Annotated in this window: 80 protein-coding genes and 1 pseudogene (1 of these 81 running past the window's edge); 43 read left to right on the plus strand and 38 right to left on the minus strand. The window is 42.9% G+C overall.

Going from position 1 to position 115,343, the window contains the following annotated elements; all coding sequences use genetic code 11:
* Positions 1 to 304 (plus strand): annotated as a pseudogene (locus tag DUL71_RS32210) (SDR family NAD-dependent epimerase/dehydratase); the annotation flags it as partial.
* 202 nt (positions 305 to 506) lie between these two features.
* Positions 507 to 1,592: a mannose-1-phosphate guanylyltransferase gene (locus DUL71_RS24765; RefSeq protein ID WP_114940562.1), complete on the plus strand. Its 1,086-nt coding sequence runs from the start codon at positions 507 to 509 to the stop codon at positions 1,590 to 1,592.
* 119 nt (positions 1,593 to 1,711) lie between these two features.
* Here DUL71_RS24765 and DUL71_RS24770 read toward each other — a convergent pair whose 3' ends face one another.
* The 4 genes from DUL71_RS24770 to DUL71_RS24785 form a co-directional block, all read right to left on the minus strand.
* Complete coding sequence (locus DUL71_RS24770) at positions 1,712 to 2,806, minus strand: SGNH/GDSL hydrolase family protein (RefSeq protein WP_114940563.1); 1,095 nt, start codon at positions 2,804 to 2,806, stop codon at positions 1,712 to 1,714.
* A 390-nt stretch (positions 2,807 to 3,196) separates the two neighbouring features.
* Positions 3,197 to 3,520 carry a hypothetical protein gene (locus DUL71_RS24775; protein WP_114940564.1) on the minus strand — a complete coding sequence of 108 codons (324 nt, stop codon included), beginning with the start codon at positions 3,518 to 3,520 and terminating at the stop codon, positions 3,197 to 3,199.
* Positions 3,521 to 3,558: 38 nt separating this feature from the next.
* A complete protein-coding gene (locus DUL71_RS24780; protein ID WP_114940565.1) occupies positions 3,559 to 4,491 on the minus strand; it encodes a cation diffusion facilitator family transporter in 933 nt (310 codons plus the stop codon).
* A gap of 5 nt (positions 4,492 to 4,496) precedes the next feature.
* Entirely contained in the window at positions 4,497 to 5,537 is a 1,041-nt protein-coding gene (locus DUL71_RS24785) for an AI-2E family transporter (RefSeq protein WP_114940566.1), read from the minus strand.
* A 235-nt stretch (positions 5,538 to 5,772) separates the two neighbouring features.
* On the opposite strand from DUL71_RS24785, the gene DUL71_RS24790 reads away from it, so the two are divergent.
* Genes DUL71_RS24790 through DUL71_RS24800 form a run of 3 tightly spaced genes read left to right on the plus strand, consistent with a single transcriptional unit; the run spans position 5,773 to position 10,548 of the window.
* The gene (locus DUL71_RS24790; protein ID WP_114940567.1) at positions 5,773 to 7,011 is read left to right on the plus strand and encodes an MFS transporter; all 1,239 of its coding nucleotides are present in this window, start codon (positions 5,773 to 5,775) and stop codon (positions 7,009 to 7,011) included.
* 8 nt (positions 7,012 to 7,019) lie between these two features.
* A complete protein-coding gene (locus DUL71_RS24795; protein WP_167443314.1) occupies positions 7,020 to 7,874 on the plus strand; it encodes an ROK family protein in 855 nt (284 codons plus the stop codon).
* Between the two features lie 13 nt (positions 7,875 to 7,887).
* Positions 7,888 to 10,548, plus strand: coding sequence for a glycoside hydrolase family 2 protein (locus DUL71_RS24800; RefSeq protein ID WP_114940569.1), 2,661 nt, complete (start codon positions 7,888 to 7,890; stop codon positions 10,546 to 10,548).
* A gap of 352 nt (positions 10,549 to 10,900) precedes the next feature.
* Here the strand turns inward: DUL71_RS24800 and DUL71_RS24805 are convergent, their stop codons facing one another.
* Positions 10,901 to 11,833 (minus strand): AraC family transcriptional regulator, encoded by a 933-nt coding sequence (locus DUL71_RS24805; protein ID WP_114940570.1) that lies wholly within the window; start codon positions 11,831 to 11,833, stop codon positions 10,901 to 10,903.
* A gap of 153 nt (positions 11,834 to 11,986) precedes the next feature.
* On the opposite strand from DUL71_RS24805, the gene DUL71_RS24810 reads away from it, so the two are divergent.
* Together DUL71_RS24810 and DUL71_RS24815 are read left to right on the plus strand one after the other, a co-directional pair.
* The gene (locus DUL71_RS24810) at positions 11,987 to 13,489 is read left to right on the plus strand and encodes an aldehyde dehydrogenase family protein (RefSeq protein WP_114940571.1); all 1,503 of its coding nucleotides are present in this window, start codon (positions 11,987 to 11,989) and stop codon (positions 13,487 to 13,489) included.
* Positions 13,490 to 13,578: 89 nt separating this feature from the next.
* Positions 13,579 to 13,953: a DUF779 domain-containing protein gene (locus DUL71_RS24815; RefSeq protein ID WP_114940572.1), complete on the plus strand. Its 375-nt coding sequence runs from the start codon at positions 13,579 to 13,581 to the stop codon at positions 13,951 to 13,953.
* 257 nt (positions 13,954 to 14,210) lie between these two features.
* On the opposite strand, the gene DUL71_RS24820 is transcribed toward DUL71_RS24815, so the two are convergent.
* Positions 14,211 to 15,443 (minus strand): alpha/beta hydrolase-fold protein, encoded by a 1,233-nt coding sequence (locus tag DUL71_RS24820; protein ID WP_154402476.1) that lies wholly within the window; start codon positions 15,441 to 15,443, stop codon positions 14,211 to 14,213.
* 179 nt (positions 15,444 to 15,622) lie between these two features.
* On the opposite strand from DUL71_RS24820, the gene DUL71_RS24825 reads away from it, so the two are divergent.
* The 3 genes from DUL71_RS24825 to DUL71_RS24835 all read left to right on the plus strand — a co-directional run bounded on the left by DUL71_RS24825 (position 15,623) and on the right by DUL71_RS24835 (position 18,717).
* Positions 15,623 to 16,315 carry a hypothetical protein gene (locus DUL71_RS24825; RefSeq protein WP_114940574.1) on the plus strand — a complete coding sequence of 231 codons (693 nt, stop codon included), beginning with the start codon at positions 15,623 to 15,625 and terminating at the stop codon, positions 16,313 to 16,315.
* 100 nt (positions 16,316 to 16,415) lie between these two features.
* Positions 16,416 to 17,957: an MFS transporter gene (locus tag DUL71_RS24830; RefSeq protein ID WP_114940575.1), complete on the plus strand. Its 1,542-nt coding sequence runs from the start codon at positions 16,416 to 16,418 to the stop codon at positions 17,955 to 17,957.
* Positions 17,958 to 18,135: 178 nt separating this feature from the next.
* Positions 18,136 to 18,717, plus strand: a complete 582-nt coding sequence (locus DUL71_RS24835) for a hypothetical protein (RefSeq protein WP_154402477.1) — start codon at positions 18,136 to 18,138, stop codon at positions 18,715 to 18,717.
* 304 nt (positions 18,718 to 19,021) lie between these two features.
* On the opposite strand, the gene DUL71_RS24840 is transcribed toward DUL71_RS24835, so the two are convergent.
* The 3 genes from DUL71_RS24840 to DUL71_RS24850 all read right to left on the minus strand — a co-directional run bounded on the left by DUL71_RS24840 (position 19,022) and on the right by DUL71_RS24850 (position 22,804).
* Complete coding sequence (locus DUL71_RS24840; protein ID WP_114940577.1) at positions 19,022 to 19,792, minus strand: DNA-formamidopyrimidine glycosylase family protein; 771 nt, start codon at positions 19,790 to 19,792, stop codon at positions 19,022 to 19,024.
* Positions 19,793 to 19,836: 44 nt separating this feature from the next.
* Complete coding sequence (locus DUL71_RS24845; RefSeq protein WP_114940578.1) at positions 19,837 to 20,895, minus strand: winged helix DNA-binding domain-containing protein; 1,059 nt, start codon at positions 20,893 to 20,895, stop codon at positions 19,837 to 19,839.
* Positions 20,896 to 21,175: 280 nt separating this feature from the next.
* Positions 21,176 to 22,804 (minus strand): gliding motility protein RemB, encoded by a 1,629-nt coding sequence (locus DUL71_RS24850; RefSeq protein WP_114940579.1) that lies wholly within the window; start codon positions 22,802 to 22,804, stop codon positions 21,176 to 21,178.
* Positions 22,805 to 23,126: 322 nt separating this feature from the next.
* Here DUL71_RS24850 and DUL71_RS24855 point away from each other — a divergent pair, with 322 nt between their 5' ends.
* The 12 genes from DUL71_RS24855 to DUL71_RS24910 all read left to right on the plus strand — a co-directional run bounded on the left by DUL71_RS24855 (position 23,127) and on the right by DUL71_RS24910 (position 46,318).
* Complete coding sequence (locus DUL71_RS24855; RefSeq protein WP_114940580.1) at positions 23,127 to 26,147, plus strand: glycosyltransferase family 117 protein; 3,021 nt, start codon at positions 23,127 to 23,129, stop codon at positions 26,145 to 26,147.
* Between the two features lie 189 nt (positions 26,148 to 26,336).
* A complete protein-coding gene (locus tag DUL71_RS24860) occupies positions 26,337 to 26,696 on the plus strand; it encodes an endonuclease domain-containing protein (protein ID WP_114940581.1) in 360 nt (119 codons plus the stop codon).
* A gap of 215 nt (positions 26,697 to 26,911) precedes the next feature.
* Complete coding sequence (locus DUL71_RS24865) at positions 26,912 to 29,473, plus strand: DUF3857 domain-containing protein (RefSeq protein WP_114940582.1); 2,562 nt, start codon at positions 26,912 to 26,914, stop codon at positions 29,471 to 29,473.
* A gap of 282 nt (positions 29,474 to 29,755) precedes the next feature.
* Positions 29,756 to 30,991 carry a Pycsar system effector family protein gene (locus DUL71_RS24870; protein WP_114940583.1) on the plus strand — a complete coding sequence of 412 codons (1,236 nt, stop codon included), beginning with the start codon at positions 29,756 to 29,758 and terminating at the stop codon, positions 30,989 to 30,991.
* Between the two features lie 37 nt (positions 30,992 to 31,028).
* Positions 31,029 to 33,074 carry a polyphosphate kinase 1 gene (gene ppk1 / locus DUL71_RS24875; RefSeq protein ID WP_114940584.1) on the plus strand — a complete coding sequence of 682 codons (2,046 nt, stop codon included), beginning with the start codon at positions 31,029 to 31,031 and terminating at the stop codon, positions 33,072 to 33,074.
* Positions 33,061 to 33,957, plus strand: coding sequence for an SdiA-regulated domain-containing protein (locus tag DUL71_RS24880; RefSeq protein WP_114940585.1), 897 nt, complete (start codon positions 33,061 to 33,063; stop codon positions 33,955 to 33,957). The genes ppk1 and DUL71_RS24880 overlap by 14 nt, the downstream gene beginning before the upstream one ends.
* A gap of 49 nt (positions 33,958 to 34,006) precedes the next feature.
* Complete coding sequence (locus DUL71_RS24885; RefSeq protein WP_114940586.1) at positions 34,007 to 37,612, plus strand: BamA/TamA family outer membrane protein; 3,606 nt, start codon at positions 34,007 to 34,009, stop codon at positions 37,610 to 37,612.
* Positions 37,613 to 37,635: 23 nt separating this feature from the next.
* Complete coding sequence (locus DUL71_RS24890; RefSeq protein ID WP_114940587.1) at positions 37,636 to 39,993, plus strand: GAF domain-containing protein; 2,358 nt, start codon at positions 37,636 to 37,638, stop codon at positions 39,991 to 39,993.
* Between the two features lie 351 nt (positions 39,994 to 40,344).
* The gene (locus tag DUL71_RS24895; protein ID WP_114940588.1) at positions 40,345 to 42,930 is read left to right on the plus strand and encodes a BamA/TamA family outer membrane protein; all 2,586 of its coding nucleotides are present in this window, start codon (positions 40,345 to 40,347) and stop codon (positions 42,928 to 42,930) included.
* A 406-nt stretch (positions 42,931 to 43,336) separates the two neighbouring features.
* Positions 43,337 to 43,987, plus strand: a complete 651-nt coding sequence (rpe, locus tag DUL71_RS24900) for a ribulose-phosphate 3-epimerase (protein ID WP_114940589.1) — start codon at positions 43,337 to 43,339, stop codon at positions 43,985 to 43,987.
* A 201-nt stretch (positions 43,988 to 44,188) separates the two neighbouring features.
* Positions 44,189 to 45,256 carry a 3-phosphoserine/phosphohydroxythreonine transaminase gene (serC, locus tag DUL71_RS24905; RefSeq protein ID WP_114940590.1) on the plus strand — a complete coding sequence of 356 codons (1,068 nt, stop codon included), beginning with the start codon at positions 44,189 to 44,191 and terminating at the stop codon, positions 45,254 to 45,256.
* 108 nt (positions 45,257 to 45,364) lie between these two features.
* A complete protein-coding gene (locus tag DUL71_RS24910) occupies positions 45,365 to 46,318 on the plus strand; it encodes a D-2-hydroxyacid dehydrogenase (protein ID WP_208645649.1) in 954 nt (317 codons plus the stop codon).
* 204 nt (positions 46,319 to 46,522) lie between these two features.
* Here the strand turns inward: DUL71_RS24910 and DUL71_RS24915 are convergent, their stop codons facing one another.
* From DUL71_RS24915 to DUL71_RS24930, 4 genes are all read right to left on the minus strand, one after another.
* Positions 46,523 to 47,923 carry an MBL fold metallo-hydrolase gene (locus DUL71_RS24915; protein ID WP_114940591.1) on the minus strand — a complete coding sequence of 467 codons (1,401 nt, stop codon included), beginning with the start codon at positions 47,921 to 47,923 and terminating at the stop codon, positions 46,523 to 46,525.
* Between the two features lie 165 nt (positions 47,924 to 48,088).
* On the minus strand, positions 48,089 to 49,921 hold the full coding sequence (locus DUL71_RS24920) for an ABC transporter ATP-binding protein (RefSeq protein ID WP_112565553.1): 1,833 nt from the start codon (positions 49,919 to 49,921) through the stop codon (positions 48,089 to 48,091).
* Positions 49,922 to 49,950: 29 nt separating this feature from the next.
* Positions 49,951 to 50,478, minus strand: coding sequence for a hypothetical protein (locus tag DUL71_RS24925; protein WP_114940592.1), 528 nt, complete (start codon positions 50,476 to 50,478; stop codon positions 49,951 to 49,953).
* 15 nt (positions 50,479 to 50,493) lie between these two features.
* Positions 50,494 to 51,270 (minus strand): SAM hydrolase/SAM-dependent halogenase family protein, encoded by a 777-nt coding sequence (locus DUL71_RS24930; RefSeq protein ID WP_114940593.1) that lies wholly within the window; start codon positions 51,268 to 51,270, stop codon positions 50,494 to 50,496.
* A 102-nt stretch (positions 51,271 to 51,372) separates the two neighbouring features.
* Here DUL71_RS24930 and DUL71_RS24935 point away from each other — a divergent pair, with 102 nt between their 5' ends.
* The 4 genes from DUL71_RS24935 (at position 51,373) to DUL71_RS24950 (ending at position 54,807) form a co-directional block, all read left to right on the plus strand.
* Entirely contained in the window at positions 51,373 to 52,338 is a 966-nt protein-coding gene (locus DUL71_RS24935; protein WP_114940594.1) for a PhoH family protein, read from the plus strand.
* A 159-nt stretch (positions 52,339 to 52,497) separates the two neighbouring features.
* On the plus strand, positions 52,498 to 53,442 hold the full coding sequence (locus DUL71_RS24940; RefSeq protein WP_114940595.1) for a phosphoribosylaminoimidazolesuccinocarboxamide synthase: 945 nt from the start codon (positions 52,498 to 52,500) through the stop codon (positions 53,440 to 53,442).
* Between the two features lie 50 nt (positions 53,443 to 53,492).
* The gene (locus tag DUL71_RS24945; protein ID WP_090527130.1) at positions 53,493 to 53,870 is read left to right on the plus strand and encodes an STAS domain-containing protein; all 378 of its coding nucleotides are present in this window, start codon (positions 53,493 to 53,495) and stop codon (positions 53,868 to 53,870) included.
* 22 nt (positions 53,871 to 53,892) lie between these two features.
* The gene (locus DUL71_RS24950; RefSeq protein ID WP_114940596.1) at positions 53,893 to 54,807 is read left to right on the plus strand and encodes a ribonuclease Z; all 915 of its coding nucleotides are present in this window, start codon (positions 53,893 to 53,895) and stop codon (positions 54,805 to 54,807) included.
* 36 nt (positions 54,808 to 54,843) lie between these two features.
* On the opposite strand, the gene DUL71_RS24955 is transcribed toward DUL71_RS24950, so the two are convergent.
* Positions 54,844 to 55,788 carry an MlaD family protein gene (locus DUL71_RS24955; RefSeq protein WP_114940597.1) on the minus strand — a complete coding sequence of 315 codons (945 nt, stop codon included), beginning with the start codon at positions 55,786 to 55,788 and terminating at the stop codon, positions 54,844 to 54,846.
* Positions 55,789 to 55,899: 111 nt separating this feature from the next.
* Positions 55,900 to 56,832 (minus strand): N-acetylmuramoyl-L-alanine amidase family protein, encoded by a 933-nt coding sequence (locus tag DUL71_RS24960; RefSeq protein ID WP_114940598.1) that lies wholly within the window; start codon positions 56,830 to 56,832, stop codon positions 55,900 to 55,902.
* A gap of 52 nt (positions 56,833 to 56,884) precedes the next feature.
* Between DUL71_RS24960 and DUL71_RS24965 the strand changes: the two genes are divergently transcribed.
* The 4 genes from DUL71_RS24965 to DUL71_RS24980 all read left to right on the plus strand — a co-directional run bounded on the left by DUL71_RS24965 (position 56,885) and on the right by DUL71_RS24980 (position 63,334).
* On the plus strand, positions 56,885 to 59,623 hold the full coding sequence (locus tag DUL71_RS24965) for a putative LPS assembly protein LptD (protein ID WP_114940599.1): 2,739 nt from the start codon (positions 56,885 to 56,887) through the stop codon (positions 59,621 to 59,623).
* A gap of 7 nt (positions 59,624 to 59,630) precedes the next feature.
* The gene (locus tag DUL71_RS24970; RefSeq protein WP_114940600.1) at positions 59,631 to 60,878 is read left to right on the plus strand and encodes a competence/damage-inducible protein A; all 1,248 of its coding nucleotides are present in this window, start codon (positions 59,631 to 59,633) and stop codon (positions 60,876 to 60,878) included.
* 43 nt (positions 60,879 to 60,921) lie between these two features.
* Positions 60,922 to 62,493, plus strand: a complete 1,572-nt coding sequence (locus DUL71_RS24975; RefSeq protein ID WP_114940601.1) for a dihydrolipoamide acetyltransferase family protein — start codon at positions 60,922 to 60,924, stop codon at positions 62,491 to 62,493.
* A gap of 181 nt (positions 62,494 to 62,674) precedes the next feature.
* Entirely contained in the window at positions 62,675 to 63,334 is a 660-nt protein-coding gene (locus tag DUL71_RS24980; RefSeq protein WP_114940602.1) for a protein-L-isoaspartate(D-aspartate) O-methyltransferase, read from the plus strand.
* A gap of 93 nt (positions 63,335 to 63,427) precedes the next feature.
* Here the strand turns inward: DUL71_RS24980 and smpB are convergent, their stop codons facing one another.
* The 3 genes from smpB to DUL71_RS24995 are packed head-to-tail and all read right to left on the minus strand — an operon-like array spanning position 63,428 to position 66,455.
* Entirely contained in the window at positions 63,428 to 63,880 is a 453-nt protein-coding gene (smpB, locus tag DUL71_RS24985) for an SsrA-binding protein SmpB (RefSeq protein WP_090527145.1), read from the minus strand.
* A gap of 26 nt (positions 63,881 to 63,906) precedes the next feature.
* Complete coding sequence (locus tag DUL71_RS24990) at positions 63,907 to 65,808, minus strand: Nramp family divalent metal transporter (protein ID WP_114940603.1); 1,902 nt, start codon at positions 65,806 to 65,808, stop codon at positions 63,907 to 63,909.
* Entirely contained in the window at positions 65,805 to 66,455 is a 651-nt protein-coding gene (locus DUL71_RS24995) for a metal-dependent transcriptional regulator (RefSeq protein ID WP_114940604.1), read from the minus strand. The genes DUL71_RS24990 and DUL71_RS24995 overlap by 4 nt, the downstream gene beginning before the upstream one ends.
* 130 nt (positions 66,456 to 66,585) lie before the next feature.
* Between DUL71_RS24995 and DUL71_RS25000 the strand changes: the two genes are divergently transcribed.
* Positions 66,586 to 67,056 (plus strand): Lrp/AsnC family transcriptional regulator, encoded by a 471-nt coding sequence (locus DUL71_RS25000; protein ID WP_022832833.1) that lies wholly within the window; start codon positions 66,586 to 66,588, stop codon positions 67,054 to 67,056.
* 149 nt (positions 67,057 to 67,205) lie between these two features.
* Here DUL71_RS25000 and ung read toward each other — a convergent pair whose 3' ends face one another.
* Positions 67,206 to 67,883, minus strand: a complete 678-nt coding sequence (ung, locus tag DUL71_RS25005; RefSeq protein ID WP_114940605.1) for a uracil-DNA glycosylase — start codon at positions 67,881 to 67,883, stop codon at positions 67,206 to 67,208.
* Between the two features lie 71 nt (positions 67,884 to 67,954).
* Between ung and DUL71_RS25010 the strand changes: the two genes are divergently transcribed.
* Positions 67,955 to 68,503: a DUF2892 domain-containing protein gene (locus DUL71_RS25010; protein ID WP_112565597.1), complete on the plus strand. Its 549-nt coding sequence runs from the start codon at positions 67,955 to 67,957 to the stop codon at positions 68,501 to 68,503.
* A 57-nt stretch (positions 68,504 to 68,560) separates the two neighbouring features.
* Here the strand turns inward: DUL71_RS25010 and DUL71_RS25015 are convergent, their stop codons facing one another.
* Both DUL71_RS25015 and lysS read right to left on the minus strand, forming a co-directional pair.
* Positions 68,561 to 68,776, minus strand: a complete 216-nt coding sequence (locus tag DUL71_RS25015) for a hypothetical protein (RefSeq protein ID WP_112565600.1) — start codon at positions 68,774 to 68,776, stop codon at positions 68,561 to 68,563.
* 191 nt (positions 68,777 to 68,967) lie between these two features.
* Entirely contained in the window at positions 68,968 to 70,689 is a 1,722-nt protein-coding gene (gene lysS, locus DUL71_RS25020; RefSeq protein ID WP_114940606.1) for a lysine--tRNA ligase, read from the minus strand.
* A gap of 214 nt (positions 70,690 to 70,903) precedes the next feature.
* On the opposite strand from lysS, the gene DUL71_RS25025 reads away from it, so the two are divergent.
* Positions 70,904 to 71,797, plus strand: a complete 894-nt coding sequence (locus DUL71_RS25025; protein WP_114940607.1) for an SMP-30/gluconolactonase/LRE family protein — start codon at positions 70,904 to 70,906, stop codon at positions 71,795 to 71,797.
* 307 nt (positions 71,798 to 72,104) lie between these two features.
* Here DUL71_RS25025 and DUL71_RS25030 read toward each other — a convergent pair whose 3' ends face one another.
* From DUL71_RS25030 to DUL71_RS25075, 10 genes are all read right to left on the minus strand, one after another.
* Entirely contained in the window at positions 72,105 to 73,553 is a 1,449-nt protein-coding gene (locus DUL71_RS25030) for a DNA/RNA non-specific endonuclease (protein ID WP_114940608.1), read from the minus strand.
* A gap of 139 nt (positions 73,554 to 73,692) precedes the next feature.
* On the minus strand, positions 73,693 to 74,844 hold the full coding sequence (locus DUL71_RS25035; RefSeq protein WP_114940609.1) for a hypothetical protein: 1,152 nt from the start codon (positions 74,842 to 74,844) through the stop codon (positions 73,693 to 73,695).
* Between the two features lie 20 nt (positions 74,845 to 74,864).
* Positions 74,865 to 77,813 (minus strand): TonB-dependent receptor domain-containing protein, encoded by a 2,949-nt coding sequence (locus DUL71_RS25040; RefSeq protein ID WP_114940610.1) that lies wholly within the window; start codon positions 77,811 to 77,813, stop codon positions 74,865 to 74,867.
* 160 nt (positions 77,814 to 77,973) lie between these two features.
* A complete protein-coding gene (locus DUL71_RS25045) occupies positions 77,974 to 79,164 on the minus strand; it encodes a FecR family protein (protein WP_114940611.1) in 1,191 nt (396 codons plus the stop codon).
* A 350-nt stretch (positions 79,165 to 79,514) separates the two neighbouring features.
* Positions 79,515 to 80,108 carry an RNA polymerase sigma-70 factor gene (locus tag DUL71_RS25050; protein WP_114940612.1) on the minus strand — a complete coding sequence of 198 codons (594 nt, stop codon included), beginning with the start codon at positions 80,106 to 80,108 and terminating at the stop codon, positions 79,515 to 79,517.
* Between the two features lie 272 nt (positions 80,109 to 80,380).
* On the minus strand, positions 80,381 to 83,239 hold the full coding sequence (locus DUL71_RS25055) for a M16 family metallopeptidase (protein ID WP_114940613.1): 2,859 nt from the start codon (positions 83,237 to 83,239) through the stop codon (positions 80,381 to 80,383).
* A 384-nt stretch (positions 83,240 to 83,623) separates the two neighbouring features.
* Positions 83,624 to 85,069: a TolC family protein gene (locus tag DUL71_RS32555; protein ID WP_244228829.1), complete on the minus strand. Its 1,446-nt coding sequence runs from the start codon at positions 85,067 to 85,069 to the stop codon at positions 83,624 to 83,626.
* Between the two features lie 12 nt (positions 85,070 to 85,081).
* On the minus strand, positions 85,082 to 88,246 hold the full coding sequence (locus DUL71_RS25065; RefSeq protein WP_114940614.1) for an efflux RND transporter permease subunit: 3,165 nt from the start codon (positions 88,244 to 88,246) through the stop codon (positions 85,082 to 85,084).
* A 75-nt stretch (positions 88,247 to 88,321) separates the two neighbouring features.
* Positions 88,322 to 89,464 (minus strand): efflux RND transporter periplasmic adaptor subunit, encoded by a 1,143-nt coding sequence (locus DUL71_RS25070; protein WP_114940615.1) that lies wholly within the window; start codon positions 89,462 to 89,464, stop codon positions 88,322 to 88,324.
* A gap of 120 nt (positions 89,465 to 89,584) precedes the next feature.
* Positions 89,585 to 89,986: a hypothetical protein gene (locus DUL71_RS25075; protein WP_114940616.1), complete on the minus strand. Its 402-nt coding sequence runs from the start codon at positions 89,984 to 89,986 to the stop codon at positions 89,585 to 89,587.
* 248 nt (positions 89,987 to 90,234) lie between these two features.
* On the opposite strand from DUL71_RS25075, the gene DUL71_RS25080 reads away from it, so the two are divergent.
* The 9 genes from DUL71_RS25080 to DUL71_RS25120 all read left to right on the plus strand — a co-directional run bounded on the left by DUL71_RS25080 (position 90,235) and on the right by DUL71_RS25120 (position 103,181).
* Positions 90,235 to 91,848, plus strand: coding sequence for a Na+/H+ antiporter (locus DUL71_RS25080; RefSeq protein WP_167443315.1), 1,614 nt, complete (start codon positions 90,235 to 90,237; stop codon positions 91,846 to 91,848).
* A gap of 724 nt (positions 91,849 to 92,572) precedes the next feature.
* Complete coding sequence (locus DUL71_RS25085) at positions 92,573 to 93,952, plus strand: deoxyguanosinetriphosphate triphosphohydrolase (RefSeq protein ID WP_244228830.1); 1,380 nt, start codon at positions 92,573 to 92,575, stop codon at positions 93,950 to 93,952.
* 123 nt (positions 93,953 to 94,075) lie between these two features.
* A complete protein-coding gene (locus DUL71_RS25090) occupies positions 94,076 to 94,975 on the plus strand; it encodes a helix-turn-helix domain-containing protein (protein WP_114940617.1) in 900 nt (299 codons plus the stop codon).
* 246 nt (positions 94,976 to 95,221) lie between these two features.
* Complete coding sequence (locus DUL71_RS25095) at positions 95,222 to 95,809, plus strand: TetR/AcrR family transcriptional regulator (RefSeq protein WP_114940827.1); 588 nt, start codon at positions 95,222 to 95,224, stop codon at positions 95,807 to 95,809.
* Between the two features lie 104 nt (positions 95,810 to 95,913).
* On the plus strand, positions 95,914 to 97,080 hold the full coding sequence (locus DUL71_RS25100) for an efflux RND transporter periplasmic adaptor subunit (RefSeq protein WP_114940618.1): 1,167 nt from the start codon (positions 95,914 to 95,916) through the stop codon (positions 97,078 to 97,080).
* A gap of 54 nt (positions 97,081 to 97,134) precedes the next feature.
* Entirely contained in the window at positions 97,135 to 100,290 is a 3,156-nt protein-coding gene (locus DUL71_RS25105) for an efflux RND transporter permease subunit (protein WP_114940619.1), read from the plus strand.
* 37 nt (positions 100,291 to 100,327) lie between these two features.
* Positions 100,328 to 101,737 (plus strand): efflux transporter outer membrane subunit, encoded by a 1,410-nt coding sequence (locus tag DUL71_RS25110; RefSeq protein WP_114940620.1) that lies wholly within the window; start codon positions 100,328 to 100,330, stop codon positions 101,735 to 101,737.
* A 243-nt stretch (positions 101,738 to 101,980) separates the two neighbouring features.
* Positions 101,981 to 102,580, plus strand: coding sequence for a TetR/AcrR family transcriptional regulator (locus tag DUL71_RS25115; RefSeq protein ID WP_114940621.1), 600 nt, complete (start codon positions 101,981 to 101,983; stop codon positions 102,578 to 102,580).
* Positions 102,581 to 102,584: 4 nt separating this feature from the next.
* Positions 102,585 to 103,181: a TetR/AcrR family transcriptional regulator gene (locus DUL71_RS25120; protein ID WP_114940622.1), complete on the plus strand. Its 597-nt coding sequence runs from the start codon at positions 102,585 to 102,587 to the stop codon at positions 103,179 to 103,181.
* A gap of 2 nt (positions 103,182 to 103,183) precedes the next feature.
* Here the strand turns inward: DUL71_RS25120 and rpiA are convergent, their stop codons facing one another.
* From rpiA to DUL71_RS25145, 5 genes are all read right to left on the minus strand, one after another.
* Complete coding sequence (gene rpiA, locus DUL71_RS25125; protein WP_114940623.1) at positions 103,184 to 103,873, minus strand: ribose 5-phosphate isomerase A; 690 nt, start codon at positions 103,871 to 103,873, stop codon at positions 103,184 to 103,186.
* Between the two features lie 228 nt (positions 103,874 to 104,101).
* Positions 104,102 to 107,323, minus strand: a complete 3,222-nt coding sequence (locus DUL71_RS25130; RefSeq protein WP_114940624.1) for an error-prone DNA polymerase — start codon at positions 107,321 to 107,323, stop codon at positions 104,102 to 104,104.
* Between the two features lie 6 nt (positions 107,324 to 107,329).
* Positions 107,330 to 108,838 (minus strand): Y-family DNA polymerase, encoded by a 1,509-nt coding sequence (locus DUL71_RS25135; RefSeq protein WP_341867750.1) that lies wholly within the window; start codon positions 108,836 to 108,838, stop codon positions 107,330 to 107,332.
* A 6-nt stretch (positions 108,839 to 108,844) separates the two neighbouring features.
* Complete coding sequence (locus tag DUL71_RS25140) at positions 108,845 to 109,579, minus strand: ImuA family protein (RefSeq protein ID WP_114940626.1); 735 nt, start codon at positions 109,577 to 109,579, stop codon at positions 108,845 to 108,847.
* Between the two features lie 450 nt (positions 109,580 to 110,029).
* Positions 110,030 to 111,772: a tetratricopeptide repeat protein gene (locus DUL71_RS25145; RefSeq protein ID WP_114940627.1), complete on the minus strand. Its 1,743-nt coding sequence runs from the start codon at positions 111,770 to 111,772 to the stop codon at positions 110,030 to 110,032.
* Positions 111,773 to 111,871: 99 nt separating this feature from the next.
* Here DUL71_RS25145 and DUL71_RS25150 point away from each other — a divergent pair, with 99 nt between their 5' ends.
* The gene (locus DUL71_RS25150; protein ID WP_114940628.1) at positions 111,872 to 112,360 is read left to right on the plus strand and encodes a cupin domain-containing protein; all 489 of its coding nucleotides are present in this window, start codon (positions 111,872 to 111,874) and stop codon (positions 112,358 to 112,360) included.
* 5 nt (positions 112,361 to 112,365) lie between these two features.
* Here DUL71_RS25150 and DUL71_RS25155 read toward each other — a convergent pair whose 3' ends face one another.
* Both DUL71_RS25155 and DUL71_RS25160 read right to left on the minus strand, forming a co-directional pair.
* Complete coding sequence (locus DUL71_RS25155) at positions 112,366 to 114,663, minus strand: histidine kinase dimerization/phosphoacceptor domain -containing protein (protein ID WP_161964505.1); 2,298 nt, start codon at positions 114,661 to 114,663, stop codon at positions 112,366 to 112,368.
* 323 nt (positions 114,664 to 114,986) lie between these two features.
* Positions 114,987 to 115,343: the final stretch of a helix-turn-helix domain-containing protein gene (locus tag DUL71_RS25160; RefSeq protein ID WP_114940630.1), read on the minus strand. The gene runs 546 nt beyond the window's last position; 357 of the gene's 903 nt are visible here — the last part of the coding sequence; its start codon lies off the right edge, out of view — the gene reads right to left on this strand; it ends in the stop codon at positions 114,987 to 114,989.

Genomic DNA, 115,343 nt, shown 5'->3' on the forward strand with positions numbered 1-115,343 from the left:
CTACAGGCTATTGCTGAGCGATTATGCTCAGCCGGTAAACATTGGTAACCCTGATGAGATCACGATCAAACAATTTGGTGAGGAGATCATCAAACTTACCGGAACTGATCAAAAACTGATCAGCCTGCCATTGCCTACAGACGATCCGAAACAACGCCGTCCGGATATCACTAAGGCCAGGGCCATATTGGGCTGGGAGCCAAAGGTATCCAGGAGTGAAGGTTTGAAGATCACGTTAGAATACTTCAAATCGTTACCTGAGCAGGAAATACATCATAAAGACTTTTCTTACTACAATAAATAAAAGTTTTTAAAATCAAATGGTACAGTGATTACGCTGAGCGTATCACTGTACCTTAAAGAAATTGTAACTCCCCAACCCTAAGCTTGAGTTACAAATCAAAAACGTAGCAATAATCCATAAGCTGCACCATTCCTGCACGCAGGCTTTGTATCAAAGCCAATCATGTACAGTTTAATTCAGTTAACCAACATTAAAGTAAAGCATGAACAAAAACTATTACGCGATAATTTTAGCAGGGGGTATCGGAAGCCGGTTTTGGCCAATAAGCCGTACATCGCACCCCAAACAATTTATAGATATTATCGGCAGCGGAAAAACATTGATACAGGATACGTATCAGCGGCTTTCCAAAACATGCCCAAAAGAAAATATCTTCATATTAACTAACGAGAACTATACCCAACTGGTAAAGGAGCAGCTGCCGGATATAACAGATCAACAAATATTGACTGAACCCGTAATGCGGAATACCGCGCCATGCATAGCTTACGGATGTTTCAAGATTGAAAGCCTGAACCCGGATGCGGTGATTGTTGTAGCTCCTTCCGATCAGCAGATCCTTGATGAAGACGCCTTTGTAAGCTCACTCGAAAAATCGCTGGAGGTCGCAGCAGAAAACCATTGCCTGGTAACGTTGGGTATCAAGCCGTCAAGACCGGATACGGGTTACGGCTATATTCAATATACAGGCGCTGTTATAAACAATGATTTTCACAAGGTAAAAACCTTTACCGAAAAGCCAACCCTTGAGGTTGCCAAAAGCTTTATTCAAAGCGGCGATTTTTTATGGAACGCGGGCATTTTTGTTTGGTCGGCCAAGGCGATAGTACAGGCGTTTGAAACCTATATGCCCGATCTGCACAATATTTTTGCTGATGCACGGACGGTGTACAATACAGAAAATGAAGCCACTCACATTAACCAGGCCTACCACCACTGTGTTAATACATCTATCGACTACGGTATTATGGAGAAGGCGGATAATGTATATGTATTGCCATCTGACTTTGGCTGGAGCGATCTGGGAACCTGGGCATCTATATACGAGTTATCTGAAAAAGCTGAGGCCGGCAACGCGGTAATTCCAAATGAAAAGGTGATCATGTACAATTCATCTGATTGTATGGTAAATATGCCCGACGGTAAGCTGGTGATACTACAGGGTTTAAACAATTACATAGTAGTTGAAGCCAATAACACATTACTTATCTGCCCCCGCGATCAGGAGCAAAGCGTAAAACAAATTGTTGCTGATGTGAAAAGCAGGTTTGGCGTGGAGTATGTTTAATCCAGGAAAGATGTTCAGGCAAAGCGAACGATCCCTCTTTTAATAACCGACAAGGTAATAAGGCTGTTTTCGAAAGATAACGGCCTTTTTTGTATCTGTACTATTCGTTCGCCAAACAACTACTGTTTCAGCAAACCGGCAAAAAATGGTTTTAGTTCTTCCGCTAAGATTTGATGATCGGCTACGCTTGGGTGCCCGGAACAACCATGAGCCTCCATTGGTTCAAAAAAGAAAGTTGCAACAGGCTTGTCTTTCGGATAGGTGGTGTCAACAGTGGCTTTTACCCGGCTTAAACACCGTTGCAATATCTCCCTTGAGTTACCTTTAATCATCGGACTGGAAAGCAAGACAATTTGAGCTTTTGGATATTTGGATTTAACCAGTTGTACAAACTTTACATAGTCGTTAACAAATCGTACGGTATCAAATGGGGCTCTTGCACTACCATCGCCATTACTCATATCATTAGTGCCTAAGGCAATGCTTACAATTTTAGGCTGATAGGTTTTAAAATCCCATTTCAACGAGTCCTTTTCCTGGAAATTTGCGTTTTCGTATACCAGCGGCATCGATGGAGAGTCCCTGTTCCAGGTACGGTAAACGCCAATACCGCTAACACTTGATAAAATAAAATTGGCATTTAATGCCCTTGCTATTCTTGGTCCATAAGCCATGTAGGCATTATGATGATCCTGGTAATCACCGGTTCCGCATGGAATTTCCGAATCGTCAGCTGCCGCTCCGCAGGTAATACTATTACCTATAAATTCTATTAACGGAAGTTTGGGAGCAGATAAACTTTTAACGCCTTCGCCCGCGACCTTTGAAAATAGCAAAGCACCGCTGGTTGCTTCCGTTGCTTTATAAATCCAGATACGGTGTGAACCCGTATTTGGGGCTTTAATGATAATTGGCTCTTTTAAGTTTCCGTCAACCCTGATCCTTTTTTGATAAACCCCGTCAAGTTCATATTGCAGGTAGCTATGACCACCGGCATCCGCGATGCTTACATATATCGCGCACTCATTCCCCTTAAAGCTAAAGCCAAAGTGAGCACCTGAAGTAATAAGCGCTAAGTTATGCTGATTATTGATGAGCGTACGCCCGATAGGTTGAAGATCAGCCGCGTAAATAGTATCAACTTTGGTTTTCGCATGGCTATGCAGTGAGCAAAAGATAAATAAGATAAAGGTAGACAGTATGCTGTTTTTCATCGCATCACAAGATTACCAATATCAGTTCATGAAACCAAATCCCTGAAATTTATCAATATAAATTGCTGTAAAAGTATCAGCCTAATGTATGAGGTAAATAATCTAAGTGGTGAAAGGACAGATCTTTATTTTTTGTTACTATGCGCTTTTCTTTTCGTTGCTCACCTTGTTCAATTCCCCGTAGGGGATACCTATTTGTAGCAAAAGAATAGATGTAATTTTTGCGCCGTAGGTGCTACCATTTTGATATTGCTTTTAAAGCAGTCGGGTAGCACCTACGGCGCAAAAGCCTTTGATAATGATATGTTACAAACAGGTAGCACCTAACGGTGCAACGTTGGCTAAATCTGTAAGCAAGTTAGGTTGGCGGGAAAAATGAAGTGCAAAAAACTATTGCTGACCTTGTTGATATTTATAATGTAAATTCTTCAGTGTTTCGATGGTCGCTTCATCTGTAGAGATACCGTAGCCTGTTACCAAGGTACCTTTAGTACCGCCGGTTGAAGCGAGTGCATAAACGATTGCTTCATCTGCAGGGTCAGAAGGACCTTCATAACGGTACAGGTCTACTATTTCAAATTCACTTACCGCGAATGTTTCTGCACCGGCTTTAAGATGATCTCCTTCAAGACTAAACTCGTGGGTATAGCCTTGTTCTTTTAATTTGCTTATTGCTTCGGTTACTGTGGCGTAATGAAATTTTTGCTCTTGCATGAGGTAGGATGTTTAGTTAAGTTGTAGCTAATATACAATTAAAGTACGCTGCCTGTTTCAGTAATTTCTGCCGAAAATGTTTCAGGCTGTACCAAAACAAAACGTACCAGGCTAAACTCATGCTTAATACAATCGCGGATGCGGTCTATCGCTTCGTTGATTTGTTGGGTGTCGAGATCTTCCTTAAAAGCTACGATCAGCATTAGTATAATTTCGTCAGGCGATTGATAGGTTGATAGCATGTGCATCACTTTTAAAACGGCACTGTCACGTTCAACCAATGCTGTGATTTTTATCCTCGATTCGGATGAAATACCTTCGCCCATCAGTAAGCTCCGGCTTTCGCGCGCTAATATGGCAGAGACAGCAACCAATATCAGACCAACCAATAAAGACGCTATGCCATCAAGTACAGGAATGTTATAACGATGGTTCAGGAACATGCAGATTCCAACAATAAAAAGCCCTGCAACAGCCGCGCTGTCTTCAAACATTACCAAAAAAGTTGATGGGTCTTTGCTTTTCACTACGGCATCCCACCAGGTTTGATCGCCCCGGATCGCGTTAAATTCTTTAAGTGCTATGATGAGGGATGAGCCCTCAAATATGACGGATAACCCCAAAACGATATAGCTCATGGTAGGATCGCCCAATGGTTCCGGCTCTCGGATGTGTAAAATGCCCTGGTAAATGGACAGCCCTCCGCCTAAACCAAATATCATAATAGACACAATGAACGACCAGAAATACAGCTCTTTTCCGTACCCAAAAGGATGTGTTTTGTCTGGTTCTTTACGGCTACGGTAAAGCCCGAATAAGAGCAGCAGTTCATTGGCAGTATCAACCAGCGAATGGATACCTTCAGAGATCATTGATCCGCTTCGCCCGATAACGCCTGCTATGAATTTGGTTATCGCTATAAGCAGGTTGGCGATGAGCGCACTGTATATCGATTTTTTTGATGAAGCCATCTTGTTTAATGAGCTATTACTTCAGCATCGCCAAGTTTTTTTACGTATAGTTCATCCACCAAAATCACAATAATGGCAACAATTGGTACTGCGAGTATAATGCCCAGCACACCTGAAAGCGTTCCCATTACCACCTGGCTGATGATAGTTAATGCCGGCGGCAGGTTAATCATCCGGTTTTGAACTATCGGCACTACGATATTGCTCACAATAGTTTGCGACACCACGTAAATAAGTGCTACTATGACAGCTGTGTTAGTGCCAACGGTGAGGGCGAGCAACACACCCGGTATCATGGCTATAACCGAACCTAAATTGGGGATGATCTTAAGCATGCCTGCAAACAAAGCCAGTATCAAAGCTGCCGGGATCCCCATAATGCTTAAACCGGTTGTAAGCAACACGCCCAATAATACCATAGAAAGCAGCATACCCTTAAGCCAGCCTTTCAACGAGAGGCTGATCCTGTCCATGATATCCTGGCCTAAAGGTTTTTTCTTATCTGATAACAGCATTAAAATGCCGTTCTTATAAACATCGGGATTAGTAGTAAAAAAGATACTCAGAAACAGGATGATATAAATATCACCAAGTACCCCGAAGCCCGTGCTGAAAAAATGCTGAACAGTAACCACCACCTTATCCGGGTCATTATCCCCCGAAAAATAATCAAGAATCTGCTGCCCGGTCGGGTTTGAGGCCACCTTAGCTTTAAAGTTATTAACCGTATGTGGTAGCGTATCTTTTAATAATGCTATCTGGTGCTGTATGGTGGTGCCCATCAGGTAAAACAGCCCTATCACAATTAAAAATGAACCTACTACCGATATGATCATGGCGTATCTTCTGCGCATTTTAGTGTTACGCTCAATCAGGTCGCCAAGGCCGTGAAAATAAGTGGCAATGAGCGCGCCGGATAATACCATCAGCAGTACGTTGAATGCTACTCGTGCTACGAGTATCACCACAACCAACAGGGCAACAATGGCAACGGTATGCCATACTTTTTCAATGTAGGTAAGTTCTTTTTCTTTTTTTGGGGTCATACAGCAGGTGTTTGTTCCATAAACACAGTGATGCGCCTTAAATGTTTTGATTGGAAACAATTTAAGGTTAAGGGGATGTTAAGAATATGACTATCTCAATAATATTTTAACTTCTTAAAATATTTTAAAAAGAAAGTGTAACAATTTAAATAAGTTTTTGTAAAATTATCCCGCCAACGGATTTTTAACGATATTTAGTTAATACCGAACCCAAAAACCATAACCCTCTCAATTGATGAAAAAAAACTACTACATCGTAACGCTGATCATGCTTACGTTTTTTGTTATTTCATTTTTAACCAATATCATAGGCCCGTTATCTCCCGAGTTTATCAAAGATTTTAAATTGAGCGATGCGATGGCGGGTTTATTGCCCTTCGCGTTTTTTATTGCTTATGGGGTAATGTCTATTCCGTCGAGCATGCTGGTTCAAAAGTATAACGAAAAAGCTATCATGGTTGCAGCCTTTGTGGTTGCTTTTTTGGGTTCGTTGTTGTTGGCTGTTTATCCTAACTATCTCACTGCCATATTATCCTTGTTTTTAATCGGCTGTGGTATGGCTATGTTGCAGGTGGTGATTAATCCACTGCTGCGTACATCGGGAGGGGAGGAGAACTATGCTTTTACATCGGTACTGGCGCAGCTGATATTTGGCGGGGCATCGTTTGTTAGTCCGCTGGTTTACTCTTACATGGTTAAAAATATGGGAAGCAGCAAAGGCGGGATTTTTCCGTTACTTGAAGCACATGTACCTGCAACTATGCCCTGGATCTCGTTGTACTGGTTATTCGCGGTGATTTGCCTGGCCATGTTTGTGATCATGCTGATATCTAAATTTCCGAAGGTTGAACTGGCACATGATGAAAAAGCCGGACCCTGGAAAACACACGTCGATCTGTTTAAAAAGCCGGTTGTGATAGCCTATTTCATCGCGCTGTTTTGCTACGTTGGCAGCGAGCAGGGGGTATCTTACTGGATGTCGCAATTTTTGTTTGAATATCACAAGTTTGATCCGCAAACTACAGGCGCCAACGCGGTAGCCTACTTTTGGGGATTGATGACAGCCGGCGGGATCCTGGGCTTGCTTTTACTTAAACTGATGGATAGCCGTAAATTACTGGTGATCTTCACCATTCTGGCGCTCATCTTCTTGTCGCTGGGTTTATTCGGCGGACCGCAAACATCATTGTATTCATTTTCTATAGTTGGGTTCTTCATGTCGGTGATGTATCCCATCATATTTTCATTAGCATTAAGTTCTGTGGCCGAAGACCACGGTTCATTTGCCGGGATCCTGGTTACGGGTATTATTGGTGGCGCGGTTGTTCAGTTATTGATAGGCGGATTGGGCAGTTTGTTTGGCTTGCGCCAAGGCATGTTTTTCCTGTATATCACATTTGGCTATATGCTGAGCATCGGATTTTGGGCTAAGCCATTGGTAACTAACAAAACTATTTTTGATAATAAAGCATAAACATATACATGAGCAACATAAAAGTTATAGGTATTGATCTGGGCGCTACCAATATTCGCGGCGCTGTGGTTAGCAATAATGTAATTGGAAATATCGCATCGCAACGAATTAAAAGCGATGGCAGTGTAGAGGATGTGCTGAACGATATTTATACCGTTGTTGATGCCCTTTTACTAAATGATACCGCCAGCGCTATCGGCATAGGTGTACCCAGCGTTGTTGATGTGGCCGAAGGTATTGTTTATGATGTGCAATACATTCCGTCATGGAAAGAAGTTTACTTAAAAAAACTAATGCAGGAGCGTTATAATATTCCGGTATATGTAAATAATGATGCCAATTGCTTTGCCGTGGGCGAGTTATATTTTGGCAAGGGAAAGGATGCTGATAGTATGGTGGGCGTTACGCTTGGCACAGGTTTAGGCACGGGCATAATCGCCAACGGTAAATTGTATGCAGGCCACAATTGCGGTGCCGGTGAGATAGGGTTATTCCCTTATATCGATAACATTCTTGAATACTATTGCAGCGGTTCATTCTTTAATAATGTGTATGGATTGGATGGCGTACGGGTATTTAAGGATGCGCAGGCAGGAGATGAACAGGCGTTAAAGTTATATGCGGAGCTGGGTACTCATGTAGGTAATGCAGTTAAAATGGTAATGTACGCTTATGACCCCGAGTTGATCATTCTTGGCGGCTCTGTAAGCCACGCTTTTGAATATTTTAAGGAAACCATGTGGCAGCAGGTAAAAACATTTGCCTATACTAAAACGCTTGAACGCATTAAAATAGAGATTTCGGAATTGCAAAACAGCGGCATTGTAGGAGCGGCTGCCTTGTATTACGATAACCAGAAATAAACCTATATCTACCATGAAAAAAATATTATTAATGTCGGCAATGTTTCTGTTTGGTGCAGGGGCATTTGCACAGGGGCGACAGGAAAATTTTAACCTGTTATTGAAAGATGACTGGCAAATGCAGTCAATAGTTACAGCGCCCGCCGCCGCTACAGAGGTCTCGAAGGAGAACTTTAACACACAAGGCTGGTATAAGGTAAGTGTGCCCTCTACCATTTTAGCGGGCTTGCTGGCTAATCAGGTTTATAATTTCGATCCGTTTATGGGCAAGAACCTCGAAAAACTGGCCGACCCTAAATTGGATAAACCCTGGTGGTTCAGGAAGGAATTTACATTGCCGGCTGCCGAAAATGGCAAGAATGTGATCTTGCGCCTGCATGGTATCAACTACAAAGCCAATGTTTGGTTCAATGGCGTCAAAATAGCCGATTCAACCAAAATTAAAGGCCCATACCGGATCATTGACCTCGACCTGACCAAAAACATCAATTATATCGGCACCAATACGCTGGCCATTGAGGTATTAAGGCCATTTACTCCTAACAAACGCGACGGCGACCTGGCCATTGATTATGCCGACTGGATCCCATACCCGCAGGATTATAACGGTGGTATCATCAATAACGTAGAGGTAAAAACATATAATAAAGTAGGTGTGAAGTTTCCGCTGGTTACTACCAATTTCGATCTGCCTTCGCTTGCCGTTGCTCATTTAACTATAGACGCGCAGGTAACTAACTACACCAATAAAGCGCAGGACGCGGTAATTAAAGGTAAGATCAATGAGAATATCTCCTTTGAAAAAAAAGTACACATGCTGCCCAATGAATCAAAAAATGTGAACTTTTCGCCGCTTGAGTTTAAGCAGCTTAATGTTAAGGATCCATCTATTTGGTGGCCTTGGCAGTATGGTAAACCAAACCTTAATCGTATTGAAATAGCGGCTGTAGTTGAAAAAAAACTGAGTAATTCGGTATCCGAAAATTTTGGCATCCGGGAGTTTACTTCTAAGATCATTGACGATAATCAATCGCGCGAGTTTATTATAAATGGAAAGCCTATTATGCTGAGAGGCGCGGCCTGGTCGCCTGATATTTTTCAACGTCGTTCTGTTGAAAGGCAGGAGCAGGAGATCCGCCTGGTGCGTGATATGAATATGAACATCGTACGCTCCGAAGGTAAAATGGAGGATGATGATTTTTATGATCTGTGCGATAAATACGGTTTGATGGTGATGAACGGCTGGATGTGCTGCGGTACCTGGCAACATCCCGAAAAATGGGATGCCGCCGAGCGTAAAGTTGCCATGGCATCGGATAGCAGCGTGATGTACTGGCTGCGTAACAAAGCCAGTTTGTTTGTGTGGCTTAACGGCAGCGATATGCCGCCTACCGATACCTCGGTTGAACGTGATTACCTCAAGATTGAAAAGCAACTGAAATGGCCTAACCCGCTGCTGGCAACTGCTAACGAAGGTAAATCGAAAGTATCAGGCTACAGCGGGGTGAAAATGGCTGGCCCGTATGAGTGGGTGCCGCCAATTTACTGGGAAACCGATGCTGCCAAAAAATTTGGCGGTACCTACAGTTTTGCTACTGAAATTTCGCCGGGTCCGTCAATACCGCCTTATGAAAGTTTGATCAAATTTATTCCGAAAGATTCATTGAATGTAACCTCGGCCGATTGGAATTACCATTGCGGTACGGGCTCATTTGGTACAACAAAGGTATTTACCAAAGCGCTCTATGGCCGTTATGGCGAAACGTCATCCATTAAAAATTATGTAGCCAAGGCGCAGGCCCAAAACTATGAAGGACACCGCGCCATGATGGAAGCTTATGGCCTAAACAAATACCAAACTGCTACAGGCGTGGTTCAGTGGATGCTAAGCAATCCATGGCCGGGACTGATCTGGCATACCTATGATTATTACCTGTACCCTGCCGGGACCTATTTCGGCATGAAAAAGGCTATGGAACCCTTGCACATATTGTATTCATACAAAACAAACGAGATAGCGGTGATCAATTCATACCTGAAAACGTTTAGCGGGTTAAAGGTTAAGGCGGATGTTTACAACCCTGACGGAAGTAGCAAGTTTAGCAAAACGGTAACCGCTGAAATAGGTGCTGATGCCTCGAAGAGGTTATTTGCGATCCCTGCCATCTCTGGTTTATCAGATACTTATCTGTTGCGTCTTGAATTGAGCGATAAAAGCGGCGAAACTAAAAGCATCAACTGGTACTGGCTTTCCAAAAAAGGAGATGAGCTGAATTGGAAAAAATCAAACTGGTTTACTACTCCGCAATCTGCTTATGCTGATTATTCGGCCTTGCAATCTCTTCCTAAAACAAAACTAACTGTTAGCCAAAATAACAAAGTTGAAGGGGATAGCACTTCGTACGCTGTAACCATAAAAAATACAGGTAGTGCGGTGGCTTTCTTTGTTCATTTACGTGCTTTAAAAGGCCAGGGTGGTGATGATATTTTACCGGTAATTTTCAGCGATAACTATATTTCATTGGCTCCCGGCGAAAGCAGGATCATTAAATGTACTTACAGCAATAAAAATGCTGATGGGGCTACACCTTATTTATTAACCTCGGCCTGGAACCTGGATACTGCCGGAAGCAGTGGGGGCAGTGGTTTTGAGGATGGGTTGCCGAAGGAGTAAAAACATAAAATAAAATTGTCATTTCGATAGGGCAGTGGGCTGAGATGTGCGATGGAGTGAAAGAGAAATCTTATACGCCATGTTAAGCAGCTGTGCATAGTCAACTTGACGTATAAGATTTCTCCTCGTTCCTCGTCGAAATGACATTTTTTGTTTATTGTTAGTTCAAATGCAACGCTGTCCGAAGTCTCTGACTTCGGACGACTATGCCTGGAGTTTCTAACTCCAGTACCCCCGCTCAGAAATTGAAAGAATAGGTTGCTATGCACATGGAGTTCCAAACTCCATGCATACAATATTCGAAGTCAGAGACTTCGAATATTGTATCTTTTTCTTTTTGACTGTGATTTTTTTAATTCAAATGCCCGCCCCGCAATTTAGCCTTGTAGTAACTCGGCGTTATACCTTCAATTTTCTTAAAAGCCCGGCTAAAGTAGTTGAGGTTATTGAACCCGGCTTTAAAGCAGGCTTCAGAGATACTGTTATGCGGGTTGTTCATCAATTGTTTGGCTAATTGCAGGCGCTCCTTAATGATATAATCAACCGGTGAAATTCCAAGTTCATGTTTAAACGCCCGGAAAAAGCTAGCTTTGCTCATGAAAGCCATTTGGCTTAGCGCATCAATATTAAGTTTATCACTTAAATGAACCCTGATGTATTCAAGCACATAGGCAAACCTGCTGCTGCTTGATAGCTCATGCAGGTTATCGCTTACCTCATGCAGGTTTTGCATCTGCATAATACGGATCAGCAATTCCTTTAAAGTGAGGTTGGCCAACACATCTTTCGTCAGCGCGTCGCCGGTACTAATGCGTATGAGTTTGTTAATGAGCTGCGCAAGTTCGTGATTATTAAAAAAGTGGAACTGGTTATAGTTCAGCTGCCAGATCTTTTTATCTTCCCTCGGGTAGTTCTCATTTAAAAAATCAAGCGTGTTCGCTATTTCCTGGTGGTTAATGGCAAGCGCAGTACATTGCGACGGCTGGTTGATGCTGGCCTCCGGAAAATCAATTTTCATGGTAATATTCGGCGGAACTATAACCGTTTCACCGGGCAGGTAATCAAAACCTGGCTTATCAAACAGGTGCATTACCTTTTTGCCGCGCAACATACTGGTAATTACCAGGTCGCTGAAGGTTAAGGGCACAAGTTCGCTGCGCTGAAATGTTTCAAAAACATTGAGCTCGCACTGGTTCATGGTGTAAGCCTTGCGGTTTTCAATCAGGGTATTCAGTTCTTTTCCGTGTGAGAGGCTTAGTGGAGATAACAGGATTTTGTTATTCATAGCCGTTTATAATTTAAGCCAAATTAGGCATACTTATCCTCAATAACAAGCCGCTGCAAAAAATGCGAACATTGTGCTACCATTTGAGAGCATAATGCAAATGCCTTACAGCGAGGTAACTCTACATTAGCATTACCAAAAAACATAAAAATTATGAGCGCTGTTTCTAAACCATCCTTTAAGGATAAGTACGACAATTTTATCGGCGGCAAATTTGTTCCGCCAGTTAAAGGCGAATATTTTGATAATATTTCGCCTATTGACGGTAAGGTGTTCACCAAAGCCGCACGATCAGGAAAGGAAGATGTTGAACTGGCTTTAGACGCCGCGCATGCCGCATTCCCAACTTGGGGCAAAACATCGGCTGCTCACAGGGCATCGTTACTAAATAAGATTGCTGATATCATTGAAGCTAACCTGGAGCATTTGGCTGTTGTAGAGTGTATTGATAATGGCAAAGCCATCCGCGAATGCCGCGCTGCGGATTTGCCCTTGGTGATTGATCACTTCCGTTATTTCGCCGGCGTGATCCGTGCCGAAGAAGGAGGAATTTCCGAACATGATGAATATACCGTAAGCATCTGTTTGAACGAACCGCTTGGCGTTGTAGGACAGATCATTCCCTGGAACTTCCCATTGCTGATGGCTACCTGGAAAATCGCCCCCGCGCTGGCTGCAGGCAATTGTTGTGTGGTTAAACCAGCCGAGCAAACTCCGACATCAATTATGGTATTGATGGAATTGATCCAGGATGTTTTGCCTCCCGGTGTTTTAAATATTATTACAGGTTTTGGTCCTGAGGCAGGTAAACCGCTGGCTTCATCCCCAAGGGTTGCCAAAGTATCTTTTACCGGGGAAACTACAACAGGCAGATTGATCATGCAGTACGCCTCTGAAAACCTGGTACCGGTTACTATGGAGCTTGGCGGCAAATCACCAAATATCTTCTTTGAATCTGTTGCCGATGCCGATGATGAGTTTTTTGATAAGGCTGTAGAGGGCGCTGTGCTGTTTGCTCTTAATCAGGGAGAGGTTTGTACCTGTCCGTCGAGGATCCTGGTGCATGAAAACATCTACGACAAGTTTATGTCGAAGGTGATTGAGCGTACTAACGCTATTATTATGGGTAATCCGCTTGACGGCACTACCATGATGGGCGCGCAAGCTTCTAATGATCAATACGAAAAAATTCAATCATACCTTAAAATTGGTAAAGAGGAAGGAGCCGAAGTGCTTTGCGGCGGCGAGATTAAAAAGTTAGATGGCGAGCTGGAAGGCGGCTACTACATTCAGCCAACCTTGTTTAAAGGCAATAACAAGATGCGCATTTTCCAGGAAGAAATTTTTGGTCCGGTAGCTTGTGTAACCACATTTAAAACTACCGAAGAAGCTATCGCGATAGCGAATGACACGCTTTACGGTTTAGGTGCCGGGGTGTGGACCCGCGATGCTCATGAACTTTACCAGGTGCCACGCGCTATACTGGCCGGCAGGGTTTGGGTAAATAATTATCATGCTTATCCGGCGCACGCGCCATTTGGTGGCTATAAAAAATCGGGTTTTGGGCGCGAAAATCATAAAATGATGCTTGGCCATTACCGTCAAACTAAAAACATGCTGATCTCATATAATAAGAACAAGCTGGGATTTTTTTAGTCCCGGCTTTTACCGATCCCCGTTCTTAAACTTACGAAGTTTCAAAAACTTCGTAAGTTTTTACACATCGTGACAGCTAATCTAATAAAATGATAAAAAGAGTAACCATAACCCCGGCAGCCTCCGGACTGATAGCCGAACTCAAATCGCGTTTTGGTGAACTCATGTTTCATCAAAGCGGTGGTTGTTGTGACGGCTCATCACCCATGTGCTTTGAAAAGGGCGAGTTTAAACTTGGGGGTAGCGATGTAAAAATAGGAGAGGTTGATGGCTGCGAGTTTTGGATGAGCAAAGATCAGTTTGAGTACTGGCAGCATACCCAACTACAATTAGATATAACAAAGGGGCGTGGTTCCAGTTTTTCCATAGAGATTCCTACCGGGTTCAGGTTTATGATCCATTCCAGGTTATTTACTGATGATGAACTGAAAAATTTGGAGCCTGTTGGCTTTATTGAAGATTGATGTTAAAATATTGTCATTGCAGAGAACGAAGCAATCCGGAACTGTTCAGGCCGGAATCTGCTCATCGGTGATTGCTTCGTGCAATGGCTTAAGAGAAACTACGTTGAATCAAGTAAGCTCAAGGGCAAATAATATTCCATCACGTCATTGCGAGGCACGAAGCAATCCCTAACTGTACAGAGGGATGTGCATACCTCTTCACTAATCGGAGATTGTTTCGTTACTCGCGATGACGTGATTTTTACAGATAGTAAAAATTATTTTGCTGCCTGTACTTTATCCAGCTTGTCCATAATCTCTTTAGTATACTTAATGGATAATGCCTTTTTGAAATATTTTTCAGCATTGGCTTTATCGTCCCGGGCCAGAAAGCAATCGCCCATACTGTCGTAAACGTTAAAGTTTTTTGGGTAATTATCTATGTTCACCTGGAAAAACATCGCCGCTTTTTCATAATCCTTTTGTTGTAAAAACGCGTACCCTACACCATTCATTTCGGCTTCGGGAGGGTGCACGGTGTAGCCCATTTCTTTTGATATCAGGCCGTAATGTTCATCTATCATTTTCCTTAATTGAGCAGCACTATATTGTTTGTTGAAATACTGATTGTAAGGTTGGTTTCGCGGGAAACGGTTGTTTTTGAAGATAAACCTTAAGCCATCATATTCGGCATTGAACGGTACCGAATTATGATCATCGTCCGGGTAATATTTCTTGGCCCATTGCAGGTTATTGATTTTATTACGCGCAAGATTATCAGCCAGTTTCATGATCGACCGGATATGGTGTGAGATCTCGGATGTATCTCGTTTTACCTGCATGGTATCCATGCCGGGATCCATGGTATTGGCAAAGGCGAGGAATAGTTTTTTACCACTGAAATTCTTTTGTTTAAGGATTGTTGGAGCTTGTTTCAGTAAGTTATCATTGTCATAAAACATACTTGGGTCGATAGCTATATATGCATTGAAGACCTGCGGATGTTTCAATAACATATTAATTGTAGTTAAACCACCTATTGAATGGCCAATCATGGTGCGATAGGGAGCCGTAGGGTATTTTTTGTCTATGTAAGGGATCAATTCATTTTCCATAAAAGCAGCAAAGTTTTCGCCGCCACCCGATGATTTGTCCATAGCGCTGTTAGTAGGGGTAAGGTCGCGGGTACGATGATGGGGTGTATTCAGGATGCCAACGATGATCATCTGCGGAAGCACAGTGTTACCTGAAGTGGCGCTAAGTTCTTTAACCATGGTAACCAGCGACATAAAATGATCATCGGCGTCTAAAACGTACAAAACCGGAAATTCCGGTTTTGAAAAGTAATTGGTATCATATCCCGGGGTATACGCCCAAAGCGGTCGGTTTTCTTTCAGGATGTTGGAATAAACGGTATCAATCCGACCCAAAACTATGGGTTGCTGTGGTTGCTGTGCCTTTAGCAGATATGCTATTGTAAGGTGGAAGAGTATCAGGATAAGCTTTTTCATGTGGCTGTTGATTTGTTGATTCAATGTTACTGCAACATGGCCCACGGCGGAATTAAATGTGATGAATGCCTTTGTTTATGTGATGGAAATAATTCGGAGTTCCTGTTCGTTTTAAAAGGGACCGAAAACATGTATCAACAGGTTTTTGTTAGTTCTTACATCATCTATAAATAATTGCCGTGCTGAATACTTATAATACCGCCCGTAAAAAAAATAGTTTAACCAAGTTTGAGAAGGTGATCTTCGGACTAACATCCGTATTGACTGCTGTAGCTATTGTGCTGTTTTTTACCAATAAGGCGTATTTTGAAATGATCTATAGTGCCTACGGCGGATTTATCGGATATGTCACTGTTTTATTATTGCTGGTGATCTTTGGCGTTTCGGCGGTATATCTCATCAGGCTTTCCCGCTACCGCAGCATCCAGTTTTGTATCGTTTTTATTTTAGCCGGGGTAGTGAGCTTATTTTTTATCGCCGAAAAAATGAGCCACCTGCCCGATCTGCTTCATATCTCCACGCACAAGCTTTTTAAAGCCAATACAACCATATTACGCGCAAATGCAAGCGGCATAATGAAAATTAACGAGGTGGGGCAAATTGCTTTGTATTGGGTTTTAATAGCGGCCGGAGTTTTTTACTTCATGGTACTTCCCTTTATATACCGAAGCAACTTCAGGGCTAAGCGGTTTATCGATAAAATTGGTATTCCTATTCCGCATCGTAACCACGTTATAGCTATAATTGTATTATTGGCGTTGTCGGCGCTGTTTTCAGCCGTAAATCAATCGGAAGTACTACCGCTTGACCTTTCCGCAATATTTTTGCTGATATTGTTTTGCCCGGAAAATATTGGCGTTTTCAGGCGATAGTCATTTTTAATGGTGCTTTATTTAAATGTTTTGCAGTGTTATTAATCCGATCATTTACTGCAACTTTGTAATAAACGTACCAGTTAAAACCTTATAAAATATGGCTACAGTTTCATTGGGCAGCCCTGCGGGTAAATGGATCATGGTTTCTGCTATACTGGCTTCGGCCATGGCTTTTATTGATGGTACAGCGCTCAATGTAGTGCTGCCGGCCCTGCAACAAAGCCTTAATGCCAAAGGAGCCGATCTGTTCTGGATCCTGAATGCCTACCTGCTGATGTTAGCCTCGCTGATTTTAATAGGTGGTTCATTAGGAGATAAGCTGGGGCGCAAAAAGATCTTTATGATTGGGATCTTAATTTTTATAAGCGGTTCGGCGCTTTGTGGCTTTTCGCCGGGTGTATTTTATCTTATTGTTTTCAGGGTTATACAGGGAATTGGCGGCGCGTTAATGATTCCGGGGAGCCTTTCACTTATTTCATCTTCTATTGATGCTAAGGAAAGGGGAAAGGCTATTGGTACCTGGTCGGCCATTACAACGGTGGTTACCATGGGCGGACCGGTACTTGGCGGCGCATTGGCCGATGCAGGCCTGTGGCGATATATCTTCTTTATCAATGTACCGATTGGAATAGTTGCCCTGCTCATTTTGTGGCGTAAAGTTGCCGAAAGTAAGGACGATCAAACAGATCAATCCCTTGATCTCCCTGGCGCTATCTCGATTGCTTTAGGCCTTGCATTGCTTACGTTTGGTTTTTTACGGATGCCCGCAGTTGGTTTCAATAACTGGCAGGTTTACGGGGCGTTGAGTATAGGGTTGTTGCTGCTGTTGGGTTTTATTTACATAGAAGGAACAAGTAAACACCCCATGATGCCCCTTACCCTGTTTAATAATAAAACCTTTAGCGGGATAAATCTGCTTACCTTTTTTCTGTATGCCGGGTTGGGCGGCGGGATGCTGTTTATGTCGTTAAACATGGTGCAGGTGCAAGGGTATAGTCAACTGCAATCGGGGTTAACGTTTTTACCTTTTACTGTGCTTATGATCTCTATTGCACGTTATGCCGGAGTCATCGCCGATAAAAAAGGCCCACGTTTATTGCTAATCATTGGTCCGGCACTGGCGGGTACCGGCTTGCTGATGCTATCATTTATCAAGCAAACCGCAGGTCCGTCTGATTACTGGACAAGTTTCTTCCCGGGGGTGCTTGTTTTTGGCTTTGGTATGTCATTGACGGTAGCGCCGCTTACGGCTACGGTTATGGGTTCGGTGAGCGACCACTTTTCGGGTACCGCGTCGGGTATTAATAATGCTATGACGCGCATTTCAAATGTCTTTGCCAATGCCATTTTCGGCGCACTTGCAGTTTTGTTTTTTTCTGGCGCTATGCAGGGCGAGATGAAGAAGCTTTCTCTAAATGATAAAGATAAAAAGGCTGTTATGGAACAATCGGCAAATTTGGGGAATGCGAAAGTACCAGCCAATGTTGACGGAGCCAATAAAAAGGCAGTAGAGACTGCCTATCACAACGGATTTATTTCAGCTTATGGCAATATCATGCGTATCTGTGCTGGCTTAGGATTTTTAGGCGCGCTGATGTCTGTTGTTTTTATAAGGAATAGTGCTATTAAAAAGGAGTGATTGTCCTAACGGGAGACGCATCACATGCGTCTCCCGTTAGGACAATTTGAATACATTGCAGATGCATGTGATGCATCTTTACTATACATAAAAAAAATCGATAAAAATTTCAGATTGACGTTGCAACCATTTGTTTATGAATATCGTCTACCCTGTAAATCCATCTAAAAATATTGTTATGCTAAATCTTATATCACCCCGAAATTTTGTAAAATTACTTGCCGTTTGCTTTTTATCTTTTGTTGCCGTCGGCGTATTTGCGCAGGATAAAACCAAAACAATAGGTAATAAGCTGCGAACCGGCTCGTCCAATACTTCTTTCGATGCTGTTAAAGGCAGACAAGTTGGCATTGAAATGAATGCAGGTAAAAACCCCGTTCAATTATTGAAACTAAGTTTTCATACCCAAAACCGTTCAAACGATAGCATCCCATTTAAAGTGAATGTTTACCAAATGGCCGGAAAACTTCCAAATGAAGCTAATTTGGTTAAAGACGAAATAAAAGGCTATATCAAAAAATATAACAATCAGGATAATCACCAGCTAATTACAGTAGATCTATCGTCATATAATGTTAAGGTAGCCGGAGATATTGTAGTTTCTATTGAGTTTTTAGCAACTAAAACCGGTTCAAATATTGGTTTTGCCTGTGGCTTGTTTAACGGTGGTACTTTTCATAAAGATACCGAAACCGAGCCTTGGAAAAAGATCCCGGTTGTAGGTGTTGATTTTAATGTTTTGGTAAAAAAACTGAAGTAGTCACCCCCTCTAAATCTCCCCTTTGGGGAGGCTTAATGAATAATAACGACGAGCAAAAGATTTTTCGTATTGAACTATAAAGTCCCAATATCTGGTAGATCCAAATTCCCCGTAGGGGATACCTGTTTGTAGCAATAACATTCATGATTTTTTTTGCGCCGTAGGTGCTACCATTTCGGATATGCTATTGTTAAAGGGTAGCACCTACGGCGCAAAAGTATCCACCAATTATTTTGCTACAAACAGGTAGCGCCTAACGGTGCATACTGGCATAATAACGTCGTAGCTTTTGCAAGAATTATCTTTATTCAAACAACTCTTGTTCATCGGTATAATACGTTTTCCTCGATGCTTCGTTAATCAATATTGCCGCGCCGGTTGGACTGTGCTTTTTCTTTGAATTATGGATGTTCATGAAATCACGCACTTCGCCGTTAATAATATCGGGGTTTGATTTCAGGATACTTTTTTCCGCGTCTTCAAGTACCGATCTTATGGCTTGCACCAGGTCTTTCAGTTTTGCTTCCGGTATTTTACTGCTTACCGAAAACGGCGAAATGCCGGCATGCCATAAAATTTCATCAGCGTATGCGTTACCAATGCCGCGCAAAATCTTTTGATCAAGCAAAACTGTTTTGATATTGGTTTTTGTTTTTGCGAGGCGTTTTTTCAGGTATTCAACATCTGCCTCAAGGGCATCGGGTACATCTTTTTTTTCAGGGTTAAGGGTTGGGGCCGCAATCCCCTGGAAATCGGTTAACGTTAATCCACTGTCATCGTCAAAGTACAGTTCAATGATACTGTATTTGTTTTCGTTTTTTGTATCAAACAAAAACAGCTTGCCGTGCAGCATCAGATGTAAACCGAGCACATCACCTTTACTAAATTTAATGTGCAGTTCTTTACCTTCACGGTAAACTTTATCAAGTTTTTGTCCGCTTAAAACTTCATCCAGTTCATGTGCGCTAACATTTAGCTTTTTAGCGTTTGGGACTTCTATCTTTTTTACGGTTTTTCCTGCAAGCTTCTTTTGCAGATTATGGCTAAAAGCCTGAAGGTCGGGTAATTCGGGCATGGTGTGTATTTTTATAGGTAATTTATGCTGGTTATTAATGTTTGTTATCGCGATAGTCCGTTAAACTTTTTAAAGCGATGTGCTGCCGTTTCAATAGCGTCGTTTTGCGATTTTGTGAGTTGAGCAAACGGTTTTAACTCAATATCGATAGCTTTTTTGCCAATGCTCCGGCCCCAGTTGCCCAGTACCTGGTTATTGACCATAATGGTTGGGAAAAAGGTAATCGCACCCATTTTATCCCGGAATTTAGCAGGTACCATGGCATCCCGGTTTTTATAGGAAATAAGTAATTCATCATACACGGGTAACAGGTACGCGCCTGATTTTTTTACTTTACTTAGATCAACGTCAGCACCCATCCAATAATTTATTCCCTCAACCGTAATGCCGTTCAGCTGTTGTTCGTTTATTTCAATGCCTGCTTTGGCATCTGCAACGGTTAATCCGCTCCAATGCACAAAATCATTTATGGTAGCGGGGCCATGGCTTGTAAAATAACGAAGAACAAGCCGGGCCACTGCCTCGTCCCGATCAATGACCGGTGTCATGGGCGCACGTTCGTCAAGCAGGGTATAGGTAAATTGTTTGCCTTGCCTGGCGCCACTGCAAATCAATTGCTCCAATTCAGCTTTCATTAATATTATAGTAAGCCTCAAATCGTCTGTAACTATGTTGGCTTCATTAAGAGCTTTAACAATTTCCGCACGGGGTAACTGTTTGCCGCCCTGCATCGCTTTTGTAAGCACATCAAAGCTTTTATTAAAAATTACATCGGTAACTTCCTGCTTCTTATACATGGTGGCGTTGCCTGCGTTAATCCTAGGCGCGGTAAGGCTGAGCATCCAGCGTATATCCCGCGGTAATACAAAATGCCAGGTTGGCCTTAATATATGCGTTCTTAAAATTGTGCCGGTAGTCATGGCTTTTTCTACAGATTTATCCGCGGGCGATAACATCCGTAAACCAATTGCCCATTTGGCATAAGCATATTCCTGGGCCTGCATAGGGCCCATATAGCCTATTACCTCTTCGGGTTTCTTAAACTTATTTTGATTAAGGCGCTGGTTATAAGCCCGCAGATTAGCTATGTCAAGATTAGTCATGTATATCTATTAAAAATGCTATTCAAAATAAATATATGTTTATGACAACGGTTTGTCAGCAGGAAAAATGATTTAATTTGAAAAATGAACAGGATAGGGTTTGATTTTTTCTTCGGGGGATTTGTACTTGGTATTGTTATCGGCTTGCTTTTACACAATATCGAGGTAGGGATAGCGATAGGTGTAATATTGGGTTGCTTATTAGGCCTGAGAAAGAAAAGAAAATGATAAAAGAAAAGCCTTACAAAGTTTCTGCACGTTGTAAGGCTTTTAAGTTTGATTAAAAATCGTGATATAAATTCCTGAACGAACTTCTTAGTCCTAATGTGATCAGCGTGTTCTTTGAATCTTTCAGATCATTTTTTTCCTGGCGATATAGTGCGCCAAGCTCAACACGTAAATTATATTTGGGGTTCAGGATATAGGCAACTGTGCCTTCGCCATAGTAAAGTTGTGTACTTATACCCTGGCCAATGGTTGTGGTAGTATTTGCCGAAGGTATAAATGGTTTGGTAATAATTTTACCGTTATTGTCTGTTTTTGTAGGATCGAGGCCGTACTTGGCATAATTAACCTGACCCTGAAAATCAAAACGTCCGACAGAATAATTTAGGATACCTAAAAACTCTCTGAAGTTTGCGCCGTAGGGGTGGGCCAAAGGATCGCTATAAAAAGAGTAGCTGCTTATAGGCTGTTGACTGCTATAAGTATATGGTTTAACGGTATTGTACTCAAATAAATAGTTTAATCTTTTAACCTTGAAGATATCTGCCCCGCGAATACCTAACTGCCATCCATTGGTATTATCGGTACTGTTGCCCGAAAAGAAATCGCTGCCCTTGAACCTGTCAAACATGATCTGCCCGTATAAAGCGGCTTTATCAAAGATTTTGTATTTGGCGTTGAAACCTAAATAAACGTTGTCTTTTTGGTAACCACCAGGGCCTAAGGAACTGGCAAATAAAATAGGGTTTACAAAATTGGCATCAAATCCAGCCCGTTTTCCCTGATCATCGGCCTCTGGCGTTATCAGGGCATTAAACATACCAAAAGAGGCCCGTTTGGTTATGTTCCAGTCAATATAGTGGAATAAGGCCCACTTGCGACGGTTACCCCCAAAATAATCAAATTTAGGAGCTACAGAATTAAGATCTTCAATGTAAGCCCAAGCCGCCATATAGCGTACCGGGCCAAGATCAGCTGTAACCCTTAGCAATGGCATGTTGGCCGCAAAGTCTGAAAGCAGCACAGAACGGTAGCCATCGCCGATAAACATTTTATCCTCGCCTAAAGTAATATTCAGTTTGGGAGTTATCGAGTATGAGAGAATTGCCGTTACGTACGACCAATCCTGTGAGTTTCGTGGCTGGCCGGTGTATTTTCTGGCATAGGCCTGGCCAGGTATAAAACCGTTGGTGTTTACATAGTTGTTGTAATAAGATGCAAACTTGGCCGAGTTTTCAAAACCGCTGGTGTAAAATGAAAACTTATTTCCAACCGTGCCACCTATTTGATAACCTCGTACATTTAAATTAGTTGTAGTGCTATTTGTAAAATCCCTGCCGGCCTGTACATCGGTAATGTAATCAGCGTAAAAGGTATATTCTTTAGCTTTTACATCAAAAAGGTGTTCATTAAACAATTTGCGTCCGCCCCAGGTTTTACGATCTTTAACACCAACGTTCATCACAGAATCATAAGTGCGCAGAATAGTACTGTCAATCAAAAACGGGCGTAAGGAAGTATGTACCGAGTTTTTTACAGAATAAATATCCGAATTGAATTTTTGATACAACTGGTATGAATTAGGTAAATAAACTGATTGTGCATTGGCTAACTGCGATATAAATAAGGCAGTTACGGCTATTATAATTGTTTTTCGAAAGTTTACAGAGTAGAGGTTTTGCATTACAACAAAATAAGTATTAATTGTTCTAAGATAAAAATTTCATTCATAAATAAGGGTATATACATAAATGGGCCTCTGGTTGTTTCTCTACAGGGGCGAAATATGAAAGCCCATTAAATAGATTGATCACCATGAAAGTTTATGTATCGAAAATACTTTATTGCATACCTGCAGATTTAAATCTGTGGTAAAATTTTGCTTAACTACAATGCTTCAAAAAGTTAATTAGTGTTAAATTTTGTCACGCGGAGGTGTTTTTTTTTAATAAGTTATAAAAATCATGATATTTGCCGCGCTATTAAATCAATTGATACATTATTAAATGCAGTACAAAAAAATCAATAACCTGTTAGGTTGGCTTTGTTTTGTTATAGCCTCAATAACCTATATTTTAACATTAGAGCCATCTGTAAGCTTTTGGGATTGCGGCGAATTTATTTCATGTGCCTACCGTTTACAGGTAGCCCACCAGCCTGGTTACCCGGTTTTTGCCATGATAGGCAAAGTTTTGTCGCTGTTGTCATTTGGTGATAATACTAAGGTGCCATTTTTTACCAATATGGGTTCGGCTTTGGCCAGTGGCGCAACCATCATGTTTTTATTTTGGACAATCACCGCATTTGCCAAAAAACTCATGGTTGAAAAACGCGATGAAGCTATTGACGGCTATAAACTATATGTGATCATGGGTGCAGGCCTTGTTGGCGCATTAGGCTTCACTTATACCGATACGTTTTGGTTTTCGGCTGTTGAAACCATTGTATTCGCCTTATCTTCACTATGTACTGCAATAGTGTTTTGGGCAATCCTTAAATGGGACGAACATGCTGATGAACCAGGTGCCGATAAGTGGATTGTTTTTATAGCTTATGTTATTGGTTTATCTATTGGTATCCACCTGCTTAACTTATTGACAATCCCTGCCATCGCAATGGTTTATCATTTTCGCAGGAGCAAAAAAGTTACTACCGGTAACGCAATAATTGCTTTCCTGGTGGGTATAGTAATCTTAGGTTTGGTTCAATACGGCATCAGGGGATATACTATCAAATTTGCCGCTTATTTCGATCTGTTTTTTGTTAACTCATTAGGGATGGGTTTTGGCAGTGGTGCTTTCTTCTTTATCCTGTTGATAGTTGTCGCATTGGTAATAGGTATTATCTACAGTATCCGCAAAAAGAAACCTGTGCTAAACCTCGCATTGCTATGCGTAGCATTTATTTATTTTGGTTACGGTTCATTCGCTTATATTCCTATTCGCGCTACCGCTAATACCAATTTAAATAACTCGCACCCCGATAACGCTTTTACGCTTTACGGCTACCTTAACCGTATTCAGTACGGCGAAGTTCCTTTACTAACCGGTCCTATGTATGACTCCCAGGTTACCGACCAAAAACAGGGGAGTATCATCTATCGTAAAGGTAAAACCCAATATGAAAACGCCGGCCGTAAAACCGACTATGTTTATGACCATACCACCGCCTTACCGCGTATGTACAGCACAGACCCTAACGACGTGCAGTTTTACAAGCAATGGCTTCGTATCCCTGAAGGGCAGGCGCCAACTATGGGCGACAACCTGAAATGGATGTTTAGCTGGCAAATGTACCAGATGTACTGGCGTTACTTTTTCTGGAACTTTGTTGGCCGTTATAATGATGCCGACGGACAAACCAGCACCGAGGGCATAGACGGTAACTGGACTACCGGTTTATTTGACGGCAGCAAGCATTTGCCAAAATCAGTAACCGCGGCTACTACATATACTCCGTTATATGCCCTGCCGCTAATAATTGGTTTAATAGGTTTGTTTTTCCATGTTAACCGCCGCAGTAAGGATGCATTAATTGTTGGTTTGTTATTTTTCTTTACCGGTTTGGCAATTGTATTATACGTAAACCAGGCATCTGTTCAGCCGCGTGAGCGTGATTACTCTTACGTAGGTTCGTTTTATGCCTTTGCTATATGGATAGGGCTTGGCGTTATTGCCATAGCTGAATTTGCCCGCAAATATATCGATGCTAAAATCGCGGCTATTGGTTCAACAGTAATTGGGTTATTGATTTGCCCGGTACTTTTGGCTGCCAAAGAATGGAAAGATCATGACCGTTCAACCAAAATGACACCGCATGATATGGCTTACAACTACCTTATCTCATGCCCGCCAAATGCCATTCTGTTTACTTATGGCGATAATGATACTTACTCATTGTGGTACGATCAGGAGGTTGAAGGCATCCGTCCGGATGTACGCATTGTAAACCTGAGCTTGTTTACCGGCGACTGGTACATTCGCCAGATGCAAAAGAAAATGAACGATTCGGAGCCGTTGCCTATCACCATGCCGTACGATAAGTACAAAGAAGGGGTGAGGGATGTTATTTATTTCAACGACCAGAAATTGCCTGGCTCCCAGGAGATCAAAGAAGTGTTTGATTTTATTACCTCTGACGATAAAGCTACCCAGGTACAATATCAAAGCGGCGATTATGGCAATTATCTGCCAACTAAAAATCTTAAGCTTACCATTAACCCGGATGAGGTTATTGCTAACGGCGTTGTAAAAGCTGATCAAAAAGATAAGCTTGCACCTGCTATGGAATGGAAGTACACATCAAACTATGTAACCAAAGAGAATTTGGCCATGTTTGATATTTTGGCGCACAACCACTGGAAACGCCCAATCTGCTTTACTACTACCATTGGTAATGAGAACCTGATCGGTTTGCAGCCATACCTATATAAAGAGGGCTTTACTTACCACCTGATTCCGTTTAAACCGGATACCGCTTTACATGATCAGTTGAGCAAAACCAATACCGATGTAATGTTTGATAACGTAATGAACAAGTTTAAATTTGGCAAATTCAAAACTGCCAAATATCTTGACCACGAATCAACCTCGATGTTTTACCCGGTAATGGTAACTACTTTCCTTGATCTGGCTCAAAACCTTGTTCAGGAAGGTAAAAATGATAAAGCCCTGAAAGTTGTTCAGAAATATGATGCCGAGCTTCCTGATCTTTATCCATATGTAGATGTTGCCGGTCGTAAGTTGTACTTAACCCAGTTGGCTTATCAGCTTCATGATGTAGTATTAGGAAACAAACTGGCTACCAATATTGATAATTACCTTGCCGATCAGCTGGATTACAACGCTTACCTGCTTACACAGGATATTAACAGCATTAACGGTAGAGATGTGCAGATAGGTATGCAGGTGCTGAATGGCTTGGTACAGTTTACCAAGGATAACCATCAAACTGCCCTTGCTACCAAATTTGAAAACCAGTTAAAGGGCTATGAAACTAAATTCCGCGCTGTATTAGGCGGGCAATAATAGTTTGCATAGATATTTTATTGGCAAAGCCATCCCGATTCGGGGTGGCTTTGTTGGTTTAAGAGGGTTTACTCACCCCGACATCGCTACGCTCGTCACCCCTCTCTACGCAAGCGTAAAGAGGGGGAATAGAAAAACTTAGTTTCTTAATTTACTCGTTATATTTACAACATCCTATCACCTTATCAAATGGCCGACATTATTAAACTTTGCAGAGAACTAAGACAACAAGAAACGAGGGCGGAGAAACTTCTTTGGCAAGAGTTGAGAAATAGGAAATTGATAAATAAGAAGTTTCTTCGCCAACACCCTCTTTGTGTACAAACTAATTTCGGAAAAAGCTTATACTATATTCCGGACTTTTACTGCCATGAGGCAAGATTAGTGATTGAAGCCGACGGTGGCATTCTTTTAATTAAAAAACAATATGATGAAAATCGTGACAAAGTGTTAGCAGGCATGGGCTTAAAAATATTACGTTTTGAAAATGATGAAATAGAAAATAACATTAATGATGTTTTATTAAAGATCATACAACATCTTCGTTAATCATTTGAAATAAACTCATCCTCCAATTTTCATCTTCCCCTCTTTACGCGAAGCGTAGAGAGGGGTGGCGAGCGAAGCAACGCCGGGGTGAGTAAATTCTTCGCTCAGGTATTCCTCCTGTAACCCATATAAATACCACGTTAAATATTAAAATAGTTACATCAAGTTATTTTAGTTTTCTTTATTTTCAGAGCCGGTATACAAAAGCTTTTAAAATGCGTTTTACGTTTTCCCTTTGTTTGGTGATGTTGTTTTGGTGCAGCGGGGCTGCTTTTGGCGATGCACCTTCAGTACATATTTCGGCCGGGCCAACCTGGTTAAGTGTGTTGAAACCATATAATCAGAAACCGTCTGCACGCACCATAGAGCGGGGCTTTTATTACGAGCTTATTGAAGAGCAGGTGCAGGTTGAAAAACAGGCCGACTACAATCATATTATCCGGAACATAGTTTCTGAAACAGGAATCCAAAACGCATCGCAAATTTCGGTTAGTTTTGATCCGGCTTATGAGCGGCTCGATTTTCACGATATTACCGTTTGGCGCGATGGTAAACCTTTAAACCGATTAAAGGCTTCGGCATTTAAAGTAATAGCTGACGAGCAGGACCTTTCTAATTTTATTTACCAGGGAAGTTTTTCTGCCTTATGTATCCTGGATGATATCCGCAAAGGTGACCGTATCGAATACTCATATACGCTCACTGGCCGTAACCCAATACTGAACGGTAAGTTTTGCTCAAATATATATGCGCAGTGGTATACACCAATTGCGCATCATTATACTGCTATTATTGCATCGTCGCGGCGGAAACTGAATTTTAAAACTTTTAACAGTGTACCTAAGCTAACCATCACCGAAGCTAATGGCTTAAAATGCTATCAGTATGAGGGCTTTCAGCTGACGCCGGCGCATGATGATGACAGGGAGCCATCATGGTATGATGAGCGCGGTTTTATCCAGGTGAGCGAATTTGCCAGCTGGGCCGAGGTGGTGAACTGGGCATTAAGTATCAATCCTCCGGCGTTGAATATTAAAGGGGAGCTTGGCGAACGGATAGCTAAATTAAAAAAGGAAGCGGGCGACGACAAGGCAAAATACTTTCGGGCTGCAGTGCGCACTGTACAGCAGGAGGTCCGTTACATGGGTATCGAAATTGGCGAATACTCGCACCGAGCCAACAATCCGGAGAAGGTATTTAAACAGCGTTACGGGGATTGTAAAGACAAATCGCTGTTACTGGTATCTATGCTGAAGGCTGATGGGATTGATGCAGCTATGGTTTTGGTAAATACCGATATGAATGAGCATGTTGAGCAATATATTCCTACAGCTTATGCTTTTAATCATGCCGTTGTAACCGCCAATGTAAACGGGAAACAGGTTTGGGTTGATGCCACAATGGATAACCAGGGAGGAGAAGGTACAGATATTTACTTTCCGCTTTACGGTAAAGGATTGGTTTTGAAAGAGGGAGGCAACGCGTTGACCACCATTCCCCCGTCAAAAGGTGGTAAGGTTATTGGCGAGGACATTTACAAGGTAAAGGATGCGAAATCACCTGTATTGTTTACAGTGAAGACTACCTATACCGGCGATGAGGCCGACTATATGCGTGGCAAACTGGAGTCATCTGGTATGGCCGAGACCGAAAAAAGCTATCTCGATTATTATTCCAAGATCTATAGTAAGATCGAAACCAAAGATTCTATCGTAGTAACAGACGATTTGAAAGCGAATAAGCTTATTACCATCGAAACCTATAATGTGGGTGATTTCTTTAAAAAGGATTCAACCAGCGGTAAACTAACTGCCGATCTTTTCGCCAATTTTATTTATAACCAGTTTCCTTCTATAACCGGTCGCACCAAAACACCGGTAGCTTTAACATATCCATATGATGCCCATTATACCATCAAGGTAGTTTTGCCCGGTGGTTGGAATGTTAATGAAGATCATGATGCCATAAGCCGCGATTATTATAGCTATGCATCCAATTTTACAGCTAAAGGGGATACGCTGTTGCTTAATTATGGCCTTTCATTCTTGAAGGATAATGTGCCGGTAAATAAACTCGATGAGTTTAAAGCGGATATCAAAAAGCTTAACAGTACAAGTTTAGGTTACAGCTTTTCTTATACTCCGCCTGGAACCTCCAGGCCATCAACAATCAACAGCGCATTAGTTTTGTTGGTGCTCTTAGTAACAGTGGGTCTTATTGTACTTGGAGTTTGGTTTTATCAAAGGGAAACTCCGGGAATAGTTTTCGCTTACGGATCAACCTTTGTGCCGATAGGCGGATGGTTAATATTTATTGCCTTAGGCTTAGCTGGCACAGCTTTGCTCACCGGTTCAAATATGGTTAGCCAGGACTATTTTAGTAATCATATCTGGAATATATATCATGGAAGTAAGCATGAGCTTAACTTCAGGGTGTTGCTTGTTGTAGAAGCAATAGGCAATATCACATTAATGGTTTATGCTGTTTTTTGCCTTGTGCTGCTGTTAAACAAGCGCGATATATTGCCCGCCTGCATTACCGGTTATTTTGCTTTTGCCTTCGTGTTTTTCCTGGCCGATTATATTTTGGCGGCGAATATCAGCAGTAAACTTGCGGAAACAGCCCTTAACCCGCTTTTGCGGTCAATAGTTACGGCCGCTATATGGATCCCTTATTTTAAAAAGTCGTCGCGTGTGCATGAAACCTTTATTGTGCCTCATCCACCATATAACTATAGTTATGAGGGGCCGGGCGTGGTAGAAGAATCAGCGTCGTAAATGCTACTAATCAGGGAAGTTTATTTAAAAGAGAGTTTCACTTCGTCGTGATAAAGTATCGGTATTAGCGATATTTCGCCACATGATTTTGTATGTTGTTATTCAAGTTGTTGATATTCAATGGTGTTGTTGTGTGGCATATGGTTTGCAATTGCAATACCATACATTTTCTTGCCTTTTGTATAAACAATGCCCGATAAATTAATGTTTCTCCCCGGTGCGTGGCTGCAAATAGGCATTTTTAAAATAAATTTGATTTACTTTTAACAACAAAAAACTACGATGAAATTTCAACCGCTGTTAGAACAGGTAAAGCAGTACGTTATATCCTATTTTGACGTACATCACGATTCCGACTTAATTTACCATAACCTGAGACATACCAAAGATGTTGTTGCAGCGGCCACCCAAATAGCTAACCATTATCAGTTAAGCGATGAGGATTTTTTTGTGGTGATCTCTTCAGCCTGGTTTCACGACACAGGATATTTTACTGATAAAAAAGACCATGAAGCAAAAAGCGTAGGGATAGCCACGCATTTTCTGAAACAGCATAAAATTGAGCAACCCGTTATTGACAAAGTTGAAGGTTGTATCATAGCCACAAAAATGCCGCAAAGCCCAGCCAATTTGTTGCAGCAAATTATTTGTGATGCCGATTTGTTTCACCTGGGTACCGATGATTTTCGCGATAAGAACAAATTGTTGCGCAAAGAGATGGAGGCCATCAAAAAGCATGATATTGATAAAGACGAATGGCGTAATTACAACATCGAGTTTTTGCAGGGACATGAATATTATACCGATTACTGCCGTTTGCTATTGAATGATCAAAAACAAAAGAACCTGCAAAAACTGATAGAAAAACAGGCCGATGTTGAAGTGCGTGAAACTCCCGACCTGCATACTAACGATACCGGCAGCGGTACTATCATTACGCAGGAAAAAGATAAGGATCATGATGATGATCATGGTGGTAAAAAACACAAAAGCGACAGGCCCGATCGTGGTATTGAAACCATGTTCAGGATCAGCTCAAGTAATCATCAACGATTGAGCGATATGGCCGATAATAAGGCTCATATCATGATCACGGTAAACTCCATCATTCTTTCGGCTATAATCAGTTTGGTATTACGTAAGCTTGATGAGCACTCTAACTTGCTCATTCCAACTTTCATGCTGTTGTCAGTAAGCCTGGCTACTATGATCTTCTCTATATTGTCGACCCGCCCGTCAATTCCGCCGGGATTATTTACCAAAGAGGATATTGATAATAAGAAAGTGAACCTTTTATTCTTCGGTAATTTCTACCGTATGTCGTACGATGATTACAGCAATGGTATGGAGAAAATGATGGACGACCGGGAATTCCTCTACGGTAGTCTTATCCGTGACAATTACTCACAAGGCGTTGTTTTAGGCAAAAAATACAGATTGCTCAGGGCATCGTACAATATCTTTATGTTCGGGCTTATCGTATCGGTAGTAGCGTTCATCATATCATCACTATTGTAAGCGGTCGCGCTATCGCCAAAAAACAAAATCGACACCTATGGAATACTCATTTTTCGACAGGGACCTGAGCTGGTTGCTTTTCAATGAACGCATATTGATGGAGGCCGAAAGCGAAGAACTCCCTGTAATGGAAAGGGTAAATTTTCTTGCTATATTCTCATCTAACCTCGACGAGTTTTACCGCGTGCGTATGCCAGTGGTGATGGCCTTACATAAGCTTAACCTGCATAATAAAACAGAACAAACTGAGGATGTTTTGCATAAAGCCCAGGAACTTGTAGAGGGGCAGCAAAATCGTTTCGGTAAGGTTTTTACCGGCAGGCTTATTCCGTTGCTAAAGGAAAATAATGTAAACCTGCTGTTTAATGAACCAATCCCGGTTTCAATAGCCGATAGGGTGAGCGATTACTTTTACAGCCAGGTACTTGCTTTTTTAAAGCCTGTTGACCTGGTGGGCGGTAAAAAACAATTTTTTCCCGAAAATAATCGCCTTTACTTTTTGGTGAACCTTGGGCTGGATAATGGAAAAGAGCGGTCAGTGATTCTCAATATTCCATCAAACCAGTTGCCGCGTTTTTTCAGTGTTAATGAGGATGGCAGGCAGTACATTCTTTTTCTTGATGATATCGTACGGCATAACCTTAATAAGATCTTCAAAACAGAAGAAATAAAAGGTTGCTATAGTTTTAAAATAACCCGCGATGCTGAGCTTGAACTAAGCGACGACTATAACGGCGATGTTCAGGAGCAGATTGAAAGGCAACTTCAAAAGCGCGACCAGGGCTTGGCAACACGCTTTTTGCATCAGCCAGGCATCCCGTTGAGGGTGCTGCATTTGATTGAAGACAAGTTGGGTGTACAGGGATCAAGCATTGTTGAAGGTGGTTTTTACCATAATCTGAAAGATTTAATGGGCTTGCCTGTCAGCATTCCATCGTTAAAATATACTAAATGGCCTCCCTTGGTAAACAGGCAGATCAGTGCGGATGAATCCATATTTGATTATATCGACAAGGGTGATTGCATTTTCCATGCGCCTTATCAGTCGTACAACGCTATTCTCCGTTTTTTTAATGAGGCTGCCATCGACGAAAGTGTCGAGGAGATCTCAGTGACCCTTTACCGGGTAGCCAGTGATTCGCGGATCGTAAATGCTCTCATCAGCGCTGCCGAAAGCGGTAAAAAAGTGAGGGTATTAGTGGAGCTGAAAGCCCGCTTTGATGAAGCGAATAATATCAAATGGGCCAAAAGGTTAAAACTTGCGGGCGCCAATATTATTTATAGTGATAAGGCCATAAAGGTACATGCCAAAGTAGGTCTGGTTAAACGACTGGTTGATGGCCGGGCAAAATATGCGGGTTTATTGGCCACAGGTAACTTTAATGAAAGTACCGCCGCTTTTTATACCGACCATATCATGATGACGGCTAATCCGCAATTGCTGCGCGAGATGGACTTGCTGTTCATTTACCTTGGAAAAAAAGCCAAATCGGCCGAGGGGTATGAGATTGATTTTAAGCACCTGCTGGTAGCCCAGTTTAATTTGCAATCGAGGTTTATTGAACTGATTGACAGGGAAATTGAGCAAGCCCGAAAAGGCAATCCGGCAGGAATCACCATAAAGCTGAACAATCTCGAAGAGCGGGTACTGATTGGCAAACTTTACGAAGCATCGCAAGCCGGTGTTAAAATCAGGATGATAGTGCGCAGCATTTGCTGTTTAATACCCGGGGTGCCGGGAATGAGCGAAAACATTACTATCAGGCGTATTGTTGACCGTTACCTGGAACACGGGCGTATTTTTATATTTCATAACAGCGGTAACCAGGAGGTATTCATGGGCTCGGCCGACTGGATGAACAGGAACGTTTATCGACGTATTGAAGTGTGTTTCCCTGTTTATGATGAGGGCATCAGGAAAGAGGTGATCGATATGATAAATATTCAGCTGGCAGATAATGTTCAGGCTGTAAATTTAAATGAACAATTGCAAAATATAAGGGTTGATAGAACTGAACCGCAGGTACAATCACAGCGGGCCATTTATGAACTTTTACAGCAAAAAAAATATGACAGGGTTTAAAAATCAACCTGCTAAACTTAAACTCGCTGTTTTTGCAATAGCCATGCTTTGCGTTGCAACTATTTTTTTGACTATATCATGCAAAAATAAAGAGAAGGCAATTCCGGTTAGTCCGCCGGGGTATGATTTGAATAAACCCGTCAAATACAAAATGCCTGATGATCTTACCGAGATTTCCGGCTTTGCTTTTTACAAAGGAAAGAGTGATTCGGTTTATGCAGAGCAGGATGAAGAAGGTTTTTTGTTTAACCTGAAACTGGGTGATAAAAAAGCCAATTACACCAAGTTTGGCAAAAGCGGCGATTATGAAGACGTGGCCATCTGCCGTGAACAGGTAATCATGCTTAAAAGCGACGGTACGTTTTTCACATTCCCGTTTAGCCAGGCGAGGACTAAACAGGTGGTCAACGTACAAAAGACTAAAGGAGAGCTTCCCGAAGGTGAGTTTGAAGCCATGTGCGCCGACGAAAAATCAGGCCAGATATATGTACTTTGCAAGCATTGCGCAGATGAGAAAACTTCAAAAAGCAGCAGCGGATACATCCTCAAATTGCAGCCTGATGGCACACTAAAACAAAGCGGCACTTTTGTAATAGATGTAAAGGAAATTGAACGCCTGGCCGATAAAAAGCGGGTGCCGTTCCGCCCTTCGGCAATGGCAAAAAATACATTTACCAATGAGTGGTATATTCTTTCGTCGGTAAATAAAATGCTGGTGGTTACGGATGCCAGCTGGAAAGTGAAAAATGTGTATCCGTTAAGTGTCACTATCTTCAATCAACCGGAAGGCATGGCATTTGATAACCAGCGTAACCTGTATATCTCAAACGAAGGCGACCAGGTAAGCGCCGGTAATATTTTGAAATTCGGCTTTATAAAATAGTTTTTGTAAAGCTTTGCAAATTTAAACAACATACATCTAACCAAACCCTATGATTAAAAAGTTACCCCTGTTTTTAGTTTTACTGTTGAGTTTTCTTGGTGTAAAAGCCCAGGATTCGGTACAATACCGGATGATCCTGATTGGTGATGCCGGTGAAATGGACATGCAGCAAAGTGCCGTTTTAAAACATGCAGCGGCCAGTGTTCTTAAAAATAAAACTTCGGTATTTTATCTGGGCGATAATATTTATCCGCGAGGGATGGGTTTACCAGGCAGTCCGGAAGAGGCTGAAACCCAAAAGATCCTGCAATCGCAATATCAACCTATGCGGGCAGCTGGTGCACCGGTATATTTCATCCCCGGTAATCATGACTGGGATAAGATGGGTCCGCTTGGCCTGGCTAAAATAAAACGGCAATGGGAATACCTGGATCAACAGGGTGATAAACTGCTGAAGATGGTACCTGAAAATGGCTGCCCGGATCCGGTAGAGATCAACCTAACCAATGACCTTACAGTGATAGTTTTTGACAGCGAATGGTGGTTATATCCTTTCAGTAAAAGTAATCCGGGTGCCGAATGCGATTGCAAAACCAAGGATGATATTGCCGATAAGATCAAACTGATATTTGAGCGTAATAAAGATAAGGTGATTATACTGGCCTCGCACCACCCATTCCAGAGTTATGGTACGCATGGCGGGTATTTTTCGCTTAAAGATCATATCTTCCCGCTTACCGTAGCCAATAAAGACCTTTGGGTTCCATTACCGGTAATAGGCTCGCTTTATCCGTTTTTACGTTCAACATTCTCCAATCCGGAAGATCTGGGTCATCCTTTATATAAAGACATGATTAAAAAGGTTGATGGCGTTTTTGCCGGTTTTCCAAACCTGATCCATGTGGCCGGGCACGAACATGGCCTGCAGTTCATCAAAAGCAAACAGGTGCAGGTAGTAAGCGGGGCAGGAGCCAAGCAAACTTACGCCATTAAAGGTAAATACTCGCTTTTTGCTGATGCTACGCAAGGCTACGTAACTGCCGATATGCTGATAGACAAGCGAATGCGATTTACCTATTACATCGATAGCGATCAGGGTGTTAAACAGGTGTTTACCTACACACAGCCATACACATCGGTAAAAAACGTTCCTGATACACTGCATACGCCTATTAAGGCTGATAGTATGGTAGTTAGGGTTCATCCTAAATATGATAGCGTAAGCAATTTTCACCGCCGTTGGTTTGGCGAAAATTATCGTAAGGAATGGGCCGCCGAAACAAAGTTGCCGGTGATCCGGCTGTCAGAAGTCCATGGCGGCTTAAAAGCCGAAAGCATTGGTGGTGGCTTTCAGACACACTCATTACGTTTAATTGATAAAGACGGTAAAGAATGGGTGTTACGCAGTGTGGAGAAGCAACCGGAAAAGATTCTGCCCGATGAATTCCAGGAAACCTTTGCTAAAGATTGGGTTAACGATGCCATGAGTGCGCAACATCCGTTCTCCGCATTGATTGTACCTCCGCTGGCTACAGCAGCCCGGGTGCCGCATGCCAACCCAATGATCGGTGTGGTATCGCCTGATCCGGTTTTGGGGCAGTACGCTAATATTTTTGCAAACAAGGTTTGTTTGCTTGAAGAGCGCGAACCGGGCGGTAAATCTGATAATACCGTAAAAATGATTGGCAAAATGTTGGAGGATAACGATAACACGGTAGACGGGGATGAATTTTTACGCGCCCGCCTGCTCGACCTACTCATTGGCGATTGGGACAGGCACGGAGATCAATGGCGCTGGCGTGACGAGGACAAAGGTAAAGGCAAGTTTTACACCGCTGTTCCGCGCGACCGCGACCAGGTATTTTATACCAATCAGGGTGTGTTGCCAACAATAGCTGCCCAACCATGGATAGCGCCTAACTTGCAGGGCTTTAGCGGCGAGATTTACAGCGTCAAATATTCGTTATGGAAAACTATGTTCATGCAAAGGTGGCCATCTGTTCAGTACAGTCATGAACAGTGGACAAAAATTGTAAATGATTTTGTCGCTGCCGAAACTGATGAGGTGCTGGAGGCGGGTTTGAGGCGTTTGCCAGAATCATCGTATAAACTGAGGCATGATGTATTGCTGAAGCAATTGAAAGAGCGTCGCGCTAACATCCCGGCCGAAATGGAATACTATTACAAGTTCATCAATAAGATAGTTGATATCCATACCTCTAATAAAAACGAACTGGTAACCGTAAAGGATCAGCCTAACGGCAGCCTGAACGTGGTGATTAACAAGATCAACAAAAGCGGCGAGGTTAAAGATACCCTTATGAACCAGAATTATCACCCCGATATTACCAAAGAGCTCCGCATTTACGTAAGTGGTGGCGATGATAAGGTGGTGCTTGATAATTCCACATCGCCAATTAAGTTGAGGTTTATTGATAGCACAGGTACCAAAAACTATAATATCGTAAACTCCCTTAATACGGTGCAACTGTATGACAGGGGAAAAAAGCTTACCATCACCGGTGATGAATCAAAGGTTAACAAGCATATCAGTAAGGATAGCGCTAACACTTCATACTTGCGCGTTAACCTGATGAACGTGATAGCGCCACTGGCCAATATCTCTTACAATCCGGATGAGGGTGTATTGCTTGGCGCCGGTTTTAAATATACCCACCAAGAGGGTTTTCAAAAGCTACCTTATAATGATGTGCAGACCGTTTTTGCAAGCCACTCGTTCAGCACAAAGGCCTTCAAAATTAGTTACAGCGGCGAGTGGATCCACGCTTTTGGTAACGCCGACTTTTTAATGAACGGTCAGTTTGATTATCCGGATAATATAAACTTTTTTGGCCGCGGCAACGAAACACAGTTTATCAAGGTTGGTGACTACCGTAAATACCACCGCACACGCTTTACCAACTTAACGTTTAGCCCAGCTTTCAGGTGGCGTAACGAATCGGGGACCTCGTTAACGGTAGGCCCTGCGTTTCAGTACTATAATTTAAATATCGATGACAATACAGGTCGATTTATTACATATCCGTTACTGACAAACGCGCCTGACAGTTATACCTTTGATAAAACAAAATTGCACGCTGGCATAGTTGTTGACTTTACCAACGATAAGCGTAATAATAAGATACTTCCGGCCTGGGGAAGCTTTATAAATATCAAACTTCAGGAGTTTAAAGGTTTAAATAATAACTCCACAAGTTTTGCTCAGTTGATACCCCAGGTTGCTTTATACAAGAGCCTGAACGCTAAAAGCAGTATTGTTTTGGCAGATAGGGTAGGCGGTGGTATTACCATTGGCAAAACCTCCTTTTACCAGTCGTTGTTTTTGGGTGGGCAGGATAATTTATTGGGCTACAGGTTGTACAGGTTTGCTGGTCAGCATAGTTTTTATAATAACCTGGAACTGCGTATTAAGCTAACGGATTTTGCCAGCTATATTGTTCCCGGACAGATAGGTGTTATCGGTTTTTACGATATAGGCCGCGTTTGGGAAAACGGGCAAAGCTCGGATAAATGGCACAACGGTACGGGCGCCGGTTTTTATGTAGCGCCTGCAAGGCTGGCAGTTATTAAAATAATTGCCGCTTACTCTGAAGAAGGATGGTACCCTTATCTTTCAACCAGTTTCAGATTTTAATAAGGGTAAATTGAAATTTTAAAATGCATACAGAAGTACTTAATATAAGCAAAAACGAATGCAGCATTTGCCAGGTTGAAACATGCCTGACATTTAACCCCTTCGTTGAGCATTTGAAAGAACGGATTGCCACCGAAAAAACGCTCAAAAGCGAGTTTTATCGCTACGTGCTGGGCCGTTTTGAGCATGATATTTGCATTGACCTGGACATGCGGCCATCTGATGCCGAAAAGTACAGGGAAATGCTGGAGCTTATTTACTCCATACTTACACCTCCAATAGCCAACGAAAAGGAATTTTACTGGGCGCTGAGCACACCGGTACCTGATAAGATATTTTTCAGCACCGAAGCTTTTTATGATTTTCATTCAAGTCACCATTCTAACCTGTATGCGCTGAATGTGCCCAAGAATGATATGTTTAGCGACAGGCAAAAACGTTTCATTTATAACCTCATCCTTGAGCGGATGTATGGCTTTTCGACGGCAATGAAAAATGAGTTGCTGTTTTCATACGAGGATCCCGAAACAGGCCTTTCCAGGTATTTTAATATCGTGACTGATCCGCGCTTTGTAGAGATTGAACTTAATGGCGAGTTGCCGGAGCTTAGCTTTGATACTATCGAACCCTATTTACATTCGCATGCAAGCCTGGAGTTAATTGAGCAGGTGTTGCCGCTTAACATCTTTAAATTTAAAGGGTTTTCAATTATAAGTTTAACGGATATTACCCTTACTCACGCGCTTGAAAACATCCGTACCGAACTGGTTAATCACTCGTCAAATGAAGATGAACAGTATGCGCACGTCATCAGCTCGCTTAAAACCCTTGCCGAAAGTCCGGGTATCGAATTTGGGTTGATGCCTTTTTTAACCATCAATAACGAACCCATTTTTGATAATGATGAATGTTCAAAAAGCATTTTGTTAAAAGCTGCCAAAGAGTTTAACCTTGCGGAAGAAACATTTGATGCCGTTGTGGATGATTATAATCAAAACCCAAGGCCAATTTTCTTTAATTCCATTACCGATGAAAAGATAGGGAAATTTCCATTTCTACAGGTTTTGAAACAGGCTGGCATTAAATCATATGGCATTTTTCCGGTGTATTACAACAAGAAAAATGTAGGCATCATGGAGGTGTATTCTTATAAGGAAATTGTTTTTTATGAGAAACTGCTTTCAAAATTACAGGCTACAATTCCGCTGATAGCGCAACTGCTTCAAAATAGTATCGATCAGTTTGAAGCCCGCATTGCTGGTGTTATCAAACATAAATTTACTTCGCTACAACCATCCGTTCAATGGAAGTTTAACGAGGTAGCGTGGAATTATCTTAAAGAAAAACGCAGGAAGAAAAAGAACCCCGAGATTGAAACGGTATCCTTCAGCCACGTGTACCCGCTGTTTGGCGCTATTGATATCCGCAATTCAACGGTGGAGCGAAACAGCGCGCTGCAGGAGGATTTGAAAAGTCTGCTGACCATTCTTATCGATACCTTGCGGCACCTTAATGAGCACATACATCTAAGTCTTACCGGTAAACTGGTATCTAAATGCGAAGAGTGGCTGGAACGCATCAGTGGTTATATCACTACTAATGATGAGTTGATGCTGGATACTTTCCTGCATAACGAAGTTAATCCTTTCTTGCAGCATTTCAGAAATAACTACCCTGCCGAAAGGGAAATTATTGACCTGTATTTTGATGCCATGAATGAGGAAACCGGAGCTTCATTTGAGCACAGGCGCGGTCTGGAAACTTCCATGCAGCTGATCAATACTTCCATCAACCAATATCTTGAACAGGCTCAGACAGAAGTGCAGGAATCATTTCCCTGTTATTTTGAAAAATTCCGTACCGATGGAGTTGAGTATGATATTTACATTGGGCAGTCGATAGCGCCGCAACGCGTTTTCGATACGCTATACCTTAAAAATATCCGTTTGTGGCAGTTGAGGTCGATGGCCGAGATCGCCAGGATGACAAACGATCTTAGCGAGCAGTTATCGCGTCCGTTGCAGACTACGCATTTGATCTTTATCCATTCCAACCCGATAGATATCAGCTTCAGGAATGACGAAAGGCGTTTTGATGTTGAGGGCGCTTATAATATCCGCTACGAGGTGATCAAAAAACGTATCGACAAAGTTTTGATTGCCGGTACCTTTGAACGCCTTACTCAACCCGGTAAAATAGCTATGGTGTATTTCAACCCGACAGAAGCTGCCGAGTATGATGAATACATCAGGTACCTGCAAGTACAAGGCTATCTGCTTGATGATCTGGAATATCTTGAACTGGAAGAGTTGCAGGGCGTTAGCGGCTTGAAAGCTCTGCGTGTTGGGGTTAATTATCAATTGCCATTGCTGAGTAAGTAAACCACTGAAATTTATAATTAATCTTACGCCGTTGTTGTTGTCACCACAGATGTTCGGAAGATGCACATCAATCAAAAATGTTGGTTTAAAAATCATGTCATTGCGAGGAGGTACGACGAAGCAATCTCGTAGCCAATGCATGTCCGCCCTGCATAGCTACGAGATTGCCACGCTAAGCTCGCAATGACATACTTTTTTTAAGAGTGTTTGAGCAAAGCGAAGAAGCCCCTTCGTGCGTCAGCATGACAATAGGTTATTAAATTTCCCTATTAAACTCGCAGCTATTCGTACATTAATTAAAACTATTTTGTAATATGCATTATTCTACTGTTGCATTACTTACAAAACCACATGGGCGGCATAAAACTGTTCAAAGCTTTATCCTTTTTTTTAACGGCGGGCTTTTGCTTAGCCGGTAATACTTCTTACGCCCAAATACATGGAGATAGCGTTAAACTGGCTATCGAACCATCATACAATAATGTAAGCGGAACTCACCAATTTTTCCTTGGCGATAATTACCGCAAACTCTGGGCTGCTCCGGTTACCTTACCCGTGTTCCATCTTACTGCCGAAAAAGGTGGATTAAAAATATTGCAAAGGGGCGGCGGTAAGCAAACCAAATCATTACGCCTTCAGGATCCAACCGGGCAACAATGGGTATTACGTACCATTCAAAAATATCCTGAAAAAGGCCTGCCGGTTGATTTAAGGCCTACCGTAGCCAAAGATATCCTGCAAGACCAGGTGTCAGCAGCACATCCATTTTCGGCACTTACGGTTCCGCCACTGGCCGAGGCCCTGGGTGTGCCGCATTCCAATCCAAAAATTGTTTACGTTCCGGACGATCCTGCTTTTGGGGAGTATCAAAAAGATTTTGCCAACCAGGTGTTTTTGTTCGAAGAACGTGAACCGCTTGATGCTGAGAAAACTGATAATACCGAAAAGGTACAACGCAAGCTACAGGATGATAACGATAACCGTGTTGACCAAAAGACTGTACTTCGTGCCCGGTTACTGGATATGCTTTTGGGTGATTGGGACAGGCATGAAGACCAATGGCGCTGGGAAAAGATAGATGGCAAGCACGAAACCGTTTATGAACCTGTTCCGCGTGATCGTGATCAGGTGTATTATAAAACTTCGGGTGTTTTACCGTGGATAGTGGCACACCAGTGGCTCAAATCAAAATTTCAGGGTTACAGCGATGAGATCAGGGACATCAACGGATGGAATTTCAATGCCCGCTACTTCGACCGTTATTTCCTGAACCAATTGAGCGAAGACGACTGGAAACAACAGATAGCCTTTGTACAAAGCAAACTTACTGATGACCTGATCAAAAAAGCGGTGCGTTTGATGCCTGATACCATTTATCAGCTTTCGGGCCCGGAGATTATCCGTAAAATGATAGCAAGGCGTAACATTCTTCAAAAACAGGCGCTTGAGTATTATAAGTTCATTTCTAAATATGTAGATGTTCCGGCGAGTGATAAAACTGATAAGTTTACCGTAGCTCATGAAACCAATGGCGATATTACCCTTACCATAAATAAGATCAAGAAAGATGGTAGCGTTGACAAGGTAACCTACCAGCGCACTTTTAAACCGGATGTTACAAAAGAAGTACGGATTTATGGTTTTGACGGTGACGATTTTTTCACGGTTACAGGTTCAACACGATCGCCCATTATAGTGCGAATGATAGGAGGGGATGGGATGGATACTTTCGCGGTAGACAGCAGTTTGAATAACAGGGGCAACACCTATATTTATGACCGTTCAGATCAAAAAAATGTACTGCCTTCTTCATCGTTAGCTAAAAATCGGACCTCGAGAGATACTGCTGTAAATAGCTACGATAAAACCAGTTTCAAATTTGATAGGTTTGAGCCTATCATTTTGGCCAATTACAGTAACGATGTTGGTGTGTTGCTGATAGGCGGTTTTTCTTACGAGCGGCATGGCTTTAGGAAAGAACCATATGCTTTCCGCGAAGAGTTTTTGACCAATTACTCGTTGGAGCGTAAGTCGTTTTTGTTTACCTACATGGCCGACTGGAAAAAAGCTATAGGCGAAAATGATCTGAAAATCAATTTGCTATCGCGCGGTCCGCATAACCTGAGCAATTTCTTCGGCATCGGTAACAACACTGTTTTTGAAAATAAAGACGACAGAAAGATCTCGTACTATCGTAACCGCTATGATTATGTTACGGGAGATGTTTCCCTGCACCGCGATTTTGGAACATTACACGTTAGTGCAGGTATTGCCGGTCAGTTTTATAACAGCAAGGCTTCAAACAATACCGAAAGATTTTTAAACGGTTATAATGCCGCGTTCCCGGATGAAAATGTATTTGGTACCAAGGTTTACGGAGGCCTAACAGCTAATGCAACGGTGGATACCCGTAACAAACTCATTATACCAACACAAGGCATTTTATGGACAACTACCGTAAGCGGTTTTAGCGGTGGCGGCTCAGGCAGTCATAATACTTATGGGCAAGTGCTATCCGAGTTTAGCTTTTATTTGAACCCCGACAGGGATTCGGTATTGGTGATTGCTAATCGCACGGGGGTAGGAACCACGGTAGGCAACGCGGCCTATTTTCAGCAATTAAAGTTAGGCGGTTTCCAGAATTTCAGGGGATTTCATACCAACCGTTTTACCGGGCGTACAATGGCCTACAACAACCTCGAATTACGCTTAAAAGTGCTTGATTTCACATCTTACCTATTACCCGGCTCGTTTGGCCTGATAGGCTTTAACGATGTAGGCAGGGTATGGGTTCCGGGTGAATCATCCGACAGGTGGCATGACGGTTATGGTGGCGGTTTATACATCATCCCTGCCCAACTGGTGTTGATTGAGGCGGTAATGGGCTTTTCAAAAGAAAGATCGCTGCCTTATATTTCTATTGGATTTAGGTTTTAAGAAAGATAAACTGCCGCGGGTTTCGAAAAACCTACCATGATATAATCAAAACTGGTGTCATGCTGAGCCAATCGAAGCATGGTGGGGAGGGCCTCTGCGCGCGACCCTTCGACAGGCTCAGGGTGACAGCCCCTTCTTGATTAATGTCGTTTCTCATTTAGAGGCCCACGGATTTAAATCACTCAGCATGACACCCATTTTATTACGTCGTGCTGAACTTGTTTCAGCATCCCACGCGACAGGCGATTTGATTGGCAGACAGCTTATCAAATGAGATCTGAAGCAAGTTCGGGATGACGGCCTGATTAATAACCGCTAAAACATATGTTCCATTTTTTTTACATTTATATCATAAAATAATTCCCCTTTACCGGCGGGCGGGTAATCGGGTTTTATATATTTGCATATGAATCACCTCATAGCCCCATCTATCTTAGCGGCCGATTTTGCCAACCTGCAACGCGATATCGAAATGATCAATAACAGCGAAGCTGACTGGATCCACGTTGATGTTATGGATGGCATGTTTGTTCCTAATATCTCTTTTGGTTTCCCGGTGATAAGTGCTGTAAAAAAACACGCTACCAAACCGCTTGACGTACACCTGATGATTGTTGAGCCCGACCGTTACCTGAAAGCATTTAAAGATGCCGGAGCAGATAGCATCACCGTTCACCAGGAAGCTTGCCCTCATTTACACCGTACCATTCAGGCTATTAAGCAATTAGGTTGTAAGGCTGCAGTTGCCATTAACCCGGCCACTCCGGTATTTATGCTGGAAGATATTGTTGCCAATCTGGATATGGTTTTGATCATGTCGGTTAATCCCGGTTTTGGCGGACAACACTTTGTTGAGAATACTTACAAAAAGATAAAAGAACTCAGGACACTAAGTGCCGAAAAAAATCCCGGTCTGTTAATTGAGATTGACGGTGGGGTAGACGCTAACAATGTAACAAAACTGATAGAAGCCGGAGCAAATGTGTTTGTTGCAGGTACTTCGGTATTCTCGTCGGCCGACCAGCTGGCCGCGATATCAAAACTTAAACATCCCTAATTTATTATAATGGCAATAATTACTACCAGCCCTGTAGGGTTAGTTTAATTATTTGCAATCAAAGGGCCTTTTGTTGATTAATTGTATATTTTTTCAAAAAATGTAAATAATGTCTATATATTTTGTCAAATTAATTAACTTCGGCCCAACAAAATACAAACTTCCTAATAGTGTATTTAGAACCTACAATTCGTTAATTTTATGAAACATAATTTTGGTGCCGGACCTGGCATTCTACCACACGAAGTTTTAAAGCAAGCTTCAGAAGCAGTTATTGATTTTAATGGTACTGGACTCTCTTTGCTTGAAATTTCGCACCGATCAAAAGAGTTTGAGGCTGTTTTAGATGAAGCTGTAAGCCTGGTAAAAGAATTATTCAACGTTCCTGAAGGTTATTCGGTATTGTTTCTGCAAGGCGGCGCAAGCACCCAGTTTGCTTTGGCTCCTTACAATTTGCTGCCAGAAGGCGGTAAAGCTGCTTATGTTGAAACCGGCGTTTGGGCAAACAAAGCTTTAAAAGAAGCTAAATATTTTGGCGAAGTACAAGTTGTTGCTTCATCAAAAGAGGCCAACTTTACTTACATCCCTAAGGATTTTGAAATCCCGGCCGATGCTGCTTATATCCACATTACTTCTAACAATACCATTTATGGTACCCAGTTACAGGAGTTCTTTAAATCGCCTGTTCCGGTGGTTTGCGATATGTCGTCAGATATTTTCAGCCGCGTGGTTAACGTTGCCGATTTTGGTTTGATCTATGCTGGTGCTCAGAAAAACATGGGCCCTGCAGGTGTTACTTTGGTTATTGTTAAGGATGATCTGCTGGGTAAAACCGGTCGTAAGATCCCTGCAATGTTCAACTACCAAACTCAAATTGAAGGCGGTTCAATGTACAATACCCCTCCGGTATTTGCTATCTACGTATCTATGCTTACCCTTAAATGGTTAAAAGCAAAAGGTGGCGTACCAGCTATTGAGCAGGAAAACATCACTAAAGCACGCGTATTATATGAAGAAATTGACCGCAACCCATTGTTTAAAGCAGTGGCTGCTGTTGAAGACCGCTCAAAAATGAACGTTTGCTTTGTAATGGAGAACCCTGAGTTGGAAAAACCATTCCTGAAACTTGCCGAAGAACGCGGTATAGTAGGCATCAAAGGCCATAGGAGTGTAGGTGGTTTCCGTGCTTCAATTTACAACGCGTTGCCAATAAGCAGCATATACGTGCTGATTGACGCAATGCAGGAATTTGCTGAAGCAAATAAGTAGTCCCCTAACCCCCTAAAGGGGGAACAACAAGTTTATAATTACCCCCGGTTATCTCAAAGGGAAGTTTACTCCCCCTTTAGGGGGCCGGGGGGCCAAATACTAAATAAGATGATCAAAATATTAGCTAATGACGGTATCGACCCAATAGGAAAAAAAATGCTGGAAGATGCCGGCTTTTTTGTAGATACCAACAATATTCCACAGGATGAGCTTCCTGAAAAATTGAAAAACTATGATGCTATTACTGTACGTAGCGCTACTAAAGTACGTAAAGCATTAATCGACGCTACCCCCAACCTGAAACTGATTGGTCGCGGTGGTGTAGGTGTTGATAATATTGATGTTGATTACGCTAAAGAAAAAGGTATTGGCGTGTACAATACCCCGGCTTCATCTTCATTATCAGTAGCTGAGCTTGTATTTGCGAGCTTATTTGGCGCTGTACGCTTTTTACCTGACAGCAACCGTAAAATGCCGGTAGAAGGTGGTACTAAATTTAACGATCTGAAAAAAGCTTACGCTAAAGGCATCGAGCTTCGTGGTAAAACTTTAGGTATTGTTGGCTTTGGCCGTATCGGCAGGGAAGTAGCTAAAATCGCTATCGGCGTTGGTATGGATGTTTTGGCTTATGACCTTTTTGATTTCAACCCTGAGCTGGATATCGTTTTAGGCGGTGGTACTACTGTTAAAGTATCTGTTAAAAAATCTACTCTTGATGAGATCATCGGTACAGCGGATTTCATTACCCTGCATACCCCATTCATCGACAAAGCCCTTTTTGGTGCCGAAGAATTAGCTAAAACTAAAAAAGGTGTTGGTCTGGTAAATATTTCACGTGGTGGTTTGATTGACGAGCTTGCCCTGGTTGACGCTTTAAACAGCGGTCAGGTTTCATTTGCTGCACTTGACGTGTTCGACAATGAGCCTACTCCTCGCACAGAGATCTTAACTCATCCAAAAATTTCCCTGACACCGCATATTGGTGCTGCCACCAACGAGGCCCAGGAAAGAATTGGCGTTGAGCTTGCAAGCTTGATCATTGCGCATTTCAATAAGGCTTAATTCGCTAATTCACTCTAATTAGAGTGTGACAAGAAAATACAGTTTACAAGAACGGCACGAATTGATAAAATTCGTGCCGTTCTTGCTTGAAAATAAATGTCATTGCGAGGAGGAACGACGAAGCAATCTCGTAGCTGTGCAAATCGAACATGCATTGGCTACGAGATTGCCACGCTTCGCTCGCAATGACATTTTTATCATTAATTATATAATATAACTTACACCTTTCTCAGGCATAGTCACCCCATAGCCTTCCTTTTCCAGGTCGTTGGCTAATAACTGCATACTTTCCCCTTCGCCATGTACCAGGAATACGTGTTTCAATTTCGCCTTGTCAATAGCTTTTACGGTGTTCATAAGGTCATCATGATCGCCGTGGGCGCTAAGTACATCCGTTTGCTTAATTGTGGCGTAAACGGCCAGTTCGCGGTCTTTGATGTGAACAATCGAATCGCCACGTAGCAGGCGGTGTCCTAAAGTGCCTTTGGCGCAATAGCCAATGAATAGGATGGTGGCGTAGTAATTCTGGATGTTGTAAAACAGGTGGTCCTGTATACGTCCACCCTCGAGCATCCCTGCAGATGATATGATGATACAAGGCTCCCAATAATTAGAGATCTGCCGGCTATCCTTCAGGGTCTCTACGTAAGTAAGGTTGTCAAACTCAAACTCGTCACCGCGTTTTTGGTAAAATTCCTGGGCTTCCTGATTTACGTGACTATGGTATTTCCTGAAAACTTCGGTAGCTTGTGTAGCCATCGGACTATCCACAAATACCTTAACAGGAGGCAGTAAGCCGGTACTGAAAATCTTGTTTAAAGTATAAACCAATGACTGTGTACGCCCGATACTAAACGCTGGAATAATTAAACGCCCCTGTTCTTTAATACAGGCCTTTTCAATAACTTCAACCAGGGTTTGCTCAACGGTTTTATCTTTACTATGATAGCGGCCTCCGTAGGTAGCTTCTGATACCAGGAAATCAACAGGAGGCAGGGGCTGAGGATCGTTTAATACAGGGTAATTTTTCCTGCCGATGTCGCCGGTAAAGGCAACTGATTTTTCTTCGCCCTTATCGTTTATTTTGAATACTGCGGCCGCCGCACCCAGCAGGTGGCCAACGGGTACAAAAGTTAATTCGATATCGCCGGTGATACGGAAAGGTTTGTTGAAGCCTATGGTAACAAAGCGCTCAACCGTATCCATTACGTGTTTTTGCAAATACAGCGGTTGCACATGGCTGCTGTGCTTGCCTCTGCCGCGCCTGTGATGTTTGTTTCTTTCACCTGCTTTTCGCATAAACAGGTTTACGGAATCAAGCAGGAGCAGTTCGGTTAAATCGGCAGTAGGTGAGGTACAAAGTATTTGCCCGTCAAAACCCAAACGGATCAGGGTAGGCAGGTTGCCTGAATGATCGATATGGGCATGGGTAAGCACAACCACATCAATGGTTTCGGGGTTAAAAGGAAAGTTTTCGTTAGATATTACACTGCGGTCCTTTTCATAATCCAGCCCGCAATCCACCAAAATTTTATATTGGCCAACCTCAAGCAAATGCATGCTTCCGGTTACCTGACGGGCCGCCCCGTGTATAGTTAGTTTCATTTTCTATAAGTGATACAAATCCCGGGGATTGGTATCGATAGTTATATTACGTTTAAGTAATCTTTAATTTGTGAATATAGCAGTTTACATTCGTTTTGCTGCGAGTGTAAACGGATTAATCGGCTATAAGTTCTGACATATGCCGAATTAATCTGAGCAAGCTAATCAGGCCTGGCTGCTTTCGAACTGAAGCTGACTTAGGTAACGATATAGTCCCTGTTCGTTGCTAATAAGTTCAGCGTGGCTGCCGCTTTCAATAATGTTACCTTTTTCAAGTACTACTATTTTATCGGCTTCGCGAATGGTTGATAAACGATGAGCTATAATGATGGAAGTCCGGTTCTTCATCAGCTCTTCCAACGCTTCCTGTACCAGGCGTTCCGATTCGGAGTCTAACGATGAAGTAGCCTCATCAAGTATCAGTATGGATGGGTTTTTAAGCAATGCCCTGGCAATTGCAATACGCTGCCGCTGACCGCCGGATAGTTTTACGCCACGCTCGCCTACAACGGTTTCATAACCTTCGGGGAATGATGAGATAAATTGATGTGCGTTAGCACGTTTAGCAGCTTGTATGATATCTTCTTTTGTGGCATTTAAACGGCCATAAGCAATGTTTTCCATAATAGTACCACCAAACAACAATACATCCTGCGGAACAATAGCTACCTGGTTACGGATATCAGTTAAGGAATAATTATCGGCAGATTTGCCATCAAACAAAATGTTGCCGCTTTGCGGATGATAAAACTGCAGGATCAATGAAGCCATAGTTGATTTTCCCGAACCACTTGGCCCAACAATGGCAACACGCTGCCCTGCATCGGCACTAAATGAAATTCCTTTTAATACGGTTATTTCCGGACGGGATGGGTAAGCAAATACCACATCGTTAAATGCCACGTCGCCTTTTATGGTTTGTTTGACAGCATTATTGCTTTCAACCATTGAAATGTCTTCACCTTGCTCTCCCAGAATCTCCAACACCCGTTCGCTGGCTCCAACGGCTTTTTGCAGATTTGCATAAAGATCAGGGAAGCTACCCATCGCAGCGCCAACAAATATCGAATACATGATAAAGGTTGTTAGATCGCCGACATAAATTTCATGGTTGGCAACCAACACCGAGCCATACCAGATAACACCAACAAAGGTTCCGAATAGGCAAAATACAATAAATGAAGCAAATGTGCCTCTGAATTTAGCGCCACGGACGGCAATGTTCACCACCTGGCGTAATATTTTATCGTAACGATTAGCTTCATAAGCTTCGTTAACAAAAGCTTTTACATTAGCAATGCCTTGAAGGGTTTCTTCAACTATGGTATTTGATTCGGCTAATTTATCCTGTGCTTCGCGTGATAGCTTACGGATAAAGCGCCCGAAGAATACTGCAAATGCAACAAGGAAAGGTAAAATAGCCAACAGCGCAAGTGTAAGTTTAATAGATACAATAGCCAGTAGGGTAGTGCTACCCACCATGATCACCAACTGACGGATCATTTCGGCAAAAGTAGTAGTAAGGGTATCCTGAATCTGGGATAGATCGGCAGAAATGCGGCTGTTCAGTTCACCAACGCGGCGGTTGGCGAAAAAATTCATGGGCAAGGTAATAAGTTTGAAGTAAGTATCGCGCCTGATATCGGCCAATGATTTTTCGGCTACCTGTACAAACCAAACCACCCTGAAAAACGATACGAATGCCTGGGCAAACAAAATAATGAAACCCATTATGGCTATGGCATTTAATCCGTGCGGCAGATATTTGTATTTATATATGCCTTGTGCTGCATCAATTAACGCGCCCAAAATTGCAGGGAAAGCCAAGCCTACAAGGCTCGACAGGAACAGGAAAACTAATCCTGCAATAAATTTCAAACGGTAAGGTTTCAGGTAAGTGAGCAATTTTGCTACATTACGCAGGCTGCTCCGGTTTATTTTTGCTTTAGGTAATTCTGCTTCTGCCTTGCTGCCACTATTCAGTCGTCCTCTTGCCATGTATACGTTTTCGTGTTTAAGCCGCGAATTTACGCTTTAACACGGGTTTTTCGGAACATGAGTAACAAAATTGACGCACCCATGAAAAGTATCACTATCACAAATATGGTTTGGCGGGTACTAAGGCGCTGTTCTGATGCTGTTAACTGTTGTTTGAGCTTGCTGTTTTGTTGCTGTAAATGAGCAATGACTTTAAGATAATCAGAGTTAGCACTCTCGGTTTCGTGACTATGACTCTGGATTTGTTTTTGCAGAAAATCGCGGTACTCCAGCAGGATTTTAAGCTCTTTAAAAATGGCATCGTCCGTTTTGGCAATATCCATCAAAATGCCTGCCGACCGGCGGATATCATCCTTGGTTTGAAAGCCAAAAATGCCCGTATGCTGCCCGAGACTTTGCTCATACTGCCCGAATTTTTGCTTACGGGCAGCCAGCATGTTGTTTATTTTCTGACGCTGTAACTGGTAGGCCACCGAGTCGGAATTAACGGCACTTTGGGCAAATAACGTAGCCGACCCAATTAGCAGAAATGCAACAAGCAATGCAATTTTCTTCATGTTATCAATCTGGGATTATTGAAATTCTATGATCACCTTATCGTTAAGGTTAAGGCCTAACAAACCACTTGCATTACCTTTATTGATAGCAATTTCAAGGTGGTCGCTAATACCGAATAAACAAAGTTTTTCGCCAACGGGTACTTCGTTATAATGCCAGCTTAGGTGGTTAATGGTTTCGTTGCGTTTAAAGTTGAGCACAAAACGTCGGCCTTGCTGTACGTTGTTAAAAAACTCTTTGGTGATATTGGTTATCACATTCTGAAATGAATCGATATAGATCACCACGCCTTTGATGAGGTTTTTTTCGATAACAGGTTGCAAATTCATTTTGTTTTCGATATCATTTACAGGCAAACCTATTTCATTAAGCTTTCCGCCCTTGGCCAAATGACAGGCTGTTTTTACGAAGACATCTGCCAGCGGAAAGTGCAGGAATTTTAGGTCCTGCATGATATTAATCTCTACAATCTCTTCCGGTGCCTCATCAAACATTAGCGAAAAAATGCCATTATCTGCTCCTACAAAATAGTGCTTTTTATAGCGGATAGCGAGATACTTGGTATGGTCGTTATAAACAGTATCAATACCAATAAGGTGCACGGTATCTTCCGGAAAATAGTGGAAACTGTTTTTAAGTATAAAAGCAGCCTGCTGTACGTTAAATGCGGCTACGTTGTTGGTAATATCAACAATATTTACTGTAGGCAACAATTTGTAGATGCTGCCTTTTAACGCAGCCTGGTAAATATCTTTATCGCCTAAATCAGTAGTTAATGTTATAATTGCCATTAATTTTATAAATATTTATTGCTAATCTTGTAGTAGCATTTGAAGCTACAAATATTCAATTTTTAATTCATAAAAATCTGTAACTAAAAAATCAAATTAGTATTGAACGAGCTTAAGCTATCAATTGAAAACGTAAACCCTGCAGTATTGTGGGGCCCGAATAATGATCATTTTGAGATCATTAAGAAGCAATACCCCAAGCTTAAAATAGTTGCCAGAGGCAGTGAAGTAAAAGTTTTGGGCGATGATAATGAATTGAATATTTTTCAGGAAAAATTCACTCACCTGATAAATCATGTTGAAAAATTTGAAAACCTCAACATAACCGATCTTGAGCGGATTCTGGGTTCAAAGGCCAGCAACAACGTTGCAAATGCTGAACCGGCTACTGCCGATAAGTTTGCAAGCGGCGAGGTTATTGTATTTGGACCTAACGGTATTATGGTTAGGGCGCGTACTACCAATCAGCGTCGTATGGTTGATAGTATCAACAAAAGCGATATCCTGTTTGCCATTGGGCCTGCTGGTACCGGTAAAACTTATACCGCGGTGGCCTTAGCTGTAAGGGCGCTAAAAAACAAAGAAATTAAACGTATCATATTAACCCGTCCTGCGGTTGAGGCAGGGGAGAACCTTGGTTTTTTACCCGGCGACCTTAAAGAAAAGATCGACCCTTACCTGAGGCCTTTATATGATGCGCTTGATGACATGATCCCGGCCGAAAAGCTAAAGGTCTACCTCGAGAACCGTACCATTGAGATTGCTCCGCTGGCATTTATGCGCGGCCGTACCCTTGATAACTGTTTTGTTATTTTGGACGAAGCCCAGAATGCTACAGATATGCAGCTGAAAATGTTCCTGACCCGTATGGGGCCATCGGCTAAATTTATCGTAACCGGCGACGTAACGCAGATAGATTTGCCTAAAAAGCAACAGTCAGGCTTACATACCGCTTTAAGGATCCTAACCGATATCAAAGGCATCGAAATAGTATACCTGAGCGGCGAAGACGTGGTGAGGCACAAATTAGTAAAACGAATATTAGAAGCCTACGGGGATATACAATAGTTAGGTGATTGGAGGTTGGTGATTGGAGATTAGTTGAAAAATTAATGTCCGGTCGGCAACTTTTAATCTTTAATAATGAAGTGATTTGAGGTTATTGACTATAGGTGGAAATGCAGCTACCTAATCTCTAACCTCCAATCTCTAATCACTAAAAAAAGAATGAACTCAATAAAAGAAACACATTTTAACTTTCCGGGGCAGACAGCTTTTTATAAGGGGAAAGTACGCGATGTTTATACCATAGATAATAAATACCTGGCCATGGTTGTTAGTGACCGTATTTCGGCCTTTGATGTTGTGCTACCCGAAGCTATTCCTTACAAAGGGCAGGTGCTTAACCAAATTGCTGCCCGTTTTTTAGAAGCTACTAAAGATATTGTTCCAAACTGGGTTATTTCGGTTCCTGATCCAAGCGTTACCATTGGTCGTATCTGTGAGCCGTTTAAGGTGGAGATGGTGATCCGCGGTTACCTTGCAGGTCATGCCGCGCGTGAGTATGCCGCAGGCAGGCACCACGTATGCGGTGTAGCTTTGCCCGAAGGTTTAAAAGAAAATGATATTCTACCCGAGCCAATCATTACGCCAACAACTAAGGCATCGGTAGGGCACGATGAAGATATTTCACGGGAGGAAATCCTGGCAAGAGGTATCGTATCTGAAGAAGATTATGTAAAACTTGAAGCTTATACCCAGGCGCTGTTTAAACGCGGCACCGAAATTGCAGCTAAACAAGGTTTAATATTGGTTGATACTAAATATGAATTTGGTAAGGTTGATGGTCAGATCTACCTGATCGACGAGATCCACACACCTGATTCATCAAGATATTTTTATAAAGAAGGATACGAGGAACGTCAGCAAAAAGGTGAGCCGCAAAAACAGCTTTCGAAAGAGTTTGTACGCAGATGGCTTATCGAAAATGGTTTCCAGGGTAAAGACGGACAGGTGGTACCGGTTATGACCGAGGAGATTGTTAATTCGATATCTGAGCGTTACATTGAGCTTTATGAAAAGATTATTGGCGAGGCATTTGTTAAACCTGCCAAAGGCAGTGTATTAACCCGTGTTGAAACAGCAATTAATAACGCCTTGAGTGTTATGTAATTTTAAAATATCCATAAAATATTTATCTTAGCTTATTAAATTTAATAAGAATGAAATTTACTGTAGATAAACACGAGAAATATATATTATTGAAGCTTAATGAATCAAAATTAAATTCAATAGTAACTCCTCAGTTAAAATCTGAATTGATACTGATCAACACCGAAGGTCAGCGCAACATCATTCTTGACTTGTCGCAAGTTAAATATGCCGATTCGTCGGGTTTAAGCAGTTTGCTTGTTGGCCATCGCTTGTGTAAAAATGCTACAGGTTCATTCATTCTGGCAGGTTTAAATGATGCGGTTGCACGTTTAATCACCATATCACAATTGGATAATGTTTTAACCATTGTGCCAACTGCCGAAGAAGGTGTCGATCTTATTTTTATGGAAGAGATTGAAAAAGAGTTAAAAAAGGAAGCAAGATAAACCATTTGATTGTTTACCTATTATGAAATTTGAGGTAACAATACTTGGAAGCAGCTCCGCAACTCCCATCTTTAACAGAAATCCCACTTCACAGGTGCTCAATATTAATGAGCGCCTGTACTTAATAGACTGCGGCGAAGGCACGCAGCAGCAAATGCTCCGCTTTGATGTCAAAGCCAGTCGCATTGATCATATTTTCATCAGTCATCTTCACGGCGATCATTATTTAGGCCTGGTGGGCTTATTATCATCTATGCACCTCAACGGGCGTAAAAAGGGGCTCAATTTGGTTTGCCCCGAACCTTTGAAGGAAATAATCGATCTACAGTTAAGATATTCAGATACCGAGCTTCAATTCCCTATTGAATATGTTTTTACTAACGCGCAGCAAAGGGAAATAGTGATCAGCAATAACGATGTTGTTGTTGAAACTATACCGCTTGATCATCGTATTGCTTGTACTGGTTTTTTATTCAGGGAGAAGAAACGACTTCGCAAACTGATCAAGGAGAAAATAGAAAACCTTGATATCTCCGTAGCCTATTATTCGGTCTTGAAAAAAGGCGGTGATTATATTGACGATAAGGGGAACGTCTACAAAAATGAAGATCTGACCGTCGACTCGGCGGAGCCAAAAACGTATGCTTACTGCTCCGATACGATGTATAATGAAAGCTACTTTGCCCAAATTGCCAACGCAACGCTGCTATATCACGAGGCTACCTTTTTAAATGATATGCTTGACAGGGCTCTTATAACCCATCATACTACAGCATTACAGGCAGGAGAGATAGCCTTAAAAACTAATGCTAAGAAACTGCTTATCGGCCATTTTTCGGCCCGTTATAAAACCCTGAACGAGTTATTGGATGAGGCTAAAATAAATTTCCCCTCAACTGAACTTGCAATTGAGGGGAAAACCTTTTTTATAGAATAAAGCTGAAAGCATAAAGCCAAAAGCAAGAATATTCTCTTAATCTTTTTTACCGCCGAATACTGAGAAGCTTACGTAGCGTTTTGGATGTGCTTTCAGATCAATAAACAGGTTATTGAGGTTATTTGATGCATCTGTAAGATTTTTGTACATCTTATCATCATTAAGCAATAAACCCAATGAACCCTGGCCTGCGTTGATCTTAGCGATGGTTGCCTGTAAATCGGCCATGGCTTTATTAGCATTGTCAAGCGTTTGTTTCAGGTTAGCTGCGGCTACATCATTGCTCACTTTCTCAAAGTTGGCAGTCATGCCGTTAAGATGTGCTGTGCTGGTTTTTAAGTTGCCGGATACCACTTCAGCATTAGAAAGTATGGCATCGATATGGCTACTTTGTGCACCAACAAGATGATCTATCTTTTTTGTAGTTCCTTCAAGTGTTTGCAATGAGTTAGCAATGCTCATGAAACTACGATCGATGTTTTTTTGAAAGTTAGGGTTCAGGATCTTGTTTACCGCTGTTAACGATGAATCAAGCTTGGTGATCAGCATTTCGGCCTTTTTTTGTATTGGTTGCAGGCTTTCCGCAAGGCTACCCTGGATATCGGCTTTAAGCGTGTCCTTATCTTCAGCAGGCACATTGCTGTTACCTAATTCAAAAACTATGGCTTTGCTGCCCAATAAATCGGTACTTTCAAGCTTAGCAAGCGTGTTTTTAGGTACTACTACATCCGGTTCAATTTTAAATTCAACCACTGTATGGCCATCGGGCTGAAGTTGCATTTTAGAGATGCGGCCTATCTGGAAGCCGTTAACCAAAACCGGCTTTGAAACGGTTAAGCCTTCAACACTATTATAAATAGCGTAATATTTATTTGATCCCGAAAAAATATCATTACCGCGTAAATAACTGTAACCTAATATGAGTATAGTAATTGCAATGGCCGTAAGTGCACCAATCTTGGTTTCGTTAGAGATTTTCATTAAGTAGAGTTTATGCGTTAATTGTGTTTAAGGTTATAAACCTGCAAAAAGGTTTATATGTTTTATTATGTACGTTTTATTTACGTAGAAGGTAACAGTTTAGCTTTATAATTATTGCGCAACCTGTTCCATTTCTTTTTTATAGCTTGTTAATGCGCGGATAATTGAGGCCACAATTTCGTTTTGCCCATCTTCCGAGTTAAGATATTTCTCATCGTCGGGGTTGTTGATATAGCCGGTTTCGACAAGTACCGATGGCATTGCACTGTGACAAAGCACGTAAATACCTTGCTCCCTGATTCCCTCACTACGCCTTCCGTCGGTATCAGTAAACTCGCCGTTTATTAAAGTAGCCAGTTTAATACTTTGCTGACGGAATTTTCTTTTGTACTCGTTAGTTAAAATAATAGTCATCGGATCGTTCGGGTCCAATGCGCCGCCATCAAGTTCACTTTCCTCGCCAACCTGGTTTTTCTGAATAGCGCTTTCTTCTTCACGGGTACGGTGTAATCCGTAAACCAAAATCAGCACACCTTTGCCCGAACGGTCGGGTACTCTTACCGTGCGGTAAACAGCCTTATGGCGCTTGGTGCCAACCTTTTCGCGAACTGTTCTGTCAGATAATGAGTTACAGTGCAGCGATATGAAAAGCTGTCCCTTATTTTCGTTCGCTATTTCGGCCCGGCGCTCAAAAGAAACATCATCCTCGGTAGTACGGGTCATTACCGCCTTTACGCCCGTTAGTTCTTTTTCTATAGCGGCCTGCAATTTAAAGCCAATAGCCAGCGTTACATTCCTTTCTGACGAATATGAGCCCGACGCACCATGCGAATAATGACCTGTAGATGCTGATGGTTTACCACCATGCCCCGGGTCGATAATAATGGTTTTGATTTTAAAACCGGTGCTGTTAACAACAGTATCCGGTTGAAGAGGAACACTATTAGTTAAATTAGAACTGTATGATTTAAAAGGAAAAAATGAAAGGAGAACCAGCAATACCCACAAACTATAAATCAATCTTTTCAATGCCTTATTTTTCATTATTTTTGAACGCTGTTAACTATATCTGCAAAAATACTATTCATAATCAATTTTGAAATTTATAACCTTTTTTTTTCTGCTTGCAATTATATTAATAGTAAACGGCCTTGCTAATGCTGGTACCATTTTAAATGACCGCCACAACAGCAGACCTTTAAGGGATACTATTATCAAACTTGATTCGCTTCGTGATAAGAAACTTCTTAAAGGTAAAAAATCCGGCTCAATTACGCCACTACGAAACGGCAAACCGGTAAATTCTTTACCTGCCAATGATACCACAAAGAAAAACAAAAGCGGGATTCAGTCAGAAATAAAGGCAACTGCCGAAGATTCGATCTACTCGGACAGGGAGCACCAGATTAACTACTTTTATGGCAAGGCTCGTGTAACCTATGAAGATTTTGAGCTTGACGCGGATTATATCAGGGTTGACGAAAAAAATCACCTCGTTTTTGCAAGTGGTAGTATAGATCCGCGTACCCACCAGTATATCCGCAGGCCTATCATGAAACAAAAAACGGATAAGCCGGTTGCGTCCGACTCTTTACTATTTAACTATCAAACTAAAAAAGTAAAGATCTACAACCCTGCATCTGAGCAGGAAGGGAACTTTATTTCGGGCGGACAGGCCAAAAAGCTTAATGATGATGAGGTAGCATACCGCAACGTAATTTTCAGTACCTGCGATTTGCCTTATCCTGATACGCACTTTGGTATAGTAATAACCCGCGGTATAGGCGAAAAGAAACGCATTATATCCGGTCCGGCTTATCTCGAAATTGAGGGGATACCATTGCCGCTCGGCATACCTTTCGGCTTTTTCCCTAAGCCGGATACCAGGACGTCGGGTGTTATTTTACCAACCTTTGGTGAGGATAATACGCTCGGCTTTTACCTCAAGGGACTGGGATATTATATCGGTATAAATGATTATTTAGATTTAACCACAACTGGGTCTATTTATTCAAAAGGCTCGTACGAGTTAAGCAGCACGGCCCGCTACCTGAAACGATATAAATATACGGGTAACGTTACGCTGAGCTTCGGTTCGCACAATTATGGCCTTGAGGGCGATCCGGCTACTAAAGACGCTCATATTTACTGGTCGCATGTACAGGATGCCAATGCTAACCCCGGTTCAACATTCAGTGCTTCGGTTGATGCTGGTACTTCAGGCTTTTTCAGAAATACGCCATCGGCAACTAACTATAACCCAACCGCGCTTGCTCAAAGTAGTTTGCGTTCAAGTATCGCGTATGGTAAAACCTGGGCCGGTACGCCTTTTAACTTAAGTGTCGGTATTTCGCACAGCCAGGACATAGCCCGTAAAACGGTAAACATCGAGTTGCCTACCATCGCGTTCGGTATGTCGTCAATAAACCCATTCGATTCAAAAGACAGGGTAGGCGAACAAAAATGGTATCAGAAAATTACAGTTAGCTACAACCTGGTAGGTACCAACAAACTGAACGATATCCCAGAGGCGCAATTGTTCAAGAGCGAAACCTTATCGAAAAGGTTGCAAAATGGTTTCCAGCATACCATTCCGGTTAGTTTGGGCCTAAACGTGTTTAAGTACTTTCAGTTTAATAATAGCATTAACTATACCGAACGCTGGTATTTTCAAAGCATTAATGAAAGGTTTGAAAGGGGAAGTATTGCCGGATCAAACCAGTTAGTTATTGATACTGTTCCGGGCTTTAAGCGGGCCGGGGAATATAGCATCAGTACCGGCTTATCGACCAAATTATATGCTACCATAAACTTTAAGCATGGTAACCTGAAAGCCATCAGGCACGTGGCTACGCCGTCGATAAGTTTCAGTTATCGTCCCGACTTCAGCGACCCGAGCTTTGGATATTACAAAACTGCTGTAAGTACTGCTACCGTGCCATATCCGTATACGTATCAAAAGTATTCTATTTTCCAGAATGGCGTTTACGGAGGGCCTTCGGCTGGTAAACAGGCGGGTTTGAACTTCTCGGTTGATAACACGATAGAAGCAAAAGTGAAAGCGAAAAGCTCGGATACCTCCGGTACCGACCGTAAGATCACGATTTTGCAGGGTTTATCATTTTCTACCTTTTACAATTTCGCGGCCGATTCGATGAAGTTGTCGGATATTTCGTTTTCGGGTCACACGGCAATCTTTAATCAAAAGTTGAGTATCAGTTTTTCGGGAGTATTTAGCCCCTATGTTACCAAGGTAAGCGATTCCATTTCTAATAATACCATCGTAAAAACAAGCCGCTATATAAACAGGTATGCCTGGCAGGACGGTAAATTCCCTACTTTAACAGGTTTGAATATCTCAATGGGGGGGAGTTTAAACTCAACTAAGGCAACTCCGGGTAATGCGGCACTTAATACCATTGCCACTATGAATACCAGTCAGGCGCAACGACTGGCGTTGGTAAATAGCGATCCGAATGCTTACGTGGATTTTAATGTACCGTGGAATATATCATTGAACTATAGTTTCAGCTATCAAAACTATCTGAATAATAAAAACACAAGTAATACACTCCAGATCTCGGGCGATGTAAACCTTACGCAAAAGTGGAAGATCCAGTATACTACCACTTATGACATAAAAGCGGCTAAATTTGCCAGCGCTACGTCGTTTTCCATATACCGGGATCTGCATTGCTGGGACATGGCGTTTCAGTGGATCCCATTTGGGGTATATAAAATGTATAACGTAACTTTAAAAGTGAAAGCATCTATTTTGCAGGATTTGAAGCTGAGCAAAAGAAGCGATTACAATCCCCAATCAACTTTTTATTAATATAAAAATGCTGGCAGAAATAATTACCATCGGCGACGAAATACTTATCGGACAAATTGTTGATACGAATTCGGCCTGGATGGCTACCGAACTTAACAAGATAGGGCTTAGGGTAAAACAAATCTCATCAATAAGCGACGACAGGGAACATATCCTCAAAGCGCTGGCCGAGGCGGCAAACCGGGCCAACGTAATTTTTATTACCGGGGGCCTTGGTCCTACAAAAGATGATATCACAAAAAAAACATTAGCCGAATATTTTGGCGTTGATCTGGTTGAAAATAAAGAAGCCCTGGACAATGTTGAACGCATTTTTGCTAAATATAACCGCCCGCTGCTTGAAGTAAACAAGCAACAGGCCCTTGTTCCTGCCAACTGCGAGATAGTGCTTAACGAAAATGGCACGGCTCCGGGTATGTGGTTTAACCATAATGGGGTGATTTATGTGTCGATGCCGGGCGTGCCGTTTGAGATGATGTATATGATGGAAGAGCAGGTACTGCCAAAGCTTAAGGCTACCCTTAAATTTCCAAATATTATTCATAAAACACTGCTAACCGTTGGCGAAGGTGAATCATTTTTGGCCGAACGCATAGCGGATATTGAAAATGATTTGCCGCAGCATATTAAACTGGCATACCTGCCTAAGTTAGGCCAGGTACGTTTACGTTTGAGCGCTTTTGGCGAAAATGAAGCCGCTCTGCAACAAGAAGTTGATGTGTTTGCCACGCGCCTTATTGAGCGCATTGGTTTGCCCTTTGTAATCGATAAAGATATCGCGCTTGAGAAAGCCTTGCTTGATATCATGGAAGCAAATAACTTTACTTTATCAGTAGCCGAAAGTTGTACCGGTGGTTATCTTTCACACTTGTTTACCCAACATCCTGGTTCATCGCTTGTGTTTTTAGGTGGAGCTATATCGTACTCGTACGAATTAAAGGAAAGCATTTTGGGTGTAAAGAACGAAACTTTATGGCAACATGGGGCTGTTAGTGAAGAAACTGTAACTGAAATGGTGGAAGGTGCACTGTTAAATTTTAAATCGGATTTGGCAATTGCAATTACCGGAGTTGCGGGCCCGGGCGGCGGCACGGAAGACAAACCCGTTGGTACTGTGTGGATTGCAGTTGCGGGAAAAGGGAAGTCATTAATAAAAAAACACACATTTGGCACCAAACGCCGCCAAAACATTGAGAGGAGTGCTATAACAGCACTGTCAATGTTGAATACTTTACTTACTGAAATTAAAAAGTAAAGATTTAAATATATAATTTTGGAGTTAAACTATATTCTACTGTATGGCCAAATACCAACTGTTATTGCCAAAAATGGGAGAGAGTGTTGCCGAGGCAACCGTTATCAAATGGATAAAAAATCCGGGTGATAAGGTAAATGCCGATGATGCGGTAATGGAGATCGCTACCGATAAAGTTGACTCTGACGTGCCCTCGCCTGTAGCGGGTAGGTTAGTTGAACAACTTTATAAAGAAAATGATGTTGTGCAGGTTGGGGCGGTTATTGCAATCATTGAAACTGAGGAACCTGAAGCAGCACCTGCAATCGTTCAGCCCGAGTCAGCTCCGGAGGTAAAACCTGCCGATGAATCCAAAATAGCAGAATCAACTTATCACGAAACCGTTCAGTTTAAAGAGATTGAGAAAACTCCTGAACCAGAATTAAACGAAATTCAATCCGAAAGCTTAGCGGGCATTCCTGGCCTGGATCAGCTTGGGCAAAAAAGCTCACCTGCTTCGGTGTTTAAATCAGAAGGGCGCTTTTATTCGCCACTGGTAAGAAATATTGCCGCTCAGGAAGGTATCAGCATTGATGAGCTTGAAAGTATTTCCGGAACCGGTTCTGAAGGCCGTTTAACCAAAGATGATTTATTAAACTACCTGCAGGCAAAAACTTCAACGGTTGCTCAAAATGGTCAACCTTTGGCTCCCGCTGCACCGGTTAGTGCTCCGCCTGCCGAAGCTGTAAAAGTTGCTGAACCAGTTAAAGAAGCACAGCCCGTTGAAGAAAAAGTAAATACACCGGTTCAGGATCCGCAACCGGTACCACAACCAGAAATTCCGGCAAAAGTTGAACCTGTAAAAACGGAAGCGCCAAAAGCCGCTCCTGTTGAGCAGAAACCGGCTCCGGCTACTTCTGTAACCGGTACAGACGAGATCATTGAGATGGACAGGATGCGCCGTTTAATTGCCGACCATATGGTGATGAGCAAGCAAACTTCACCACACGTTACTTCCTTTGTTGAGGCCGATGTTACCAACCTGGTGCTATGGCGCGAGAAAGTAAAAAATAGCTTTGAGAAACGCGAAGGTGAAAAAATTACCTTCACGCCAATATTTATTGAGGCCGTAGTAAAAGCCATTAAGGATTTCCCGATGATCAACGTATCTGTTAACGGTACCCAGATCATCAAGAAAGCGGCAATCAATATCAGTATGGCAACAGCTTTACCAAGCGGTAACCTGATAGTACCTGTAATTAAAAAGGCCGACGAGCTTAACCTGGTTGGCTTAACAAAAGCCGTAAATGACCTGGCAAACCGTGCCCGTAATGGCAAATTACAGCCTGATGATGTAAAGGACGGTACATTTACAATCACCAATGTTGGCTCGTTTGGTAACGTTATGGGTACGCCTATAATTAACCAGCCACAAGTAGCCATTTTAGCTGTTGGTGCTATTAAGAAGAAGCCGGCAGTTATCGAGACAAAAGAGGGCGATATGATCGCTATACGTCACATGATGTTCCTTTCGTTATCATATGATCACCGCGTTGTAGATGGTGCCTTAGGGGGCTCCTTTGTGAGGCGTGTGGCTGATTATTTAGAGAGATGGGATAGCGACAGAGAAGTATAATTCTAAATGATATAAAAACGAAGAACGCCGGGCAAATAGCCCGGCGTTCTTCGTTTTAGGGATTGCCGTTGGGAAATTGAATTTTAAATTTTTACTAATGAAGCATATAAACGGCTCCGGACCTTAAATCGCGTTTATCGGGCAAATTCTGTGAAAATTCGTATTAACTTTGCTCTTGAAAATGGCTTACAAGTATATTGATAATTACCGCGAACAGGGTGCCCGTAAAAGATTGGTTGATGTTTTAAGAAAGAAGGGAATTGGCGATGAACATGTTTTAGAGGCTATCGGTAAAGTAAAACGCCATTACTTTTTTGATGAAACTTTCTGGAACCAGGCTTATAAGGACATTGCGTTTCCTATAGGCGAGGGGCAAACCATATCGCAACCATATACTGTTGCCTATCAAACCGAATTATTGCATATTCGCAAAGGGGATAAAGTGCTGGAAATAGGTACAGGCTCCGGCTATCAAACCTGTATCCTGCTTGAGCTTGGCGCTACAGTTTACACCATCGAACGCCAGGAAAAACTCTATCATCGTACTAAATTTATATTGCCCAGCGAAATGGGATATAATGCCAATTTTTTTCTGGGCGATGGCTCTATTGGTATGGCCGATCATGCGCCTTACGATAAGATCATTGTAACCGCCGGCGCACCGACAGTTCCTGAAGTGCTGTTAAAGCAATTAAATATAGGCGGAATCCTTGTGATCCCGGTTGGTGACGAAGAAACTCAAAAAATGGTTACTATCCTGAAAGTGGGGGAGAACGACTACGAAAAAATTGTACTGGATACCTTCAGGTTTGTGCCGTTGGTAGGAGATAAGGCCTGGTAGTAGATTTGGGATTTCGAATTTTCGATTTCGGAATTGTGAATGGATAGATGTAGATATAATTCCGAAATCCAAAATCCTAATTCCGAAATCAGTTTATCTTTTCATCACTCTATCTAATTCTATCTTAGTATCACGTTCCTTCATGGTTTCTCGCTTGTCATAAGTCTTTTTACCCTGGGCCAGCCCTATCTCCAGTTTCGCAAACCCACGTTCGCTAATAAATAAAGCCAGTGGAACTATGGTTAATCCACGTTCTTCGCCACGGGTTTGGAGTTTTTTGAGCTCTTTTTTATTTAGTAGCAGGATACGGTCGCGCTTGGCTTCGTGGTTGTAGAATGAGCCAAATGAATATTCTGAAATATGCAGGTTACGTACATATAACTGGTTGTTAATGAATGTACAAAATGCGTCGTTAATATTAGCTTTCCCTTGTCTTATAGACTTGATTTCGGTACCGAGCAACTGTATACCCGCCACGTACTTATCAAGTATATGATATTCAAAGTAAGCTTTTTTATTTTTTATATAGATGTTATCCTGGCTCATAATTATTAATCCGCAAACTTACAAAATTAGTTTGACTGTGGCTTTACCACCAATACAGGCACATTAACCATGTGCCTCACGGAGTTTACGGTAGTGCCAAATATAAGATCTTTCAATGCCTTGTGCCCGTGTGAGCCCATTACAATAAAGTCAACTTTTTGATCTTTCACAATTTCGGCAATGGCGCTGGCCGGGTTGCCGTAGCCGATTTGCCCCTGCGCGTTATAGCCAAGATTTTTCAGCGCGCATACATACTTATCCAGGTTGTCAAAATCAACCTGGGTTTCGTTGTCCAGCACCTCGCCGCCGTAGTAGCGGGCACCGGCGGTTTCAACAACGTGAATTAAAGTATAGTCGGCCTCTTTACCGCCTTGCATAATGGCGTGGCGCAGGCAATCGGTATCGTTTTTTGAAAAATCTATTGTTATACCAATATGACCGTAAGTTATGGCGTCAAGCTCGGTAATGGCATTGGCTATACCATGGGGCACATAAGCAGGTTTATCGTAGTGTTTGAACAACAATGGTCTGATGAAAACATAGATCAATAGTATCCCTACCCCGATAACAATAGGAACCACAGTGGCATAGATCCATACGGCTGATGGATTTCCTGTTACCCAATCAATAATCTGTTCATAAACCAATTTGGCATTCAGCGCAACAATTAACAAGGCACTTGCCCATGCCAACGCCCTTGTTTGAAAATTGATGGCGAACTTGCCCATCCTTTTCCTGTCGGACGTGAAGTGGATAAGAGGGATTACCGCGAAGCCCAACTGCAGGCTCAATACAACCTGGCTTAAGATCAGGAGTTTTCCTAAACCATCTTCTCCATAATAAAGTATGGTGAACACTGCCGGTACAATAGCCAGTATCCGGGTAAGCAGACGGCGCAACCAGGGCTCAATTCGCAGGTTAATATGGCCTTCCATAATGATCTGGCCTGCAAGCGTACCGGTAATGGTCGAGCTCTGACCAGATGCTATCAAGGCTATGGCAAACAGCGTAGGGGCGATGGCGCCAAAAATGTGTTCCAATAGCTTAAACGCATCCTGTATTTCAGCAACCTCAAAATAGCCGTTCCTGAAAAACGCGCTTGCAGCTAATATCAGGATGGCAGCATTTACAAAAAAGGCAAGGTTAAGCGCTATGACGGTATCAAAAAGATTAAACTTAATTGCGGCCTTGAAACCTTCTTCGGTACGGGTTATTTGCCGGGTTTGTACCAGCGACGAATGCAGGTAAAGGTTATGGGGCATCACTGTGGCGCCAATAATACCTATAGCGATATAAAGCATTTGCTGGCTTATTTTATCGCCTTTAAATAAATTACCGGGAATAAAGCCTTTGGCTACCTCTATAACATCCGGTTTAACGATGAACATCTCAACCAGGAAAGACAGCCCGACAATAAAGATCATCGAAATGATAAAGCCCTCAAGCTTGCGCATGCCTTTGTTCATCAGATAAAGCATGAGTACGGTATCGGTTATGGTAAGCGATACGCCCCAGATCAACGGCAGGTGAAACAGCAACTTTAAGCCAATGGCCATACCAATAATTTCTGCAAGATCACATGCCACGATAGCAATCTGAGCGAGTATATACAACCAGAAGTTAGCAAAGCGCGGGTAAGCATTTTTGGAGGCCTGAGCAAGATCAAGTCCGCGAACTATGCCCAGCCTGGCTGCCAGCGACTGTAGTAGCAACGCTATCATGTTTGATACAAACAGCACCCAGATCAGCTTATATCCAAAGGCACTGCCACCGGCAATATCCGTTGCCCAGTTTCCCGGATCCATATAGCCCACACTCACCAGGTAAGCCGGGCCCAAAAAAGCCATCAGCTTGCGCCATCCGGTTTTATTTTCGGTGGTTACCGATCCATGTACATTGCCTAAAGATTCGTTGTGTTTATTATTCATAGGGCTATAAGCAGATTGTTGGCTACCTCACGACTGATCTGCACTTCTTTATTGCCGGTTTGTACCACTACGGAGTGGTCGTATTCAATAATATCAGTGATCATGATTTTGCAGCCGATGGTAAGCTGTTGTTTATCGAGGTATTGTAAAAAAGATGAACTATGGTTGCGCACGCCGGAAATAACGCCGCATTGATTGATGGTAACCGCCGAAATGGGCTTGAGCTCGTGGGTATTAAAACGGCCGTTACAGTCGGGAATGGGATCTCCATGCGGATCATGCGTAGGGTAGCCCATAAACTGATCGAGGCGGTCAATCAATTCCTCGGATGAAATATGTTCCATCTCTTCGGCAAGGTCATGTACCTGATCCCATTTAAAGTTGAGTTTCTCAACCAGGAAATACTCCCACAGGCGGTGCTTACGGATAATACCCAATGCTATTTTTTCGCCTGAAGGGGTAAGGTTGACACCCTGGTATGGAGTGTAATTAATGAGGGCCTTATCTGCAAGCTTTTTTAGCATATCGGTAACCGAAGATGCTTTGGTATTTAGCGAGGATGCGATTTGATTTGTACTCGCATTGCCATCATTTTCAGTGAGATGATAAATGGCTTTTAAGTAGTTTTCCTCGGCTAAAGTATTCATTTAAACAAATCTAATAAAAAATTTAGACTAATCTAAAAAAATAAACGTTAGGAAATATGTTTTTGTTGAAGTACTTTAAAGAAAAATTAAATTTTGCGAAGCAAGGAAAATACTATATTTGCATACAACTATGGCCGCCGAATTAGATAAAATAGACCTACAGATACTCAAGATTTTACAGGAAAACGGAAGGATAACCAACCTCCAGCTGTCTAATGAGATAGGGCTTTCACCAGCACCTACCCTTGAACGCGTGCGTAAACTTGAGAACGCCGAATACATTAAAAGCTATCATGCCCTGGTAGATGAAGAGAAATTAGGATTGGGGATCAAAACCTTTATCCAAATCTCGCTTGATTTTCATCAGAAAAACACCATCCAAACTTTTTTGGATGAGATCAAGAATATTAAGGAAGTTACCGAGTGCCATCACGTAACCGGCCAGTGCGATTTTCTGCTGAAGGTATACGTACGTGACATTAAATCGTACGAACAATTGATCATGGAAAAGATCAGCCGCATCACTGTGGTAAAAACATTCCAAACCATGATGATCATGTCGACCAGTAAAAAAGAACCGATAGTGCCGCTGGAATATTAGGGGATAGAATCAAGACAGCAAGAGTCAAGAATCAAGAGGACAAATAAAAGAGTCAGGAAGAGAAGATTTAATGTCTTTTATTCCTGACTCTTTTTGTTTATCACGCTTTACAGATCTTGATTCTTTTATCTTGACTTCTTGACTCTTTTTTAATGAATCTGCCAGTCAATTTCTTTCTTCCCTTCCTTTTTCAATATCTCGTTTGTTTTTGAAAATGGCTTGCTGCCAAAAAAACCGCGATCGGCAGAGAAGGGTGAAGGGTGGGCAGAGCGAATGATGAAATGTTTCTTTTCATCGATCAAAGCCGCTTTTGACTGGGCAAAGGCTCCCCATAGTATAAACACAATACCTTCTTTTTTATCGGAGATGGTTTTGATCACTTCGTCGGTAAATTCTTCCCAGCCTCTTTTTTGGTGCGAGCCCGGGGTGCTTGCCCTAACGGTAAGTGTAGCATTTAGTAATAATACACCTTGTTTAGCCCATTCTTCGAGATTGCCGTGCGAAGGGGTTTTAAACCCCGGAATATCAACCTGGAGCTCTTTATAGATATTCATTAATGAACGTGGAATAGCAATTCCTTTTTGTACCGAAAAGGATAGCCCATGGGCCTGATGGGCACCATGATAAGGATCCTGGCCTAATATTACCACTTTAACATCATCAAAATGGGTAGTGTTAAAAGCATTGAAGATGTCGCTGTTTTTTGGGTAAACAATTTGTCCTGATTCCTGCTCCTCTTTTAAAAATTGTTTAAGTTTTACCATGTAAGGTTTGCCAAATTCCTGCTGTAAAACCTCAAGCCATGATGGTGGTAATGCAATCGCCATAAATATTTATATAGAAGTTGGTTTAGCGTGCAAATAAACAGATATTTGCGTTAATATTAGTATCACAAATTATGTCAAATATTGTTCGGTTAATTATTGCTTGTGTAGTGATGGGTGCGGCGGTCGCGCTTTGTGCATTCGGTTTTTGGGGATGGGGTATTTTAGTTTTGTTGATAGGCGGTATTTTACTGCTTAGCTTCTTCTTTAACGAAAACATGATCATTGCCCAGTACTTTTTACGTAAAGAAAATTCTGAAAAGTCAGAAGAATGGTTGTTGAAAATTACTGATTACGAAAAGCAGCTGCATAAAAACCAGCACGGTTATTATAACCTGCTGATCGGTTTGATAGAATCTCGTAAGGCGCCGATGAAAGCAGAGAAATATTTCAAGAAAGCGTTGTCGTTGGGTATGAAAATGTCGCACAATGTGGCTTTGGCAAAACTAAGTCTTGCCGGTATTTCAATGGCTAAACGTAACAAGCGCGAAGCACAAATGTATTTATCAGAAGCAACAAAGGATGATAAGAACAAACTACTTACCGAGCAGATCAAGATGATGAAAGGCCAGTTGGCACAGATGGATAAGCAGGTAGTAAGAGGGGGATATCGCCAGTACTAAAAAGAGAATAAAATAAAAGGTATAAAAAATAAAAGGGACGCGAAAACCGCGTCCCTTTTATTTTTCTTCAATCGCGCTGAAATAGTCAGGCGTTGCCGAGTGGTTTTGATAAGGCTGAACGTAGCTATCAGTATGATATGTGTGCGTATCTTCAGATGGATTGGCTACTTCAACAAGTTTCAGCAAACTCCTGATGAACGACAGGTTGAAATTATTCCTGTTTAGTTTGATCAGGTATTCGTTTTCGGTTATCTCTAATATTGAGTTAGTCATAATGCGTATGAGTTGTATAATACAATATTAAAGAATAACTTAATATCGAAAGTTTTCCTTTTTTTATGATTTTGTTAACAAATTGTTATCCGGGATTGGATTTTGGGGTAGTGGAGAGGTAAATGGAATTGAACGGAGGTGATAATGAGATTATTATCACCTCCGTTTTTTGATTTTAGCAGAAAATCAGATTATTCAAACCAGGCCATAACAACTTCTTTAGTTGGCATGGTAATATCAAGTTTTAATTTTTTGCGCATACCGCCAAGGTCATTAAATACCTTGTTAGGGTTGCCTGCTTTTAGTTCTTCAACTGTGTTGAAGCCCATTTTATTCAACACGGGTACCCATTCGGCAGGTACGCCAATGTTTACAAAGTCATCGGCAGTGGCAACTTTAACTTTTTTCTCAGGGCGCATCTGCGGGAAGAATAATACTTCCTGGATAGTGCTTTGATTTGTCATCAACATAACCAGCCTGTCGATACCGATACCCAAGCCTGATGTTGGTGGCATACCGTATTCAAGCGCACGTAAAAAATCGTCATCCATAGCCATAGCCTCATCATCACCACGACCAGCCAGGATCAGTTGCTCTTCTAAACGTTCGCGCTGATCAATAGGGTCATTCAGTTCTGAATAAGCATTGGCAATTTCTTTACCATTTACAAATAACTCAAAACGCTCAACCAAACCTTCTTTAGTACGGTGCTTTTTGGCAAGCGGCGTCATTTCGATAGGGTAGTCGGTAATATAAGTAGGCTGGATCAGGTGATGCTCAACTTTAGCGCTGAAGATCTCATCGATCAGTTTGCCTTTGCCCATGCTTGGGTTTACTTCTATTTTCAACTCTGCACAAACCTCGCGTAACCCTGCTTCATCCATTGCCGATACATCGATACCGGTGTATTTCAGGATCGAATCATACATAGATAGCTTTTCGTAAGGGCCTGCAAAGTTAATTTCATTGCTGCCAACCTGTACAACCGGGATGCCGTGAACCGCTCTTGCTACGGTTTCCAGGCATTCTTCAACCATGGCCATCATCCATATGTAGTCTTTATAGGCTACATAAATTTCCATAGCTGTAAATTCCGGATTGTGGGTCCGGTCCATGCCCTCGTTACGGAACATTTTACCAAACTCATAAACACCGTCAAAACCGGCTACGATAAGCCTTTTTAAGTAAAGCTCGTTGGCAATACGTAAAAACAGTGGCATATCAAGCGTATTATGGTGGGTAGCAAACGGACGTGCCGCCGCGCCACCATGTACAGGTTGCAGGATAGGGGTTTCAACCTCCATCCATCCCTGGGTATTAAAATAACCGCGCATAGCGCTGATCACTTTTGAGCGGTTGATGAAAATTTGTTTATAATCCGGGTTAACGGTTAAATCCACATAGCGCTGGCGGTAGCGTAATTCAGGATCGGTAAAACCATCGTGAATGGTGCCATCGTCCTCGCGTTTAACAACCGGCAGCGGTTTTAACGATTTTGAAAGCACAACCAGTTCACGGACGTGAACCGAGATCTCTCCTGTTTGTGTAAGGAAAACGTAGCCTTTTACGCCAACGTAATCGCCAATATCAAGGAGTTTTTTAAATACGGTGTTATATAAAGTTTTATCCTCGTCAGGGCAAATATCATCGCGCTTCAGGTAAATCTGCACACGACCGGTTGAATCCTGTAACTCGGCAAACGATGCGCTGCCCATGATACGGCGGGTCATGATCCTGCCTGCAATTACAACATCCTGGTAGGCCTCGGGTTTATCCTTAAAATTATCAGCTATATCCTGTGCCCAGGCGTTAACATTAAAAGCTTCGGCAGGGTATGGGTTAATACCCAGTGCACGTAGTTCCTGTAAAGATTTGCGGCGAAAGATTTCCTGTTCGGATAATGCAATACTCATGTGATGTACGGTATTTTAATAAAGGTGCAAAAGTAAGGTTTTTAAATCTATCTTTTTAATCAAACATTTGATAGATGGTAAAGAAGTATGCGTGAGTAGTAAAGCGTTAACAATCCTACAAATCCACTACTTGTATCAAATATTTTACCCCCGCAAAATAATCGGGCAGTAAAACGTGTTACTTTAGCAAAACCAAAAGTAACCTGTACCGTACATGAAAAAACTATCCGTTATTATATTATTCTTATCGGCACTTGGTGGCAAGGCCGTAGCTCAGGATCAAACCGACCTTTACTCTCCTGATACTAAAGCGCAGCTCATCGCGAAGCAATTCTCTTTTACCGAAGGGCCGGCTGTGGATAAAAAAGGCAATGTGTTTTTTACCGATCAGCCCAATAACAAGATCTGGAAATACGATACCGATGGCAAGCTTTCCGTTTTCCTGGATAGTGCAGGCCGCTCAAATGGCATGTATTTCGATAAAAAAGGCAATCTAATCAGTTGTGCCGATGCCGACGATCAGCTATGGTCTATCAGTCCCAAAGGAAAAGTAACCGTTTTGCTAAAAGACTACCAGGGCCATAAATTTAATGGGCCTAACGATGTTTGGGTACGCCCGGATGGCGGCGTTTATATTACCGATCCATACTATCAGCGCGATTACTGGACGCGTAAACAGTCTGACCTTGATGGTCAGAAACTTTACTTCCTGGCTAAAGGAAAAGCGCCTGCGGTAATTGTTGATGATAAATTTGTGCGTCCTAACGGCATCGTAGGCACACCGGATGGAAAGAATTTGTATGTGGCCGATATTGGTGATAATAAAACCTATCGTTATGATATCAATAAAGATGGCACATTATCAAACCGTACGTTGTTTATAGCGATGGGCTGTGACGGTATGACTATTGACGAGCGCGGTAATATTTACATGTGTGGCAAAGGTGTTACCATAGTTAACCCTAAAGGCGAAAAGATTGGCCATATAGATATTGATGAACCCTGGACAGCCAACATCTGTTTCGGCGGCAAAAACAAAGATGTGTTATTTATTACAGCCTCGAAGGCAGTTTACACCTTTAAAATGAATGTAAAAGGTGTGGATTGATCTCGTGTCCTAACAATAGGAGATTAGCAAAATAAGCATGAAATAGCAAGTGTTCAACTTTTAAAGGTATGAACACTTGTTGTTTTTACCTGGGTTTTATTGCTTGAAAATCAATAGATTATAAATAGTAAAAAACGTGCAATAAATTAATTTGAACAGTTTGTTGCTGGTAGTCAATTAGTTGTAGTATTGGGCTTTCGAAAGTTGAACACCCGTTTTTCAAAAGTTGAACACTCCCGAAAAATGCCAGCAAAAAAGCCGGGAATATTTTACATTCCCGGCTTTCTTTGTTCAGTTACCAATTTTGTTATGAGCCCGAAGCGCCGGTATCTACCTTAACTTCAAGCGCTGTCCTAACCGAAGCAGGCAGAGTTGATAGCAGTGTATAACCAGTAGCGGTTTCAATATCCTTAATGGTAGTGATGTACTTAGTCCAGTCGGAATTGATGGTATTGATGTTAGGCGTGTTTACCGCGATAACCCTTGTTGAAGCGGTAACCCTTGCAACGTCGCCGTCGCCTTTTGGAATGATTAAGGCAACTTTCCAAACATTGCTTGGTACGTTTACGTGACCGCTATTAATAGTACTGGCGGTACCGTTTGAACCTGTACCTCCTGTTCCATAGCTACCCATAATAATGTATACCTCGTTACCGGCAACCACTTGCTCGCGCAGATAGTTTTCAAGGTTAGCCCAGGTTTGCTGATTATTTTGAGGTGCCTGTGGTATCATATTGGTCATCAGGAAAGTTGAAGCATTAGCATCTGTAGAGCTTGTACGATCGGCCGAAGGACAGTTATGCCCCCTGTCGAAACCGCTGCCTGAATAGCTGTTGCTTTCTACCTGGTACCAGGCAGCAGGTAATCCGCTCCAGCCAGCAAAATCATCTAACCTGCCGGTTGCATTGGTGGTATTGGTTGCATCCAGGTGCCAGCTTACCCAGTTTGGTTCGCCTTTAGTAGCGTTGTATGATTCTACGTAATACTTCTGATCTATCAGGTAATTATCCATTGAAGCCAACGTTGAAAGCGCATTTGACGGGTTGCCGAAAAGCAGGTTGCTGTTATCGCCGCTTGTTGGTGGCGCATCAGCACCGGCGGTAACATCACGCGGAGTCGAAGCACTTGAACCACCGGCGGTATCGCCACTGCCGGTATCTGGTGTACCAACGGTTATACCAGGATCTCCGGTACCTTTAAATGTGATATCATCAATGTTGATACGGGTTGTACCTGTCTTTTTAATTTCAAACCTAACTTTACCGGTAACGCTCACTTTAAATGAATCAGTTACCAGTGTGGTGTTGGTTTCGGTAATATCAGTACCAACCTGGGTATAATTTGCACCGCCGTCGGTCGACATTAATAACTGCCATGTAGATGTTGCATCCGTACCATATTTACCATGTTTAATATATAAAGTAGTAAGGCCGTTGATATCAAAATTCATAGCGATATCGCCGGTACGGATCCTTACCGATTTAGTGCCGTTTTTTAAGTCAGCAGCAAGATTGCCTATCAATGCATCGTTAAAATTCCAGCTGCCCGTACTTAGGGATACATCTGCCGCTGCATAGGCGGTTTTGGTACCCTGTTCAAAATCCTCGGTAATAGTGTAAGGAGTGGGAGCAGGAGGAGTGGTTGTTTTCGTCGTATCGCCGGTTTTTGGCGGCGTCGGCGAGTTTTTAAGGTCTTTAGAACATCCGGCAAAGGTTAAAGCTAAACCCAGGCCAATTAGCAGGTGATTAATTTTCATAATTGTTGTTTTTATGATAGATAAATACAAAGCACAGCCAATGCGTTTACGCTGTGCAAATTTTTTAAAACCAGGAAAGATTTAGGGGAGATAGAAAAACAGGCCCGGCCAGTTTACCGGGACCTGTTAGTATAAGATATTAAGATTGCGGAACTACGAATTTTGTTCCGTCGAATACGAAAGTTTTGCTTGCATTTGAGGTTTTACCAAAGCTGTAAACTACATAGGTAATCACAAATTTTTGATTTGGAAGCGCTGTAGCTTTAAATTTCTCTGTTAACACGGCTATCATAGCAGCATTCAGGTCGGCATCGCTCCAATAAGTAGCATCGGTTGTAGCGCTGATGTTAAAGTCAGGGTACTTGGCAACGTTATCCCTTGCAGCTTGTGTGCCTGCGGTGGTTTGTGTGCCAATGTAAACATAATCATCTTTAACAAGGGTATAGCTAACGGTGCTGCTTACCACCCATTTACCGGCCGCGCGCTCAAATGATAAAGTTCGCGGAGTTGAACCGGAAACCCAGTTGCTGCCATCAAACGCAAACGCGGTAACTTTTTGAAAATCGGTGGTGCCGTCATAGTAGTTGTAGCTTACATATTGGATACCACCAACCTGTGCGGTTGCTGATACGCTTAAGTCTGCTTTTAATAACGCGCCGATATAAGTGTTTACACTGCTCACATTATCGGTAGCAACAAACTCGTTATGGTTTGAACGACCGACTGAAGCGTACTGAGCAGGCGACAACAAATAGATCTGTTGCCAGACACCGTTTAAATACATATATCCAAACGTTTGTACAGATACACTGCCTGAGTAGTAATTGAAAGTTAACACCGCCAGCTGGTTAGCTTTAGGTGATGATGTTTTAGGTCCGTAAGGTAACCATGAAAGTATTTGGGCAGCCGTAAAATCGGTAAATTTGTTGCCTGGTAAAAGCAAATAATCGGCGTTGGTTAACGTATATGCTACGTTTTTGTAAACGCTGTCTGCAACTTTAACCTGTGGCGTGCCTACGTTAAAGGTTACATCGGCAGTTGAGCCATCGTCAACGCGTGGATACTCCGTGGCCAACAGTCCCGGAATGGTTTGTTTAGCGTCATCATCTGATTGGAAAACGCCGTTTTTATAACCATATGAGGCGGTATCAAGCTTTTTATAGTCGGCTGCTACCATTGTTTGTGTTAGCTTGGCCTTGTGCAAAGGCATTGTATTTGGAATAACCGGTTGTTTTTGGCAGGCTGATAATGCAAGGGCCGCCAGCACCAGTATGTTAGATATCTTTTTCATTGTGATTACTTAAAATCTTATTAAAATTTAATTTTTAAACTGGTTGCAAATGTTCTGCCTAAGCCGTAGTAAACTAATGCATTGGCGGCGTTACCGGTCAGGTTGCCATCGTAAGAGTCGGCTATGTATTTGGAATTAAGTAAGTTGTATACGTTACCAACCAAGTTTGCATTTAGCCCCGCAATTTTAAACCTGAATACGGCATTAAGGTTCCAGATGGAATAGTTTGGCAATTTATATGGGTGCAGATTTGCTACACCTGCGTTAGCAAAGTTGAAATCTGAATAGTAGTTTCCATAGTAAAAATAGTTGCCACCGATAGTCAAATCTGGCAATACATCAATATCGGCGCCTAAAGCAGCGGTAGTTTGAGCGGCATCACCAACTTTAATGTCTTTCAGGAAAACTTTGGCAACGGTTTTTACAGCCTGCTGCTGTGAGTTATAAACCGTGGTCGGACCTGCATCGTTAGTATAGTGCCAGTCGCCGTAAGATAACATACCGCTTAAGGTAATTTCTTTAATCGGTTTTAATTTCAGTTCAAGCTCCAAACCCTGGTGTAATTCGTCAACACCAGCTACGTTTACGGTATAAAGTTGGTTAGTTGGCAGATCAAAGTATGACGTAGCAAACGATTCATCGTTATAAGATGTTCTGTAAGCATTTAACTTGGCGCTGAAATGTGCCAGTTTAAGGCCATATCCCAATTCATAGCTCAGCAATTTCTCAGATACCGAATTTGGGTTGATGGTATTGGTAAACTTCTGGAAAACGTTATCAAAATAAGGCGCTTTAGTCATGTAGCCAACATTAGCAAACACGTTCATTGCCTCATTAATGTTATAGTTAGCACCGCCTTTAGCCTGGTAGTTAAAAAAGTTTACATATTTGCTGCTTTGGTTAGGGTCGCTGTTCAGATAATTGTAATAGTCGTTACGTTGGTTGCCGGTGCCGCTGCCTGTTACGGTTACAAAGGCCGAGAAATCATTTTTCGAATATTCGGCCTGGGCAAACACGCCGCCAGAAATTACGTTATCTTTATTAAAATAACCTATTTTATCGCCAACCATAGCGCGGTGTTCCGGGTTGTTAATATCGCCCGAACGGCTGCCAAGATTGTTGCTTCCGGTGTACGGATCATAAACATAGTCGGCACCTAACAAATCCGTAACAGTTTTATAATGGGTACCTTTGTAATACCTCGCATCGATACCAGCAGACAGGTTAAGGTATTTGCTCAACTCGGTACGGTAAGTACTCCTTAAACCATACCAGGTATGATCGTTATGTGATGAGTAGAAGTAAGTACTTGCAGAACCGTCAGGATTGGCAAAGTTTGCTTTTTCTGCTGCCGTATAGTCATATGGCGAGTATAAGTTGCTTACCCTTGGCGCTTCGCCCTGGATACCACCTCCACCACCTGTGCCGTAAGTTGCATATAATACAGTTGACAAGCTTGAGCTGCCATTGATATTCCACTCATGGTTTAATGAGAATAGTGGCTTGCTGAAGTTGTTATTGTATGGGTTGATTTGCTTACCGTCCTTTACGCCCAGCTCATAGTTCCAACGGATGCCTTGTGGAGCGTTCTGCCAGTCAGAGATCAGTTCATCTGGTCGTTGACCGTGAGTTTGATTAGCACCCATAACCGAAAGCGATAAGGTTTGGCTTGAGGTAAGCTGTTTTGAGATGTTAAAAAAGTAATTGTATCCCAGGAAGTTCATACCATCGGCATTACCACGACCTTGAGTTCTGCTGCCCTGAAAGGTAGCTGCCCAGCCATTTTTATCTAAGCCGGTTGATAACAAAACGGTTGTTTTATCATAACCATCGCTACCGATACCTTGCGAAATATAGCCGCCTTTTTCGGTCTCAGTACCGCGTGTGGTAATATTGATAGTACCACCGAAAGATGGTATTATGATTTTTGACGCACCTAAACCGCGTTGTAACTGCAATGAAGTGGTTACATCAGTAAGTCCTGAAAAATCCGACCAGTACAGTGAGCCATTCTCCATATCATTAACAGGGATCCCATTTATAGTTAAAGCCACGTTGCCTTTTTTCGAGCCGCTGTTAAAACCACGGATGTTGATACGTGAATCGCCATAACCGCCATCGCCTTGGGTAGCCATTACACCGGGAACAACACTTAACAATTGCGGGATATCCTGGTTACCCAGTTTTTCTTCAATAAAGCGTTGGTTAATGGTTGTTACAGCCACTGGAGTTTTACGGTCGATGGCAACGTCACCGGTTACCACAACCTCATTCATGGCACTTGCACTTGATTTAAGCTCGATATCACCAAGATTGGTTGAACCTGAAAGTGTGATTTCTTTGGTGATATAGCCGATGTAAGAGACAACCAGCACAGTACCGTCGCCATTTTCAAGGTTTAATTTGAAAGTACCGTTTATATTGGTTGAGGTTGCTTTACCGCCACCTTTAACACCTACTGATGCACCAATAAGAGGTTCTTTGGTAACAGCGTCAATAACTTTACCGGTGTATAATGAAGCCGGCGCGTTTGCTGAGCTTGCGGAAACCTGCGCGTTTTTTTCCTTTACTACAATGGTGTGGCCTACAATAGCATAAGTTACAGGCTGACCTTTAAACACCCTGTCGAGCACTTTTGTTAAAGCTTCGTTTTTTACATTTAACGATACCTTGTTGCTGCTTGCCAACAATTCTGTTTGCATAAAGATATCATAGCCGCTTTGCTGCTCAATTTTGTTCAGTACCGCCTGGAGACTGCTGTTCTTTTCGGCTAAAGTGATGTTTTGGCTGAAACTTTTAGCGCTGAGATGCATGCAAACTGCAAATAACAGGACGGCGATAAGCTTAATCCGCATAATAAATTTCCTTTTTGTTTCCCGGTTCATCCGGAAAAAACCTTTGGTAGCGTTTTTGAATTTATTTACCCGGCCATCGTTGTGTAGGGGCACAGGAAATGTAGAAAAATCCATATTTTTGTTTTGGGTTGATTAGTTTAAAAAGTATTTAGTCGATATGATTTGGATTATGTTAGCCCCAAAATATAGCCGGAAGTGGTCGCAACACTTTCGGTTTTTTTATGGGCCAACTTTTAGTAAACCGGCCTTGCCGTTTACCACACATTGGATTTTGTTATGATTTTACTATAATCTTCCTCCCGTTAATTGTGAAGTTTAAGCCGCTTGTTTTAAGGATCTCAAATATTTGTGACACAGGTACATTGCGCGAGATACGCCCCATGTAATGTTTTTGCGCTGTTTTGCCCTGATACTCTACATCCACATCATACCAGCGGGATAGCTGGCGCATAATGGTTTGCAGATCGGTATTGCTGAAAACAAATTTTCCGTTTTTCCAGGCCACTGCCTCGTCAATGTTGGCATTCTCATTAATGTTGATGTTGCTTAAAGTGTTGACAGCCTGCTCGCCCGGTTTTATTTTAACCGACTGGCCTGTATTGCTGGTAACCCTTACGCTGCCTTCGAGCAGGGTGGTTTTAGTAGCGCCCTCATCGGTATAGCTGTTGATGTTAAAATGCGTGCCTAACACAGTAACGGTCTGGCTCGCGGTTTTTACGTTAAAGGGTTTTGAAGGATCTTTACTTACCTCAAAATAGGCCTCACCGGTAAGTTCAACCCTGCGCTCATTGCCTGTAAAAGCAGTTGGATATTTCAGTGATGAAGCCGCGTTTAGCCAAACTTTTGTGCCGTCGGGCAAAACAACCTGGTATTGACCGCCCCGTGGGGTAGCCAGCATATTCATGGCAATAGTTTCGGCAGGAGCGGGGGCAGCAGGCTCTTGAGTTTCATGCGCAGCCTCATAAACAACCTTGCCATTCTCATCTTCCCTAATCAGCACATTTTGCTGACTGGCAATTTGCCCGTGTTTGGCGCTATCCAAAACTATAGTCGAGCCATCGGCCAGGGTAAGTACAGCTTTATTTGTTCCCGGAGGGATGTCTTTATGCTGATTGGCCAGGTTTTGTGGCTGCTCCGCTGGGCGGCGTTTATTTAGGGGAATAGCCAACGCAGCCAGTAAAAGCACGGCTGCGGCGTATCCAATCCACCGCAGTTTGTTATTTTTGCGTTTAAACCCCGTGCTTTTGGTAATATTATGCCATGCTTTAGCCTTATCAGTTGCTGAAAAGGTTTCCAGCTCATTATTGAGCAGATGTTCATCGGTTAGTTTTTTGAATAATTCCTGGTTGCGGGCATCAGCCTGAAGCCATTGGTCAAGCTGGAGTTTTTCCTGTTCGCTCAGCTCGTTTCGCATATATTTCGCGATCAGCTGGCCCAGGTCAAAGTATGAGTCGTAATTATTCATTTTTCCTTTTCGTACATAAAGACACCTTCACTTTAAAAGTGGATAAAGCGAAGTGAATATTTTTTTTAGCGATTGAAAATTACGTTTGGAATAACGCGTAAATAGGAGGCACCTACGGAGCCAAAACACATGTCTTGTTTTGCTACAAACACGTTACTCCTCCGGAGTTGTATAGTTTATGTCTTGTCCTGAAATGAGTTTACAGGTTTTAAGATAGTCCTGATTATGTATCTACAGTTTTCCAAACTCCGGAGGAGTAACGTGTTTGTAGAAATGAAAATCAAAAAGGATTGGCTCCGTAGGTGCCTCGTGTTGATAAAAAGATGAGGATAATATAACAGGAGAAAAGTTTACCGCTTAAAAAAGCTCAAACCAATCGCTATAAAAGCAGTAAACATTTCGGGCGAAAGTTTTACGCGCATCAATTCAAGGGCGCGTTGCTTTTGTTTTTTAACGGTATTTACAGACATATCCAGCTCATCGGCAATTTCCTGGTTCTTTTTACCATCAAAATACCCCATGATTGATATAGTACGGTGACTTTCGGGTAATGAATGCAATGCGGCGTGAATTTCGGCTACAGCTTCGGCCGTAATGATAGCTTCAATTACCGGTGCTTCTTCCGGTTCTGTATTACCTTGTTGCTGAATATAGGCTTCAATAACTTTACCATGCCGTATGGTATTTAGGCTTGCGTTACGAACTGTACTGTACAGGAAGTTTTTGATAGCTATCTTGTCCTGCACAACACTTTCGCGTTGGTTCCAGTATTTAATGAAAGCATCCTGTACAATATCTTCGGCCTGGTCTTTATCTTTGATAAACTGGAGAGAGAAGTATACCAGCCTGTCGTAATATTCTTTGAAGAGAACATCCAGATCAACATTTTCTGCTGAAGTGGTAGCGTTATTTTTTTGCCCAAAAATTCCCTTTACGATACTCATTTGTTTTTCTGGCAGAAATAAAACCTGAACCCAACGAAACAGCACTCATTGTGCCGGTAAAAACTTAATCCAAAATTGAATTTTACGTGTTTAATTTAGGTTAAATAGATGTTAACAAATGGGTTTTTGATGGTAACTTTTCAGTTGCAGAGAACCTACAGAAATAATAGCATCGATGGCTATAGTTTTTAGCAATGTATTGATTATCAAAATAAAAATCCCCTTATGCCAATATCGACATAAGGGGATTTGCAGTCTGCTGCTATGTTAACTTATTGCTTTGGCTTGCCATCAACGTCAAGTTCAACAATAGGGTATCCCAATTTTTGTAAGCCCGGAGCAATCCTTGCTTTATCGCCAACAACTAAAATGATCATGTTATCCGGGATAAGATATTTTGACGCGAGCGTATTGATCTCGGCAGGAGTAATGCTTGATAAGATCTTGTTTTGCTCATCAACATAAGTAGGCTTCAAATCATACTCTTGAATGCGTGATAAAAACGCTGCTTTTTGTGCGTTGGTTTCATAACGGCGTGCATCACTCTGACCGATGGAGGTCTGAGTGAACTTCAATTCGTCGGGAGTAATGCCTGTTTTTTGATAATTGGTGATCTCCTTCATGAATTCAACCACCGAACTATCTGTAGCCGTAGCCAATACCCCGGCCGATGCGGTGAAGTCGCCGCCATATTTACCCGAGCTGAATGATGAGCGGGCACCATAAGTCCAGCCCTTTTTCTCCCGCAGGTTAAGGTTGATGTGGCTGTTGAACGCGCCGCCTAAAATGTAGTTGGCAATGTTCAGTTTATAATAATCGCCGGTGGCATCATAGTTAAGTTTATCAAGATACCCGATCCGGATCTCTGATTGCGCTGCACCCGGGATATCAACCAGGTACAGTGTAGTTTTATCAAACGTTTTGCCTTCAACCGGAGCAGGGACGGTTACTTTTTTATCTTTCCATGAGTTTAAGAAAGCAAGGGCACTTTTTGCAGATGCTTCGCTTACATCGCCCACCACAACAATTTTTGTTAATGACGGAGCGAAGTTTTTATCGTAGTAATCCTGAACATCCTGCAAAGTTATACCGGCAACAGTTTCTTCGTTACCTCCGGCGGCGTAAGTACGTACGTTATCTGTACCGTACAGTATTTTGCTATAAACCGTGCTGGCAACACCTGCAGGCTGGGTTTTGGCCTGTTTAAAGCCCTCCAACGTTTGTTTCTTGATCCTGTCAAGCGCGTCCTGAGTAAATTTAGGGTGGTATAACCTTTCTTCCAGCAGCGACATGGTTTTGCCCAGGTTTTTGGTGAGTGATGATACCTCGGCACCAATCTGGTCTAAACTGGCGTAAAAGGTAATACTGCTGCCCAGTTTATCCAGTTCGGAGTTGAAATCTTCAGCTGTATATTTCTGGGTTTCTTCGTTCATCATGCGGGCAACAATGTTTGCCAGGCCTGCCTTCGCCGGATCATTGATCGCAAACAAACCACCGCCTTTAATAGCGATAGTCATAGACACCGAAGGAATCTCATTATTTTGTGTGCCAATGATATTGATACCATTTGGCGTATTGGCCGACCATATAGCCGGAACCTTAATAGCCGGGTTGGCGCCAACACCCGGTTTTGCAGCGCGGTCGAAACTGTCTTTAGGTTTGTGATAAACCAAACCTTTGTAACCATAATCGGGCGCTTTATAACCGGTTGTATCAACAGTGAAATTGTCAGGAGCTACCGGCTGCAAGTTGCCGCCTTTAGGCAATACGCTTAATATTACGGCAGGTTTGCCTTTAACGTATTGGTTATAAACGCGCATTACATCTTCTTTAGTAACCGCACGAATGGCAGCCAGTTCGCGGCCAATTTGGTTAGGGTTACCGGTGAAAGTTTGAGCCTGCGCCAGTTCTGACACTTTACCGCTTACGCTTGACAGGCTGTTGATGTAATCAGCTTCAGAGCTTGCTTTAAAGCGGGCCAGATCATCGTCGCTTACACCTTTTTTCTCAAATTCAACTAACGATTCATCTACCAGTTTCTTAGCATCGGCCAAAGTTTGACCAGGGAAAGGTACAACCCTAATGCTGATCTCGCCGGCAAGTTCTGTGTTAGATGAACCCATGGTTGCCTGTGCAGCCTTACGGGTTTTTACAAAGTTTTTATAAAATATAGAGTTACGTCCCTGACCGATGATAGCCGATAATGCGTCCAACGGTGACATATCTTTGTCATAGATTTTAACTCCCGGATAACTGATGGATAACAGCGGGAATTTGGCGTAGTTGTCTGTATAGGACACATACCTGTCGGCTTTTAATACCGGTGCCGGTAACGACATGTTTTTTACCATCGGGCCTCTTGGGATGCTGCCGAAATATTTGCTTACCCAGGCTAAGGTTTGCTTAGGATTAAGATCGCCGCCAATGGTTAGCGTGGCATTATTAGGGCCGTACCATCTCAGGAAAAAGTTTTTAAGATCGTTTACACCTACTTTATTTAACTCCTCGATGTAACCAATGGTAAGCCATGAGTAGGGGTGACCATATGGATATAATGTTTTTGAAGCATACTGGCCAACTAAACCGTACGGACGGTTATCATAATTCTGCCCGCGTTCGTTTTTTACAGTTGCACGCTGAACTTCAAATTTTTGTTGAGTAACAGCATCAAGCAGGAAACCCATTCTGTCAGATTCCAGCCAAAGCATTTTTTCCAACTGGTTGGCCGGCACTGTTTCGTAATAATTGGTGCGGTCGCGGTTGGTTGATCCGTTCAGGGTACCGCCTGCTTCTGTAATGATCTTGAAGTGATCGCCATTTGCCACATGGTCCGACCCCTGGAACATCATGTGCTCGAAGAAATGCGCAAAGCCAGATTTACCTATCTCCTCGCGCGCCGAACCTACGTGATAGGTTATATCAACGTGAACAAGCGGGTCGGAATGGTCTTCGGCCAAAATAACGGTAAGGCCATTAGGTAATACATACTTTTCATAAGGGATCACCAGCTCGGTTCCCTTGCGGGTAACCTTTTCAATGAGCTTTGGCTGAGCACCGGTTTGAGCAGCGGCGTTAAAAGCCAGTACAGCAATTGATGGGGCAATCAATGCATGCTTTAAATGTTTGATCATTTGTGTTAATTGTTTAAGTAATAAGTCAGTCAGTAGATGCTTCCTTCAGCAAGCATCGAAAGCTACTATATTAAGCAATTTTATACTACTGGTTAATATTATTGCGATGTAATTTGATTTGTGTAACGGATTTGTGACGGGTGCTCTGTGAGGAATTGAGCTCATGCATTGACAATTCCCTCCCTTGGGAGGGGTGCGTTAGGATTGAGTATTGGCAGGGAGGGGTTTATGCGACTTTGAAACGGCCTGGCACTCGCTGAAACCCCTCCCTACACCCTCCCAGGGGAGGGAATCGCACAATCCCATGCTTTAAAAGGTTTCGGAATCCCTTTTAACAAAAATGGGCGCCAACAAGCGCCCGTTTTTGTTTGGTTAAATAATAACTTATCTCCAGCCACCACCAACAGCCTGGTATAAATTAACCGAGCTTAAAAATATATCACGTTTAATGCCGGCCAATTCAAGCTCGGCATCAAGTACGCTGCGCTGGGCAGTGATGATCTCGAGGTAATTGGCCCGGCCAACAAGATATAGGTCGTTGGCAACAGAAAGGGCGTTGTTAAGCGCTTGCAACTCCTGTTGCTTAAACTCAAAGGCGCGGTTAAAATTCTCTATTCCGCTTAAATTGTTGTTCACCTCCTGGAAGCCCGACAGGATGCTTTTTTGATAATTGTACACCGCTATCTTTTGCTCGGCTATGGTTCGCTCATATTCGGCTTTGATAGCTTTGCGATTGAAGATAGGGGCGGTGATACCTCCTAAAATACCATAGGTAAACGAAGCCGGGTCAAATAATAGGTTTGCCCTGAAGCTGTTATAGCCAACATATGGAGTTAAAGTTAAAGTAGGGAAAAAGTTTGCCCTTGCCGCTTTAATATCGGCATTCATTGCTGTAAGCTCCAACTCGGCGCCGCGGATATCCGGGCGGTTCAATAACATTTGAGATGGGACACCGGTACCGATAACTACAGGAAGCTTGGTTTTCATGATAGAAGTATCCCGTGATACTTTGCCCGAATAGCTCCCGGTTAAAAAACGAAGCTGGTTCTCGCTTTCGGTGATTTGCTGGCGGGTGGTATACTCCAAGCCTTTTGTACGGGATAACTGCGCCTCAAACTGCTGAACTGCCAACTCCGTAGCACGACCACCAAGCTTTTGGATTTTAACAATCTCCAGCGCATGCTCCTGGAGTTTGATGTTCTTTTTAATGATGCCTAATTCGGTATCATAAGCCAGCAACTGGTAATAAAGCCCAGCGATTTGGGCTGTAATTGCGGTTGTAACCAAACGATAACCGCTTTGACTGGCCAGGAATCTTGCAAAGGCCGCCTTTTTCTGATTGTTCAGCTTGCCCCAAAGGTCAACCTCCCATGAGCTTTGAAAGCCCAGGAAATAGTTAGGTACCGGGTTAGGGATACGCTGATCGCTGTTGATGTTATTTGAAAAATTGGTGTCATAATTACCCACGCCGTTTTGGGTGTAATCGCCGTATTTTTCAACGCCGGCATTTGCAGCCAGATTTATGGTAGGTAAAAGCTTTGAAGCGTTGAAGCGGAGGTTAGCCCTTGCGGCTTCAACCCTTTGCAGGGCGCTTAACAAATCGGGATTGGCTTTAAGTGCTGTGTCGATGAGATTAACGAGTCTTTGATCGGCAAAAAACTGACCGATGGGCAGGCTTGCAACCGTTGCCGTATCGGTATTATTGTTAAATGTTGACGGCAGGTTGGCAGTTACTTCCTGGCCCGTGACCGGCTTATAGCTTTTGCAACCGGCCATGATTACCAGTAAAAGTGCCGTATTAAGTATATAGAAACTTGCTTTTTTTAGCATTGCAGATCTTGATTAATTATTAACGATATCCAGTTCATGATGAACTACTTCTGTAGCCGGCTTCTTCTTTTTGTTCCGTTCGGCCAGGCCTGCGAAAATCACGTACAACCCCGGAATAAGGATCAAACCAAAGATGGTTCCCATCAACATGCCTCCGGCGGCAGCGGTACCTATGGAACGGTTACCCATAGCACCAGCGCCACTCGCTACGCACAACGGGATCAAGCCTGCAATAAATGCCAGCGAGGTCATGAGTATTGGCCGTAAACGGGAAACCGCGCCTTCAATAGCGGCCTTCAAAACGCTCAGGCCTTCTTTTTGCCGTTGGATAGCAAACTCAACTATCAGGATGGCGTTTTTGCCTAACAGGCCTATAAGCATCACCAGTGCCACCTGCGCGTAGATGTTGTTTTCGAGCCCGGTGATCTTCAAAAAGAAGAATGCTCCAAAAATACCCGTAGGCAGCGAAAGGATAACCGGAAGCGGCAGTAAAAAGCTCTCATACTGGGCGGCCAGCAACAGGTAAACGAATATCAAACAGATCACGAAAATGTAGATGGCCTGGTTGCCCGACAGAATCTGCTCACGTGTCATACCCGACCATTCAAAGGCGTAACCTTTAGGAAGTTTTTCGGCTGCTATACGTTCAATGGCTTTAATAGCATCACCGCTGCTGAAACCTTTGTCGGCGTCACCAGTAACCATGGCTGATGTATACATATTGTAACGGGTAAGTTGTTCGGGGCCGAACACTTTTTCCATTTTGATAAACGTTGAGAACGGCACCATTTCGCCTTTGTCGTTTTTAACCTGCAGGTTTAATACATCCTCCGGGCGTGATCTGTACTCGGGCGAGGCTTGTACCATCACCTTATACATCTGCCCGAAACGGATAAAATTAGAGGCATAAAAGCTGCCCATCAACGTTTGAAGGGTGGACATGGCCTTATCAACAGTGATACCTTTCTGCGCGGCCGTTTGCTGATCGACAGAGATCATGTACTGCGGAAAATTAGGGTCGAAGCTGGTAAATGCACCGGCAATCTCCGGCGAAGCGTTCAGCGCATCGACAAAGTTTTTGGTTACATCGGCGGCTTTTTGCAAATCACCCTGGCCACTTTTATCCAGTACACGGATTTCAAAACCACTGGCATTACCAAAGCCTGGTACAGTAGGCGGGGGAAAGAACTGGATAGAAGCATCGCCGATGTTTTTTGTTTTCGCGGTTAGCTCGGCAATGATATCATCTAACGACTCTTCACGCTCATCCCATGGTTTAAGGTTGATCATGGCCATACCGTATGATGCACCCGCTATCTCGTTCACCAAACTGTAGCCAGAAAGCGTTGAAACCGATTCGATAGATTTCATTGATTTGGTTTTGGCTTCAATCTCTTTCAGCACCTGTTCGGTACGTTCAACAGTGGCGCCTGCAGGCGTTGTCACGTTTACGTAAAGCATGCCCTGGTCTTCAGTTGGGATAAAACCTGTCGGCAAAATAGCGCTGGTGCCCCAGGTTAGTATGAAGAAGCCTGCCAACAGTATCAACGTAATACCCTTGCGTGGCGACAGGTAAGTCATGAAGGTTGAATACTTATTCTGCAACCCGTTGTATTTATTGTTAAAGCCACCAAAAAAGCGCTGCAATAAGGTTTTCTTTTGCGATGCAGGATTATGTTTAAGCATAATGGCGCAAAGGGCAGGGGTAAGTGTTAACGCGTTAACGCCCGATATCACAATAGAGATAGCCAGCGTAAGCGAAAACTGCCTGTAAAACACACCAACTGGTCCCGACATGAAAGCCACCGGCACAAATACCGCCGACATTACCAGCGTAATAGCCACGATGGCCCCGCTGATCTCACGCATAGCGCTAACAGTGGCATCCATGGCGTTCATGTGGTTTTCGGTCATCTTTACGTGTACTGCTTCCACCACTACAATTGCGTTATCCACCACAATACCAATAGCCAGTACCAGGGCGAACAGCGTGAGCAGGTTGATGGAGAAACCCAGCATCTGCATAAAAAACAGTGAGCCAATGAGGGCTACCGGCACGGCCAAAGCGGGAATTAAGGTAGACCTGAAATCTTGCAGGAAAATAAATACTACAATGAAAACCAGTATAAAAGCCTCAACCAGCGTACGTAATACTTCATGTATGGATGCATCCAAAAAGCGGGATACATCATAGTTTACGTTGAAGGTCATCCCGGCCGGGAAAGAGCTTTCCTTAAGCTCGGCCATGCGGGTTTTAATGTTATTGATAACGTCGCGGGCATTTGAGCCGGGGCGTTGTTTTATCATAATTGATGCCGAAGGCTTACCATCAGTATTGGATACCATACTGTAGGTTAACGAACCAAATTCAACATCAGCAATTTCTTTCAATCTTAATACCGAGCCATCTTCTTCTGCACGGATCACTATGTTTTCGTATTGTTTGGGCTCAAAAAACTTACCCGGATAGCGCAATACATATTGTAGCGCCTGCGGGGTTTTATCCGAGCTTTGGCCGGTTTTACCCGGTGCCGCTTCAACGTTTTGGGCACGAATAGCCTCTATCACCTCATCGGTAGATACCTTGTAGGCCATCATCCTGTCGGGTTTAAGCCATACACGCATGGAGTATTCCTTAGCACCCATGATCTCGGCCCTACCTACACCTTCAATTCGCTTAAGTTCCTGCAAAACGTTGATATCGGTGAAGTTATAGATGAATTTCTCGTCCATGCTGGTGTCCTGGCTCATGATGTTCAGGTACATCAGCATACTGTTTACTTCTTTTTCTGTGGTAACACCGGCTTTAATAACTTCTTCCGGCATTTCGTCAATAATGGTGGCCACACGGTTTTGAACGTTCACCGCGGCCTGGTCTGGGTCAACCCCAACGTTAAAGTAGATCTGGATCACCGTTAAACCGTCGTTACTACAAACGGTAGACATATAAGTCATGCCTGGCACACCGTTGATGGCACGCTCCAATGGAGTAGCTACGGCTTTGGCGCACACCTCGGCATTGGCACCGGTGTAATTGGCTGTTACCGTTACCGATGGCGGTACAATATCAGGGAACTGGGTAACGGGCAGCGTTATTAACGCCAGCACGCCCAGCATGGTAATTATCAATGAGATAACAAGCGACAGCACTGGCCGCTTTATAAAAGTTTCGAACATAGTTTGTTAGGGTAAGTGTACAATAAACCTGTGCCGCGCGTTTACGCGGCCCGAAAAGGAAGCATGGGCAACTGATTACTTCATTGCCAGCAATGAGTCTTTTGCCATTTTCCTTGGTTTAATGATCATGCCGTCACGTACGTTTTGCGCTCCCTGAAACAAGATCCTGTCGCCTGCTTTTAAGCCGTCTTTTACAATGTAATAGGTAGAAAAACGGGTTTGCGGCAAAAATGCCTGCATGTGCAGTTTATTATCCTTGTCAACTATGTATACGTAGCTTTTATCCTGTATATCAAATACCGATTGCTGTGGCACCATGATCACGCTATCAGCCTTTGTGGAGATAAAAAGCTTACCGGTAGCGCCATGTCTTAACAGTTTTTGAGGATTAGGGAACTTTGCCCTGAAGTTGATAGAACCTGTTTTTTGCTCAATTTCGGCTTCTACGGTTTCTATTTCGCCCTGGTAGGGGAAGTCCAGTCCATCAGCTAATACCAGCTTAACTTTATCGCTTGTTTGGCCCGGTGCCGATTCTTTTTTGCGGATGTATTGCAGGTACTCATTTTCCGGGAAGCTGAAGTAAGCATACATTGAGCTGATGTCGGATAAGCTGGTAAGCAAAGTACCCTCATCAATCAAACTGCCCGATTTAAGCGGGATCCTGTCGATGATGCCATCAAACGGCGCGTGGATATAAGTGTATGCCAGCTGGTCTTCTGCACTTTGTACCATAGAGCGTGCTTCTTCAATGGTCGCCTTATCAGCATTCATTTTTGACTCGGCAACTTCAAGTTCAGATTTTGATATTACTTTCTTGTCAACCAGTAGTTTAACCCGTACTACCTCAAGTTCTGTTGCCTTGGCATCGGCCATGGCATTACTCAATGCAGCCTTGGCTTTTGATAGGTTTACTTTAAATTCCTGGTCGTTAAGTTTAAATAATAGCTGGCCTTTTTTAACCTGTTTGCCTTCATCTATATAAATCTTTTCAAGAAAGCCGCGGACACGTGAACGGATCTCGATATTTTTTTGAGCCTGGATGTCGGCAACGTATGATTTTTGAAGAACTGTATCTCTTGTATGTAAAGTTAGCACCGGCAATTGCAGGGTATCTGTAGCAGCGGCTTCGTTACTGGTTTTAGCTTTTGATGAGCAGCCCGTGACAAATATACCGGCAATTATGGCCAGTAAGGGCATATAAATAATTAACCTTTTCATTTTTTCCGAATTGGGGGTAATAGGCAAAGCAGTGCATATCACGTACTGTTAGCCAATGTTAAATTTGATTGTGTAAAAACAGGGATTTGCCGCGAAACGGCATTTGAACGGAAAAAAGGATCAGAACGGACTGAGCCTGAAGAGGAAATTATAATATGCAGGCAAGAAGCCTTTTATGGATTTATTCTGATTGTGTTGTTTTTCTACGGTTGATACAACATCTGCCAGTAGAAGCTGTTGCCCCGGTAATAATGCCGAAGAATAATTTACCCTGCTCGGTAAAAAACGTATGATGTTACGGGTATGGGCAGCTTCGTTACCATCAGAATCGGGCGAATCATCCTGTACTTCCTGCTGCTGAATTTGACCAATGATCCTTTGGTGGGTAAGGGAAATTACATCGGCAGCCCGACCTGATTTTTTGTAGTGGGTTAAAATTGATTCGGCGTTAGCAGGTGCTACAGCTATTGCAAGCTGGAAAAAAAATAATGCGAAGAATATTTTTTTTATCGACGACCACATGATTGCGAAATTACCAAAATTTTTGAAGCTATAGAAATGACTTTGTATTTTTTTTGATATAAAATGACTTTATTTTTATTTTTTAATGCTGTTCTTTAGTATTTTATCTTTTTCTATCTCAATTTTTTATTCAAAAATTAAGTTAATGTTATCAGAACAGTCAAAACTGTTATTTGTTCGGACCTTTTTAAGGTGCTTAACACAAGCGGAAGCAAACTTTACTCGTTGAATAATTGTATTTTAGCTACATGCTGCATCACCTTATTATCCAATGTACCTGCTTATTGCTTGTTATTCTGTCTGTTGTAATGCTTGGGCAGAAGATAAAAATCGCCTATCCCATATTACTTGTACTTATTGGTTTGCCCCTGGGTTTCGTGCCGTTTTTAAAAGGCATTGAAATAAATCCCGATCTGATCTTCGTGATCTTTTTACCACCCTTACTTTATGAATCTGCCTGGAACACATCCTGGAAAGATTTTTGGAAATGGCGCAGGATAATTTCAAGTTTTGCATTCCTAATAGTCATTTTAACCTCATGCTTAATAGCCTTTGTGTCAAATAGCCTAATCGCGGGATTTACTTTACCCCTTGGTTTTCTGCTCGGAGGGATAATTTCACCACCTGATGCTGTATCGGCCAGCAATATTCTGAAAAACGTTAAAGTTCCTAAACGATTTGTAGCTATTGTTGAGGGCGAAAGCCTCATGAACGATGCATCGAGTTTGGTGATATTCAGGTTTGCACTGGCCGCTGTGCTTACCGGTAAGTTTGCATTTGGCCAGGCCGCCTTGAGCTTTGTTTTAGTGATAGTAATGGGTATAGTTATCGGCCTGGCTGTGGGCTTGATTTTTTATACCATACACCGGTGGTTGCCAACCACGGCTAATATTGATATTATCCTCACGTTTATAACGCCATACGTGATGTACATGGCTGCGGAGGAGTTTCACTTTTCGGGTGTGCTGGCTGTTGTGAGCGGCGGTTTATTCCTTTCATCGCAACGGCAGGTGATTTTAAGTTATCGCAGCAGGTTACAGGGGGTAAATGTTTGGGAAACAGTAGCTTTTGTGTTAAATGGTTTTGTTTTTATTTTGATAGGCTTGGAGTTTCCTGTTATTATAAAAGCGCTCGGACCTGAAGGGGTAAAGCCGGCGATAAATTATAGTTTGATTATAACCGGTGTGTTGATACTGGCCCGCTTGGCAAGTACTTACGGTGCTACAATATTTACGGTCTTTATCAGCCGGTACATCACTACTGCCGACCCAAGCCCGGGTTGGAAAGGGCCATTATTACTCGGCTGGACGGGTATGCGTGGGGTGGTTTCGCTTGCCGCCGCGCTAAGTATCCCTGAGCTTTTACCTTCTGGTGCAGCCTTTCCTCAACGAAACCTTATCCTGTTTATCACATTCGTTGTCATCATATTTACACTGGTTGTTCAGGGACTTACTTTGCCCATATTAGTAAAACTTGTAAACCTGCCAGATCGTGACTATACAGGTTCACATGAACAGCAAAAACAGCTGGTTAGAAAGAAGTTATCAAAGTTGGCTTTACAGATACTTGAAGATAAATATGCCGACCGTTTAGATGGCAATGATATGATCAAGGCATTCAGACTGAGGCTAAGTGCCGATATGGAACTACTGAAGGATTGGGAAAAAGACAACAGCGAGCAGCGCGCCAGCGAATTTTACCACGATTACCGAATGATCTTAAATGATGTTATGGCTCAACAGCGCGATCTGTTGTTAAACCTCAATAAAAAAGAAAACATCAGCGACGAAATTGTAAAGCAGCAATTAGATCTGCTTGACCTGGAAGAAGAAAAATTGAGGCAGCATTTTGAGGTGGTGTAGGTTTAGAAAATCACTTTTAGAACAGGGGGCACCTACGGAGCCAATACTCGATTGATTTTCCCTACAACCATGGTACTCCTACGGAGTTAGGAAAGCGCACATAGAAAAACTCCGTAGGAGTACCATGTTTATAGAAATTGTAAAGCTAACTCTAAAAAAAACATCAGCGATGAAATAGTGAAGCAGCAATTAGATCTGCTTGACCTGGAAGAAGAAAAATTGAGGCAGCATTTTGAGGTGGTGTAGGTTTAGAAATCACTTTTAGAACAGGGGGCACCTACGGAGCCAATACTCGATTGATTTTCCCTACAACCATGGTACTCCTACGGAGTTAGGAAAGCGCACATAGAAAAACTCCGTAGGAGTACCATGTTTATAGAAATTGTAAAGCTAACTCTAAAAAAAACATCAGCGATGAAATAGTGAAGCAGCAATTAGATCTGCTTGACCTGGAAGAAGAAAAATTGAGGCAGCATTTTGAGGTGGTGTAGGTTTAGAAATCACTTTTAGAACAGGGGGCACCTACGGAGCCAATACTCGATTGATTTTCCCTACAACCATGGTACTCCTACGGAGTTAGGAAAGCGCACATAGAAAAACTCCGTAGGAGTACCATGTTTATAGAAATTGTAAAGCTAACCTATGGCTCCGTAGGTGCCTCCTTTAACTGTCGATTTCAAATAGGTTTCCCGCCGTTTAAAGGCAATCATTTCTTTCGGGTATAATGGCTACTTTTGCCGCCTATACACATCATACTATCATGAATTGGGATAAACTACTATCAGCGAAGCGCTGGGGTTACGAGGATAAATATATTGCAAACCATATTGATGCCCGATCGGAGTTTCAGCGGGATTACGACCGGATAATTTTTTCATCGCCATTCAGGAGGTTGCAGAACAAAACCCAGGTATTCCCTTTACCCGGAAGCATTTTTGTACACAATCGGCTTACCCATAGTTTGGAAGTGGCCAGTGTAGGCCGCTCGTTAGGTCGTATGCATTTTAACCGGATGCTTAAGGAAGATCCCGAGGTAGAAAAGAAATACCCGCTGATAAGCGAGATTGGTAATATGATCGCGGCAGCTTGTTTGGCGCATGACCTGGGTAACCCTGCTTTTGGCCACTCAGGCGAATCTGCTATTTCGTATTATTTTGCAGAAGGAGCGGGTAAAGATTACAAAGAAACTGTCACCGCTCAGCAATGGGAAGATCTGACCCATTTTGAAGGTAATGCCAATGCCTTACGGTTATTAACCCATCAGTTTGCGGGTAAAGGCCGGGGGAGTTTGGCGTTAACATATTCTACCATAGCTTCTATAGCAAAATATCCATGTTCATCTGTAGCCGGGCATAAAAAGGGTGTCATCTACCGGAAAAAATACGGTTTCTTCGATTCCGAGCAGCAGGATTTTGAAAAGATAGCTAATGATTTGGGTTTGATCAGGGTAGAGGGCGATGAACTTATTTACAAAAGGCATCCATTGGTGTACCTTGTTGAGGCCGCTGATGATATTTGCTATAATGTTGTTGACTTGGAGGATGCCCATCGCCTTAAAATACTCTCCTATGAGGAAGTGAAAGCGCTGCTGATGCCTTTGTGTACTATCCCCAGAATGGAAGAGCGATTGGAAGAGTTTGACGATAGCGATGCCAAAGTTGGGTATTTGAGGGCGATAGCAATAAATACTTTAGTAAATCAATGCTCTAATCTTTTTTATGACAAACAGGAAGAGATAATGAATGGCGATTTTAATTCAGCATTGATGGACGCTATTGAAGAACCGCTCCGATCTGCCATGAAAGCAATTGAAAAGGTATCGGTAAAAAAAATCTACAACTATAGTTCGGTAGTGCAGAAGGAAGTTGCCGGCTATAAAGTAATGGGCGGTTTATTGGAAGAGTTCGTTCCCGCGTATTTAAAAAATAATTCAAAATACCACGAGAAATTGATCGAACTGATCCCTAAACAGTTTTTAACCAAAGCCGGGGATGATTATTCAAAGATCCAGACCATTCTTGATTTTGTTTCGGGTATGACAGACCTGTATGCTGTTGAATTGTTCAGGAAGATCAAGGGGATCTCGTTCCCGTCGATGAGTTGATTATTATTTGCCTAAAAAAATAGTAAGACTTACGAAGTTTCAAAAACTTCGTAAGTCTGGCTTTCACGCGTTTCGTTTTCAATTTAATTCGCAAAATTAGCGTAGGAGCCTTATAATTGCCTTATGCCAAAAGAGATCCTGCCTGTACAGACGCATACCATGGAGCAATTGCTTGCTCCGCTTGGCATTACAAGTCAGCATAAAGGCTTGTATGTAACTTCATTTAATCCGAGCGATGTCGAAGTGCCAATTCTGTACCCTTTCCGGTCAGATCATTTTTCTTTTACGCTGGTTCATGAAGGCGATTTTTCCATCAATGTAGGCCTATTGGAGTATAATGTAAAAAAGGACAACATTCTGCTCATCGCGCCAAATACCGTTCGCCAGTTTCTTAACGTTTCGCCGGATTGTCGGCTTACCTCTGTCATATTTACATCGGCCTATTTATCAGCAACCAGTATACACACCAAAAATGTTGAGGCATTTGATTTTTTATCGTCGCAGGTTAGCCCATTGTTGGTTACCGGTGAAAAGTCAATGGCCCCGCTTACGGCAATCCTAAATATTATTGAAAGTAAAATAGACATCTGCGATGAGCTTGCTTTTCGGGATGAAGTATTATTGAATCTTTTCACCGGTTTTATTTATGAGGTAAGTGCCTTATATAAAAAGCAGGAAAAATTAGAAGGGATAAAAGGCACACGTAAGGAGGAATTAACTTTTCGTTTCCTGAAGACCCTGCCGCAGCATTTCAAGACGGAAAGAAGCGTGCAGGCTTATGCCGCTATGTTAAATATAACCCCTAAATACCTTTCCCAAACTGTAAAAGAGGTAACAGGTAAAACAGCAGGCGAGTTTATTGATGAAATAGTGATCATGGAGGCGAAGGTAGCCTTAAATGATCCGGCATTGACCATAGCCCAGGTAGCAGCGTATCTCAACTTTGCCGACCAATTCTTTTTCAGTAAGTTTTTCAAAAAACAATGCGGTATCAGTCCCAGTAAATATCGCCAAACCCCTTAATAATTATCAGTCATTTTATTTGGATGGGTGCCGTTGTAATTTTAATTACAAAGCGATAGTATCGTTGTAATAGTATAATCAAAATTACTATTCTATTACAATCTTTTTATCGAAAACGACTTTTTGACATATTGCGCCATCTTTTAAACATTCTGCAAAAACGATAATTGGGGCAATTTTGCCCTGTCATCAATTTTTGGTGCAGCCGGGCATAATAGTGTGCCTGGTTAAATGCCGTTTGTTTTTATGCCAATAAGGGATACCGGTGCCGAGCAGTTAATTAAGAATACCGCCAAGCACATTTTTTTTGCCGAAGGCAGGCTACACGCCAATACCCAGGATATTGCCGATGCAGCCGGAGTGAGCCGCACGTTGTTAAATTACTATTTCCGCACCAAGGATATTTTAATTGAACAGGTGTTTAAAGAAGCTATGCTTGCTTTAACTACGCGCCTTGATGCTGTAATGGCTTCCGATCTGCCGTTTAAACAGAAGATCGAAAATTTTATCGATCTGTTTTTAACCGAGGCCAACGCTTATCCATACCAGGAAACTTTTCTGATCACCGAACTCAATTCAAATAGCTGTAAATACACCAACGAGGTTAAGCCCCATCATATCCAGATGTTCCTGGAGCAGATCAAAGCCGAAATGGAAGCCGGCAACATTGAAAGCATGAACCCTGTACACTTTGTGCTTAACCTGTTCTCGCTGATGTCGTACCCGCTTATTATGAGCCCCATCTACAAAAAGGCTTTCGAACTAAGCAATGAGGGTTATGCCTGCCTCATCAACGAGCGAAAGAAGATGATCTGTAAAATGATTTTCCAATAAAAAATTTACCCCGTTATTAACGCATTTGTCAAACAGAATAATTAACACACATACCTGCAATGCCTTTTATATCAATTCAATCCAATAGCTACAAGTTTATATTTATGAAAAATACAGTTCAACTGCTAACCGGCTTTAGTGCCGCCTTAATTTTATTGTCGTCATGCGGCGGTGGTCAAAACCAGGGTGCCGCAATGGCCGCAGGTGGCCCGCAACCGCCACAGAGTTACCCGGTTTTTAAAATTAGTTTACATGATGCCACGCTGAACAACGAATATCCCGCTACACTACAGGGGCAACAAAATATCGAAATCCGCCCAAAAGTTGATGGTTATGTCGACCAGATTTATATCGATGAAGGCAGCGTGGTAAAAAAAGGCCAGCTGCTTTTTAAGCTCAGCGCGCCACAATATGCGCAGGAAGTAAATACCGCCAATGCTGCCATCGCCACTGCAGAAGCTGATGTAAGCTCGGCCGAGTTACAGGTTAACAAAACCAAGCCCCTGGTTGAAAAAGATATCATCAGCCACTATGAGCTTGAATCGGCCGAATACACTTTGAAAGCCCGCAAAGCCGCGCTTGCCCAGGCAAAAGCCAGTTTAGCCAATGCCAAAACCAATTTAGGTTATACTGTAATAACCAGCCCGGTTGATGGCGTAGTAGGAGCTATCCCTTACAAATTAGGTAGCCTCATTACCGGTTCAACAGCACAACCTTTAACAACGGTATCAAACATCGGCAAGGTATACGCTTACTTCGCCCTGAATGAAAAGCAGCTGCTTGATTTTTCAAGAACTGTAAAAGGCAGCACCATGAACGAGAAGCTGGCCAACACACCGCCCGTATCACTTGTATTGCCTGATGGCAGTACTTATGCCGAAAAAGGTAAAGTCGAAACCATTAGTGGGTTAATCAATACCGAAACCGGATCGGCAAGTTACAGGGCTACGTTCCCTAATCCCCTTGGTTTGATCCGCAGTGGTGGTAGTGCTACTATCCGTATCCCTCAAACTGTAAAAAACGCGGTGCTTATACCACAGAAAGCGTCTTACGAGCTGCAAGGAAAGCATTTTGTTTATGTGGTTGATGGAAAAGGCGCGGTTAAAAACACCGAGATCAAGGTTATGGATTTAACCGCGGGCCAGTTCTATGTAGTTACCGATGGCCTTAAAGCAGGCGATACCGTTGTTACCGACGGCGCTGCTACTTTAAAGGATGGCGCGGTTATCAAACCTGAAGCACAGGAAATTGCGGCTAATTACGGAGAATAAAATAAATTTTATAGCAATAGCTGTGCTGTTTAGCCCGGCATCAACATAAATAATATGTTACGTACATTCATTGAAAGACCAGTGCTATCTACCGTAATATCGGTAATCATAGTAATACTGGGTATTTTGGGCCTTACAACATTGCCCATATCCCAATACCCTGATATAGCGCCGCCAACGGTGCAGGTATCAACATCATACCAGGGCGCCAATGCCGAGGTGGTGATGAAAAGTGTTATCGTTCCGCTTGAGGAGCAGATAAACGGTGTGGAAAACATGACCTACATGACCTCTACCGCCAGTAATGATGGTAGCGCTGCAATTACTGTTTACTTTAAACAAGGTACCGACCCCGATCTGGCTGCGGTAAACGTGCAGAACAGGGTATCAAAAGCTACCAGCTTACTTCCTGCCGAAGTAACTAAGGCGGGTGTTACCACCAGTAAACGCCAAAGCAGTATGGTGATGGTGTTTTCCCTGTCGAGCGATAACAAAAGTTACGACGAGAAATTTCTGCAAAACTACGCTAACATTAACCTGCTGCCGCAGATTAAGCGTATCAACGGCGTTGGTGACGCGTCGTCATTTGGTATACAGGATTACTCCATGCGTATTTGGTTAAAGCCAGATGTAATGGCCACCTATGGCCTTGTTCCCGATGATGTAAACAACGCCCTTGCCGAGCAAAATATTGAGGCTGCGCCGGGTAAGGTGGGCGAGAATGATAACCAGTCGTTCCAATATGTATTAAAATATAAAGGCCGATTGACAAGTGTGCCCGAGTTTGAGAACATCGTAATCCGTTCATCAACCAAAGGGCAGTTATTGCGTCTGAAAGATATAGCACGTGTAGAGCTTGGCGCGCAAAGTTATGCCAATGCTACTACCATGAACGGTAAGCCGGGCATAGCCATAGCCATTTACCAAACAGCAGGTTCAAACGCGCACGAGTTAATCAAAAACTGTGAGCAAACTATTGAGGCCGCTTCAAAAACGTTCCCGGCGGGTATTAGCTATACGTCCCTTTTCAGCGCCAACGACTTTTTGGATGCCTCGATAGAAAAGGTAGTGCATACGCTTATCGAAGCCTTTGTGCTTGTATTTATCGTAGTGTTTATTTTCCTTCAGGATTTCCGTTCTACATTGATCCCAGCTATCGCTGTGCCGGTAGCTATTGTGGGTACGTTCTTCTTTTTACAATTGTTTGGTTTTACCATCAACCTACTTACCCTGTTTGCCATGGTACTGGCTATCGGTATTGTGGTGGATGATGCCATTGTGGTGGTTGAGGCCGTGCATGCCAAGCTTGATCATGGGGCTAAATCGGCAAAGGCCGCTACCATCAGCGCCATGAATGATATCAGCGGGGCTATTGTATCCATCACTTTGGTAATGGCTGCGGTGTTTATCCCAGTTTCGTTTATCACAGGTTCAACCGGTGTGTTTTATAAGCAGTTTGGTTTAACGCTTGCTATCGCGATATTAATATCGGCAGTAAACGCTTTAACATTAAGCCCGGCCTTGTGCGCCTTGTTATTAAAACCGCATCCCGAAGGTGAACATCATAAAACAGGTTTTTTACAGCGGTTTTATAGTGCCTTTAACACCAGCTTTGATTCACTTACCCGCAAGTATAAAAGGTCGGTAGGTTTTCTGGCGGCTAAAAAATGGCTTTCAATAGCAGGGATCCTGGTTTTTGCCGCGATATTCTGGTTTTTGCTCAAAACAACACCATCGGGCTTTGTGCCTAATGAAGACCAGGGCTTCATCATCGGCGACGTATCCTTGCCTCCTGCTGCATCATTAGAGCGTACTACCGAGGTTATCGATAAGGTATCAGGCATGGTACGGTCATTACCCGAGGTTGAATCGGTGATCAGGGTTGCCGGGCAAGGCATTCTGAGCGGTGCGGGCGGTTCATACGGTTTGATCATGATCAAGCTGAAACCATGGGATCAGCGTACAGCCAAAGGATCGGACGTGAACAGCGTTACCGGTAAACTTTTTGGGATGACCGCCGGGATCAAGGGCGCTACCATCCTGTTTTTTGCCCCGCCAACTTTGCAGGGTTTCGGTAACAGTAGTGGTTTCGAGTTCCAGGTACAGGACAAAACCGGCGGCGACATCGTGAAATTTGCCGAAATAAACGGCAAATTTTTAGGAGCGTTAAATCAACGTCCCGAAATTCAATACGCCTCAACTTTCTTTAATACCAACTTCCCACAGTTTTTGGTTGATGTAAATGTGGCTAAATGTAAAGACGCGGGTATCACCGTAAATTCGGTACTGAGCGTTTTGCAGGGCTATTTCGGCGGTGTTTATGCTTCTAACTTTAACGAGTTTGGTAAACAATATCGTGTAATGATCCAGGCTGATGCCGCATACAGGGGCACAACCGGTAGTTTGAACAATATGTATGTGCGTAACGCCAATAATACGATGGCGCCGATTTCGGAGTTTGTTACGCTGAAAAGGGTTTATGGTCCGGAGTCTATCAACCGCTTTAACTTGTTTACCTCTATTTCGGTAACAGGTGCGCCAAAACCGGGCTTCAGTACCGGTGACGCTATTAAAGCCATACAAGAGGTAGGTGCTAAAACACTGCCTGCCGGTTATGGATTTGAGTTTTCGGGCTTAACACGGGAGGAGATTGCCAGCGGCAGCCAAACCATTTTCATTTTTATGTTGTGTTTGGTGTTCGTGTACTTCCTGTTAAGTGCGCAATACGAAAGTTATATCCTGCCGTTCGCGGTACTGTTATCATTGCCGATTGGTTTGGCAGGCGCATTCATCTTCGCCCGCATCTTCGGGATCGAGAATAATATCTACCTGCAAATCACGCTCATCATGCTTATTGGTCTGTTAGCTAAAAACGCCATCCTGATTGTTGAGTTTGCTGTAGCACGCAGGCGCAGCGGCGAAAGCATTGTACAGGCAGCTATTGATGGTTCGGTAGCACGTTTAAGACCTATTTTGATGACCTCTTTCGCGTTTATCCTCGGTTTGGTTCCGCTGATGCTTGCCTCTGGTGCAGGTGCCGAAGGTAACCGTTCGATAGGTTCGGGCGCTGTAGGGGGGATGTTGATTGGTACCATATTCGGTGTGTTTGTAATACCGGTACTGTTCATCATTTTCCAATCGTTGCAGGAACGTATCAGCGGTACGCCAGCCGAACAGGAAATAGAAGTTGAAGAGGAAACACTGGCCTGATAGCTAAAATTTTAAGAAACAATTAAGAAGCAACAAAATGATCCATTCATATAAACGACAAATATTGGCTACGTTGGCAGCAACGGCGGTATTTGCATCGTGTGTTACAAAAAAATACCAGCAGCCGGTAGTAAATACCGATAAGCTTTACCGGGATACCGCCATTACCGATACCACATCAATGGCCAATATGCCGATGAACCAGTTGTTTTCGGATACGGTACTGGTAAACCTGATCCAGGAAGGATTGCGCGAAAACCTTGATCTGAAAACTGCCGTACAGCGCATCAATGAAGCACAGGCTACATTTAATCAAAGCAAGGCGGCCTACCTGCCAAGCCTGGATGGAAGTATCACCGGTACAAGGGCAAAAACATCGGCGGCAAGCTTGAATTTTCCGCCGGAGTTTGCCAGTTCCTTCAACCTGAAAACTACAACTTACCAGGCGGCCTTAAGCACAAGTTGGGAAGCCGATATCTGGGGTAAGCTAAGCAGTGCTAAAAGGGCTGCGTTGGCTTCATTATTACAAAGCGATGCCGCTAAAAGAGCTGTTCAAACCCAGTTGGTGGCAGATATTGCCAATGCTTATTATAACCTGCTGGCGCTTGATCAGCAACTGGCTATTACCGAGCAAACGCTTGCTATCAGGGTAAAGGATGTAGAAACAGTAAAAGCCTTGAAAGAGGGTGCCGTAGTAAACGGCGCGGCTGTTGTACAAAGCGAAGCTAACCGCTATGCGGCTGAGGTTACTATTCCCGACCTGAAACAAAGCATCCGCGAAGCTGAGAATGCACTGAGCATTTTATTGGCAAGGGCCCCGGGCACCATCAAGCGTACAAGCCTGAACGACCAGAAACCGGTTGCGGATCTGAAAACAGGAATCCCGTCGCAATTGCTGAAAAACCGCCCGGATGTGCAACAGGCCGAGTTTGCGTTCAGAAGTGCCTTTGAAAACACTAACCTGGCGCGTACTTATTTTTATCCGCAGCTTACCATTACCGGGCAGGGCGGTTTATCAACCCTGCAGCTGAAGAATTTCTTCGATCATTCTATCTTTTACAATTTTGTTGGCGGAATTACCCAACCTATTTTTAATAAAGGCCAAAACCGGGCCCGTTTAAGAACAGCCCAGGCTCAGCAACAGGAAGCTTACTATGCTTTTCAAAAATCGTTGTTGACGGCAGGGCAGGAGGTAACCAACGCGTTATTCTCTTATCAAAATGCCGTTGCTAAGCAAGGCTCAAGGGCCAAGCAGTTGCTGGCACTCGAAAAATCGGTTGATTATACCAAGGAATTGCTTCGTTACAGTTCGGCTACTAATTATACCGATGTTTTAACTTCCGAACAAAGTTTGCTGGCTGCCCAGTTAAGCAGTGTTAATGATCGTTTGCAGGAACTGCAATCAATTGTTAACCTTTACCGCGCTTTGGGTGGCGGTTGGAAATAGAACAATAGTTTTAATCCCCTGTTAATCAAGAAGCCCGGTTTGCGCCGGGCTTCTTTTTTTGCCGTGGTGATTTTGACATATTTTGAAGTTGTTTAAACATTTATTATCTATGCTGACTAATTGATATTTATAAAAGCCTGTTACAATGCTAAACCTATAGTCATAATTGTAATTTGATTGTGATTAATTGTTTATTAATGAGTAAATTAAAGCATAATATGCTTGTAGCTACAAGGTTAAACCATGGGAAGTAAAGAACGGATATTAAGGCAAAAGGACGATACCCGCCGAAGGATACTGGACGCAGCGTTGGATATGATTAAGTGTGAGGGGTGCGATTCATTGAGTATGCGGAAACTTGCCGATAATATTGAATACACCGCCCCCGCCATTTACGAGTATTTTGAAAATAAAGACGCGCTGTATGTAGAACTTGCGCGTACTGGTCACCTGAAATTGGTTGCCATGGTTAAAATAGCCAAAGATGCGCATACCGGAGCGGCACAGCAAATGGAAGCCATGTGGCTGGCTTACTGGAGTTTTGCAATTACTTATAAAGAGCTTTATCAGCTGATGTTTGCCGTTGGAACCGGCTGTTGCCCGGTAGAAAACCGGATTGGCGAAGCGAAGCTATTTCCTGAGATGGTTTCGGATGTGATACGGATGCTTTATTTACCCCACGAAGCAAGTGACGAGGAAGTTCAAAAAAAATACTATACCTATTGGGCTATAATTCATGGTTTGATAGCTATTAATATGATCCAGCTTACGCAAGATGAGAAAATGAACCAGGAGATCCTAATCGATGCCATCAAGGGGATCAATGCGCTGATAACAGGATAAAGTGATGATTGATAAGGAACGGGTTTTAATTGGGAGCGAAGAGCTTTTTCTAAAGGCAGGTATAAAAAGTATTACTATGGATGATATCGCCCGCCATCTGGGCATCTCCAAAAAAACAATCTATCAGCATTTCAGGGATAAGAATGATCTGGTTACGGCGCTGGTGAAAAAGCGGCTTGCAGATGATGAGGCGATGCTTTGTGCTATTATAAGTGATGCCGGCAATGTGATGGATGAGATGGTTGAGCTGACCAAATGTACAGGCGAGATCTTTTCAAGGGTAAACCCTGCTGTATTGTTCGATTTGCAGAAGTACCATCATGAAGGCTGGATGCTCTATCTGAAATTTAAAACAGGCTTCATGGTCAATATCATCGAGAAGCTGTTGAAAAAAGGTATCGATCAGGGTTACATCCGCCCGGAAATTGACGCCAGGATAATAGCCATCATGCGTGTAAACCAGATTGAGCTTGGGTTTAACTCATCTATCTATCCTCATAACGAGTTTAATTTGTGGGATGTACAGCTACAGCTTTTAAACCATTTTAATTATGGCGTTTGCACCATAAAAGGTATAACAGTGTTAAACAATCCCGATTAAGTTTATCGTTGAGGTAAAATGGTTTTGATGCCGTTCTCTCCCGCAATAATTGCCCTGCTTGCTATCTGGTAAAATAAAGAGTGCTCCACAACACCCGGTATCATTTTTACAAGCGTATTTAAATGGGCAGGCTCAGGCAATTCGGTAAATAGTACATCTACAAGCATATTGCCATTGTCTGATATCAGCGCGCCATCTTTTTGAGTGCTCATGCGTTGTGTAAGCGTAGCAGATGGGAAAAGCGCGTTTAGCTTTGCCAATACAATTTGTAAGGCTTGTGGCAGGATCTCGATAACAAGCGGATAAGTTGCATTAAGCTGAGGCGAAAATTTTCCTTCATCGCCCAGCAAAATAAATTCCTGTGCCATGGAAGCCAGTATCTTTTCGGTAGTATGGATACCGCCGCCGCTTTTCAGGGCATTCAGTTCACTGTCAAATTGGTCGCAGCCGTCAAAGTAGATATCTAATTTATGAAGCAAGGCCGGCGACTGGATCCGTAAGCCGTGTTTGCTTAATAATTGGGTTGTTTTAAATGATGATGATGTAAATGTTAATGAAGCCGCAAGCTCAGGGTTTTGAGCCAGCATATTAACCAGGTGTGCTATGGTGCTTCCGGCTCCTAAACCTATAGTTTGGTTGGGCCTTATTAAGGTTAAAGCGGCTTTTGCTGCTTCCAGTTTGTAATCAATCATGGCGCTAAGATACAGCACCAGCCGCTAATAACCCCCGTCAAATTATTCTTTTAGTCGTCTATGCCCTCCCACAAATATTGGGTATGATGGGCTGATATTGCATATGTTTTCATGTTGGTGTTTCTAATTATTATTTTATTATTCTGTACTGTTTTAACGATCTCGGCAGCTGTTTTATTCGTCCTATATTAATGCAGACGAATCAGCCATAAAAACATTTTAAATTTTTTATTTAAAATTTCGTCCCTTGTGAAATACCTCTTTTTGCTTGCTTTGCTGAACCTGTCCTTTGTTTGATCCTGCCGGATAAGGCGCGGTTGTTTCGTCGCTGCGGGATAAGGTCATTACCGGCTGGTCGTCATTACCAACGGTTGTAAGTGTGCTCAACAGCTTTGATAAATTAAAACAGCGCCGTATAATAACGTGGATCACCTTGCCCTCAATCTGTAACACACCTTCAACCATGAGTAAGCGTGACTGGACAATATCTTTGCGGTATTTGTCAAAGATCTTTTCCCAGGCAACCAGGTTGGCAAATCCTGTTTCATCTTCAATGGTGATAAATAAAATGCCCTTGGCAGTGCCAGGCCTTTGCCGTACAGTTACCAAACCGGCAACTTTTATCTTATCCCCGTTTTTAAGGTTCGGCAGTTCGGCAGTCGGGGTTACTTGCAGCATATCAAGTTGTTGTCGTAAAAAACTAACCGGGTGTGCCTTAACAGATAAACCGGTGGCCGCATAATCCTGTACCACATGCTCGGCCTGGGTCATAAACGGCAAGCTGATCTGGGTTTCTTTAGTACTTTCAGATGGTTGCCCGGCAAAAAGGCCTATTGGTTTATCGCTGAGTGCCGGTACTTCCCACAGTGCAGCACGACGATCAAGGCTTAAGGACCTGAAGGCATCAGCATCGGTAAGTTTTTCAATCTGGGTTTGCGGCACGCCGGAATCGCTTAAATGACTGATACTGGTATATCCTATACCGCGGCCGGCAATGAGCGCCTGCATATCATCTTCATTAAGGCCTTTAACCTGCCTGAAACCTAAGCGCAATGCCCGGTATGCGCCGTCTTGTTCTTCAAGAGTATTATCCCAAAATGAGTGGTTAATATCTACAGGCCTCACTACTACGCCATGCCTTTCGGCATCTATTACAATTTGGGCCGGCTGATAAAAACCCATTGGCTGGCTATTTAACAAGGTAGCCGCAAATACATCAGGGTAATGGTATTTAAGCCATGAAGAGATATAAACCAAATGCGCAAATGATGCCGCATGGCTTTCGGGGAAGCCATAGCTGCCGAAACCTTCCAACTGTTTAAAAATGCGATGGGCAAAGTCTTCTTCGTATCCCCTTCTTGTCATACCATCAACCAGTTTTTGCCGAAACTGGCTTACCAAACCTTTAGCTTTAAAAGTGGCCATGCTCCGGCGTAGCTGATCGGCTTCGGCTGCGGTAAACTCGGCTGCTACCATGGCTATTTCCATGGCCTGTTCCTGAAACAGGGGCACCCCTTTGGTTCGGCCCAGTATTTTCCGTAATTCTTCTTTGGGATAACTTTCTTCTTCTATTCCATCACGACGCCTTAAGTAAGGATGAACCATATCGCCCTGGATAGGGCCGGGGCGTACAATGGCAACCTCTATCACCAGGTCATAATATTCCCTCGGTTTAAGTCTTGGCAGCATAGACATTTGCGCGCGGCTTTCTATCTGGAAAACGCCCAGCGTATCGGCATCACAAATCATATCGTAAACTTTCGGGTCTTCACGCGGAACGTTCTTTAAATCATAGGTTTCGCCATAATGCTGTTTAATGAGGTCAAAACTTTTGCGGATACAGGTAAGCATACCTAAGCCAAGTACATCAACCTTCAGAATGCCGAGAGCTTCCAGATCATCTTTGTTCCATTCCAGTTGGGTTCGGTCTTCCATGCGGGCATTCATCACCGGGCATATATCCGATAGTTTGCCCTGGGTAATAACAAAGCCACCCGTATGCTGCCCCAACTGGCGCGGAAAGCCCATCAACTGTTCGGTAAGTAACAATACTTTATGCAAGGCCTTATCATCTGGGTTAAGTCCCTGATCAATGATCCTTTGCCGGTCAAATGCCTCTTCCGAAAAATCCCAGATGGCACCCGACAAGCGGTTAATGGTATCTACCGATAAGCCCATAGCCTTGCCAACATCACGAATAGCGCCCTTGTGCCGCTCCTGTGTAACGGTAGCTACAATGGCCGATCGGTCACGACCGTACTCGCTGTAAATCCATTGGATGATCTCTTCGCGACGTTCGTGTTCAAAATCCACATCAATATCCGGCCATTCATCACGCGCATCAGACATGAAACGGGAGAAAAGTAATTGCGTTTGAGTAGGATCGACAGCGGTAATAGCTAAGCAGTAACATACCGTAGAATTAGCCGCCGAGCCACGTCCCTGGTAAAGTATACCCAACTCTGCCGCTTTGCGGGTATACCTGTAAACCCTTAAAAAATATGGGGCTAAACGTTTCCGCTCAATAAAGGCGAGCTCAAATTCTATTTGTTGTTTAATGCTATCGGGTACATTATTGTTGTACCGTTGCCGGGCGCCTTTCCAGGTGAATTTGGTTAACCGCTGTTGAGGACTAAGGCCATCGGTATTGGGTTCTTCGGGTTCAATGTACTTAAGGGTATCTAATGAAAACTGGCAGGCTTCGGCTATTTCGGCGGTGCGGGCTATGGCATCAGGATACTGGCGAAACAGGCGCTCCATTTCATCCGGGCTTTTTAAATACCTTTCGGCGTTGGCATTGAGTTTAAAACCGGCATTATGAATGGTACATTTTTCACGCACACAGGTAACAACGTCCTGCAGCTGCCTGCGGGCTGCTTCATGGTAATGTACATCGTTGGTAGCCACAATGGGTACGCCCGATTGTGCCAGCCTGTGAAGCCGTTTACCGTCATCAATATTATAAGCACGTGAGGCGGCAAGATAAAGTTCATGCCCAAAAGCTTCCTGGTACTCTTTTAAATCGGTTTTGAAAGTTTCGTCAAAATCAAAGCGACTGTTTAGCGATTCGGGAGGTACTGCTATGAACTTGATGCCTTTAGCATATTCATATACATCTTGCTTGTACAAATGGCACTGGCCTTTTTCGGCCCGGAGGTTTCCCCGGGTAAGCAGCCCGGAAAGGCGCGACCATGCATCCATATCTGTTGGATAAGCAAGCAGGCTGGCACCATCGAGCAGATCAAGACGGCAAGCTGGAATAATTTTAATATTGACATCATCCGGTCTGGCAGCTAAGTGCGCACGTACAACGCCGGCTACGCTATTGCGGTCGGTAATGGCAATTTTAGTATGGCCCAGTGCTGCTGCCTGCATTACCAGTTCTTCGGGGTGCGATCCTCCCCGTAAAAAACTAAAATTGGTGGTTACCTGTAATTCCGAATAGCTCATAACCTGTTATGCAAAAAATCCGTGAATAAACCATTGCCCCGACTGACTGCCCGCATAATGCCCAGACCTGAACAACCAATAACGCCTGCCATCCTGATCTTCAACCTGGTAATAGTCACGGTGTTCGCCCTCGTCAAGCCACCATTCGCGTTCTATACGCTCGGGGCCGTCAGATCTTTTAATATGGTGCGTTTCATTTTTGTAGATGAACAGCATTGGCGGATAATCGGGGATAGGCGAGGTTACCTCTATCGGTTGCGGACGAGGGAGTAAAATAGAAGGACGGGGACGGTCTTTTCGCCAGCTGGTCTGCGGTTTTTCATTAATGGAGATGGCAGGTTTGATGCTGCGTTCGGGCCAGTAACGTTCCTGGGGCAGATAACGGTGAATGCTGCCTGCACCAATTTTATTGGCTAACCTGTCCAGTAACTCAGCCAGATCCGTATCATCAAGGCCGCAACTTTCTGATTGCCATAACACTTCCTGCTCGGGATCTACATCGTCAATTTTTGGCGCTTCGAGTGTGAAAAGTTCAATGCCCAATGCCGGTTCCAGGGTGGGGATCTTGAGCTCGAACAGTTTGAACAGATGATCAATATGATGTGATGCGCGATTGGTGCCGATATCAGCACTAATCACATGCCCATCCACCCGGTAGCATTTTAAAATTGCTGTCCGCACACCTTTACCTTCGCCCTGTAAACGGTGACAAAGTTTTTCGAGCAGTGTTTTAATGGCTATTTCGATCCCGGTAGCTGTACGGATGGGTTCCAGGCAAGGTAACCTTTCTGAATAAGGCTCAATGGGATGCAATAATTGCAGGGGTTCATCTACATTACCTAAAGCCTGGTCAAGCCTCAGCAATAATTCCTGCCCAAAGCGTCGGCGTAATACCGAACGCCCCATACCCATAAAAGTTTTGATAGTATAAAACCCGAGCTTTTGCAGCCTTTCAATAACCAGTGGTTCAAGCCGCAGCGCAGGAGGGGGCAAGGGCAGCAATGCATCTGCTTGTTCGCCGGGAGGGATGATTGGTTTTACTTTGCCAAAGCGGGCTACTGCCCATGCTGCGCCCGGCGTATCTGCCATAGCGCCGCGAACATCATAACCCTTGCTTCTTAAGCGAGTAACAATCTCCTTTAAATATTCCCTTTCACCTCCCCATAAATGGGCACAGCCCGAAATATCAAGCAATAGCCCATCAGGCAAATCGGCAGCTATCAATGGTGAATATCGGATACACCACTCGCCCAAAGCCTTGAGCAGTTTATCGGCCTGGCCGGGTATGTCATCAATAACCTGAAGATCAACTATTATAGCTTTTGCATCAGCTGCGGTCATGCCTGTGGTTACGCCCTGTGCTTCGGCCAACTCGTTGGTAGCGGTAATCATAACCCGGCCACGTACGGGCGAGGCAAAAACAAAGGGCAGCGCTTTAAATTCTGGCCGCCGAAGGGTGAACCAGTCTGTCAGTAAATGACGAAACCATAAAGATATAAAGCGCTTGTTCATCATATCTCACTACCCGGCTATCCTTTCCTGTAAATTTATTTGCGCGGCTTTTTCTTCTTCTACCGGTATGAAATTCCCATCGATCCATTCCAGTTTCCAGCTGCCGGGATTGCCATTGCGTACCCGCAGCAGGTCAATCTGCCAGCGGGGAAAGCCAATGCCGGGCAAATCATCATGGGTTTGGCTTGGCAAAGGCGTTATTTGCCAACGGGCCACACAAGTTGTTGAGCCAAGCTTGCGCGGATCATTACGCAGTAAAAAACCGGTTACTTTGCTGTTTTCAACTGCCAGTTGCAAACGCCGCGATTGTGCAAAGCTGATCTCCCTTACTTCTGCTATTACGGCAGCGAGGCCTTCGCATTTTAAAGCCTCTTCCATTGCCCAAAGCAGGTCTTTTTCGCGTTGTACATCAATAAATATTACCCGGTGAGGTTCTACATCGTAGCCTGCTAACGCCGCCGGGAATAATTGCCTGTGCATGCTCACCCATAAACACACGCCACCTTGTTTCATTAAACGGGTAAGCAGACCGGATATCAACCCACCGGTAGCCGCGGTATGTTCAGGAGTGGGGCATATCATTTCATGTATTGTACCGGTCGGGAAAACACCATTAGGAAAAGCAGCTTCCAGCGGGCCCAAACCAATACCCTTAGCTTTACCGGCCATAGCTGGCGTAAAGCCCTGCCAAAGCAAAATATCTTTTTGCAAACGGCTGATGATATCTTTTTTGGCTACCGGCATTACACGTCATTTAATTTAAATCATAGCTTTAAATGCTGCTGATGAATTTGAATGACAAATATAATGCTAAAAATATTAGTATTTCCTAATTGGTGGATAAATTTTTAAATGGTTGATTTTAATTGAATGATGGTGGTAATGGTAGCTAATACTATAGCCGTCAACTTAAAGATAAAAAGCGGGTAGATAGTGCGATTTTCTTCTTAGAGGGCATAGGCGTTAACTAAGCCAAAAGCTTGGAGCCAAGTGATCGCTGACTTAAGCAAGGAAAAGCGCGGGATTGAGCGATTCCCCTCTTGAGAGGGGTGGAGGGGTGTGTTTCTGCTTTGATAAGCTTGTAGCAGAAACACACCCCTGCTACCACTCGTTCCCTCCGCGCCCCCTCTCAAGAGGGGAATTCTAAAACCTTTGTTCCCCGCACTGGTCGAAGTTACTGCGATGTGTTTTTGTTCAAAAAACAGGTTTATCAATTTCTAAATCCTTTATTTTCCAGGCTGTTTTTAATTGCTGTTTTGTTTTATTTAAGGCCGTTACGTTGCCGGTACTTTGATAAGCTAACTGAAGCCCGGTTAATGCCCAGCCATTGTTAGGATTAATTACCAGGTCCTTATTTAACACAGTTATGGCTTCATTATACCTGCCTGCTTTTAATAATGCATTGCCCAGGTAGTGCCTTGCGGGCAGCGGCCAGTCACGCGGTTCGTTGTAGATCAGGTGATCTTCGGCAGTAACGGCTTTTTGTAAAATATCAATGGCCGCACTATAGTTTTTTTCGGAGGTGGTGATGCTGCCCTGTAGTATAAGACTGGCAACGCCTGCCGATTCATATGCACTGCTGAAATTATCTATAGGGGCCTTTAATGACCGGTCTTTCATTTTGAGTTGCAGCATTTGTAGTTCATGCCGGGCATTGGTAATATTACCCTTACTGCACCATGCCAATCCTTTTGAAAAATGCAACAATGCCGATGCGTAAACAAGCGAATCAACAGGCTTGGTATTTAAAATGTCTGCCCATTTACCAAAGCGGACAGCTGTTAACACCGGCTGCATATAAACATACTGGAAAAAATTGCCATCGGCACCCTTAGCGCCTAAATAATAGGGTGGTAATGCTGCCCTTGCATCGTAAGCTGCAGCACGGGCGGTTTGGTAATTGCCGGCCATTTGCGCGCAATTTACTTTTAAATGGATGTTGTGGATCTTATATAATACATCTCCGTTTGCTACAGGGCTGTACTGTTTCAAATAGGTATCAAAACCAGCAACAGCTGCTGTATTATTGGTAATGCCCTGCTCATAATTGCCAGTGCGGATATAAATATGCGAAGGCATATGCGTCAGGTGCGATACCAGGGGCATCAGGGTATCCAATAAATGGGCACTTTTTAAAGCCATTTGCGGAGTTGCGGAGGCCTCCATGGTATGGATATAAAAATGATTAGCCCCGGGATGTTTCGGGCAAATGGCTATAGCTTGTTCTAACAGGGAGCGGATTTGCGGTGTCCATGGTTTGGGTTTAAAATCATGAGTATAGAGGTCCCAGGGGTGAAGCAGTAGCAAGGCATCGGCATATAGCGTTAATACTTCGGCATTTTTGGGATATTTTGAATATACTGCCCGCATGGCATCGGCATAATTAATTCTTAACCGGTTTACGGTAAGGGCACTATCATTACTGTAGCGCTGTTGCATGGCGCCAATAAGCTCTTTTTCGAGCGGGGTACACTTGGCGCTTAGCTTTTTACTTTTTTCGGCTGCATCAAGGGCATCGGCAGGTGGGACATAGCCGTTAGGATAGTTAATAGTTGGGCCCAGGGCCAGCGATTTTCCGTACCAGGCCATTGCGCAGTCCGGATCAAAACGTGTGGCTTTAATAAAAGAAGCTATCGCTTCGATAGAGTGAAAGGCATAATACATGCTTATGCCCTGGTTAAAATAAAATTGCGCGCTATCTGATGCGGTTGTAATTTTCCATTGGTAATTACCCCAGCCTTTCAATGCCGGGATATCCGGAATACTATCCGCGCTGTTATACACAAAGCCACATACTATTGCCCGCTTAGCGGTGCCTTTATACATAAAGGTTGTTGTTACGGCGCTTTTTTGATAGCGATAATAGAAGGACTGTGCCGTAAAGAAAACAACAATCAATCCAAAAAAGCTTTTGATTAAAAGGAGTTGATTTTTCATTGCAATACATTGAGAAGGTATATGCAATTTAAGATTTTTACCGAACTAATTCGCTCAATATTAGTTAGATTAGTGTGCGCTTTAATAAGGTTTTAAAATATGCATAACATAATAACCATAGATGAAAATGAAGGGCAAACGCTTGCCGTAGTTGGTGATGCCTATAGGGTAATTATTTCGGGTAAACAAACCGGCGGTGCCTATGCCGTTATTGATATGCTGGTGCCCCCAGGCGGCGGACCCGGGCCACATGCCCACGCCGAAATGCAGGAGTCGTTTTATATTATTGAAGGCGAATTAGAATTTAAAACCGAAGCGGGCCCCTATATCGCGAAAAAAGGCTCTTTTGTAAATATCCCGAAAGGAGGTGAAGTGCATTGTTTCAAAAATAAAAGCAATACCACGGCCCATATGTTATGTACCGTTATTCCCGCAGGTTTGGATGAATTTTTTGAGGAGATAGGAACCCCGGTTGCTGCGGGTACATTTTTACCTCCGCCTGCTTTGACTGAAGATGATTTAGCCCGGTTAAAATCTATTGCAGAAAAATATGGCCAAAAACTTTATCCTCCTGATTACTTAGGGTAAACAGATTAAGAGTTTACTTCCTGGTCGGTACTGAGATAATTCCTTTCTTCAAAAACTTCAAGGTGGTTTTGTTCAATCGGGAAGGTGATCATTAATGTAACGCCATGGGTATTTTCAATAGCGAATTTTCCTTTTAGCTGTTTGCCAAGGGCTTTCATCATTTCCATGCCCAGGGAGTTAGCCTGGCAAAAATCAAAGTCGGGCGGGAGGCCGCGCCCTGTATCTGATACCTTTAATATGGCTTCGCCATTATCCGCCACAAATAAGCTCACCAATATCTCTCCACCATCAGGATCAAAGGCATATTTTATGGCGTTTGTGATGGCTTCGTTTAATATCAAACCTATGGGTACAGCCAGGGCTGGGTCAAGGCTCAACGGTTCTAATATCTGCCTGATTTTTATTTTCCTGAAACTTGTAACAAATGAATCGCTCAGGTAATCTATCAATTCGGCAATGTAGGCAGGCATAGATACAAGCGCCGCGGTAGTCCCACTGTACAATTTCTGATGCAGAAGCGCGATTGCGTTTACACGGTGCTGACTGCCCCTGATGGCTTCAAGGGCCACATCATTTTGTAAATAAGCTGATTGGGTGTTCAGAATGCTCATTACAATTTGCAGGTTGTTTTTTACCCTATGGTGCACTTCCTTTAACAGCCATTCCTTTTGCGACAGCAGGTCCTCAAGCAGTATGTTTTTGGAGGTGACCACCTCGTTGTTTTTTTGCTTATGTAAGTTTTGCCTGAATAATAAAATAGCAATGATCAACAATAAAAATATAGCGCCTATAGTGAGGTTTTTAACCTGGTTGGCCTGCCTTAAATTGGCTTGCTCAAACTTGCTTTTTTCATTGAGGAGCGCAATCTGTGCCTCTTTTTGCCGGGTACCATAATCAATTTGTAACTGCTCTATTTGTTTGCTTTTGGTGCTGTTAAAGATGGAATCTTTAATGGTATTGGCTGATATAAGATGATAAATAGCCGACTGATATTGTCTTTGGGCAGTATCCAGATGAAACCAAAGAATTTCATTAGTGCCAAGGTCATTATCGTTGCCAATTTTCTTCAATACATTTTGGTTCAGTTTGAGATATTTTAACGCCTCGGCAAATCCCGCGGTCGCGGTATAGTATTTAATGATGAGTTCATAATAGCTGCTGCGGGCATATATGTTAAGGTTGGGGTTGTTGGTTTGGCGGATAAGCTCATCACAGTAGCGTTTGGCTATATCATACTGTTTTAATGCCAGGTAAATTTTAAGATAGGTTTGGCTAACTTCATCGCCTCCTTCATACAGCTTTCCCGATGGGTATGCAAATTTTTGAACTATCTGGTTTAAAAAGGCTTTGGCTTTTTGAGGCTGGTTCATACGCAGGTATACATCAACAATATTACCGGCCAGAAGGTATACGGTCGCGTTATCTTTTTCGGTTTTGGCTATCTCTAACGCCCGTGAAAAATAAGTGATAGCTTTTTGATTTTCACCAAGTTTAATAAAATCATAGCCCAGGTTATTATTGATCTGGCATATCAGCCTTACATTGTCGGCGCTGCTTGCCGTAGCAAGCCGCAGGGCGGTAAGTTCATAGCTAATGGCTGTTCTATAGTCGCCCTGGGTATAAAACAACCTGCCTAATAACGCGTAAAGCCCTTGTGTTTCTGTATAATGTGCTTGATTATAGTAACCTAATGCCTTTTTTGCTTCACTAAATGCAAGTGTGTAATTATTCATCATCTGATGCAGATCGGCCAGTAAGCGGTAACATCGCGCAAGTTCAACCAGATGATCTGTCCGTTCAAAAGCGCTCACAGCCAGGTTTAGATAATTGATCCGGGTAACCATGGTTTGCTGCAAAAAATCCTGGCTATAGTATTCTGATAGTTCAAAATAAGCCTTGCCAAGAAGTACCCAGTTATGAGCCTGCTTTATTTCCTGTATTGTTTGCTCAAGTAAAGCCCTGCCTGCTTTAGGTTCGCCCTTTGATTTGTAAAACGCCGAGCGGATCAGCGCGATGCGAAAATTAATTTCGGTTTGCGGCGAGCGGTGGTTAAGTTGTTCGGCCCGGTTAATAAAATAAGAAGCACTATCTAACTGAGCAGGATTGGGATGGCGTAACTGGCTAAAAAACTCCGCGAGTTGTAAAACAGATGAGAGGCGTTCGGCTGCAGTACCCGCAACCTCCTTTTGTAGGAGCAAAGAATCTACATGACGCCTGGTGATTTCCTGCGCCCTTGCCGAAATGATGCAAAGGAAACAGGGTATAATCAGTTTGCACTTTCGTATCAAGTCGGCTCTTCTCATTTTTGGTTGAGAGCCTGTATGCATCAATCTTTTTTTAAATTTAAGCATATTCAAGTGCATCTGCTAATTTTTAGCAATAGTATTTGCTGTAATTTATTAATAGTCAATTGTTTTAATAGGGGCTGGATTTTATTGCCGGCCATAGCCAACAAGCAATTAAAGCTTTGCACATGTGTTGGGTAACAAAAAATAAAGCTTTATATGCCCGGCCTTTAAAATTCAATTTTTACCATGGCTCCCGCAATGTATAAAGTACGGTTATTGTTGTGCAAATTATCGATAGTATGAAACCTTTAATCGAGACGGAATATACTGACAATGTTTTAGCTATTTGACAGGCGGGATATAGCCGGAGATATACCTGTATGTTTTTTAAAAAAGTTGGTAAAATAAGCAGGTTCCTCAAAACCAAGTCCAACGGCAATCTGCGCAATACTCCAGTCGGTATGTTTTAGCAGAGCTTGTGCCTCCTTCAATATACGAGCAGAAATATGCTGGCTGGTTGTTTGTCCGGTGGTTTCCTTCACCGAGCGGTTTAGGTGATTGGTATGCATGGCCAGGCAATTTGCAAAGTCGTTAGCTGTTTTTAGTTTGAGATATTGACCTGACGAATCAATAGGGAATTGCCTTTCCAGTAATTCCAAAAACTGGTTGGTGATTCGGGCCGGTGCATTAATATT

It is taken from the genome of Mucilaginibacter endophyticus (assembly GCF_003351025.1).
GTDB lineage: Bacteria > Bacteroidota > Bacteroidia > Sphingobacteriales > Sphingobacteriaceae > Mucilaginibacter > Mucilaginibacter endophyticus.

Excerpts from the sequence above, each read along its gene's own strand:
- lysS (WP_114940606.1), bottom strand. The coding sequence starts at position 70,689 with ATGAGTATTGCATTATCCGAACAGGAAATCTTTCGCCGCAAATCTTTA.
- DUL71_RS24970 (WP_114940600.1), top strand. The coding sequence starts at position 59,631 with ATGCTGGCAGAAATAATTACCATCGGCGACGAAATACTTATCGGACAA.
- DUL71_RS25115 (WP_114940621.1), top strand. The coding sequence starts at position 101,981 with ATGGGAAGTAAAGAACGGATATTAAGGCAAAAGGACGATACCCGCCGA.
- DUL71_RS25065 (WP_114940614.1), bottom strand. The coding sequence starts at position 88,246 with ATGTTCGAAACTTTTATAAAGCGGCCAGTGCTGTCGCTTGTTATCTCA.
- DUL71_RS25130 (WP_114940624.1), bottom strand. The coding sequence starts at position 107,323 with ATGAGCTATTCGGAATTACAGGTAACCACCAATTTTAGTTTTTTACGG.
- rpe (WP_114940589.1), top strand. The coding sequence starts at position 43,337 with ATGAATCACCTCATAGCCCCATCTATCTTAGCGGCCGATTTTGCCAAC.
- DUL71_RS24945 (WP_090527130.1), top strand. The coding sequence starts at position 53,493 with ATGAAATTTACTGTAGATAAACACGAGAAATATATATTATTGAAGCTT.
- DUL71_RS24810 (WP_114940571.1), top strand. The coding sequence starts at position 11,987 with ATGAGCGCTGTTTCTAAACCATCCTTTAAGGATAAGTACGACAATTTT.
- DUL71_RS24860 (WP_114940581.1), top strand. The coding sequence starts at position 26,337 with ATGGCCGACATTATTAAACTTTGCAGAGAACTAAGACAACAAGAAACG.
- DUL71_RS25045 (WP_114940611.1), bottom strand. The coding sequence starts at position 79,164 with ATGAATAATTACGACTCATACTTTGACCTGGGCCAGCTGATCGCGAAA.
- DUL71_RS24780 (WP_114940565.1), bottom strand. The coding sequence starts at position 4,491 with ATGGCTTCATCAAAAAAATCGATATACAGTGCGCTCATCGCCAACCTG.
- DUL71_RS24975 (WP_114940601.1), top strand. The coding sequence starts at position 60,922 with ATGGCCAAATACCAACTGTTATTGCCAAAAATGGGAGAGAGTGTTGCC.
- DUL71_RS24775 (WP_114940564.1), bottom strand. The coding sequence starts at position 3,520 with ATGCAAGAGCAAAAATTTCATTACGCCACAGTAACCGAAGCAATAAGC.
- DUL71_RS24955 (WP_114940597.1), bottom strand. The coding sequence starts at position 55,788 with ATGAAAATCTCTAACGAAACCAAGATTGGTGCACTTACGGCCATTGCA.
- DUL71_RS24805 (WP_114940570.1), bottom strand. The coding sequence starts at position 11,833 with ATGAATAACAAAATCCTGTTATCTCCACTAAGCCTCTCACACGGAAAA.
- DUL71_RS24990 (WP_114940603.1), bottom strand. The coding sequence starts at position 65,808 with ATGAATAATAAACACAACGAATCTTTAGGCAATGTACATGGATCGGTA.
- ppk1 (WP_114940584.1), top strand. The coding sequence starts at position 31,029 with ATGGAATACTCATTTTTCGACAGGGACCTGAGCTGGTTGCTTTTCAAT.
- DUL71_RS24790 (WP_114940567.1), top strand. The coding sequence starts at position 5,773 with ATGAAAAAAAACTACTACATCGTAACGCTGATCATGCTTACGTTTTTT.
- rpiA (WP_114940623.1), bottom strand. The coding sequence starts at position 103,873 with ATGATTGATTACAAACTGGAAGCAGCAAAAGCCGCTTTAACCTTAATA.
- DUL71_RS25155 (WP_161964505.1), bottom strand. The coding sequence starts at position 114,663 with ATGAGAAGAGCCGACTTGATACGAAAGTGCAAACTGATTATACCCTGT.
- DUL71_RS24950 (WP_114940596.1), top strand. The coding sequence starts at position 53,893 with ATGAAATTTGAGGTAACAATACTTGGAAGCAGCTCCGCAACTCCCATC.
- DUL71_RS25140 (WP_114940626.1), bottom strand. The coding sequence starts at position 109,579 with ATGCCGGTAGCCAAAAAAGATATCATCAGCCGTTTGCAAAAAGATATT.
- DUL71_RS25085 (WP_244228830.1), top strand. The coding sequence starts at position 92,573 with ATGGCTACTTTTGCCGCCTATACACATCATACTATCATGAATTGGGAT.
- DUL71_RS25110 (WP_114940620.1), top strand. The coding sequence starts at position 100,328 with ATGATCCATTCATATAAACGACAAATATTGGCTACGTTGGCAGCAACG.
- DUL71_RS24995 (WP_114940604.1), bottom strand. The coding sequence starts at position 66,455 with ATGAATACTTTAGCCGAGGAAAACTACTTAAAAGCCATTTATCATCTC.
- DUL71_RS25070 (WP_114940615.1), bottom strand. The coding sequence starts at position 89,464 with ATGAAAAGGTTAATTATTTATATGCCCTTACTGGCCATAATTGCCGGT.
- DUL71_RS24830 (WP_114940575.1), top strand. The coding sequence starts at position 16,416 with ATGGCTACAGTTTCATTGGGCAGCCCTGCGGGTAAATGGATCATGGTT.
- DUL71_RS25100 (WP_114940618.1), top strand. The coding sequence starts at position 95,914 with ATGAAAAATACAGTTCAACTGCTAACCGGCTTTAGTGCCGCCTTAATT.
- DUL71_RS24910 (WP_208645649.1), top strand. The coding sequence starts at position 45,365 with ATGATCAAAATATTAGCTAATGACGGTATCGACCCAATAGGAAAAAAA.
- DUL71_RS25010 (WP_112565597.1), top strand. The coding sequence starts at position 67,955 with ATGTCAAATATTGTTCGGTTAATTATTGCTTGTGTAGTGATGGGTGCG.
- DUL71_RS24845 (WP_114940578.1), bottom strand. The coding sequence starts at position 20,895 with ATGACTAATCTTGACATAGCTAATCTGCGGGCTTATAACCAGCGCCTT.
- DUL71_RS24960 (WP_114940598.1), bottom strand. The coding sequence starts at position 56,832 with ATGAAAAATAAGGCATTGAAAAGATTGATTTATAGTTTGTGGGTATTG.
- DUL71_RS24795 (WP_167443314.1), top strand. The coding sequence starts at position 7,020 with ATGAGCAACATAAAAGTTATAGGTATTGATCTGGGCGCTACCAATATT.
- DUL71_RS25135 (WP_341867750.1), bottom strand. The coding sequence starts at position 108,838 with ATGATGAACAAGCGCTTTATATCTTTATGGTTTCGTCATTTACTGACA.
- smpB (WP_090527145.1), bottom strand. The coding sequence starts at position 63,880 with ATGAGCCAGGATAACATCTATATAAAAAATAAAAAAGCTTACTTTGAA.
- DUL71_RS24930 (WP_114940593.1), bottom strand. The coding sequence starts at position 51,270 with ATGGCAATTATAACATTAACTACTGATTTAGGCGATAAAGATATTTAC.
- ung (WP_114940605.1), bottom strand. The coding sequence starts at position 67,883 with ATGGCGATTGCATTACCACCATCATGGCTTGAGGTTTTACAGCAGGAA.
- DUL71_RS24765 (WP_114940562.1), top strand. The coding sequence starts at position 507 with ATGAACAAAAACTATTACGCGATAATTTTAGCAGGGGGTATCGGAAGC.
- DUL71_RS25090 (WP_114940617.1), top strand. The coding sequence starts at position 94,076 with ATGCCAAAAGAGATCCTGCCTGTACAGACGCATACCATGGAGCAATTG.
- DUL71_RS25055 (WP_114940613.1), bottom strand. The coding sequence starts at position 83,239 with ATGATCAAACATTTAAAGCATGCATTGATTGCCCCATCAATTGCTGTA.
- DUL71_RS24815 (WP_114940572.1), top strand. The coding sequence starts at position 13,579 with ATGATAAAAAGAGTAACCATAACCCCGGCAGCCTCCGGACTGATAGCC.
- DUL71_RS24840 (WP_114940577.1), bottom strand. The coding sequence starts at position 19,792 with ATGCCCGAATTACCCGACCTTCAGGCTTTTAGCCATAATCTGCAAAAG.
- DUL71_RS25035 (WP_114940609.1), bottom strand. The coding sequence starts at position 74,844 with ATGAAAAAGATATCTAACATACTGGTGCTGGCGGCCCTTGCATTATCA.
- DUL71_RS25150 (WP_114940628.1), top strand. The coding sequence starts at position 111,872 with ATGCATAACATAATAACCATAGATGAAAATGAAGGGCAAACGCTTGCC.
- DUL71_RS24980 (WP_114940602.1), top strand. The coding sequence starts at position 62,675 with ATGGCTTACAAGTATATTGATAATTACCGCGAACAGGGTGCCCGTAAA.
- serC (WP_114940590.1), top strand. The coding sequence starts at position 44,189 with ATGAAACATAATTTTGGTGCCGGACCTGGCATTCTACCACACGAAGTT.
- DUL71_RS24820 (WP_154402476.1), bottom strand. The coding sequence starts at position 15,443 with ATGAAAAAGCTTATCCTGATACTCTTCCACCTTACAATAGCATATCTG.
- DUL71_RS24800 (WP_114940569.1), top strand. The coding sequence starts at position 7,888 with ATGAAAAAAATATTATTAATGTCGGCAATGTTTCTGTTTGGTGCAGGG.
- DUL71_RS24770 (WP_114940563.1), bottom strand. The coding sequence starts at position 2,806 with ATGAAAAACAGCATACTGTCTACCTTTATCTTATTTATCTTTTGCTCA.
- DUL71_RS25145 (WP_114940627.1), bottom strand. The coding sequence starts at position 111,772 with ATGAAAAATCAACTCCTTTTAATCAAAAGCTTTTTTGGATTGATTGTT.
- DUL71_RS24895 (WP_114940588.1), top strand. The coding sequence starts at position 40,345 with ATGGGCGGCATAAAACTGTTCAAAGCTTTATCCTTTTTTTTAACGGCG.
- DUL71_RS24855 (WP_114940580.1), top strand. The coding sequence starts at position 23,127 with ATGCAGTACAAAAAAATCAATAACCTGTTAGGTTGGCTTTGTTTTGTT.
- DUL71_RS24915 (WP_114940591.1), bottom strand. The coding sequence starts at position 47,923 with ATGAAACTAACTATACACGGGGCGGCCCGTCAGGTAACCGGAAGCATG.
- DUL71_RS25075 (WP_114940616.1), bottom strand. The coding sequence starts at position 89,986 with ATGTGGTCGTCGATAAAAAAAATATTCTTCGCATTATTTTTTTTCCAG.
- DUL71_RS25025 (WP_114940607.1), top strand. The coding sequence starts at position 70,904 with ATGAAAAAACTATCCGTTATTATATTATTCTTATCGGCACTTGGTGGC.
- DUL71_RS25000 (WP_022832833.1), top strand. The coding sequence starts at position 66,586 with ATGGCCGCCGAATTAGATAAAATAGACCTACAGATACTCAAGATTTTA.
- DUL71_RS24835 (WP_154402477.1), top strand. The coding sequence starts at position 18,136 with ATGCTAAATCTTATATCACCCCGAAATTTTGTAAAATTACTTGCCGTT.
- DUL71_RS24890 (WP_114940587.1), top strand. The coding sequence starts at position 37,636 with ATGCATACAGAAGTACTTAATATAAGCAAAAACGAATGCAGCATTTGC.
- DUL71_RS25080 (WP_167443315.1), top strand. The coding sequence starts at position 90,235 with ATGCTGCATCACCTTATTATCCAATGTACCTGCTTATTGCTTGTTATT.
- DUL71_RS24850 (WP_114940579.1), bottom strand. The coding sequence starts at position 22,804 with ATGCAAAACCTCTACTCTGTAAACTTTCGAAAAACAATTATAATAGCC.
- DUL71_RS25050 (WP_114940612.1), bottom strand. The coding sequence starts at position 80,108 with ATGAGTATCGTAAAGGGAATTTTTGGGCAAAAAAATAACGCTACCACT.
- DUL71_RS24940 (WP_114940595.1), top strand. The coding sequence starts at position 52,498 with ATGAACTCAATAAAAGAAACACATTTTAACTTTCCGGGGCAGACAGCT.
- DUL71_RS24885 (WP_114940586.1), top strand. The coding sequence starts at position 34,007 with ATGATTAAAAAGTTACCCCTGTTTTTAGTTTTACTGTTGAGTTTTCTT.
- DUL71_RS25120 (WP_114940622.1), top strand. The coding sequence starts at position 102,585 with ATGATTGATAAGGAACGGGTTTTAATTGGGAGCGAAGAGCTTTTTCTA.
- DUL71_RS24925 (WP_114940592.1), bottom strand. The coding sequence starts at position 50,478 with ATGAAGAAAATTGCATTGCTTGTTGCATTTCTGCTAATTGGGTCGGCT.
- DUL71_RS24865 (WP_114940582.1), top strand. The coding sequence starts at position 26,912 with ATGCGTTTTACGTTTTCCCTTTGTTTGGTGATGTTGTTTTGGTGCAGC.
- DUL71_RS25105 (WP_114940619.1), top strand. The coding sequence starts at position 97,135 with ATGTTACGTACATTCATTGAAAGACCAGTGCTATCTACCGTAATATCG.
- DUL71_RS25015 (WP_112565600.1), bottom strand. The coding sequence starts at position 68,776 with ATGACTAACTCAATATTAGAGATAACCGAAAACGAATACCTGATCAAA.
- DUL71_RS25095 (WP_114940827.1), top strand. The coding sequence starts at position 95,222 with ATGCCAATAAGGGATACCGGTGCCGAGCAGTTAATTAAGAATACCGCC.
- DUL71_RS24880 (WP_114940585.1), top strand. The coding sequence starts at position 33,061 with ATGACAGGGTTTAAAAATCAACCTGCTAAACTTAAACTCGCTGTTTTT.
- DUL71_RS32555 (WP_244228829.1), bottom strand. The coding sequence starts at position 85,069 with ATGCTAAAAAAAGCAAGTTTCTATATACTTAATACGGCACTTTTACTG.
- DUL71_RS24785 (WP_114940566.1), bottom strand. The coding sequence starts at position 5,537 with ATGACCCCAAAAAAAGAAAAAGAACTTACCTACATTGAAAAAGTATGG.
- DUL71_RS25030 (WP_114940608.1), bottom strand. The coding sequence starts at position 73,553 with ATGAAAATTAATCACCTGCTAATTGGCCTGGGTTTAGCTTTAACCTTT.
- DUL71_RS25040 (WP_114940610.1), bottom strand. The coding sequence starts at position 77,813 with ATGGATTTTTCTACATTTCCTGTGCCCCTACACAACGATGGCCGGGTA.
- DUL71_RS24920 (WP_112565553.1), bottom strand. The coding sequence starts at position 49,921 with ATGGCAAGAGGACGACTGAATAGTGGCAGCAAGGCAGAAGCAGAATTA.
- DUL71_RS24870 (WP_114940583.1), top strand. The coding sequence starts at position 29,756 with ATGAAATTTCAACCGCTGTTAGAACAGGTAAAGCAGTACGTTATATCC.